This window comes from Gilliamella sp. Bif1-4 (genome assembly GCF_001690535.1).
GTDB lineage: Bacteria > Pseudomonadota > Gammaproteobacteria > Enterobacterales > Orbaceae > Gilliamella > Gilliamella bombi.
This window is the reverse complement of sequence record NZ_LZHC01000025.1, coordinates 1-115,343: the sequence shown is the minus strand read 5'-3', so window position 1 is coordinate 115,343 and position 115,343 is coordinate 1. Positions and strand designations below refer to the sequence as shown.

At 34.7% G+C, this 115,343-nt stretch carries 95 protein-coding genes (1 of these 95 running past the window's edge); 51 read left to right on the top strand and 44 right to left on the bottom strand.

Going from position 1 to position 115,343, the window contains the following annotated elements; all coding sequences use genetic code 11:
* The 5 genes from ilvA to ilvG all read right to left on the bottom strand — a co-directional run.
* Positions 1-1,160, bottom strand: partial view of a threonine ammonia-lyase, biosynthetic gene (gene ilvA, locus A9G25_RS05395; RefSeq protein WP_255307083.1) — the 5' portion only. Its footprint begins 382 nt before the window's first position; the window shows 1,160 of its 1,542 coding nt (coding positions 1-1,160); it begins with the start codon at positions 1,158-1,160; the stop codon falls past the left edge of the window.
* A gap of 2 nt (positions 1,161-1,162) precedes the next feature.
* Positions 1,163-3,013: a dihydroxy-acid dehydratase gene (gene ilvD / locus A9G25_RS05390; protein WP_065626085.1), complete on the bottom strand. Its 1,851-nt coding sequence runs from the start codon at positions 3,011-3,013 to the stop codon at positions 1,163-1,165.
* 116 nt (positions 3,014-3,129) lie between these two features.
* Positions 3,130-4,059, bottom strand: coding sequence for a branched-chain amino acid transaminase (locus A9G25_RS05385; protein WP_065575607.1), 930 nt, complete (start codon positions 4,057-4,059; stop codon positions 3,130-3,132).
* Between the two features lie 166 nt (positions 4,060-4,225).
* Positions 4,226-4,456 carry an acetolactate synthase 2 small subunit gene (gene ilvM / locus A9G25_RS05380; RefSeq protein WP_065626084.1) on the bottom strand — a complete coding sequence of 77 codons (231 nt, stop codon included), beginning with the start codon at positions 4,454-4,456 and terminating at the stop codon, positions 4,226-4,228.
* Between the two features lie 3 nt (positions 4,457-4,459).
* Positions 4,460-6,136, bottom strand: coding sequence for an acetolactate synthase 2 catalytic subunit (gene ilvG, locus A9G25_RS05375; RefSeq protein ID WP_065626083.1), 1,677 nt, complete (start codon positions 6,134-6,136; stop codon positions 4,460-4,462).
* 509 nt (positions 6,137-6,645) lie between these two features.
* Here ilvG and A9G25_RS12795 point away from each other — a divergent pair.
* From A9G25_RS12795 to A9G25_RS05355, 5 genes are all read left to right on the top strand, one after another.
* Complete coding sequence (locus A9G25_RS12795) at positions 6,646-6,783, top strand: hypothetical protein (protein WP_176701077.1); 138 nt, start codon at positions 6,646-6,648, stop codon at positions 6,781-6,783.
* 604 nt (positions 6,784-7,387) lie between these two features.
* A complete protein-coding gene (locus A9G25_RS05370) occupies positions 7,388-8,275 on the top strand; it encodes an SDR family oxidoreductase (RefSeq protein ID WP_065626082.1) in 888 nt (295 codons plus the stop codon).
* A 141-nt stretch (positions 8,276-8,416) separates the two neighbouring features.
* Positions 8,417-9,079 (top strand): hypothetical protein, encoded by a 663-nt coding sequence (locus A9G25_RS05365; protein ID WP_065626081.1) that lies wholly within the window; start codon positions 8,417-8,419, stop codon positions 9,077-9,079.
* Between the two features lie 222 nt (positions 9,080-9,301).
* Complete coding sequence (locus tag A9G25_RS05360; RefSeq protein WP_141675005.1) at positions 9,302-9,835, top strand: protein K; 534 nt, start codon at positions 9,302-9,304, stop codon at positions 9,833-9,835.
* Between the two features lie 198 nt (positions 9,836-10,033).
* A complete protein-coding gene (locus tag A9G25_RS05355; RefSeq protein ID WP_065626079.1) occupies positions 10,034-10,474 on the top strand; it encodes a hypothetical protein in 441 nt (146 codons plus the stop codon).
* A gap of 76 nt (positions 10,475-10,550) precedes the next feature.
* Here A9G25_RS05355 and A9G25_RS05350 read toward each other — a convergent pair whose 3' ends face one another.
* From A9G25_RS05350 to A9G25_RS05325, 6 genes are all read right to left on the bottom strand, one after another.
* Entirely contained in the window at positions 10,551-11,792 is a 1,242-nt protein-coding gene (locus tag A9G25_RS05350) for an MFS transporter (protein ID WP_051634280.1), read from the bottom strand.
* A gap of 183 nt (positions 11,793-11,975) precedes the next feature.
* Positions 11,976-13,088 (bottom strand): ribosomal protein uL16 3-hydroxylase, encoded by a 1,113-nt coding sequence (locus tag A9G25_RS05345; RefSeq protein WP_065626078.1) that lies wholly within the window; start codon positions 13,086-13,088, stop codon positions 11,976-11,978.
* A complete protein-coding gene (locus A9G25_RS05340; RefSeq protein ID WP_065626077.1) occupies positions 13,078-13,863 on the bottom strand; it encodes a YchF/TatD family DNA exonuclease in 786 nt (261 codons plus the stop codon). The genes A9G25_RS05345 and A9G25_RS05340 overlap by 11 nt, the downstream gene beginning before the upstream one ends.
* A gap of 22 nt (positions 13,864-13,885) precedes the next feature.
* Positions 13,886-15,055, bottom strand: a complete 1,170-nt coding sequence (gene lapB, locus A9G25_RS05335) for a lipopolysaccharide assembly protein LapB (RefSeq protein ID WP_065626076.1) — start codon at positions 15,053-15,055, stop codon at positions 13,886-13,888.
* Between the two features lie 12 nt (positions 15,056-15,067).
* Positions 15,068-15,373, bottom strand: coding sequence for a LapA family protein (locus A9G25_RS05330; RefSeq protein WP_065626075.1), 306 nt, complete (start codon positions 15,371-15,373; stop codon positions 15,068-15,070).
* A gap of 162 nt (positions 15,374-15,535) precedes the next feature.
* Positions 15,536-16,006, bottom strand: a complete 471-nt coding sequence (locus A9G25_RS05325; RefSeq protein ID WP_065626074.1) for a phosphatase PAP2 family protein — start codon at positions 16,004-16,006, stop codon at positions 15,536-15,538.
* A gap of 64 nt (positions 16,007-16,070) precedes the next feature.
* On the opposite strand from A9G25_RS05325, the gene A9G25_RS13155 reads away from it, so the two are divergent.
* Together A9G25_RS13155 and ribA are read left to right on the top strand one after the other, a co-directional pair.
* Entirely contained in the window at positions 16,071-16,271 is a 201-nt protein-coding gene (locus A9G25_RS13155) for a hypothetical protein (RefSeq protein ID WP_238552651.1), read from the top strand.
* Between the two features lie 90 nt (positions 16,272-16,361).
* A complete protein-coding gene (ribA, locus tag A9G25_RS05315; protein WP_065626073.1) occupies positions 16,362-16,973 on the top strand; it encodes a GTP cyclohydrolase II in 612 nt (203 codons plus the stop codon).
* 180 nt (positions 16,974-17,153) lie between these two features.
* Here the strand turns inward: ribA and A9G25_RS05310 are convergent, their stop codons facing one another.
* The 4 genes from A9G25_RS05310 to zipA all read right to left on the bottom strand — a co-directional run bounded on the left by A9G25_RS05310 (position 17,154) and on the right by zipA (position 21,057).
* Positions 17,154-17,342, bottom strand: a complete 189-nt coding sequence (locus A9G25_RS05310) for a 2-hydroxymuconate tautomerase (RefSeq protein ID WP_034914162.1) — start codon at positions 17,340-17,342, stop codon at positions 17,154-17,156.
* A gap of 9 nt (positions 17,343-17,351) precedes the next feature.
* Entirely contained in the window at positions 17,352-17,870 is a 519-nt protein-coding gene (gene luxS / locus A9G25_RS05305) for an S-ribosylhomocysteine lyase (RefSeq protein ID WP_034914159.1), read from the bottom strand.
* 70 nt (positions 17,871-17,940) lie between these two features.
* Entirely contained in the window at positions 17,941-20,019 is a 2,079-nt protein-coding gene (gene ligA, locus A9G25_RS05300) for an NAD-dependent DNA ligase LigA (protein WP_065626072.1), read from the bottom strand.
* Positions 20,020-20,139: 120 nt separating this feature from the next.
* Positions 20,140-21,057 carry a cell division protein ZipA gene (gene zipA / locus A9G25_RS05295; protein WP_065626150.1) on the bottom strand — a complete coding sequence of 306 codons (918 nt, stop codon included), beginning with the start codon at positions 21,055-21,057 and terminating at the stop codon, positions 20,140-20,142.
* Between the two features lie 407 nt (positions 21,058-21,464).
* Here zipA and A9G25_RS05290 point away from each other — a divergent pair, with 407 nt between their 5' ends.
* From A9G25_RS05290 to A9G25_RS05280, 3 genes are all read left to right on the top strand, one after another.
* The gene (locus A9G25_RS05290; protein WP_065626071.1) at positions 21,465-22,673 is read left to right on the top strand and encodes an efflux RND transporter periplasmic adaptor subunit; all 1,209 of its coding nucleotides are present in this window, start codon (positions 21,465-21,467) and stop codon (positions 22,671-22,673) included.
* An 18-nt stretch (positions 22,674-22,691) separates the two neighbouring features.
* Positions 22,692-25,895 carry an efflux RND transporter permease subunit gene (locus A9G25_RS05285; protein WP_065626070.1) on the top strand — a complete coding sequence of 1,068 codons (3,204 nt, stop codon included), beginning with the start codon at positions 22,692-22,694 and terminating at the stop codon, positions 25,893-25,895.
* 465 nt (positions 25,896-26,360) lie between these two features.
* Positions 26,361-26,996, top strand: a complete 636-nt coding sequence (locus tag A9G25_RS05280) for a LemA family protein (protein WP_065626069.1) — start codon at positions 26,361-26,363, stop codon at positions 26,994-26,996.
* A 214-nt stretch (positions 26,997-27,210) separates the two neighbouring features.
* Here A9G25_RS05280 and ruvC read toward each other — a convergent pair whose 3' ends face one another.
* Together ruvC and A9G25_RS05270 are read right to left on the bottom strand one after the other, a co-directional pair.
* Positions 27,211-27,699, bottom strand: coding sequence for a crossover junction endodeoxyribonuclease RuvC (ruvC, locus tag A9G25_RS05275; RefSeq protein WP_065626068.1), 489 nt, complete (start codon positions 27,697-27,699; stop codon positions 27,211-27,213).
* Positions 27,699-28,442, bottom strand: coding sequence for a YebC/PmpR family DNA-binding transcriptional regulator (locus tag A9G25_RS05270; RefSeq protein WP_065560314.1), 744 nt, complete (start codon positions 28,440-28,442; stop codon positions 27,699-27,701). Before A9G25_RS05270 ends, ruvC begins: the two co-directional genes overlap by 1 nt.
* 765 nt (positions 28,443-29,207) lie before the next feature.
* Between A9G25_RS05270 and murB the strand changes: the two genes are divergently transcribed.
* The 3 genes from murB to birA are packed head-to-tail and all read left to right on the top strand — an operon-like array spanning position 29,208 to position 32,347.
* Complete coding sequence (murB, locus tag A9G25_RS05265; protein WP_065575600.1) at positions 29,208-30,218, top strand: UDP-N-acetylmuramate dehydrogenase; 1,011 nt, start codon at positions 29,208-29,210, stop codon at positions 30,216-30,218.
* A gap of 58 nt (positions 30,219-30,276) precedes the next feature.
* Positions 30,277-31,419 carry an MFS transporter gene (locus A9G25_RS05260; RefSeq protein WP_065626067.1) on the top strand — a complete coding sequence of 381 codons (1,143 nt, stop codon included), beginning with the start codon at positions 30,277-30,279 and terminating at the stop codon, positions 31,417-31,419.
* Positions 31,394-32,347 (top strand): bifunctional biotin--[acetyl-CoA-carboxylase] ligase/biotin operon repressor BirA, encoded by a 954-nt coding sequence (gene birA, locus A9G25_RS05255; protein WP_065575598.1) that lies wholly within the window; start codon positions 31,394-31,396, stop codon positions 32,345-32,347. The genes A9G25_RS05260 and birA overlap by 26 nt, the downstream gene beginning before the upstream one ends.
* A gap of 73 nt (positions 32,348-32,420) precedes the next feature.
* Here the strand turns inward: birA and A9G25_RS05250 are convergent, their stop codons facing one another.
* Positions 32,421-34,745 carry a zinc/cadmium/mercury/lead-transporting ATPase gene (locus A9G25_RS05250; RefSeq protein ID WP_065626066.1) on the bottom strand — a complete coding sequence of 775 codons (2,325 nt, stop codon included), beginning with the start codon at positions 34,743-34,745 and terminating at the stop codon, positions 32,421-32,423.
* Between the two features lie 841 nt (positions 34,746-35,586).
* Between A9G25_RS05250 and A9G25_RS05240 the strand changes: the two genes are divergently transcribed.
* From A9G25_RS05240 to A9G25_RS05230, 3 genes are all read left to right on the top strand, one after another.
* A complete protein-coding gene (locus A9G25_RS05240) occupies positions 35,587-37,011 on the top strand; it encodes a hypothetical protein (RefSeq protein WP_141675004.1) in 1,425 nt (474 codons plus the stop codon).
* A 922-nt stretch (positions 37,012-37,933) separates the two neighbouring features.
* Positions 37,934-38,938, top strand: coding sequence for a hypothetical protein (locus A9G25_RS05235; protein ID WP_141675003.1), 1,005 nt, complete (start codon positions 37,934-37,936; stop codon positions 38,936-38,938).
* A gap of 263 nt (positions 38,939-39,201) precedes the next feature.
* The gene (locus A9G25_RS05230) at positions 39,202-40,410 is read left to right on the top strand and encodes an MFS transporter (protein ID WP_065626063.1); all 1,209 of its coding nucleotides are present in this window, start codon (positions 39,202-39,204) and stop codon (positions 40,408-40,410) included.
* Between the two features lie 103 nt (positions 40,411-40,513).
* Here A9G25_RS05230 and surE read toward each other — a convergent pair whose 3' ends face one another.
* Together surE and ypfJ are read right to left on the bottom strand one after the other, a co-directional pair.
* On the bottom strand, positions 40,514-41,293 hold the full coding sequence (surE, locus tag A9G25_RS05225; protein WP_065574867.1) for a 5'/3'-nucleotidase SurE: 780 nt from the start codon (positions 41,291-41,293) through the stop codon (positions 40,514-40,516).
* 9 nt (positions 41,294-41,302) lie between these two features.
* Positions 41,303-42,160: a KPN_02809 family neutral zinc metallopeptidase gene (gene ypfJ / locus A9G25_RS05220; RefSeq protein ID WP_065626062.1), complete on the bottom strand. Its 858-nt coding sequence runs from the start codon at positions 42,158-42,160 to the stop codon at positions 41,303-41,305.
* A 210-nt stretch (positions 42,161-42,370) separates the two neighbouring features.
* Between ypfJ and A9G25_RS05215 the strand changes: the two genes are divergently transcribed.
* Together A9G25_RS05215 and proP are read left to right on the top strand one after the other, a co-directional pair.
* The gene (locus tag A9G25_RS05215) at positions 42,371-43,252 is read left to right on the top strand and encodes a DMT family transporter (RefSeq protein WP_065626061.1); all 882 of its coding nucleotides are present in this window, start codon (positions 42,371-42,373) and stop codon (positions 43,250-43,252) included.
* Positions 43,253-43,599: 347 nt separating this feature from the next.
* Entirely contained in the window at positions 43,600-45,105 is a 1,506-nt protein-coding gene (proP, locus tag A9G25_RS05210) for a glycine betaine/L-proline transporter ProP (protein ID WP_065626060.1), read from the top strand.
* Between the two features lie 687 nt (positions 45,106-45,792).
* Here the strand turns inward: proP and A9G25_RS05205 are convergent.
* Positions 45,793-46,659, bottom strand: a complete 867-nt coding sequence (locus tag A9G25_RS05205) for a helix-turn-helix domain-containing protein (protein WP_065626059.1) — start codon at positions 46,657-46,659, stop codon at positions 45,793-45,795.
* A 295-nt stretch (positions 46,660-46,954) separates the two neighbouring features.
* Here A9G25_RS05205 and fsa point away from each other — a divergent pair, with 295 nt between their 5' ends.
* The 3 genes from fsa (at position 46,955) to A9G25_RS05190 (ending at position 49,171) form a co-directional block, all read left to right on the top strand.
* Positions 46,955-47,617 carry a fructose-6-phosphate aldolase gene (gene fsa / locus A9G25_RS05200; RefSeq protein ID WP_065626058.1) on the top strand — a complete coding sequence of 221 codons (663 nt, stop codon included), beginning with the start codon at positions 46,955-46,957 and terminating at the stop codon, positions 47,615-47,617.
* A gap of 150 nt (positions 47,618-47,767) precedes the next feature.
* A complete protein-coding gene (locus tag A9G25_RS05195) occupies positions 47,768-48,574 on the top strand; it encodes a siderophore-interacting protein (RefSeq protein WP_065626057.1) in 807 nt (268 codons plus the stop codon).
* A gap of 15 nt (positions 48,575-48,589) precedes the next feature.
* Positions 48,590-49,171 (top strand): acyl carrier protein phosphodiesterase, encoded by a 582-nt coding sequence (locus tag A9G25_RS05190; RefSeq protein WP_065626056.1) that lies wholly within the window; start codon positions 48,590-48,592, stop codon positions 49,169-49,171.
* A 66-nt stretch (positions 49,172-49,237) separates the two neighbouring features.
* On the opposite strand, the gene A9G25_RS05185 is transcribed toward A9G25_RS05190, so the two are convergent.
* Together A9G25_RS05185 and ilvY are read right to left on the bottom strand one after the other, a co-directional pair.
* The gene (locus A9G25_RS05185) at positions 49,238-51,415 is read right to left on the bottom strand and encodes a 3-hydroxybutyrate oligomer hydrolase family protein (RefSeq protein WP_065626055.1); all 2,178 of its coding nucleotides are present in this window, start codon (positions 51,413-51,415) and stop codon (positions 49,238-49,240) included.
* Positions 51,416-51,534: 119 nt separating this feature from the next.
* Positions 51,535-52,437, bottom strand: coding sequence for an HTH-type transcriptional activator IlvY (gene ilvY, locus A9G25_RS05180; RefSeq protein WP_065626054.1), 903 nt, complete (start codon positions 52,435-52,437; stop codon positions 51,535-51,537).
* Positions 52,438-52,639: 202 nt separating this feature from the next.
* On the opposite strand from ilvY, the gene prfC reads away from it, so the two are divergent.
* From prfC to A9G25_RS05120, 12 genes are all read left to right on the top strand, one after another.
* Entirely contained in the window at positions 52,640-54,232 is a 1,593-nt protein-coding gene (gene prfC, locus A9G25_RS05175; RefSeq protein ID WP_065626053.1) for a peptide chain release factor 3, read from the top strand.
* Positions 54,233-54,408: 176 nt separating this feature from the next.
* Complete coding sequence (ptrA, locus tag A9G25_RS05170; RefSeq protein WP_176701075.1) at positions 54,409-57,243, top strand: pitrilysin; 2,835 nt, start codon at positions 54,409-54,411, stop codon at positions 57,241-57,243.
* Positions 57,244-57,357: 114 nt separating this feature from the next.
* Entirely contained in the window at positions 57,358-58,230 is an 873-nt protein-coding gene (locus A9G25_RS05165) for a helix-turn-helix domain-containing protein (protein ID WP_065626051.1), read from the top strand.
* Positions 58,231-58,251: 21 nt separating this feature from the next.
* Positions 58,252-59,532 (top strand): 3-phosphoshikimate 1-carboxyvinyltransferase, encoded by a 1,281-nt coding sequence (gene aroA, locus A9G25_RS05160; protein WP_065626050.1) that lies wholly within the window; start codon positions 58,252-58,254, stop codon positions 59,530-59,532.
* Between the two features lies 1 nt (position 59,533).
* Positions 59,534-60,214 (top strand): (d)CMP kinase, encoded by a 681-nt coding sequence (gene cmk / locus A9G25_RS05155; protein ID WP_065626049.1) that lies wholly within the window; start codon positions 59,534-59,536, stop codon positions 60,212-60,214.
* A gap of 111 nt (positions 60,215-60,325) precedes the next feature.
* Complete coding sequence (gene rpsA / locus A9G25_RS05150) at positions 60,326-62,008, top strand: 30S ribosomal protein S1 (protein WP_065626048.1); 1,683 nt, start codon at positions 60,326-60,328, stop codon at positions 62,006-62,008.
* 98 nt (positions 62,009-62,106) lie between these two features.
* Positions 62,107-62,397: an integration host factor subunit beta gene (gene ihfB / locus A9G25_RS05145; protein ID WP_034912930.1), complete on the top strand. Its 291-nt coding sequence runs from the start codon at positions 62,107-62,109 to the stop codon at positions 62,395-62,397.
* 352 nt (positions 62,398-62,749) lie between these two features.
* Entirely contained in the window at positions 62,750-65,032 is a 2,283-nt protein-coding gene (locus A9G25_RS05140; RefSeq protein WP_065626047.1) for a DNA internalization-related competence protein ComEC/Rec2, read from the top strand.
* A 92-nt stretch (positions 65,033-65,124) separates the two neighbouring features.
* Positions 65,125-66,138, top strand: coding sequence for a tetraacyldisaccharide 4'-kinase (lpxK, locus tag A9G25_RS05135; RefSeq protein WP_065626046.1), 1,014 nt, complete (start codon positions 65,125-65,127; stop codon positions 66,136-66,138).
* Positions 66,135-66,320 carry a Trm112 family protein gene (locus A9G25_RS05130; RefSeq protein WP_034912919.1) on the top strand — a complete coding sequence of 62 codons (186 nt, stop codon included), beginning with the start codon at positions 66,135-66,137 and terminating at the stop codon, positions 66,318-66,320. Before lpxK ends, A9G25_RS05130 begins: the two co-directional genes overlap by 4 nt.
* Before the next feature lie 17 nt (positions 66,321-66,337).
* On the top strand, positions 66,338-67,102 hold the full coding sequence (gene kdsB / locus A9G25_RS05125) for a 3-deoxy-manno-octulosonate cytidylyltransferase (protein WP_065626045.1): 765 nt from the start codon (positions 66,338-66,340) through the stop codon (positions 67,100-67,102).
* A 3-nt stretch (positions 67,103-67,105) separates the two neighbouring features.
* The gene (locus A9G25_RS05120; protein WP_065626044.1) at positions 67,106-67,798 is read left to right on the top strand and encodes a DUF2461 domain-containing protein; all 693 of its coding nucleotides are present in this window, start codon (positions 67,106-67,108) and stop codon (positions 67,796-67,798) included.
* A gap of 23 nt (positions 67,799-67,821) precedes the next feature.
* On the opposite strand, the gene A9G25_RS05115 is transcribed toward A9G25_RS05120, so the two are convergent.
* Together A9G25_RS05115 and A9G25_RS05110 are read right to left on the bottom strand one after the other, a co-directional pair.
* The gene (locus A9G25_RS05115; RefSeq protein WP_065626043.1) at positions 67,822-68,484 is read right to left on the bottom strand and encodes a MarC family NAAT transporter; all 663 of its coding nucleotides are present in this window, start codon (positions 68,482-68,484) and stop codon (positions 67,822-67,824) included.
* Positions 68,485-68,759: 275 nt separating this feature from the next.
* Positions 68,760-69,278, bottom strand: coding sequence for a single-stranded DNA-binding protein (locus A9G25_RS05110; protein WP_065626042.1), 519 nt, complete (start codon positions 69,276-69,278; stop codon positions 68,760-68,762).
* 217 nt (positions 69,279-69,495) lie between these two features.
* Here A9G25_RS05110 and corA point away from each other — a divergent pair, with 217 nt between their 5' ends.
* The 4 genes from corA (at position 69,496) to A9G25_RS05090 (ending at position 72,277) form a co-directional block, all read left to right on the top strand.
* Positions 69,496-70,437 (top strand): magnesium/cobalt transporter CorA, encoded by a 942-nt coding sequence (corA, locus tag A9G25_RS05105; RefSeq protein ID WP_065626041.1) that lies wholly within the window; start codon positions 69,496-69,498, stop codon positions 70,435-70,437.
* 184 nt (positions 70,438-70,621) lie between these two features.
* A complete protein-coding gene (locus tag A9G25_RS05100; protein ID WP_065626040.1) occupies positions 70,622-71,584 on the top strand; it encodes a glucokinase in 963 nt (320 codons plus the stop codon).
* 25 nt (positions 71,585-71,609) lie between these two features.
* The gene (locus tag A9G25_RS05095; protein WP_081296761.1) at positions 71,610-71,858 is read left to right on the top strand and encodes a YcgL domain-containing protein; all 249 of its coding nucleotides are present in this window, start codon (positions 71,610-71,612) and stop codon (positions 71,856-71,858) included.
* Complete coding sequence (locus tag A9G25_RS05090; protein WP_065626039.1) at positions 71,855-72,277, top strand: YcgN family cysteine cluster protein; 423 nt, start codon at positions 71,855-71,857, stop codon at positions 72,275-72,277. Before A9G25_RS05095 ends, A9G25_RS05090 begins: the two co-directional genes overlap by 4 nt.
* A gap of 33 nt (positions 72,278-72,310) precedes the next feature.
* On the opposite strand, the gene A9G25_RS05085 is transcribed toward A9G25_RS05090, so the two are convergent.
* Complete coding sequence (locus A9G25_RS05085; protein WP_065626038.1) at positions 72,311-72,868, bottom strand: YggT family protein; 558 nt, start codon at positions 72,866-72,868, stop codon at positions 72,311-72,313.
* A 36-nt stretch (positions 72,869-72,904) separates the two neighbouring features.
* Positions 72,905-73,606 carry a YggS family pyridoxal phosphate-dependent enzyme gene (locus A9G25_RS05080; protein WP_065626037.1) on the bottom strand — a complete coding sequence of 234 codons (702 nt, stop codon included), beginning with the start codon at positions 73,604-73,606 and terminating at the stop codon, positions 72,905-72,907.
* Positions 73,607-73,643: 37 nt separating this feature from the next.
* Between A9G25_RS05080 and A9G25_RS05075 the strand changes: the two genes are divergently transcribed.
* The 8 genes from A9G25_RS05075 (at position 73,644) to A9G25_RS05040 (ending at position 87,270) form a co-directional block, all read left to right on the top strand.
* Complete coding sequence (locus A9G25_RS05075; RefSeq protein ID WP_065626036.1) at positions 73,644-74,585, top strand: type IV pilus twitching motility protein PilT; 942 nt, start codon at positions 73,644-73,646, stop codon at positions 74,583-74,585.
* 396 nt (positions 74,586-74,981) lie between these two features.
* Positions 74,982-76,073: a hypothetical protein gene (locus A9G25_RS05070; RefSeq protein ID WP_065626035.1), complete on the top strand. Its 1,092-nt coding sequence runs from the start codon at positions 74,982-74,984 to the stop codon at positions 76,071-76,073.
* A gap of 713 nt (positions 76,074-76,786) precedes the next feature.
* A complete protein-coding gene (locus tag A9G25_RS05065; protein WP_065626034.1) occupies positions 76,787-81,940 on the top strand; it encodes an alpha-2-macroglobulin family protein in 5,154 nt (1,717 codons plus the stop codon).
* Between the two features lie 148 nt (positions 81,941-82,088).
* Positions 82,089-84,386, top strand: a complete 2,298-nt coding sequence (gene pbpC / locus A9G25_RS05060; protein WP_065626033.1) for a penicillin-binding protein 1C — start codon at positions 82,089-82,091, stop codon at positions 84,384-84,386.
* A gap of 19 nt (positions 84,387-84,405) precedes the next feature.
* Positions 84,406-84,828: a nucleoside-diphosphate kinase gene (ndk, locus tag A9G25_RS05055; protein ID WP_065626032.1), complete on the top strand. Its 423-nt coding sequence runs from the start codon at positions 84,406-84,408 to the stop codon at positions 84,826-84,828.
* A 190-nt stretch (positions 84,829-85,018) separates the two neighbouring features.
* Positions 85,019-85,852, top strand: a complete 834-nt coding sequence (locus A9G25_RS05050) for an ABC transporter substrate-binding protein (RefSeq protein WP_442903085.1) — start codon at positions 85,019-85,021, stop codon at positions 85,850-85,852.
* A gap of 2 nt (positions 85,853-85,854) precedes the next feature.
* Positions 85,855-86,580 (top strand): amino acid ABC transporter permease, encoded by a 726-nt coding sequence (locus A9G25_RS05045; RefSeq protein WP_065626030.1) that lies wholly within the window; start codon positions 85,855-85,857, stop codon positions 86,578-86,580.
* Positions 86,581-86,586: 6 nt separating this feature from the next.
* Entirely contained in the window at positions 86,587-87,270 is a 684-nt protein-coding gene (locus A9G25_RS05040) for an amino acid ABC transporter permease (protein ID WP_065626029.1), read from the top strand.
* 604 nt (positions 87,271-87,874) lie between these two features.
* Here the strand turns inward: A9G25_RS05040 and fis are convergent.
* The 5 genes from fis to A9G25_RS13345 are packed head-to-tail and all read right to left on the bottom strand — an operon-like array spanning position 87,875 to position 91,759.
* Positions 87,875-88,171: a DNA-binding transcriptional regulator Fis gene (fis, locus tag A9G25_RS05035; protein ID WP_034883623.1), complete on the bottom strand. Its 297-nt coding sequence runs from the start codon at positions 88,169-88,171 to the stop codon at positions 87,875-87,877.
* Positions 88,172-88,178: 7 nt separating this feature from the next.
* On the bottom strand, positions 88,179-89,186 hold the full coding sequence (gene dusB, locus A9G25_RS05030) for a tRNA dihydrouridine synthase DusB (RefSeq protein WP_065626028.1): 1,008 nt from the start codon (positions 89,184-89,186) through the stop codon (positions 88,179-88,181).
* A complete protein-coding gene (gene prmA / locus A9G25_RS05025; RefSeq protein ID WP_065626027.1) occupies positions 89,179-90,090 on the bottom strand; it encodes a 50S ribosomal protein L11 methyltransferase in 912 nt (303 codons plus the stop codon). The genes dusB and prmA overlap by 8 nt, the downstream gene beginning before the upstream one ends.
* A complete protein-coding gene (panF, locus tag A9G25_RS05020; RefSeq protein WP_065626026.1) occupies positions 90,065-91,516 on the bottom strand; it encodes a sodium/pantothenate symporter in 1,452 nt (483 codons plus the stop codon). The genes prmA and panF overlap by 26 nt, the downstream gene beginning before the upstream one ends.
* Before the next feature lie 6 nt (positions 91,517-91,522).
* Positions 91,523-91,759 carry a YhdT family protein gene (locus tag A9G25_RS13345; protein ID WP_065589684.1) on the bottom strand — a complete coding sequence of 79 codons (237 nt, stop codon included), beginning with the start codon at positions 91,757-91,759 and terminating at the stop codon, positions 91,523-91,525.
* A 172-nt stretch (positions 91,760-91,931) separates the two neighbouring features.
* On the opposite strand from A9G25_RS13345, the gene ilvC reads away from it, so the two are divergent.
* Together ilvC and A9G25_RS05005 are read left to right on the top strand one after the other, a co-directional pair.
* Positions 91,932-93,410: a ketol-acid reductoisomerase gene (gene ilvC / locus A9G25_RS05010; protein WP_065626025.1), complete on the top strand. Its 1,479-nt coding sequence runs from the start codon at positions 91,932-91,934 to the stop codon at positions 93,408-93,410.
* Positions 93,411-93,689: 279 nt separating this feature from the next.
* On the top strand, positions 93,690-94,253 hold the full coding sequence (locus A9G25_RS05005) for a cell division protein ZapC (protein WP_081297154.1): 564 nt from the start codon (positions 93,690-93,692) through the stop codon (positions 94,251-94,253).
* A gap of 38 nt (positions 94,254-94,291) precedes the next feature.
* Here A9G25_RS05005 and A9G25_RS05000 read toward each other — a convergent pair whose 3' ends face one another.
* The 3 genes from A9G25_RS05000 to greB all read right to left on the bottom strand — a co-directional run bounded on the left by A9G25_RS05000 (position 94,292) and on the right by greB (position 97,783).
* The gene (locus A9G25_RS05000; protein ID WP_065626024.1) at positions 94,292-95,989 is read right to left on the bottom strand and encodes an SEL1-like repeat protein; all 1,698 of its coding nucleotides are present in this window, start codon (positions 95,987-95,989) and stop codon (positions 94,292-94,294) included.
* Between the two features lie 92 nt (positions 95,990-96,081).
* Positions 96,082-97,182 (bottom strand): YcbX family protein, encoded by a 1,101-nt coding sequence (locus tag A9G25_RS04995; RefSeq protein WP_065626023.1) that lies wholly within the window; start codon positions 97,180-97,182, stop codon positions 96,082-96,084.
* A 115-nt stretch (positions 97,183-97,297) separates the two neighbouring features.
* Positions 97,298-97,783: a transcription elongation factor GreB gene (gene greB, locus A9G25_RS04990; RefSeq protein WP_065626022.1), complete on the bottom strand. Its 486-nt coding sequence runs from the start codon at positions 97,781-97,783 to the stop codon at positions 97,298-97,300.
* A 44-nt stretch (positions 97,784-97,827) separates the two neighbouring features.
* Here greB and A9G25_RS04985 point away from each other — a divergent pair, with 44 nt between their 5' ends.
* Together A9G25_RS04985 and A9G25_RS04980 are read left to right on the top strand one after the other, a co-directional pair.
* Positions 97,828-100,134, top strand: coding sequence for a Tex family protein (locus A9G25_RS04985; RefSeq protein ID WP_065626021.1), 2,307 nt, complete (start codon positions 97,828-97,830; stop codon positions 100,132-100,134).
* Between the two features lie 236 nt (positions 100,135-100,370).
* A complete protein-coding gene (locus A9G25_RS04980; RefSeq protein ID WP_065626020.1) occupies positions 100,371-101,918 on the top strand; it encodes a hypothetical protein in 1,548 nt (515 codons plus the stop codon).
* 104 nt (positions 101,919-102,022) lie between these two features.
* On the opposite strand, the gene A9G25_RS04975 is transcribed toward A9G25_RS04980, so the two are convergent.
* The 9 genes from A9G25_RS04975 to A9G25_RS04935 form a co-directional block, all read right to left on the bottom strand.
* On the bottom strand, positions 102,023-102,889 hold the full coding sequence (locus A9G25_RS04975) for a YjjW family glycine radical enzyme activase (protein ID WP_065626019.1): 867 nt from the start codon (positions 102,887-102,889) through the stop codon (positions 102,023-102,025).
* Positions 102,864-104,405 carry a YjjI family glycine radical enzyme gene (locus A9G25_RS04970; protein WP_065626018.1) on the bottom strand — a complete coding sequence of 514 codons (1,542 nt, stop codon included), beginning with the start codon at positions 104,403-104,405 and terminating at the stop codon, positions 102,864-102,866. The genes A9G25_RS04975 and A9G25_RS04970 overlap by 26 nt, the downstream gene beginning before the upstream one ends.
* A gap of 230 nt (positions 104,406-104,635) precedes the next feature.
* On the bottom strand, positions 104,636-105,937 hold the full coding sequence (locus A9G25_RS04965; RefSeq protein ID WP_065626017.1) for a pyrimidine-nucleoside phosphorylase: 1,302 nt from the start codon (positions 105,935-105,937) through the stop codon (positions 104,636-104,638).
* Between the two features lie 104 nt (positions 105,938-106,041).
* Positions 106,042-106,461 (bottom strand): cytidine deaminase, encoded by a 420-nt coding sequence (locus A9G25_RS04960; RefSeq protein ID WP_442903084.1) that lies wholly within the window; start codon positions 106,459-106,461, stop codon positions 106,042-106,044.
* Positions 106,462-106,469: 8 nt separating this feature from the next.
* Entirely contained in the window at positions 106,470-108,443 is a 1,974-nt protein-coding gene (locus A9G25_RS04955) for a bifunctional 2',3'-cyclic-nucleotide 2'-phosphodiesterase/3'-nucleotidase (protein WP_065626016.1), read from the bottom strand.
* Positions 108,444-108,472: 29 nt separating this feature from the next.
* The gene (add, locus tag A9G25_RS04950) at positions 108,473-109,642 is read right to left on the bottom strand and encodes an adenosine deaminase (RefSeq protein WP_065626015.1); all 1,170 of its coding nucleotides are present in this window, start codon (positions 109,640-109,642) and stop codon (positions 108,473-108,475) included.
* Positions 109,643-109,947: 305 nt separating this feature from the next.
* Positions 109,948-111,189 (bottom strand): nucleoside permease, encoded by a 1,242-nt coding sequence (locus A9G25_RS04945; protein WP_065626014.1) that lies wholly within the window; start codon positions 111,187-111,189, stop codon positions 109,948-109,950.
* Positions 111,190-111,293: 104 nt separating this feature from the next.
* Positions 111,294-112,010, bottom strand: coding sequence for a purine-nucleoside phosphorylase (gene deoD / locus A9G25_RS04940; protein ID WP_065626013.1), 717 nt, complete (start codon positions 112,008-112,010; stop codon positions 111,294-111,296).
* Between the two features lie 56 nt (positions 112,011-112,066).
* Positions 112,067-113,296 (bottom strand): phosphopentomutase, encoded by a 1,230-nt coding sequence (locus A9G25_RS04935; protein WP_065626012.1) that lies wholly within the window; start codon positions 113,294-113,296, stop codon positions 112,067-112,069.
* Positions 113,297-113,695: 399 nt separating this feature from the next.
* Between A9G25_RS04935 and A9G25_RS04930 the strand changes: the two genes are divergently transcribed.
* Positions 113,696-114,190 carry a hypothetical protein gene (locus A9G25_RS04930; RefSeq protein ID WP_065626011.1) on the top strand — a complete coding sequence of 165 codons (495 nt, stop codon included), beginning with the start codon at positions 113,696-113,698 and terminating at the stop codon, positions 114,188-114,190.
* A 424-nt stretch (positions 114,191-114,614) separates the two neighbouring features.
* The gene (locus tag A9G25_RS04925; RefSeq protein WP_065626010.1) at positions 114,615-115,112 is read left to right on the top strand and encodes a hypothetical protein; all 498 of its coding nucleotides are present in this window, start codon (positions 114,615-114,617) and stop codon (positions 115,110-115,112) included.
* Positions 115,113-115,343 lie beyond the last annotated feature (231 nt).

Sequence of the window (115,343 nt, the reverse complement as noted above, 5' to 3'; positions counted from 1 at the left end):
TCTTCACTTTTTGAGATTTTTATTCCCACAAAAATACAAGCAGATTTTTCATCATGATAGCGGTAATTAAATTCGGTTACTGCGCGTCCACCTAATAGCTGACAGAAACTTAAAAAACTGCCTTTCTTCTCTGGAATGGTGACTGCTAATAGCGCTTCACGTTTTTCGCCTAATTCACAGCGTTCTGATACATAGCGTAAGCTGTGGAAGTTTAAATTAGCGCCTGACAGTATATGAGCAAGTTTTTCACCACAGATGTTATGCTGATCGACATATTTTTTTAGTCCAGCTAATGCTACAGCGCCAGATGGTTCAGCTATTGCACGTACATCGTCAAATAAGTCTTTCACTGCCGCGCAAATTTCGTCGCTATTCACGGTAATAATATCATCAATATATTGTTGGCAAAGTCTGAATGTTTCATTGCCAATTCGTTTGACAGCAACGCCTTCAGCAAAGAGTCCGACACGATCTAAATTAACAGGGTGACCTGCATCTAATGCAGCTTTTAAGCAAGCTGAGTCTTTAGGCTCAACAGCAATAACTTTGATTGATGGCATGATTTGTTTGATTAATACTGCAATGCCTGCGGCAAGCCCACCACCACCAACAGGTACAAAGATACGGTCTAGTTTGGCATTTTGTTGTAATAGTTCCATAGCAATACTGCCTTGCCCAGCAATTACTAATGGATGATCAAATGGTGGAATAAAGATGCGATTTTGTTCTTTAGCCAGTTCCATTGCTTTGGCTTTGGCTTCGTCAAAGTTGGCACCATAAAGTAATACTTCACCACCAAAACTTTTTACAGCTTCAACTTTGATATCGGCAGTTGTTAGTGGCATAACAATTAAAGAACTGATGCCTAATTTTGTAGCCGAAAAAGCCACTCCTTGCGCATGGTTGCCAGCCGACGCAGCAATAACGCCGCATTTGCGTTCTTCTTCACTTAAGCTGGCTATCATGGCTTGTGCTCCACGGATTTTGAAACTGTGGACGAGTTGGCGGTCTTCGCGTTTGACAAAAACTTGATTGTGTATTCTTGCTGAGATTTTTTCCATTTTTTCAAGTGGAGTTACTTCTGCCACATCGTATACGGCGCTACAAAGCGTTGCTTTTAAATAATCTGCACCGGTAAGTTGAGTATTTTCTTGTTTCACAATTAGCCACCTAATTTACTTTTATCTCGTACGGCACCTTTGTCTGCGCTTGTTGCTAAACTGGCGTAAGCTTTAAGCGCAAATGAGACGTAACGATCTCGATTATGAGGCGTAAATGCTTTTTCACCTCGTTCTAGTTCTGCAACTCGTCGACGTTCAAGTTCAGAAGTTGGGACATCTAGTACTAATTTACGATTTGGGATATCAATATCAATAATATCACCATCACGAACAAGGCCTATAACGCCACCATTTGCTGCTTCTGGAGAAATATGTCCAATTGATAAGCCAGAGGAACCACCAGAAAATCGTCCATCTGTTATCAATGCACATTTTTTGCCTAGACCCATGGATTTTAAATAACTGGTTGGGTAGAGCATCTCTTGCATACCTGGTCCGCCTTTTGGTCCTTCATAAATGATGACAACGACATCACCTTCAACCACTTTGCCTCCTAATATGCCATCAACAGCATCTTCTTGGCTTTCAAATACTTTTGCTGGACCTCGGAAAATTAAATTTTCAGCAGCAACGCCTGCGGTCTTAACAATTGCGCCATCTTGTGCAACATTACCATAGAGTGTTGCAAGTCCACCGTCTTGACTATAGGCGTGAGCTTTATCACGAATACAACCATTTACACGGTCATCGTCAAGTGAATCCCAATAGCAATCTTGTGAAAAAGCTTTAGTGGTGCGAATGCCTGCAGGTCCACTACGATACATTTTTTTTACTGCTTCGTCGGTAGTTTGAGTTATGTCGTATTTGGTGAAAGTTTCTTGTAATGTTAGTCCTAGAACGTTGTGAACATTGCGATTTAGTAATCCTGCTTTATCTAGTTCTGACATAATTGATACAACGCCACCAGCTCGGTGAACATCTTCCATATGGTATTGCGCTGTACTTGGCGCTACTTTACATAAATGTGGGACTTTTCGCGATAATCTATCTATATCTGACATGGTAAAGTCGATTTCGCCTTCTTGTGCAGTGGCTAACAAATGTAATACGGTGTTGGTCGAGCCACCCATAGCAATGTCTAATGACATAGCATTTTCATATGCCGCTTTTGTTGCAATTGAACGAGGCAGGTAAGATACATCATCATGTTCATAATAACGTTTGGTGATTTCAACAATGCGTTTAGCTGCGTTTAAAAAGAGTTGTTCACGTTGTTTGTGAGTGGCAATAAGTGAACCATTGCCCGGTAATGAAAGTCCTAATGCTTCGGTTAAGCAGTTCATGGAGTTAGCCGTAAACATACCTGAGCAAGAACCACAAGTAGGGCAAGCTGATTCTTCGATGGCTTTGCTATCTGCGTCGCTAACATTTGGGTTAGCGCTTTGAATCATTGCGTCAACTAAGTCTAATTTAATGATTTGGTCAGATAGTTTTGTTTTGCCTGCTTCCATCGGTCCACCTGAAACAAAAATGGTTGGGATATTTAAACGAAGCGAAGCCATTAACATTCCCGGTGTGATTTTGTCGCAGTTAGAAATACAGATCATGGCGTCGGCACAGTGTGCATTAACCATATACTCAACAGAATCAGCAATGAGTTCTCTTGAAGGAAGTGAGTAAAGCATTCCACCATGTCCCATGGCAATACCATCATCAACTGCGATTGTATTGAACTCTTTGGCAATGCCACCCGATGTTTCAATTTGTTTGGCGACTAGCTGTCCAATGTCTTTTAGGTGGACATGTCCTGGTACAAATTGTGTGAATGAGTTAACCACCGCAATGATGGGTTTACCAAAGTCTTCATTTTTAACGCCAGTTGCACGCCATAATGCGCGGGCTCCAGCCATGTTTCTACCCTCGATCGAGGTTGCTGAACGATATTTAGGCATTTCCTGCTCCCAATTTTATGCAAGTAACCGTGTTTAACGGTTTGTAGTTTTTAATATTAATCAACAAGTTAAAAAGTTATCCGCCAACATAGTTGGCGGATTTTTGATTTTATTTATTATTTAACAAGATCTAACCAATCATATTTATCTTCAGTTTTACCATTAAATAAACCAAAGAATGTTTGTTGGATTTGTTTGGTGATTGGACCACAACGGCCAATGCCAACTTGGATGCGGTCAACACTGCGCACAGGTGTAATTTCCGCTGCTGTACCTGTCATAAAGACTTCATCTGCCAGATAAAGTGATTCGCGTGATAGTGTTTGTTCTCGCACTTCAATACCAATATCACGTGCTAGTGTTAATACTGCATCACGTGTAATACCCGGTAGCGCCGATGACGATAAAACCGGAGTGTATAAAATGCCATCTTTAATAATAAAGAGATTTTCACCAGCACCTTCAGATAAGTGACCATGAACATCTAACGCAATACCTTCTTGGAAGCCATTTGCTCTCGCTTCAGAACCAATTAATAATGATGATAAATAGTTACCACCTGCTTTAGCTGCGGCAGGAATTGTATTTGATGCAACGCGATGCCAAGATGAGACCATTGCATCAATACCTTGGTCTAATGCTTCTTCGCCTAGATAAGCCCCCCATGGAAATGCAGCTATCATAACATCGGTTTTATAGCCCTCACGTGGGTTAACGCCCATACCCACATCACCAATAAAGACTAATGGGCGAATATAAGCGCTTTTTAAATTATTTTTTTTGATAGTTTGGCGTGTAGCTTCCATGATTTCATCAAGAGAATAAGGTACAGGGAAACGATAAATTTTTGCTGAATTTAACAGCCGTTGTGCATGTTCTTTGTGGCGAAAAATGGCAGGACCTTTATGGGTGTCATAACAACGTACACCTTCAAATACTGAAGTTCCATAATGTAAAGCATGTGACATTACATGAACTTTTGCATCTGCCCATGGAATCATATCACCATTCAACCAAATATAATCAGATTTTGCTGTAGAACTCATTTTGTTTCCCTCTTTATTTTTTAATTTGTTAAGTATGTACTTTGCTTTCGGTATTTCGCTTTAACGGTCAAGCATTATACTACACTTATTTGTTTATTTAACTGTTAAATTGTTTACTATCTTTGATTTAACTTATTATTTAATAATAATTTGTTTGAAATTGTCATTATTCAATTACTATTACATCTTCTAATTTTGCTACTTGATTTTGTAGTGTCGAAAACGCTCTTTCGGTAGTTAATATTAATGTCATAATTAGTATTTTGTTTTCAACTGTTTGCATTTGCATTGATTTAATATGTCCACCCCGATGACGGATAACCCGTAATATACGTTCAAGTGTCCCCAATTTGTCATAAGCTTTTATGACTAATTGGTATTGTGTTTGTTCGTTCATTGCTTACTCCTTACAACTTCTATCTAGCATGTTTTCGTTTGCTGCTCCCGGTGGTACCAGTGGCCATACGTTTTCTAATTCATCTATGCATACATGTAAAAGATAAGCTCCTTTTGAATTAAATAGGTTATCGAGCGCAGCATCGATTTGTGATTTTTTGTCGATAGTTTGTCCTGGTATGTCAAATGCTTTAGCTAGCATTAAAAAGTCGGGGTTATCTGATAAATTTGTTTCGCTGTATCTTTCGTTAAAAAATAATTCTTGCCATTGGCGAACCATACCTAGGCGTTGATTATCAATTAATACAATTTTTATTGGCAATTTTTTACGTTTTATAGTGGTCAATTCTTGGACATTCATCATGAAAGATCCATCACCTGATACACAAATTACACAGTCATTGGGTCTTGCCATTTGTGCGCCAACGGCAGATGGTAAACCAAATCCCATTGTGCCAAGCCCACTTGATGTAATGAAGTTTTGAGGGTGATTAAAGCACATATGTTGTGCTGTCCACATTTGGTGTTGTCCCACATCGGTAGTGACAATAGTATTAGCTGATTTTCGCTCAGAGATAGTTTTTAATAAAGTTGGCGCATAAATAGCTTCACCAGGGTGATCATAGCGAGTTGGGTGTTGTGTTTTTAGTTGGTTAATTTTTTTATGCCAGTTATCAATTGAAACTGTTTGATTTAGTAGTGGTAAAACTTGCTTTATATCGCCTTGTAATCCTAAATGGCTTTGGCGTAATTTGTTGATTTCAGCTTGATCGATATCAATATGAAGTACTTTAGCATGTCGTGCAAATTCATTAAGATTGCCGGTAACCCTGTCATCAAATCGTACTCCTAGGGCAATTAGTAGGTCACATTCTTGCACTGCTAAATTGGCTGCTTTTGCTCCATGCATACCGACTAATCCTAAATAATAGGGATTATTAATATCGGCAACACCAAGCCCTTTTAATGTTGATACACTTGGAATTTGTGTTAATTCCATAAAGTTTCTAAGTTCGTATATTGCGCCTGAAAGCCCAACACCTCCACCAATGTAAAGCATTGGTTTTTGGGCTTGGATGATCATTTGTTTGGCTTGTTTTATATCATCAGGCAAGATTGAGTATAGTTGAGTTTTATTTTGTGCAATTTTTAATGAGGATGGTGTTAAATAGTTATGATAATCTAGGTTTGCAAGCTGTATATCTTTGGGAACATCAATTAATATTGGTCCAGGTCTTCCCGAATTGGCTAAGTTAAACGCCTCTTCTAATATATTGGGTAAATCGTGTGCATCATCTATTAAATAACTGTGTTTGGTGCAAGCTAGAGATAATCCCAAAACATCAACTTCTTGAAAGGCATCTGTACCAATAAGCTTGGTTGGAACTTGACCAGTTATAGCAACAATCGGCACTGAATCAATCAAAGCATCGGCAAGACCTGTAATGATATTTGTTGCACCAGGACCCGAGGTGGCAATGCAAACACCAGTTTTTCCTGTTGCACGAGCATAACCAATAGCCGCCATGGCTGCACCTTGTTCATGACGACATAGTACATGTTCAATACCCCCGTCATAAAGTGCATCATATAGAGGCATAATTTGTCCACCAGGATATCCAAAAACGGTGGTTACGCCTTTTTCTTTTAAGGTTTTTACTATCCACTGTGTTCCTAACATTTATTCCTCGCTTGTACTTTACCTATCCATTATCCATAAAAAAACCCCCGCTTTTTGGGAGCGGGGGTTTTCTGATTTATGTATAAACATATATTTTATTCAAAAACGCCCCCGCGCAGGAATAATGACCACGCTGACAATAATGTTGATGAGGACGATTTTGAGTGAAAATTTCATAATGTTGAATGATTAACTTTTTGTCATTTTTTAAAATTATTTTTAACAAAATACCCGTTTTAAAAAAAAGTGCAACAGTTTTTTATTGCTTTTGTTATTTGGCATAAATAGTTTGTGAAAAAGTTTCAGGAAACACTATGTTTTAGTATAAAAATATCGGTTTTAATAGTTTGTTCTGATGTTTTTGCAATGTCAGTGTATAAAAAATAACTATAAGTAATATAAAGAAATATCGAATATTTAAAAAGTGATATCAGTATAAAAATATTGCAACTAATTATTTTTGTTATTTTTAAATTGGTTTTAATAAACTTTGATAACGCTAAAAAACTTTGCAAAATACATCTATAGCGGATTGGAAAAATTGTGATCTTAGTGATTCTCAAAATTCAGTCATTGCTCCAATCCAAAAAGCATTATCAATCGATCTTAATGAATTTACTATATTAGTGGATATATTTAAAGATTAGGATCAATTATAGATATAACGTTAAAAATACACCTGAACAAGCTTTATTACTACCAACCACCATGGATACAATTCTTCAAAAATTACTTAACGCATATTGTGAAAATAGTAATGGAATGAAAGAGCTTAAAAAATTTTCCCAATGGTATTAACTATTAATACGATATAAATAATAAGAAAATTATAATAATTCATTTAAAATCAATGTTATTATAAATAAAAGTAACCTTTTTTTAATTTTCTTTTACTAGCTTCGTATATGTTAATTTGATACACTTAGTTCAGTGCAAAATTATGCAATATTTAAGGTTTCGGCTTTACTAATTTCAATGACCTCACCAAGCCAATCATAGAAAGCCGCCTTTGTTTATTATTAGCCTCACTTTTTTTGTTTGTTTAAAAATCTTTGGGGATGATATCGAGCAATGCTATTAAGTTTAAAAAAATATTCTAATTTTTGTTGTCAGTAAATATAATTTATTGAATTAGTTAGTTATTTTAAAGATTAAAATAGGTTTATCAATAGGATTTTGTGATTATTAATTGATTTCATTTAAGTTATATCGAATTTGTTTTCAAATATATGTTTAACTTAGGAGAAAATTATGAGCAAACAAATCTATAATCCACTTACCAAATATCATCATGATAAGTTCCCAAAACAAACACAAGTTGCACCAGCTTTACAGTGTGAAATGACCCCAATCCCTGATTGTGGTGAAAAAAGCTATCAAGGGCATGGCCGATTAGAAGGGCGTAAAATGCTTGTTACTGGTGGCGATTCTGGTATTGGGCGGGCGGCAGCGATTGCTTATGCTAAAGAAGGTGCTGATGTAGCAATAAATTACCTTCCTTTCGAACAAAAAGACGCGGAAGAGGTTGCTAAGGTTATTCAAACGGCTGGGCGCAAAGCTGTATTGATCCCCGGTGATTTGAGTGACGAAACTTTTTGTAAAAAATTAGTTGAAGAGGCGCACCATCAATTAGGTGGATTAGATAATTTGACACTGGTTGCTGGTAAGCAGGTTGCTGTTGAAGATATTATGGAGCTTACTACCGAGCAAATTAAGAAAACCTTTGAAGTTAATGTGTTTTCGCTTTTTTGGTTAACTAAAGCGGCTTTAGGTTACTTGAAATCAGGATCAACCATTATTACAACTTCATCTGTTCAGGCTTATCAACCTAGCAGTAATTTATTAGATTACGCTTCAACTAAAACAGCTATTATTGCATTTACACGTGGGCTAGCTAAACAATTGGGTCATAAAGGTATTCGCGTAAATTCTGTTGCCCCAGGTCCAGTTTGGACACCATTACAAATTTGTGGCGGTCAACCAAGTGACGCTATTCCTGAATTTGGTAAACAAACTCCTTTACAACGAGCTGGCCAACCTGTTGAACTTGCTGGTGTTTATGTGCACTTAGCATCTGAAGAATCAAGTTATACAACTGGTGAAACTTATGGTGTTACAGGTGGTATGCATATTAACTAGTTGATATTTGTTATAGTAAAAGAGTTTATTTAAACTCTTTTACTACTAACAATTAGATAAAATTAACTTTTCAAATCAAAGAATTATTATGATTTAATTCATGATAGTTAAATATTAATTAAAAAATAAAAAGGAATAAAAATGAAACTTTTTAAAGTGATCACTTTAGTAGTGTTAGGGCTTTTTTTAGTCAATTGTGATAATTCAAAATCAAAAACTGATGATATTAAACAACAAGCCAAACAAACAAGTTCAGAAGTAAGTGACAAGGCCAATCAAACAGGTGCGGAAATTAGTGATAAAGTCAATCAATTAAGTTCAGAAATTGGTGATAAGGCGAGTCAATTAAGTGCAAAAATTGAAGACCAAGTTAAGCAAGTAAGCTCAGCAATTAGTGATAAAGCTAAAGATTTGTATCAACAAACAAAATCAGAAAAAGAAGAGATGTTTAATAAGATTGAAGAAGGTAATTATAATGTTGCTCAAGGTTTGATGATCAAGGCAATTAAAACAAAATTACCGGCAACAATTGATCCGAGCGTAACTTTAGTTGATGTATCGTCAGATAGCAATGCAATTAATTATAAATATGTTGTGAATAATATCACTAAAGATGCATTACAGGCTAAAACTAGTCAAAAGAGTTTACAAGATAAATTGGTTGAGTTTTATTGTGGTGATGATTCTAGCATGAAGACTTTAAGATTAGTATTCCCTAGAGGAGCTAACCATAATTATTATATCAATGATGATAAGGTATTTTCAGTAGATGTAAAACCAAGTGATTGTGATGATGATGATTAAATATATTTTTATTAATTTGGATAAATAGTTAAATTTTATTAATATAAAAGGGCTGATTGAAGCCCTTTTTATTTTGGACGCTCTTTCTTAATAGTGTTCTTTTACAGCTCTTTTAAAGATTAATTAGTATTATTATTACTGTTTTTGTATTTTTATAGTTTTATCTTTTAAAAGATATCAGGTAGTGATGAATTAGCTTGGGTAGGAATAAACATGAAAGGCATGAAAGTAACATTTGTGATGTTAATGGGAATAATATTATTTGGTTTTAATAATTCAGAAGCAAAAGTTATGGGTACTCAGCGAACTGGTACTCAGCGAACTGGTATTCAAGAGAATATGGATATTGTTGAAAGAGGACAAAATATTATTGCTCAATCAACACCTGAAAAAATCAAAGAATTTAATGAGCAAAAAGATGGTGATTATAGTTTTGCTCAAGATTCGGTTGTTGAAGGTATAAAAGAAAAGTTACCCATTGTGATTGATAAATTTACGATGTTCAATGACATATCAAAAGATAACAATAAACTTATTTATAAATATATTATGAAAGGTTTGCCTAAAGATGTGATATTGCTAAAGCAAAATCAGCAATCTGTATTAAACACGATAGTTACTTTATATTGTGGTAATGACCCAAATGTTGAAGCGTTGAAACTCATATTCCCAAATGGAGTAAGTCATAATTATTATCTTGAAAATGAGAAAATTATGTCGTTTGATTTGAAACCGAGTGATTGTGATTCTAAATAACCATTAATCAACTTAAAAAATAGTAGAAATCATCAGCACTAAATGGGTGGGGCTTATTAAAGCTTATTTTTATTTATTTTTTGTTTTAAATTGTAAATTTTTTTATGTACTTTTTTCACTGATATTTTACAATTTATTGACCACTTTTTAAATAAGTGGTCGATATGTAATTTATAAAATTTACTCAAAGGAATAATAATGAAAAGTTTAAAAACAGTGTCAGCAATTTTGATAAGCTTGGTTCTTTGTAGCTGTGATAATTCAAAATCTGATGCTAATAAAGCAGTTGGTGATTCTTCAAAAAATACTGAATTAAGTCGTTTGCAAGAAACTATTATTAACGAAGCAAAAAAAATGCTTCCAGTTAAAGTTGATGCAAAAACTAATTTGATTGATATAACTAAAGATAATGATTTAATTAATTATAAATATGTAATTGATAGTTCAAAAGATGAGTTATCAATTCCTGATACTCAAAAAATGACGACAGAAAGTCTAAAAACACTTTATTGTAGTAATAGCTCACAAGTTAAACAATTTAGGGATGCATTCCCAAATGGTGTTAGTCATAATTATTATATAAATGATGAGCAATTATTTAGTGTTAAATTGACACCAGCTTCTTGTACTGCTAACTAAAGTAGTTTGTTTTAATTTTTGATATAATTTATTAATGTGATATAAAACAGGGTGATTTCCCCTGTTTTTTTTTGAGTTATTCTAGTTCTTTACCTTTTGTTTCGGGTATTAAAAATACAAATGCAGCCGCTGATAATAAATAAGCAGCAGACAGTAAAGCTAATGCGTAGCTAATTGAATAAACAGTAGCTAAATATGCAATTAAAACTTGCGATATTCCTGCAATTCCTCGACCTACATTAAAAATAATATTTTCAGCACTTGAACGGGCATCTGTTGGGTAATGTTCAGCAAGCAATGCACCATATCCGCCCATCATGCCATTTACAAAAAAGCCAATTGCTGAACCAAATATGATTAATATAAACATATCAGTTTGATGAAAATAAAACCAAATTGAAACTGCCGAAACGAATAAAAATAGGATATAAGAAGGACGGCGACCAAATTTATCACATAACCAACCAAAAATTAAGATCCCTAATGACATACCAATTGTTGTTGAAATGGTCCAGAACATTGTATTTTTGAATGGCAATTTGAGTTCAGTTGCAATCATATTGGGCATCCAAACCATGAGCCCATAAAAACCAAAATTTTGTACTGCACAGGCAATAGTTAAACCTATTGTAGTTGCTACGGTTCGAGGATTTTTAAATAATTTACCAATGGCTATTTTATTTTTATTTTGAGCTTTTAAATTTTGCCAGATTTCTGGTTCTTTTAGACCTTTACGTGTCCAAGCAACAAATAGAGCTGGCAGTACTCCCATGGCAAAAGCCCAGCGCCAACCATAAATTTCACCAATAAAATTAACGGTTAATGCGGCTAAGATGATACCTACTTGAAAGCCTAATGCTACAATAGATGTTGCTCTTGAGCGTTTATTTTTAGGCCAGCTTTCAGAAACTAGAGTCATACCAATTCCAAATTCACCACCAAGACCAAGTCCACTTAAAAAGCGAAATATTAAAAAGCATTCATAGTTAGGTGAAATTGCACATAAACCGGTGAAAAGAGAAAATATTAAAATAGTCCATGAAAAGACTCTTACTCGACCATATTTATCGGCAAGGATACCAAATAAAATACCACCTAATACTGCGCCAAGTAAGGTTACTGATGTTAAGGTTCCTAAATCGGCCTTAGTTAGGTTAAAGCTGGTCGAGATTAGACTAAAACATACACCTAAAATCATCATATCCATGCCATCAAGTGCGTAACCGACAGTGGATGCAAAAAGGGTTCTTTTTTGATACGGGGTTGTATGTTCGTTTTCACTTTCTGCTTGCAAGGCTGTGTTTGCTTCAGTTTTCATGTATACCTCTAGTTTTTAAAAATAGATGTTACTTAAAATTTGCGTTTTATGATGTTTAATTTGTGATTAAACGGAGGGTAAATTAAAGCGGGGCAAGTATATACTTAAAACTAGTAAAAAGCCAAGCTTAATGCCCTGAACAGTCGTTTTATCTGCCGATTTTGTTATCGGCAGTTGATTTATTTAATCTTCAGCAAAGTACCAATAACCTTTGTTGACAAGATCAAGCATGACTTTAAGTGTGTTTTTATCCTGCAACTGTTCGTAATATAGTGTTTCATTTTCACAAAGTAGATCTATGATAGGCATTGGTAAGTCAATTTTTTCACCATGAATATAGCCAAAATCACCTACTTTAAAGATTCGAATGCTTAGTACACGGTGTAGCTTTGCACCAGCTTTTAGTAATGATTCAAATTCTTCATAATTGTATGGTGGTTCAACTGGAACAATATTTAGATCGTGCATTGGTAAAGTAATGTGTCTACCAAACCAATCGTTAAATAATGAAGGTGTTTTGATTAGATCAATAATTTGATCTTGTACCTTTGTTAGTTCATAAGGTTGAACGCGATGAGGATCATTAGGTAGCTTTAAATCTGGATCTTGATAATAAATACTAATTGGTAGGTTATCAATGACATAATCAGCAAAGCTACTTAATAGTTGTTGTGATGTTTGTGTCATAAAGCCAACGGAATAACTTAATGATTCACCAATTGATATACCATTATGCGGACAACCTGTTGGAATGTATAGAATGTCGCCTGTGGTGAGCTCTTCATCAATGATTGGTTGATATTCTTCGACATGTAATAATGCTTTGTGTGCATTAAATTGTTTATAATTTGGATCGCAATTGCCAACTTGCCAACGCCTGCTACCCATGCCTTGAATAATAAATACATCATAATTATCAATATGAGGTCCAACTCCAGCGCCTTGGGTTGCGTAAGAAATCATTAGATCATCAAATTGCCATTGTGGAAGGCAATTAAACGGTTTAAGTAAGGTCGCTGCTTGTTCATGCCAATGGTCAACGGCTTGTACTAGCAAACTCCAATGATCTTCACCTAAGTTATTGAATTGAGTAAATGGTCCGAATTTAGCATCCCAAACACCATCTTTATTAGAAACAATTCGGCTATCAATTTCTTCTTCCATCGCTAAACCAGCTAGTTCGTCTGGTGTTATGGGATCAATAAAATTAACAAATGCCTTGCGTAAGATTACCGGTTTTTTTTGCCAAAATTTTCTTAAAAAATCATCCCAATCAATAGTTAATTTATAATTCATTTAATTTTCCTTGAAGATTGAATAATCGGCAAAAATTATGAGTGGTTTTTTTTGCTATTTCCTCTAAAGAAACACCTTTTAAAGCAGACAAATATTGTGCAACTTCACGAACATACGCTGGTTGGTTTTCTTTACCTCGATATGGTACGGGAGCAAGATAAGGCGAGTCAGTTTCGACCAAGATACGATCAAGCGGAACATATTTCGCAACTTCCCGTAGGGCCTCGGCATTTTTAAAGGTGATAATCCCTGAAAAGGAAATATAAAAACCAAGATCCAATAGTTGTTTTGCTGTTTCGATATCTTCTGTAAAACAGTGTAAAACACCTGAATGGACATGTTCATCTTTTAAGATTTTTAAAGTATCTTCTTTGGCATTACGCGTGTGGACAATAACGGGTTTGCTTAGTTTTCGTCCTAATCGGATATGTTCTTTAAATATAGTTTGTTGTAGTTCTAAGTTGTCTTGTTGGTAGTAGTAATCAAGTCCTGTTTCACCAAGTGCAATGACATTATCTTCTTGTGCTAGGGTTTGAAAGCGTTCGGCATCGTAAATTTCGTCATCAAGATTAAGTGGATGAATCCCACATGAGAAAGAGCATTGATTTTGATAAGGTATAAGCTTATGTTTCATCGATTCATAGCCAGATAGTGTTGTTGCCACGCTTAGGCAATGTTTAACGCTATTGTTGATAGCTTCTTGTAAAACATCTTTGATGGATTTAGTACTAAAGTCTAAACTATCTAAATGACAGTGAGAATCAATTAAAAACATAAAAATCTCTTCTTTGTTTATTTTAATGTTGTTCAAAATCACGAACAGGTTTTATTGTTGACCACGAACGGCAAGCAGGGCATAACCAGTAGAGTGAGTTAACTGTGAATCCACATTTCTGGCATCGATAATTGGGTACTGCTTTTATTTGTTCGCCAACCATGTTGCGTAAAAGTAAAAGGCTTTCTTTAGCTTTACCTTGTTCTGCATCAGCAACATGATAATTCATTAATCGATAGAACCCTTTTAAATTAGGGTGTTTCAGTAATTCTCGATACATATAATATTGTGCGGCGTCTAGACCTTTTTCTTTTTCAATAACATCAGCAAGCATTAATTCAGCAACATTACCACTATCTTGATCGACACATATTTGTAAAAATTCTTGAAATTCATATTGATTATTTAGCTTTAGGTAGCACTCTTTTAATGCAGGTAATGCTTCGCCAATAAAAGCTTTGTCCTGCTGTAATATTTGCTGAAAAGATTTGATAGCTTGCTCAGTTTTGTTTTGTACCATAAGAACTTGCCCCAACATGAGTGAAGTACGAGCACATTTAGTGTCTGCAATTGCTGATTTTTGTAATAGGCTATTGGCTTTATCAAGATCATCATTATCCATCGCTATTGACGCTAATTCACAATAAAATTGTGCAATATCGGTTTTGTATTTTATATTACCAAGTTTAACCAATTTAGTTGCCATGTTGATGGCATTTATCCATTCACTGGTTGATTGATATATGATAATAAGTTGTTGTAATGCATGTTGTTGAAATTCTTCTTCATCAATTAATTGCAAAAATGTCTCTTCAGCACGATCGTAAAAGCCTGCAACCATGTAATCTCTACCTAGTTGTTGAATAGCTAATAGTCTTTGTTCAAATGTTAAAGATGAGCTTTCTAATAGCGCTTGATGAATGCGGATAGCACGATCAACTTCACCCCGAGAGCGGAATAAGTTACCTAATGTTAAATGCGCCTCAAGTGTGCCATCGTCTTCTTTTAACATGTCTAAGAAAAGATCGACAGCTTTGTCTTTTTGATTTGATAAAAGAAAATTCAAACCATCAACATATTCACGAGATAGTCGATTAGATTGATTTAGATGTTTCTGTTTTGCATTTCTGTCACCCATATACCAACCGTATGCGGCGGCAATAGGAAGTAACAAAAATAACAGTTCAAACATAGTAACCTATTCTTAATTAGTTTTAGTTGTATTTATTTGCTGATTATTAGCCATGCCTTCATCATATTTTTTTTGTAATTTATTTAGTTTACGTTTTGTTGATGAGTGCTGTAATTTAGATTTTAGAAAGAAAATACCGGTTAATATCCAACCAGCAATAAATCCCGAACCAAATAAAATTGCTAATAAGACTGATAAGCGGGTTTCAGTTTTAGCCACCAAATAATTGAATGTTACTATTTGATCATTAGCCGATCCTATTGCTATTGAGATGGCAAAGATGATAATTATCAATAAAATTGATATAACAAATTTCATAATGTTGACCTTTCTTTTTTTTGTTTTAGTTAAACTCTTTCGTTTATTATACTCTTCTATTCTTATAATTTCTTTTTGCATTTGGCTAGTTAGATTATTAACTGTATTGCCTAAAAATAATATTGTTTGTTGTAAATGTCACTTTCTCAAAATATTTAATAATCATTTGTCTACTATATGCCATTTTCTAGCATAAAAATAGCAAATTAATGAGATTATCCATGCGATTAATATACTTGTTATTAGATCAATAGGACTATGCATGCCTAATAATAACCGGCTTAATTCAATTAATATTGACCAAATAATGATAGAAGATACTATCACATAATGCTGTCTAAATTTTAGTAATATTAAGGCCAATAGTGCCCAAGTTACAGCTAACAAGGTATGCCCAGAAGGAAAAGCATATCCCGTTTCATTTTGCCAGTGGCCTGATAACCAACTAGGGATTGTTGATGAATTGTTAAATAATTGATGAATAATTTCTTTTCTTTCTGAACGTGATTTCGAATAAAATTGTTGATCATTAATATTATATTCCTGAGCCATCCAAAGTACATAAGGCCGTGATTCAGCGGTTTGTGATTTTAAAAGGCTTTTAATTATTTGCCCACTTAATATTGCACTCACAAGAAGCAACCATAATAATATGATTCTTTTTTTTGTTTTTTGGGGTAATAGCAGACAAAATACAATGAATAAAATTGTTGAGGTGATAATTCCCCAAGGAAAACTTGCTGTTTCAGTTATTAAAAATAAACATTTAGATGTATTATTTAAGGATGCTGGTTGCCAATGCCAATTTATGGCTATAATAGTAAAAGGAACAGCTAAGAAAATAGCCAGTAGGGCTATTGTTTTTTTTATTACTAACCTCATTTATAAACTCAATTAAGTATAAATTGCTTTTGCTTAATATTTTAGCATAGAAGATAAATTTATTTTTATAAAATCTTATTTATCCTTATTGAAAATGGAGATAATAATGCAATTAAAACGTGTTGCACAAGCGAAATTGCCGACGCCTTGGGGGTGTTTCATTATTGTTGGATTTGAAGAAATTGCAACAAAAAAGGATCATGCCGCATTAGTATTTGGTGATATATCTGGCGATACACCGGTTCTAACAAGAATTCATTCTGAATGCTTAACAGGCGATGCGCTTTTTAGCTTACGCTGTGATTGTGGTTTTCAGTTAGAAGCAGCCTTAAAACAAATTGCAAAGGAGGGTAAAGGGATTTTAATTTATCACCGGCAAGAAGGACGTAATATTGGTTTATTGAATAAAATCAGAGCTTATGCGCTACAAGATCAAGGCTTGGACACGGTTGAAGCTAATGAGCAATTGGGATTTGCAGCAGATGAACGAGATTTTACTCTATGCGCAGATATGCTGACTTTATTAGGCGTATCACAAATTCGCTTATTAACCAACAATCCCGAGAAAATACGAGTGCTTGAACAATCAGGAATTAAAATTATACAACGGGTACCATTGGAAGTCGGTGAAAATCCAAACAATGAGCATTATTTAGAAACAAAAGCAAATAAAATGGGACACTTACTTCATTTGCATCACTATAATTGCAATAACTAAAAATTTAAGTTAACTAAGAGAACTTATTGGTTTGTAATTGAATTTATCCAAAATAGTAAAAATGTTGAAATAAAAACTCAAAATAAAAAATATTATTTTGAGTTTTTGTTACTTGATAATAAGAGAAAAATTTTAATTTAGGTTTATGTGATAATTGCCAATTATTTGGCACCTTTAAAATCAATTTTTATCGCTGCGTAGCACACCACCATTAGCAATCTGATCTTTAGATAATTCGTGCATTATGATTTGTACTGCCTCTGGTTTACAGTTAAGGGTTTCAACGATGGCATTAGTTACGCGTTTTGCCATTTCTCTTTTTTGCTCTATAGTGCGGCCTTCTAAAAAATCTATAACGACATTAGGCATAGATATCTCCTAGTGATTATTAATTTGGGCAAGTTGTTCATCAGTTAATGCGATTTCATCGTTATGGCATATGCTAATGCTAGATTTTATAATTTGTTCAGCAATGGCTTTAGCTTCATCTAATGAGTGCATTTTATAGGTACCACATTGATACTCATTCAATTCAGGAATCTGATTTTGTGATTTTACATTTAATACGTTATGCATTGATTTTAGCCATGCATCTACAACTAGTGCTTCATTGGGCTTGCCAATTAAGCTCATATAAAAGCCTGTACGACATCCCATTGGTGAAATATCGATTATTTCAACTTTATCACTGTTAAGATGATCGCGCATAAAACCAGCAAATAAATGTTCTAATGTATGAATTCCTTTTTCTGGAAGGTTGTCTTTATTTGGAATGGTAAAGCGTAGATCAAACACAGTAATGCTGTCACCTTTTGGGGTCACCATTGTTTTTGCAATTCGCACAAAGGGTGCTTTCATTTTTGTGTGATCAACTTTAAAACTGTCTAGTAAAGGCATAATTTCCTCCTTGTTATTTGATAATTGTTATTCTAATCAATTTACTAATAAGTACCAGTAGATTTGATATTTACTGATCAAGTAAATTTATTAATTCTTGCTCATCAATAACTTTTATTCCTAGCTCTTGAGCCTTATTAAGTTTAGAGCCTGCTGCTTCTCCTGCAATGACTAGATCAGTGTTTTTCGAAACACTGCCTGTTACTTTGGCTCCTAGTTGCTTTAATTTATCTTTGGCTTTATCTCGTGTTAAAACCGACAATGTACCAGTTAATACTACAGTTTTTCCTGAAAAAGGTGAGTTAATGGCGATCTCTTGTACCTGTGGAATGACATCTTGCCAGTGAATGCCTACTTCATTACTGGTTAGTTGTTCAATTACATTGCGATTATGTGGTTCTTGAAAAAAGTCAATAATGCTTTCTGCAATGACGGCACCAATTTCGTTTACTGATTGTAGTTTTTCTAGTGAGGCGTTCTCAATTGCTGATAAACTACCAAGTTGGTTAACAAGATTTTCGGCAGTAACTTCACCAACATTCGGAATTCCAAGCGCAAATATAAAGCGGCTTAATGTAGTATTTTTAGATACTTCTAGTGCATTTAATAAGTTATTGGCAGATTTTTCCCCAATTTTATCTAAACTACATAGTGTTGGTAAATTTAGTTTATATAAATCTGCAGGTGTTTTGACATATTCTTTATCAACCAGTTGTTCAATGACTTTATCTCCCATACCATCTACATTCATTGCTCGCCGTGAAACAAAATGCTTTAAGGCTTCTTTTCGTTGTGCCGGGCAAATTAAACCTCCGGCACAGCGCGATATTGCCGCACCTTCGTCTCGAACTATTTGCGAACCACAAATAGGGCAGTGTATCGGGAAGATGATTTCTTTTGTGTCGGCGGGCCTTCTATCTACTATGACGCCTACTATTTTAGGAATAACGTCACCAGCTCGGCGTATTGTTACATAGTCACCCTCACGAATACCTAATCGGATTATTTCATCGCTATTATGCAATGTCGCATTGCTCACAATAACGCCAGCAACTGATACAGGTTCAAGCCTTGCTACGGGAGTAATTGCACCTGTTCGCCCAACTTGGAAGTCTACTTTATTTAATTTTGTAATTTCTTCTTGAGCAGGATATTTAAATGCTGTGGCCCATCTTGGCGCTCGAGCAACAAAGCCAAGCTCGTTTTGTAGTTCAATACTATTAACTTTAATTACTACACCATCAATATCAAAATCTAATGACATACGTTGTTCGCCAATTAGTTTAAAATAATCTAAAGCGGCTTGTGCTCCTTGGCGTTTTTGTACTTTATTACTAACCGGTAACCCCCAAGCTTTAAATTGCATTAAACGATCGTAATGAGTGCCAGGTAATGTGGTACCTTCGACAATACCAACACCATAACAAAAGAATGCTAATGGTCTTTTTGCTGTAATTTTAGGATCTAATTGTCTTAATGAACCAGCGGCTGCATTACGTGGATTGGCGAATACTCTTTCGTTACGTTTTTCTGCATCTGCGTTGAGTTTTTCGAAGCCTTTATGTGTCATAAAGACTTCTCCTCGAACTTCTAATCTAGACGGGATGTTATCGCCTCTTAAAACTAGTGGAATCGTTTTGATAGTTTTTACATTGGCTGTTATGTCTTCTCCTGTTGTACCATCTCCTCGTGTTGCAGCTTGTATAAAACGACCATTTTCATAAAGGAGGCTGACAGCAAGCCCGTCAAGTTTGAGCTCACAACAATATTCAACTTGTTCAGAATCGTTTAAATGAAGACGATCTTTAACTCGTTTGTTAAATGCAATAAAACTAGCATCATCAAAAACATTATCTAGTGATAGCATAGGTATTTCATGTTTAATGGATGCAAATTGAGCTAACGGGGAACCACCAACTCGTTGAGTTGGTGAGTCGGGAGTAATAAGATCTGGATTTTGCTGTTCTAATGTTTGTAGTTGTTTTATTAATTTATCATATTCAACATCGGGAATTTCTGGTGTATCAAGGACATAATAACAGTATTCATGATGTCTGATTAGGTTGCGTAGTGAAGTCAACTGCTTCGCTATGTCTTTATTCGATTCAGGTGTATTTACTGAATTTTTGGTTTCATTATGTAGCGACATGATTATATGCTCTTAAATTAAAACGAAGGTTTGGGAAAATATTATAAATAGGTTATATTCATTTCTATCCACCAATCCAAGTTGGTGGAATTTTTTAAAAGATTTGCTGAAAAGACTAGGTTAAATTTCGTTACTGACCTTTTTAATGCGTTCTTTATAACTGTCTATTTTTTGAGGAGTTAGCATGTGATGTTCATCATCTAATACTACACCGTTGACATCGTCAGCTATGCGTTGTGCTGTTTGCAACATTAATTTGAAGTTTTGCTGATTGTTACCCTCTGTAGGCGCAACCATAAAAATAGACACACCAGGTGTGGTAAATTCATGCATTGTATCGGGATCCAAATATCCAGGTGTCACCATATTGGCTAAACTAAATAATATCGCTCCATTACCCGCAGGATCTACATGACGGTGAAAAATTCTCATATCACCGAACTGAAAACCGGATTGCATAATGCTAGCGAGTAACACATCACCTTGTAATAATTTTCCGTTAATGCCTGTGATATTTAACACAATAATTTCGGTTGTGGATTGCTCAGTATCAATATTTATTTTTTTTGGCTTTTCGTTATGGTTAATTTCATTATTAGTATCTGATGGGCTTTCTTTTGTTGTAAGAATTAAATCAGGTTGTTGTTCATCTTCAAAAAGATCAAGTTCAACATTGATAGCTGGTTCTTTTGTTGTTTCAGAATTAATCTCTTGTTTGTCGTCATTATCAACAAATAAATCTTCTTGTTGAGGTATTTTTCCTTGCTCTTTTGTGAGTTCATTAATAATTACACCGTTTTCAACGGTTTCATTGCTTTTTGTTGTTTTAGGTTTGAGTAAGATAACATCATCATCTTCTTCTATGTCATTCATAGAATAGTTTTGATATTGTTGAGTATTTTGTTCAAATTTTCCTTTTTTATTTGAACTAAAAAGCGAAGAACGTTCTTTTTTATTGATCCAAAATCCATGGATGAGCAATGCAATAATGACCAAGGATGCAACAACAACTAGAACAATACGTAAATTATCCATAATAACCATCTCTGTATTAAATTAAATATAGACTCAAATTATTCAATCATCTTTTGAAAAAGTGATTGCGGAGTACAGTAATGTAAATTTTTTATTCTTTATTAGCAATATGAATTAATATTCATTAAAGCAACCATATTTGATATTTGTAGTATAACATTTTATTTAAGATACTTTATAGCACAAAAAATCAATTACTCTATATTACTTTATTTCTTGCAATAATCATAATTAGCAATACTATTTTTTAGTATCATAATCTAACTAGCTATTTTTTAGAACTCTGTGCTATTAACTTGTAAAGATACTTACAATCTATGCATATTTTTTGTAAAATCGCCGATTACTTTTAACTAAGAACAATTATTAAAAATTAAAATAATTATTAAGTTTACTGAGGTCATTTTTATATGAGATTTAACAAGCTATTATTAGCCTTGCCTGTGGCGTGTGCTAGCCTACTTTTATTAACAAGTTGTGATAATGGCAATTCAAAAAATGGTAATAATAAATTACCGAAGGTAACTGTATTTAAAGTGGAACCACTGAATTACACATTAAAGATTGGTTTACCAGGTAGGGTTGTTGCATCTCAAATTGCCGAAATTAGGCCTCAAGTAGGTGGTATCGTCTTAAAACGTGAGTTTGACGAAAGTTCGAATGTTAAGGCTGGACAATCTCTTTATCAAATAGATCCGGCTATTTATCAAGCTAATTACGATAGTGCGGTAGCAAGTGTTGCTAGCGCTAAAGCGAATGCAAATATTGCTCAACTTACTCTTAAACGTTACGCTGGATTATTAAATACCAAATCCATTAGTCAACAAGATTACGATAAAGCAGCTGCAGATGCTAAACAGGCTGAAGCTGCGGTATTAGTTGCACAAGCAGCTGAGCATACAGCTAAAGTTAATTTAGAGTATACAAAAGTGTATTCACCAATTGATGGGTATATTGGTAAATCAAGTGTGACTGAAGGGGCATTAGTGTCGGCAGGTCAATCGACACCTCTTGCACTAGTTCAACAACTAGACCCAATTTATGTCGATATGACTGAAGCGGCTACTCGTTATAATAAATATATTCAGGATGAAAACGTAATTTATGAACCAGTAAAAGGTAATAATGTTGAATTATACTTTAATGATGGTTCTAAATACGCTTATCCTGGTAGTGTGAAATTTTCTGATATGACTGTAAATGAAACAACGGGTACAGTAACTTTGCGGTCACAATTTACAAATAGTGAAGGCAAAATTTTACCAGGTATGTTTGTCAAACCTCAATTGACATTAGGATATATTAAAGATGCAGTGCTTGTTCCACAGCAAGGGATTACCAGCAATAAGTTGGGGCAATATACTGCAAAAATTTTGAAGCCTGATAATACAGTGGAGTATCGGCAAGATATTCAAGTATACACAGGAGTTGGTGGTTATTGGGTCGTAACAAAGGGAATTAACATTGGTGAAGAGGTTATTATTACAGGATTACTTAATTTAACTTCTGTTGAAAATCCTCAAAAAGATGCTCCACCTATGAAAGTAGAAAAAGTCGGACTACCTAATACACTTTCGCAAGAACAATTAGACAGTATCATAAAAAACAGTGTGAAATAAAACAGGAGTAGGTGAATTATGGCTAAGTTTTTTATTGATAGACCTGTTTTTGCATGGGTAATTGCTATCATGATGATGCTCGGTGGTGCTTTATGTATAAAGCTACTAGCCGTTGAGCAGTATCCTGATATTGCTCCACCAGCTGTAACTGTTAGTGCTGTTTACCCAGGCGCCGATGCGCAGACTATCGAAAATACTGTTACTCAATTGATTGAGCAGAATTTAACTGGATTAGATAATTTAATTTATATGAAATCAACCAGTAGCGCACAAGGTGTTGTTCAAACGACGTTAACCTTTGCGCCTGGAACTAATCCCGATTTTGCTCAAGTGCAAGTGTTAAATAAAGTAGAAAGTATTAAATCAAGACTACCTGAAAGTGTGCAAAAAAATGGTGTTTCTGTTGCGAAAAATAATACTAATTTTTTAAAGGTTGTAGGCTTTTATTCAACAAATCCTCAAAAAACACAAGCAGATATTGCTGATTTTGTTTATTCAACTGTACAAGATCAGATTCGACGCGTACAAGGTGTTGGTGATACTCAATTATTTGGTTCCGAATACGCAATGCGTATTTGGCTTGATCCAAATAAATTGACCTATTTTAATTTATCAATTGAAGAAATCATTGCGGCTATTCAAGCGCAAAATGCACAAGTAACAGCAGGGCAATTAGGTGCTTTACCATCAACCGATGGACAAGAACTTAATGCGACCATTACAGCTCAATCACGTTTAAAAACACCCGAACAATTCCAAAATATTTTAGTGCGTGTGAATACTGATGGTTCTAATCTTTTATTAAAAGATGTTGCAACAGTTGAAATTGGCGCATCTGATTATAATTTTATTTCTTATTATGATGGTAAAGCATCAGCAGGTCTTGGGATTTATTTGGCAACAGGCGCTAACCAATTAGATACGTCAGATAAGGTAGATAAAAAACTAGAAGAATTATCTAAAATCTTCCCAGAAGATATTAAATATGATTTTCCATACGATACAACTCCATTTGTTAAATTGTCGATTAATAATGTAATTCATACGTTAATTGAAGCAATTATTTTGGTTGTTATTGTAATGTATGTGTTTTTACAGAACCTACGTTCTACACTTATACCGACTATTACTGTACCTGTCGTACTATTAGGGACATTTGCAATTCTTTATATTTGTGGATTCACCATTAATACCTTATCTATGTTTGCAATGGTACTTGCCATTGGGTTATTGGTAGATGATGCTATTGTTGTTATCGAAAACGTTGAGCGTATTATGCATGATGAAGGATTATCGCCTTATGATGCAACCGTTAAGTCGATGGAGCAAATTACTTCGGCGTTGGTTGGTATTGCGGTTGTATTATCTGCTGTATTTGTGCCGATGGCTTTTTATGGTGGTGCTGCAGGTGGAATTTACCGCCAGTTTTCAATTACCATTGTAACAGCGATGGCATTATCAGTGTTGATGGCAATCGTATTAACTCCAGCACTTTGTGTTCAAATTTTAAAAGCACCATCTAAAAATAAAGTAAAAAGAAACTCATTAGGTCAAAAGTTAGAATCTATACCGCCATTTAGTTGGTGTTCTGTTGGCACTAAAAAATTCTTTAAATGGTTTAACGAGTTCTATGAAAAAAGTTTACGCTATTATGAAAAAGGTGTAATAAAAGTTGTTCGTTATCCATTAATAGCTTTTGTTTGTTATGCTTTAATTCTAGTTGGATTAATCTTTGGCTTTAATCGTTTACCTACAGGCTTTTTACCAAATGAAGATCAGGGGGTTCTTTTTGTTATTGTTGAATTGCCATCAGGTTCGACATTAGAAGAAACAAAGTCGGTATTAAATAAGACAGCTGATTATTATACAAAGGAAAAAGCTGATTCTGTTAAAGAAATTTTTACCGTTTCCGGCTTTAGCCCTATTGGTCGTGGGCAAAATATGGGGATGGGTTTTATTCGATTAAACGATTGGGATAAGCGTAAACGAGCTGATCAAAAAATTAATTCGTTAGTTAAAAGTGGTAAGGAATTTGCTTCTACTATAACTGAAGGACGAGTAATTATTGCCAATTTGCCTGCAGTACCTGCATTAGGTATGACCGATGGTTTTTCTTATGTGCTGAAAGATACGGCTAGTTATGGGCATGATGCTTTAGTAGGTGCATTTTTCCAAATGTTGGGTCAAGCTTCTCATCATCCAAAACTGCAGCAAGTTAGACCAGGAAGTATGCTAGATGTTCCACAGTACAAAATTAATGTTGATTTTGAAGCAGCACAAGCACTAGGCGTTTCGGTAAATTCAGTAAATACTGTATTGTCCACAGCTTTAGGTTCTGCTTATATTGACGATTTTGTTTATAATAACCGAGTTAAAAAAGTATACCTACAATCAGATGCACCATATCGTATGTTACCAGATGATTTTAGTTACTGGCATGTTAAAAATAAAAATGGTGAAATGGTTCCATATGATGCATTTGCAACCACAACAAAAACTTATGGCTCTCCTTCTCTTGTTCGTTATGATGGTGTGGCTGCAATGGAGATAAGTGGTTCAGGTGCTCCAGGTCTGAGTTCTGGGCAAGCAATGGCGGTAATGGAAGAATTATCGAAAAATTTACCTAAAGGATTTACTTTTGACTGGACTGATATTTCTTATCAAGAACGTCAAACAGGTTCGCAAACAACAACTCTTTACATTATTTCAATTATTGTTGTGTTTTTATCATTAGCGGCATTGTATGAAAGTTGGACAGTACCGATTTCGATCTTATTCGTTATTCCTCTTGGGATTTTAGGTACAGTATTTGCAACTATGTTTAGAGGGCTTGATAACGATATTTACTTTATTGTAGGACTATTAACGACAATGGGGCTATCTGCTAAAAATGCTATATTGATTGTAGAATTTGCCAAAGATGCTTTGGAAAAAGAGGGTAAATCATTGATTGATGCTACACTTGAAGCTTGTCGTCTGCGCTTACGTCCGATTTTAATGACTTCGTTTGCCTTTATTTTAGGGGTATTACCACTAGCATTAAATAGCGGTGCTGGTTCTGCTAGCCAAAATGCGGTAGGTACTGGTGTAATTGGTGGTATGTTGACAGCAACATTTTTAGCAATATTTTATGTTCCCTTATTCTTTTTATTTGTAACAAAACTATTTACAAAACATAAAAATAAAGCAGTTTTATTAAGTAAAAAAAGTACACTTAAATGATTTAAAATTAAAAAATTATTATACTCATTGAGCTTTATTATTATTGATATGAACAAAATAGTATGCTGACGAGTAGATGAGTAAGTTATTTTTATGGTAATTTTGAGATAAATAATCAAACACAAAATGCGCTATTGTGAATTAGCGCATTTTTTATGCTTTACATGAAGTCATTGAGGAGGGGTATAGCTAGATTATAATAAATGGCTATTATATAATGGGACGAAAAAATAAAAAAATCTGTGTTACGCTGAACATCATGTAATAATTTGTTTGAAGCTAGTTAGATAAAATTAGAGCATGATATACTTTTAGAGAATACAAACTAGATATTTATATTGTTATAGTGGTTTATCAAAGGTAAATTAACATCAGCCTGATTTTATTCGTGTTTTTTTGCACATTGTGTAAAGATGCCAAACATTTTAATTATAGCAATTTGATTACAAATAAGGTTTTTAAATTATGTTAATAATATTTCTCTTAATTCTAATTTTAGGTTGGCTATTCTTTTCATACAATAAACTTAGGGGATTGGCTGAAAATGTAAAACAGAAGCAGTCAAATATTTATGTAACAATAAAGAAAAGACATGATATAGCTCAGAGACTATCTGATATAGCGTCTAGTTATGGTGATCATGAGAAGCTAACTCACTTTAACATTACAGAGAGCGATAGTGTTGCTAGTGCAAATGTTGCTGCTTCTGAAACATCTCGAGTTATAGGTAATGTTCAAATGTTGGCTAATCGTTTTCCTGATTTAAAAGCAAACTCAACCTATCAGCAATTAATGGTACAACTTGATGAAATTGAGAATACTATCTTAAAAAGAAGAGAAGCGTATAATGCAGCAGTTCAAGTCTATAATTCGACGCGTGGTAGTATTCCTCATTTATTTTATGCAAGTAAACTTGGATTTGTTGAAGCAACATATTTTGAAGTTGATGAAAATGGAATAGAGCAACTTTCTTCATTTAAAACTGATGATGGAAAAATCCTAAGAGATACAATGGGGAGAATGGCATCTGTTGCAACTGAAAATGTTAAAAAAATTAAAGGAAAAACAGATAATAATACCGACGAAGAAGCTAACCAATAAGATATTAATCTATTAGTATTTCATTTATTATTTAGCTTCTTTTTTGTTGATGAAAATAATAAAAGAGTATGTAAAGCTTTTAAATCAAATATGTTATTGGTCCTGTTTTTTATTTTTTGTGAGAATATTATAAAGGAATTTTATATCTCTTTTATATTAATTGGAAACATTAATATTTCCCCAATAATTAGATCACATTATAATTCTTATAATTTTACTTACGAGAGTTTATTAAGTATTGACTTGTATGGGCGTGGGTAATAGCTATAGCTAAGGCATCGGCGGCATCTGCTTGAGGGCTAGCTGGTAACTTTAATAATAATTTGACCATATGTTGCACTTGCTTTTTATCAGCTGCGCCTGTTCCTACTACACTCTGCTTAACTAAACGAGCTGCGTATTCAAAAACAGGTAAATTACTATTTACAGCAGCAACAATTGCAGCTCCTCTTGCTTGACCTAACTTTAATGCGGAATCGGCATTATGAGCCATAAAAACTTGTTCAATAGCAAACATATCGGGTTGGAATTGTAAAATAATTTCACTAACACCAGCATATACGCGTTTTAAACGAGTAGGTAAATCATCAACGGCAGTACGGATACATCCACTACCAAGGTAGGTAAGTTGTCGTCCCATTTGATGGATTACACCGTAACCCGTCAAACGAGATCCAGGATCGATGCCAAGAATAATGGCCATTAGAGCGTTGCAGCAACCTCGTCAGAAACTTCACCATTATGATAAACTTCTTGAACATCATCACAATCTTCAAGCATATCAATTAAACGTAATAATTTTGGTGCAGATTCAATATCAAGATCGACTTTTGTTGCTGGAATCATTGATACTTCAGCGGCTTCGGCAACTAGCCCAGCAGCATCAAGCGCATCTTTTACTTCACCAAATGATTCTGGTGTAGTAAATACGTCAATTGCGCCGTCATCATAAGTCACAACATCGTCTGCCCCTGCTTCAAGCGCTGCATCCATAACTTGGTCTTCATCAGTACCAGTTGGGTATGAAATAACGCCTTTTTTAGTGAACAAATATGAAACTGAACCATCAGTACCTAAGTTACCACCTGTTTTAGTAAATGCATGGCGTACTTCGGACACAGTTCGATTACGATTATCACTCAGGCATTCAACCATTACAGCTGTGCCAGCAGGTCCATAACCTTCATAGATAATTGTTTCCATGTTGCTATCATCTTCCCCACCAACACCCCGTGCAACAGCTCGGTTCATGGTATCACGGGTCATATTATTAGATAATGCTTTATCCATTGCAGCTCGTAATCGAGGATTTGACGCTGGATCGCCACCACCTAATTTTGCCGCAGTTACTAACTCACGAATAATTTTGGTAAAGATTTTACCCCGTTTAGCGTCTTGTGCAGCTTTACGGTGTTTTGTATTGGCCCATTTACTATGACCTGCCATAAAATTCTCCAGATAATAATTAAAAAATCGCTATATTTTAGCAAACATTTACTTAAAATTCATTACTAATATAGCGATAAGTTTTTATGTTCTGTAAATTGTTCTATATTAGGAATGATTTAATTATTATTTATATGTAGGAATCGTGTTGTTCACAGTTGTTAGAGAAGCTACTGCAATGAATATACATAAAAAAGCACTAACGTCGTATCACAAATATCCGATATGGCTCTTATATCATCAAAAAAAATAATTGTCACCGATTTAGCTAAACATTTAAAAACGGATAAGGCGTCTTTCTACATATTAGGTATACTGAACACTTGCATTTTAAGCACTTTGCCACGCCTAACAATGAATTAAAACATCAAATACAGCTAAAAGCAGTTGCTCTTTCAATAAAAGAAAATAGAAAGACACTATTAAAGATGATGTTATAATATAATTTTGTCAAAATGCTAATAATAACAATTTGTTATGCTCGGAAAATTGTTAACAGATAATCACTGAAAAATGAAACATTATTGAATGTAGTAACACGTTACAATAAGTTGGCAAAAAATTATATCAGTATGATTGCATTAGTACATTGCATGATGTGACTAAGAATGTAAAGGAGGCTTATGATTAATACAAAGGATCAACAGCTCCTAACCAATGTGATAATATAAACATTAAATACGATAGATTCCAAATTATAAAAATAACCTAAAAATTGATTGATTTTCTGGCATCTATTTTCACAAAAAATAAAGGTAGTTATCAATGACACAAAAAATTCCTAATACATTTGGTTTAACTGTTTTTGCGCAAAAAGTTGTTACTGTAACCAGTCTCGAACAATTACAACAAGCTTGGCAAGATAACTCCAAAAATTTACCAATTATGATTATTGGCGAAGGCAGTAACACACTTTTTACCTGTGATTTTGATGGTATTGTTATTGTTAATCGCATCAAAGGTATCACCATTAGCGAAACAGAACAAACATGGCATTTGAAAGTTGGTGCTGGCGAAATTTGGCATGATTTAGTATCAACAACCATCAAGCAAAATATATCAGGGCTTGAAAACCTAGCATTAATTCCTGGATGTGTGGGTTCGGCACCGATTCAAAACATTGGTGCTTATGGTGTTGAGTTTCAAAAAGTTGCTGATTATGTGGAGCTGCTTGAACTAGCTACAGGCAAAATTATCACTGTAAATGATGGTCAATATGGATATCGTGAAAGCATCTTCAAAAAAGCGTATTTACAAGGTTATGCTGTTATCAATGTTGGTATAAAATTACCAAAACAGTGGCAGCCAATTTTAACTTATGGGGAATTGCGAAACTTTGATCCCAAAATTGTTACTGCAAAAATGATATTTGATAAAGTATGCGAAATTCGTCGTAGTAAATTGCCAGATCCGAAGGTTTTAGGCAATGGTGGAAGTTTTTTTAAAAACCCTGTGATCGATAAAATTGTAGCGGACAAGCTACTTGAAATTTATCCAAACATGCCAATATATCCACAAGCTAATCATCAAACAAAATTAGCCGCAGGTTGGCTTATTGAACAGTGTGGTCTTAAAGGTTATCAAATAGGTGGAGCGGCTGTGCATCAACAACAAGCATTGGTTTTAGTTAATAAAGACCAAGCAACAGCACAAGATGTGGTTGAATTAGCTCGACATATAAAAAAATGTGTATTACAAAAATTCTCGGTGAATTTATCACCAGAAATCCGATTTATCGGCAACTCGGGCGAAATTAATGCAGACAATTATTTATAATTAGCACCAAATTATAATTGCCCGCAAATTTTAACCCATAATTATACGCGATAACATTATGAAACATTCGTATTCATTCCCTATTTTATTAACGAGTTTGCTATTTGTAACAATCTCGTTGTCGGCATTAAACACACAGGTACCATTGTGGTTAGTGCGTAATGAGTTTTCGCTTGGGCAAATTGGTCTTGTCGGATCAAGTTATTTTACTGGTAACTTGCTAGGTACCATTTTCGCCAATTGGTTTATTAATAAATTCAATGCTCGGCACACATACACCTATAGTTGCATTATTTTTGCCATTGCAACCATTGGATTAAGTTTTTCAATGAATTTTTATAGCTGGATAATGTGGCGATTTTTTATAGGCATTGCTTGTGCGGTCACTTGGGTGGTTATAGAAAGTTGTATATTACTCACTGGTCCTGTGCGTACGCGAGGAAAAATGCTGGCAGTTTATTTAACCACTTATTACCTAGGTACGGTTTTAGGGCAAGCTTTGTTGCAGTATTTTCCGCAAAACATATTATATTTTGGATTAGTGATTATGTTACTAATGGGGTTAGCAATTTTATTTATTTTGCTGACCCATTATAAATTACCAAAAAGGAAAAAAAGTAGCTTTAACATCATGCCAATGATATTAAATAAATCCTCTCGACTTGGGTTAACCGGTTGTGTTATTGCAGGAATGTTAATTGGATCGTTATATTCGCTCTTACCTGCCTATTACTCACACTTAGGATATAGTGATATTCAAGTAGCTAATTGGATGATTTTACTTATTTTATCAGGCGTGATTGCGCAAATGCCTGCTAACTGGTGTGCAGACAAATTTGGACGGCAACTTGTATTGCTAATTGAATCATTGCTCATGTTGGCAGCATGCATCATGCTTATATTTGATTGGTTTGATACGTTGGCGATTATTTTATTAGGTGCCACTATTTACACCATTTATCCTATATCCATGGCTTGGGCTTGCTCGTGTGTTAGAAAGCAAGATATTGTGGCGATGAATCAAGCAATGCTATTAACTAACACATTAGGGAGTTTAGTTGCTCCTGCGGTGATAGCATTCATTATGGATAAAACAAGTAATACCTATTTATTTGTTAGTTTTGCTATAATTTCGTTATACTTCATTATATTATTAGCCAAAAAAAGAGGAACGGATGCGCAGCTACAAAAATCCGCTTAAATTAATTGAAATACTAGCCGATGGTCAATTTCATTCAGGGGAAGAATTGGCAACAATTTTTGGCATAACCCGTGCTGGCATTAATAAATACATCAAACAACTGCGTGAGTGGGGGATTGAGCTAACCTCAGTGCAGGGTAAAGGCTATTGTTTGGTGGCTCCTCTTAATTTACTTAATAAAACCAAAATTGACCAGCATTACCAATCGAATAGTCGATGTGAAATATTACCGATTATTGATTCAACTAACCAATATCTACTGGATCGAATTGGTCAACTAACATCGGGCGATTGTTGTGTGGCCGAATTTCAATCCAAAGCACGAGGAAGACGAGGGCGAAAATGGTTTTCACCTTTTGGCACTAATCTATACTTTTCAATGTATTGGCGACTAGAGCAAGGCGTTGCGGCGGCAATGGGATTGAGTTTAGTTGTTGGTATTGTTATTGCCGACACCTTACATGCATTATCTGGCCAAGACATCAAAGTTAAATGGCCAAACGATCTATATCTTAACGATCAAAAACTAGCTGGTATTTTAGTCGAGCTTGCAGGTAAAACGGGTGACTGTGCCCATGTTGTGATTGGTGTTGGCGTCAATTTAACCATGACAAACCCCGATACAAACATAGTTAACCAAAAATGGGCTAATTTAGGCAATGTCGATCGTAACTTATTAGTTGCGCAGGTTGCCAAAACCTTAAAAAGCCAATTAATAGAATTTGAAAAACATGGCTTAGTACCATTTATTAATGATTGGAATAGACTAGATAACTTTGTTAACCGCCCTGTAAAACTATTAATTGGCGATAACATTATTCGTGGAATAGCAAAAGGTATAAATGACCAAGGTGCCTTATTGCTAGAACAAAATGGTAAAATTGAAGCTCATATTGGTGGCGAAATCTCATTAAGAAGTGATGAATAATAACCTATTTGCTACAATCATTTAAAAAACCTATTCCACTTGCTACAAACGAAATAGGTTAATTAAACCAATTTTAACTTTTATTCTTAAATTTCAAAACTCGAAGCGCATTAGCTGTCACAATCGCAGTTGTACCTGAATCAGCTAACACAGCCAGCCACAGTCCAGTAAAGCCAAATAAGCTGGTAATTAAAAATACTAACTTAACCCCCAACGCAATTGTAACATTTTGTTTAATATTACGAGAGGCAAAACGGGTTAAACCAATTAGCTTAGGCAAACTTAACAAACTATTTTTAGTTAATGCGGCATCAGAGGCTTCTAGCGCAACATCAGTACCACTACCCATAGCAATACTCACGGTTGCCGCTTTCATGGCTGGAGAATCATTAATTCCATCGCCAACCATAGCAATCGACGTTGAGATACGCATCTTTTCAATTTCTGCTAATTTATCGGCAGGCAACAACTCCGCACGGTAATCCATACCCAATTGCGAGGCAATAGCTTTGGCCGCTCGCGCATTATCGCCTGTCAGCATCAAAGTTTTAACGCCAAGCTTATTAAGTTCATTCATTGTAGTAATTGCATCAGCCCGCAACAGATCTTGCAATGCAATAATGCCCATCAATTGTTGACTTGTTACTGCAACTACTACAGTTTTACCAGCGTTTTCAAGCTCCTCAATAATTTTGGTATGTTCATCTTTCAATGGTGACGAAACTGTTACAACCTTACTTGGTGACACAATATAAAAAGTCTGATTATCAACCTCGCCTTGAACGCCAACCCCCGCAATCGCTTTACGATTATCTGCCTCATTGATATTTAATTGATTCTGCAATGCATAATCAACAATAGCCTTAGCAATGGGATGATGCGAACCACTTTCAATAGCGGCAACTAACGTCAATAATTGCTCTTTTGAAATATCTTGACTAATCACATCGGTGACTTGCGGTTTACCTTCGGTTAACGTACCAGTTTTATCAAATGCAACCAGTTTAACTGAACCAATATGCTCTAACGCCGCACCACCTTTAATTAGCACGCCTTGTTTTGCCGCATTAGACAAGGCTGACGTTATTACCGCAGGCGTTGAAATCACAAGCGCACAAGGGCAACCAATTAACAATAGAGTTAAACCTCGATAAAACCAAGTATACCAATCAGCATTGAACAACAAAGGTGGCGCAATAATCACTAACAGAGCAAATAAAGCGATTGCTGGCGTATAATAACGACTAAATTTATCAATAAATCGTTCAATAGGCGCTTTACGCTCCTCGGCATCTTCAATCAACTGTAAAATACGATCTACCGCATTTTGCCCAACTTCTGATACCACTTTTAATTGGATTGTACTATCAACCACGAGCGAACCAGCCAAAATCTTATCGCCTGAAAGATAATTAACAGGGATCGACTCGCCAGTCAGTGCACTTTCATCAATATTGGCTTGCTCACTTATCAAAATCACATCAGCAGGCAAACGACCACCTGACGAAATTTCAATAATATCATCAGGTTTCAGACTATGACTAGCAACAGTTTTTCGCTCCCCATCAATGATTATCACAGTTTCTTCAGGCATCAGCTCAGCGAGCGACGAAATACCTTTTTTAGCTTTACTTGTAGCAACACTTTCTAGCATTTCGCCTATCATAAACAAAAATAAGACCATGGTTGCTTCTTCGGACGCACCAATAAACAAAGCCCCAATAGCTGACACGCTCATTAACGACTCAATTGCAAATGGTGTACCACTACGCATTAAAATTAACGCTTCTTTTAAAATAGGTATTAATCCAACAATTGCAGTTATCATAAAGGCATATTCGCCAACGGTTTGATTCCATAACAAAAAAATATAACTCACCACAATTAAAGTGCCTAATACCACTAAAGGAATTAGTTCTTTTTTATCAAAACTGTGGGAATGATCATGATGATGAGAATGTTCTGGAGATGATTCAAAAATAGGTTTATAGCCTAACTCGATGACTTTATTTTCTATTAATTTAATGGTTTTTTCATTATGTTGGGGAACAAATACCACCAACTTTTCGGTAGAAAAAATAATCTTAATTTGGCTAATATTGGGTAACACTTTTAGGCTGTTTTCAATCTGTTGAGCGCAGTGCGCACAATCCATGCCTTTTATTTTCCAAGTTAATTTAATTTGCTCGCTTAGCCTGTTGGGATCATCAGGGGGATCGTCAAACTCATTTTTAGAAGTAGTGGTATGAGTATCGCCCCCACAACTATGTGTTGATTCTTGATGACAAGTTATATCGTGAGATAAATGAACATGATTATGTGCCATATTTAAACAATTACCATGACAACACTCATGATGATGATGTTCATGATGTATGTATTTGTTATTATATAACATAACATTACCTCTATTTATGGATGATTTTGATTGTACGCCAAAAAATAAAAAAGAAAATCATTTTTACTTTTAGTAGCAAAAAAAGTAAAAATCACTTCAAAACTGACCTGTAACACTTTTCAAAAAATAACGAACTAACTAATTCGCTTTAATTATTAGCATGTGCAAGGCACAAAAAACACAGAAAAAACATTGTAATAAAAACAGAAATCGGCCAATAATCACTTGATTTAATTAAAACAAAAAACCAAATAAAATCAATGGTCTACCTGAACGATTTTAAAGTAAAAAACACACTTATAGCACCACAATATTAATATGCTTGCCTTATCAGAGCGCCAAAATATACCGATAACCAAGTAAAGCTAGTACGCCAAACTTAGCTGTTGGGCGTGTTTGTGTTTTAGATGTTATCTGCAATATTAATTATTCCGCAAAAATCAAAAAGTCCTAAAGCTAACACCCTATTTTAATTATAAAATTCACCTATCTATAAAGCTGAACCGTTTTCATCTTTACATTTCTTTACAAAAAAGTCCGCCAAAAAACTAGTCAATCATTCCTTAAACGGCTATACTTTCATCGCTTTAGAAAAATGAGCTTATTAAATAAGCGAATAAACATAAAAATTCAAATAAAACAAAATATTACTTGACAGGTGAAACGAAATGCAGTACCCTTTTAGGCACAAGGCACAAGGCACAAGCACTGGCAAACCTATGTCTTAAATTTATCAAATAATCCTATTCGACAAGTTTTTACTCGAAACTTATTTATATTTTCGAAATTATCTCTCGAATTATTATCGAAATTATCCACAAAACTATCTTTAAAAATTCCATTGGCATTAGCGCCGTTGTTGTTATTGCCGTACTCTTTAGAATCGCAGGCATTATCGGCCACGACTTCTGAGCGCATTCATGGTACTGCGCCTTATTTAACCTTTGATGGCGGTGTTACTAAAGTGACTGAAATAAGGGAATTATTAGGTATTAAGTTATCAGACGGCCGAACATTCACACCGCAAAATAATCCTTCATCACCAACCGCGCCAATCGAGTTACCTAATGTAGGGGATACTTTTACTGATATTGAAATGATAGTTCCATCATCAAGCGACTCAATAAATATAAATGACTTAGTAACACAAGGTAAATGGGGCGATGATGATGGGGATGGACAGCGAGCAGGTGAAGTTACTGCATCAGGAAGTATATCGTTAGTAATAAAAGATAAAGATGGCAATACCGTTAATCGTAGTGATGCATTAGATATATGTAAAGCACCTTATAAGGTAACCTTAGATAGTTCAGAGGGAACTTTAGAGACTCGTTATGGCATGCCGAATAGTAGTACTTTTAGTGGAGGAACAGCGGAGTATTATATCACTCCGCCATCACAGCCCGTTATTTGTTCGGTCAGGCCGAATCTATATTATGGCGCAGACATCTATGCAGGCCCATCTAGCATGTGGAATCCAGCAAAGGGTTTTTTAGTTCAGTCAACAACCCCATCATCTTACGGTTTAAATTTTCCAACGACTGGTGCAGATGGCTTGTATTTTGATTTGCTTATTGCTGGGGTAGATGCAAGTCAGTTGAGTTGGACAGTTAACACGAGTGGTAGTCTAAATGCAACGGTGAGTTGGACAAGTCCGCGTACAGGGACATTCACGGACCCAGAAGGGTATACGATACCAGCTGATGAATGGATTACTGATAAATCCAAGAATGTAACACGGGTAACGTTGCATGGTCCAGAGGCAAGAAGCCAGTGGGACAATCCCAGTCCTAGTGAAATTACCGTGCCATCTTTGCCGCAGACATTTGAGTTGGTTGGTAGGGATAGTCAAGGTAATGAGGTTAGGTATGGTTTTGTGTTGAGGCAGTGGTTCGTCAATCGGGGAGTTAAGAAAGATAACCATTCTAATCAAACCACATGGTGTAATAGTTTGGGTTATCGAATGCCACGGGTAAGAGATTTAACCAATGCAGTTTGTTCTGGTTTGGCTTCAGGAAGTTGGTGTCAAGGCGCAGTAGGCGCCACACCTAGCTCATCAATTAATAAGTTCCAGCGTCACATAGGCGCTGGCTTTTTCACGGAGTGGGGCAGCATGTACTCCTACACTGATGCGGGCTTCGTCGGCTACGGCTACTGGACGAGCGACGCGGCAGGTAGCAACCAGTTCCATGTCTACTCGGACGACGGCAGCGTCTACGGCTACAGTGCCAGCAACTTCCGCCCTAGCCTTTGCACCGCACCTTAGCTTTTAGCGTTTAGTTCTTAATCCTTAGGGCGCGGAAGGGGGTTACGGTGCCTGAGGGGATAATATAAAAAAGAATAAAGCCCCCGCGTAAGTTGGGGCGCTGAGCAGGCAAAGCCTGCGAGCCTTGCGCTTTAATGACAGAAAATCAAAATAGACCCCGACCGATACGACTTAAAAGCTTGCGCTTTTGTTATTAACTGACTGTTATTAACAAGCTGTTATTAATAGCTATTATCAAATAACAAAAGCGCTTTTATTAAAAAGCCAAATGCAACGTAATAAAAAACTAGCCTATAAATGTTTGATTTTATTTAGAAATGCAAATAAAAACTTCAATAAAATCAATAGTCTACCTGAACGATTTTAAAGTAAAAAACACACTTATAGCACCACAATGCTAATATGCTTGCCTTATTAGAGCGTCAAAATGTGCCAATAACGAAGTAAAGCTAGCACGCCAAACTTGGCTGTTGGGTGTGTTTGTGTTTTAGATGTTATCAGCAATATTAATCATTCCGCGAAAATCAAAAAGTCCTAAAGCTAATACCCTATTTTAATTATAAAATTCACCTATCTCTAAAGCTGAACTGTTTTCATCTTTACATTTCTTTACAAAAAAGTCCGCCAAAAAACTAGCCAACTATTTTTTAAATGGTTATACTTTTATCGCTGTAGGAAAACAAGCTTATTAAATAAGCGAATAATTATAAAAATTCAAATAAAACAAAATATTACTTGACAGGTGAACCATAATGCATTATCATTTTAGGCACAAGGCACAAGGCACAAGCACTGGCAAACCTATGTCTTAAGTTTATCAAATAATCTTATTCGACGAGTTTTTACACGAAACTTATTTATATCTTCCAAATTATCTCTCAACGAATTATCGAAATTACCGCTCAAATCACCTAAAACAGCTTTGCTAGTATTAGCACTGTTATTATTGTCATTGCCATGGAATAATGTACAGGCGAATGACAAAAAGTATCGAGCGGGTAATCGTAGTGATGCAATAATATTACTATCCGAACCATTACCAGCGGAGCCAGTTATACCAGTTATCAAGTATGCAAGACCGAATCTACAAATGGGTGACGGCAAACACGCAGGCCCTGCTAACATATGGAATCCTAAGAAGGGCTTCTTAGTTCAATCAACCAATCCAGGATCATATAACCTCAATTTTCCAACTACAGGTGCGGATAATTTATATTTTGATTTACTCATTACAGGAATAGATGTAAGAGAATTGACATGGGCACCTGTCAGTCATGAGGGAATTACTGCAAGCGTGATAAATGTTGTACCCAATGATTACTGGATTCCTTATGAAGATAGGGGACAAGTTGTAGCACGTGTTAAGCTAACAGGTCCAGAGGCAAGAAATCAAAGGTTTAACCCTAGCCGAATTACTGTACCAAGGTTACCGCAGACGTTTGAGTTAGTGGGTAGAGATAAAGATGGTTATGAGTTAGTAAAATATGGATTTGTGTTGAGGAAGTGGTTCGTCAATCGGGTTGTAACTAAATATTATAATGATCAGTCCGCATGGTGTAGAGGTTTGGGTTATCGCATGCCGGGGGTAAGTGATTTAACCAATACGAATTGTGGTGTAAGAGGAGATCATTTTTTCCCATGTATAAAAATAAAAGTGGGTAGAGATTATATCATAATGAACGATGGCGCCAAGCCATCGTCAGGACATGGGGAATACCAACGTCAAATAGGCGCTGGATTTTTCACGGAGTGGGGCAGCATGAGATCCTACGCTGATGCGGGTTTCATCGGTAACAGCTACTGGTTAGGTGGCAGCCGATCAGGTGATACTATGATGTACGCTGTTGATTCTGGCAAAGGCTACGTCTATAAGCGCGGTGATAATCTCAGCGGTAACTATGGTCTTTGCTTAAGTGGTAGTGGTTAATTAATCTTTAGGGCGCAGAAGGTGGTTACGGTGCTTGAGAGGATAATATAACAAAGAATAAAGCCCCCGCGTAAGTTGGGGCGCTGAGCAGGCAAAGCCTGCGAGCCTTGCAAATTTATGGTTCGCCAATAAGTAGTTAAATGTTGATTTTATCCGTAATAAATCAGAAAAAAATTAATCAACTTTATTTTAGCCTTAATTTTTTTACGTTTATGCTGATTTTATGTATATAATTAACGTAAATTCATCTATTGTGTATTATTATGGCTAATGTATCTTCTTTTCGCCAAAAGCAAAGCACTATTTTTGTCGCATTTCTAGTCACAACTTTTATTGTCGGTATTGCTGGTGCTTTACAATCTCCTACTTTAAGTCGATTTTTAACTTTTGAAGTTAATGTTAATTCACGGCTAGTTGGACTTTTTTTTTCTGTTAATGCTTTAGCCAGTATTGTGGGTAGCTTTCTATTAGCTAAATATTCCGATAAAAAGGGCGATAGGCGTTATATTGTTATATTTTGCTGTTTAATGGGCATTGCTAATAGCATTACTTTTGCGTTTACACGTCATTATTTGGTGTTAATTACGCTGGGTGTTTTGTTTGCAGCGTTATCGTCTGCTGCTATGCCACAAATTTTTGCTTTAGCACGCGAATATGCCGTTAAAACTGGGCGTAATGTTGTGGCATTTAATTCACTTATTCGAGCTCAACTTTCGCTTGCTTGGGTATTTGGCCCACCAATTTCTTTTGGCTTAGCTATTAATTTTGGTTTTACGGCAATGTATTTAACGGGCATGTGCATGTTTATGGTCGCGATGCTGTTTGTTGCTATTTTTTTACCTTCGGTTGAAAAAAATCCCACCTCACAACTAAATAACGAAGCAGAGTTACAAGCGGCAAATCAACCACTTTGGAAGAATAGAAATGTGCTTTGTTTATTGCTATCTACGGTATTTATGTGGACAGCAAATATGATGTATATTATTGATATGCCAATTTATGTTGATGTTGTATTACATCTTTCAGATTCATTGCCAGGTGTATTGATGGGACTTGCTGCTGGTATCGAAATTCCAGTTATGCTCATCGCTGGATATTTAGTGCCACATTTAGGTAAACGAAATCTGTTTTTTATTGCGATCGTTTGCGGTTTGATTTTTTATCTTGGTATGATTTTTTGTACTGGTGAATACGCCTTATTAGCATTACAACTCTTTAATGCTCTATTTATTGGTATTGTAGCTAACATTGGTATTATCTATTTTCAGGATTTATTGCCTACCCGAATGGGCGTGGCTTCTACTTTATTTAATAATGGTATTATTTTCAGCATAATTATAGCTGGAATGTTGCAAGGATTTGTATCAGAAGCCTATGGACATGAGGTTATCTATTGGATTGCGTTAGTTATGGTTGCGATATCATTGTTATTTTGTACGTTGGTGAAAGATGTAAAAACTAACGTGGGCTGAAAGTAGATGAATAGTTAGATAATTAATAACAAAATCAATAGTAAATAGATAATTAAGTGTAATTTGTCTTCTTAATAGTTAGAAAGACAAATTACTGAAACAATTAAAGATTAGATGTGTTTAATAGTTTTTCATAAAAGGCATAATCGGTCCTTTCATAACCCAATGGCGTAATAGCAATAAAGTTGGCATTAGCGGCATCAAGTTCTTTATTGTCATCAAGTATTTGTAAATTGCGTTTTGCTCTAAACCAAAAGTAATCATTACCTTCGGGATCTTGTGTTGGTATCACCATAAAACGACTTACATCGCTATCGCCTTGTTTTGTTATTTTCAAACCTTTAATTTGTTGTGCTGTACATGCAGGAAAATTAACGTTAAAACAAATATTTTGCGCAGATGGTAACGAAAGTAATTTAGCAATAACTGTTTGAGCGTGATGTTTAGCACAACTCCAGTCAGTTGGCTGGTTATCTTCACTGGTTAATTGACTCAATGCAATTGCAGGAATGCCCAAAGCCATAGCCATCATTGCCGCACCAACCGTGCCAGATAACACTGTTTCAAATCCTACATTTGAACCATTATTAATTCCAGATAGTACTAGATCGGGTAGGTTGTTAGCCATCAAATATTTAATTGCAAATAGTGAGCAATCGGCAGGCGTGCCATAAACGGCAAATTCTTGTTTTCCACGTTGAACAACTCTAAATGGCGTTTTTAAGCTCACTGAACAAGATACTCCACTTTGATCTATGGCTGGTGCAACTACCCAAACCTCGTGAGCTATCTTTTTTGCCACTTCTTGCAATAGTTTAATGCCTGGTGCATCAAAGCCATCATCATTGACGAGTAAAACGCGATTAACTAACTTTTTTAACATATTATTTCCTTATTGAGCAAATGTATTACATTCGTTAATTGCACCGCTATCAAATCCACGTTTAAACCAAGTATAACGTTGCTTAGATGTACCATGGGTAAAACTATCAGGCACAACATAACCTTCACTTTGTTGTTGCAAGCGATCATCACCAATGGCTTTTGCGGTGTTTAAAGCTTGTTCAATATCACCTTCATCCAGCCGATTTTGTTGTTGCATTGCATTGCCCCACATACCAGCAAAACAATCGGCTTGGAGTTCTAATTTAACCGATAATTGGTTATTTGTGATTTCGGACTGACTTTGTTTTAATTGCTCAACGTGGCTAAATGTGCCCAGCAAATTTTGTACATGATGACCAACTTCATGCGCAATTACATAACCTTGAGCAAAGTCGCCACCACCACCAAGTCGCTGTTTCATCTCTTGATAGAAAGACATATCTAGATAGACAGTTTTGTCAATACTACAATAAAATGGTCCCATAAAGGTTTGACCAGTGCCACAAGATGTTCTTGTAGAGCCGTTATAAAGTACTAGCTTAGGGGGAGTATAGGTTTTACCTAAACGTTGAAATTCTTGATGCCAATAATCTTCAGTACTCGCTAAAATGATAGACGTAAATTTGACGGCATCTTCATCATCAATTGAATATTGATTAGTATTTTGTTCGGTGCTGTTTGTATCAATTAGTGTTGAATCTAGCAAGCCAGTTAAATCAACACCATAATAGCCAGCAATTAACACTACAATAAATAAAACAACCTTACCTTTACCACCAATTGGAAGTTTTGTTCCTATTTCACTTCCTGATTGTGAGCGACGATCTTCAATATTATCGCTCTCTCGTTGGTCTCTCCAGCGCATAGGAATTACCTTGTCAGTTTTAGTTTAATTATTTTAATGGATAACGAATAAGTATTCTAGATTAAGTTATTAGCGTAGTTATAAATTGGACAAATTAACCGTACAAAAATAGGTAAAGTATTTGTTTGAAAAATTAGTTATTTCTTGCTTTTTTAGGTATATAATGGAAATCATACCATTATATCTTCATACTAATGTTTGGGTATTGTTATGCCATATTTATTTCTTACTTTGGCGGCTTGCTTTTGGGGTGGTAATTATGTTGTTGGGCGTGTTTTAGTTACTCAAGCCGATCCTATGGTAATATCTGAAGGTCGTTGGGTTATTACTGCGCTGTTATTATTGTGTTTATATCAACATCAAGTTCGTAATGACTTATCCAAAATTAGAAAATCGATTGGTCCCATTTGTTTGTTAGCCATTTTTGGGCAGATTTTGTTTCCATTAACACTTTATGTTGGATTGCAATATACCTCATCGCTTAATGCATCAATTTACCTTTCTGCAACACCATGTATGGTGTTGGTTATGAATAAATTGTTATTTAATGATACGATTTCAAAAAATAATATTTTAGGTGTGTTATTTAGTACAATTGGTGTAATTTATTTGATTTTACAAGGCAATCTAACCAATTTAAGTGAGTTGAGTAATATTAATAAAGGGGACTTGTGGGCAATGGCATCAGCAATGAGCTGGGCTTGTTATAGCGCATTTATACGGTTAAAAGATAAATCGATATCTGGCAATGCTTTTGTGACTGTTAGTGCCGTGTTAGGTTCGGTCATGTTACTTCCAGTTGCATTAGTGTATTTTTATTTTTACCCATTTTCCAACCTAGCGCATTATACCTCAACAAGCTTTTTGCTTGGTTTATTATATATTGCTATTTTTGCGTCTTGGTTATCTTATTTATTTTGGAATAAAGGTATTATGGATATTGGCGCAACACGTGGGCAAATCTATACTCATATTATCCCTTTGTCAGCAGGAATTTTCAGTATTCTATTTTTACATACGTCAGTTGCGTATTTTCATATTGTGTCGATAGTACTAATAGTTATTGGGATCTATTTTTGTTCACGGAAATAGTTAATAATGCAAACAGCCGTTTTTAAAATAGCTTTAGTATTAACTTAAAAATCAAGAAAATTTTACAAAATGAGGTTATTTTGCTATAATTAGCATCCATTTTTCACAAAAAGGAATTGTTTTGTTGTTATTTAGTAGAAATTAAAACAAACAATAAAACATTAGTTTTTGCTTTTTTATTATCCTCTTTTTTTATCTTTGCTGTATTTTGCTTCAATTTTAATTAACTGATAAACACTTTTTCAAAGTGTAATCTAAAAAGTATTGTTCTTTGTGTATTAAAAGGTAACCGTTTACCTTGTTGCATCATTCCTTTTTATTATTTGTATGTAAACAGGCGGTATTTTATGAAAAAAACAAGAAAGTCCAAAAATAAACCATTAAACATCAACGATATTACTATAATTGATGATAGCAAGTTAAAAAAAGCTATTACCGCAGCAGCACTTGGTAATGCGATGGAGTGGTTTGATTTTGGTGTATATGGCTTTTTAGCTTATGTTTTAGGGCAAGTCTTTTTCCCTGATGCATCCCCTAGTGTTCAAATGGTTGCCGCACTCGCCACGTTTTCCGTACCATTTTTAGTTCGGCCGTTAGGCGGTTTAGTGTTTGGGATCCTTGGTGATAAATTTGGACGCCAAAAAGTATTATCAATAACTATCATTATTATGTCGTTAAGCACTTTTTGTATTGGTTTAATTCCTTCTTATGCTTCAATTGGTATTGCTGCGCCAATATTATTATTGCTAGCTAAATTTGCGCAAGGGTTTTCAATAGGAGGAGAATATTCTGGTGCGGCTATATTTGTTGCCGAATATTCGCCAGATCGCAAACGTGGTTTTATGGGGAGTTGGTTAGATTTTGGTTCGATTGCCGGTTTTTTAGTTGGAGCGGGTTTAGTCGTGCTTTTATCTAGTATTCTTGGCAAAGTTGCATTTCATGAGTGGGGTTGGCGAATTCCATTTTTATTCGCTTTACCACTTGGATTAATTGGGTTTTACTTACGTCATGCACTAGATGAAACACCTGCATTTCAACAGCATACTGATTTGATGGATCAAAATGTTCGCGATCATATTACCAATCAACCTAAAATGACTTTCAAACAGATTTTTATCAAATATTGGAAAAGCCTATTAGTCTGTGTAGGGTTAGTGATTGTTACTAATGTGACTTATTATATGTTGCTTACCTATATGCCTAGTTATTTATCTCATAATTTAAATTACGATACAGATCATGGTGTATTAATTATTATTGCTATCATGATAGGTATGTTATTTGTTCAACCATTGATTGGTTTTATTAGCGATAAAATAGGTCGCAGACCGTTCATTATTGGGGGAAGCTTTGGTTTATTAATTCTTGCTTATCCGTCATTTGTTATGATCAACAGTGATATTATAGGTCTTATCTTTTTAGGATTATTGATTTTAGCTGTATTACTTAACTGTTTTACTGGTGTTATGGCCTCAATTTTACCAGCTATCTTTCCGACTAGTATTCGTTATAGTGCTCTAGCTATATCATTTAATATCTCGGTATTAGTTGCTGGCGCTACTCCAACAGTGGCGGCTTGGCTAGTTGAAGAAAGTCATAATTTATATATGCCAGCTTATTATTTAATGGTTGTGGCATTAGTGGGTTTACTTACAGGCATAAAAATGAAAGAAACCGCAAACCGTCCACTCCGCGGCGCAACGCCCGCAGCATCAGACAGGTCAGAGGCAAAAGAAATATTATCGGATCACTTTGACTCAATAGAACAAAGAGTCGAAGATATAGAACAGCAGATCGAAACATTACAACAACAACGTCAGAATTTAGTCGATCAGCATCCTAAGTTAGATTGATCTTGTTATTTTTTAGGTTTTGTATGTTTTATTTAACATACAAAACCTTAATTAAATAAAATCAATACGCTACCTGAGTAATTTTTAGCGATAAAATTAATCCATCATAGAAATAGCTAAAACGCTGCCAACCCTTTTTTTTATTAATAAATTAAAGTAAATAAAAACAAAGCATTATAAAACCGCTACAAAAAAGGGTTTTTGAAAACAGAAATCCTATTTGTCTTTTGCGAAACAAGGTTTATAGTATATTGGATTCTAGTTTACCGCCGCATAGGCGGTTTAGAAAAATTTACATAAGAATGACGCCCGAAGACTTCGAGTTTACCGCCGCATAGGCGGTTTAGAAAACTTATTTTATCTGCTCAAAAATTATACACAAGTTTACCGCCGCATAGGCGGTTTAGAAAATTAGCACCCGTTGCCGGCTCTATGCTAATTGGTTTACCGCCGCATAGGCGGTTAGAAATTCTGGCATTATTATTTTTAACAGTATGACGTCCACAGCTATATAACAGATTGATTTTATTTAAAATTATTAAATTAAAAAATAAAATCAATATTCTACCTGATTGATTTTATATAAAAATGTACCGATAATTGAGTGCGCTAAACAAGAGCGATAAATATGTGTAATTTTGGCACAATGTAAAAAATAAAAGAGTTTGAAAGTTTACTGTGAAAAAACTATTTGCACATTAACTTACTATGATATTGTCGACGATATTCGGTTGGTGTTCGTTCTGTCTTTTTTTTAAAAATACGACAAAAATAATTACTATCTTTAAACCCCGATGCTAGAGCAATTTCTTTTATATTTAGATCATAATCTTTTAATAGCGATTTGGCATATTCTAAGCGAATATGATTTAGATATTCATTTAACCCTATTTTTCCCTCGCTTTGAAATAGATGTGATAAGTAATTGGGTGAAGTGTAAAACATATTAGCTAAAAAGTCGCGTGTAATATCCTCACGAAAGTGAGTATCAATATATTGGCGAATGGCTTCATATAGGCAAGTAGTTTTGGATGATGTTTTGATATTGGTATTTAACAAATCGAGCGTGTTGCTAAGCAAACTGTGAATAAGATAGTAAGCAGTTTGATTTTGTTTACATGATTGGTTTTGCCAGATAAGTTCGGTCAGAGCTTGAATAATGAATGTACCAACCCGCGGGCCTCGTCTTGGTGTGTTAATTTGCCCAAGCGGAATTAGTTGTGTGCCATCCCAATGCAATAGGCTTATACCAATTTGTTGTTTACCAAACAATATGTTTAATGAAGTAACAGGGCTTGTCCAAATGGGTTTGTTCCAGCTTTGAGCGGAAATATATAAAAGATCATTAGTTGATAATATTTTTTCAATAACTTTGCCATTACTATCTGCCCATAGCATCTGTTGCTTTCCTTCTAATATAATTTCAATTCTAGGAAAGTTGACTTGGTAGGCAAGTAAAGGAGAACAAGTATTACTATTGGCAAAATAGATATGATTGATTGACTCTGGGTTATTGACTAGTTTAGCTAGTTTTTCGTTAATGATTTTTGTCATAAATTAAGTTAATGATAAATCAAGTGTGTACTATCGTTTAGATTATATACGCATATGGAAAAGATGAAAATAAGTATAAATTTTTCTTTTATTTAATAAGTTAATGTTAATTTTTCGTTGTGTGATCTAAGTCTCAATTTCTTATTTATCGTACAAAAATCCAGTAAATGACAAAATTGTCTTCTAGGCGATTGGATCATTTTTTTTACTATAGCTGTAACGCAAAATTTGTAATACAAAGAGCGTTATCTGTATACGTTAATAGATATTTGTTGGTTTTAGCTAGGAGTTAACCATGGAATTATATTTAGATACCGCCGATCTTGTCGCCATTAAACGTTTAGCTAAGGTGTTACCTATTAGTGGGGTTACCACTAATCCAAGCATTGTAGCAAAATCGGGCAAGCCAATTTTTTCGTTATTAGATGAATTACAGGGAGTATTGGGTTCAGATAAATTACTATTTGCTCAGGTACTTTCAAGTAATGCTGATGAAATGATAAAAGAAGCTTATCAGCTTAGAAAAGCAGTACCATCGATTGTGACTAAAATTCCTGTTAATGCTCAAGGATTGATTGCAATTAAAGAATTAACCCAGCAAGGAATTCCAACTTTGGGAACGGCTGTCTATGGTGCAGGGCAGGGATTTTTAGCTGCATTAGCAGGGGCTAAATATATTGCACCTTATGTTAATCGCATTGATGCTCAAGGCGGAAACAGTAAAGATACAGTACTGGAATTACAAAAATTGTTAAATTTGCACTGTCCACAATCGATGGTGTTAGCCGCAAGCTTTAGAACGCCAAGGCAAGCGTTAGACTGTATGATTGCTGGTTGTAAGTCTATTACGTTGCCAGTAGATGTGGCTGAGCTATTTATTTCTGATCCAGCTGTTGATGCGGCAATTACTAAGTTTGATCAAGACTGGTGTAATGCTTTTGGTACGTTATCGTTTTAAATTTATTTTTTAATTTGATTTTTTCTAAACTTGTTTCATCGCTTTTGGGTTAAACAAGTTTATCTATTTTTTCAATTATAAAAATAGCATTATTCTAATATATTTTGTTGTATGATGATGCCATCTAGCAATAAATTTAGGGATCAGTTGATGGATGAAAAAATAGAAAAAATCAAATTCAATAAGAAAGTCATCGTCAATGCGTTATTAACGGTATTGAATATTGAAAAAATATCTCCCAGTTTTATTCGCATACAGTTTAGTAGCGATAAACCAGTAAATATTGATCCATTATGGGTTTGTCCGTATTTAAAATTGCTTTTTCCTGATCCTTCTACCAATGTAATTACTTTCCTTAAACTTGATGATAATAATAAAATCGCTGTTGATGATAAGCAACGTCAGCTAGTTCGTAGTTATAGTGTGCGCGAATTTGAGCGTGCCTCTAATCAATTTTTTGTTGATTTTGCTATTCATGATACAGGTTTGGCTTCAGTGTGGTCGCAAAAAACTAAGGTTGGTGACCAAATCGGTTTGATTGCGGCAGCTAGCAAGTTGCGATTTACTGATAATTGTTTGGTGTTAATGGGGGATATTTCGGCTGTGCCCGCCATATGTTATACGCTTGAACATCTACCCCAAAATCAGAAGGCTTTTGCCTTTATACAGGTTAATTATAAAAGTGATATAGTGCCGTTGCCAGATAATAAAAATATTAAGGTGAATTGGTTTATACAAAATAGGGATAATCCCTTTCAATTAGTTGATGCGGTAATTAATGCTGATTTATCAGAGCAAAATAAGTTGTTGTTTTGGGGAGGAATGGAGCGTTCGTTGGCACAATCTGTCCGTCATGCTATTAAAGATAAATATATACATTTGTCGCCTGATGCTTTTCATATTACTAGTTATTGGCGAGAAGGTTTCGCCGAAGGCGAATTTAAACATCGTGAATAATTAACGGTTACTTTTATGAATATTCTTGCTCATTTACATTTGGCTACGATAGCACGTAGTTCGTTGATTGGTAATACAGTAGCTGATTTTGTTAAAGGTGATCCTTATTTAATTTATAACTCTAATATTGCCGATGGCATTATGCTACACCGTAAAATTGATAGATTGACCGATAGCCTGCTTGAAGTTAAGAAAGCTAAGCTGCTGTTTAGAAAATCGCATCAGCGAGTTGCACCCATTACATTAGATATTGTGTGGGATCATTTTTTGTCAAAGCATTGGGCTAATTATGGTTTGTTATCGAGTGTGTCTCAATTTAATCAAGTAACAAAAGCTCATATCCAACCTTATATTGACGTTTATCCGGCAGATTATCAGCATTTTATGAATTCAATGTGGCAAGGGGAGTGGCTCGAAAATTATGCTTCTATTGACTTTGTTGGTAATGTCCTTAGTGACATGGCAAATAGACGACCAAAATTATATTTGTTAAAAGAAACAATTGTTGATGTTAAGCAGCATTATGCTCAATTAGAGTCGTTATTTTTTTTGTTATATCCCAAAATCTGTTTAATAGTAAAAGATAGCACCAGCTAAACTGGATTTTGGTGCTACCAGTTCAAGCCGCTGTGCTTAAACCAGTAGTGTTTTAGATATTTACTGTTAATTTGGCAATATCAGTTTGCCATCCGTTTTTTGGATAATGCTGTTGCTATTTGGCGTTTGGGCTATCGGTTTTAGGTTGTTGTTGGTTATTTGTGGCGCATAACCACTTTTGCCTCCACGAGTTTTAGTACGTACAACTTGGCTTACTGGTAGCGTAGCGTTGTTGGTTAAGTTAGCCCATAACCACTCGATGGCATCTTCGCCATAATAATCAATTGGTAGTAATGTGTTGTCAAATGGGGCTCTGCCATCTAAGTAGCTGGCATTTTCTACTTCAATGTATCGCAGTTGGGATTGTTTACCTTCAACCAAGCTGTTTAATGCGACATAAGCGCGCGATGTATAGTTTGGTAATTGTTTAACATTGTTCCGACCATGGACAATAAAGGTTTTTATACCATGTAAGTTACCCGATGCCATAACTTGTTTTATGCCTTCGTTAACTCGTGGTTCTTGTGATTTTTTATAAACACAGATCGATCCTTTGGTGCCGTAATCGATTGTATTTTTCGTTTGCGAGCTAGAATAAAATTCACGTCTTGGGGTGTTGAGATCTTCGTTTTCAACTAGATCCAAAACCGTTGCATTACGGCCATTCCAAAGCGGTAAATGACCGTTAGCCATTCCCCATATTTGTTCAAACGAAATTTCTTTTAATGGTGCAACTTTTCCTGTGTTGTTAATTGGGTTTTGCTGGGTGCTTGCTACCGAAAAATTGCACATATTTTCGGTGACACTATATTTGCCATAGGCACTAATATATTGATAAGGTAGACCAATGGATTGTGTGTAGTAAAAATAGGGTAGTTGGATGTCCATTTCTGGTGTCCAACCATTTTTATGTAGTTTTTCTAACGCTTCTTTTGGTGTACCTGTAGTGAGTAACTTTGCTTTTTTAAGGGCGTTACAGCGCTCTTGTGAATAAAGAAAATAATCCGCATAAGGTACATAAGAATCGTCTTTATAAGCTGTTATGGCTGGTATGGCGCATGGTATATATAACGCACCATAAGCACTGTAATTAGCAATGGATTTGGTTTCTAACTTTTGCGAGTTGTTGTTGCCGATTTTGAGTTTAACCGAAGCTTTGTCAAGATTTGGTTGAATTTGTGGATTAACTGCAACAATACCGTCAATCATATTTTGATCATCTAATTCGCCAGCTTTTAATGCTGCTCCACCACCATCGCTAGCGCCATAGACTAAAACCAGAGTGTTGTCTTTGTTAAATATAGCTTGATCATTCGGTGAAAACATAATATTAAGTTCATAAAAGGCAAATTCTAGGGATTTTAATACGTGTTCCCCCCAGCGGGCTTCGGCATTGAGTTGCGAGTGTAGTTGTTTTATAGCATAGCGGTGGGGATATTTTTTAATATATTTTTCTTTATTATTAATCGAAGGAGAAAATAAGATGTTACCATTTTGCACTTCTCCCCATACGGTGAACCCAAGTTTGCGTTCAATATCATAAATGCCGTTACCTAGCCCTTTGTCGTTATATACTACTGCACAGTTGTGACGGAGTCCCCACAATCCACGAATTTGTATATCTTTGGTATTAAATACTCCATCCGAATCACTAGCGGGAACCGCAACAATGCAAGGTTTATTTTTGTTAAAATCAAGTGGAATTTGTAGCAACATGCCAACACCGTCTTGTCTTTGTACAGCTGATATTTCGGTACCTGCAATTTTACCGTCAAACAAAGGGGTTAGTTCTTGCTTTCTAAAACCAAATAGTGTTCCTTCGCCAATTTTTGTATCAATATAGCGATTTAGTTTGGCTTGTCGGCGTTCTTGAAAGTTTGGTTTAGCTGGAATTTCAACTTCTGGTGTGATAATGGTGGTTGATAATGGGGTAAACCCAAGCCCTGCTGTAACAAGGTCATCACTATCGCCATCATAATAAGCCAATGTATTGCGAACTAGCCACTTTGGTTTTTTAATTGTGTTATCAATTAGGGATGGCGTACTGCTGTTAGTTTCAGTATTGGTTGTTGTAGCCGTGGTTGACGTTGCTGTTTTGCTGTCGGCCTTTGTATTGCTTTTGCCAGTACCTGTGTTTATGTTAGAGGTGGTTGTTTTTGTGGTATTGGGCTGTGCCGTTATTGGCATAGTAACAGCGGCAAAAAATATCAATGAGGCTAACGTTCTTAATTTTATCTTTTTCATTTTCAATACCATGCAATGTTATTCTGCTACATAAAATCTTAATAAAAAATTAGGTATATTCTAGTTAACACATTATATAGTTTTAATTTTTTGAGGTGTGATTATACACTATATTTTTGTTATGCGTTATTAGGTAAATTTAGATTGCAAATTGCCCAAAAGGCAGCAATGATTTTCTCTGATAATCTTCTTTTTTGTACACAAATACCAACATCAAACGGTTCCATTAAGTTTGTTGACCATTCGGTTATGCGATCTCTTATTCGCTCAGGGCTATTGTCCATTACAACTTTAGGTAATAAGGCTACCCCACAACCTAAAGCAACCATCGATACAATGGCTTCGTGTCCTGCGACCGTAGCATAAATTTTGGGATTGGAAATTTTTCTTTGTTTAAACCATAAATCAATACGGTGGCGGCTAGGGCCATGTTTAGGCAATATAAAGGGAATATTGTGCCAGTCAGGCTGTTTTTGATGTAATTTGTCGCTAAATGTGCTATTAAGTTTAGGTATTAGCAATACCATTTCAATTTCGCCAAATTTTAAAAACTCAATACCCGTAGGGAGCTGTTTTGGTTTGCCAGCTATAGCTAAATCGGCTTCATTTGCTTGTATTTTTTTTACAGCGTCAGCAGCATCACCCGTTGATAGTTTGATTTCAACCAGTGGATAGTGGATCCTAAAGCGATCAAGTATTTCAGGTAGATGGCTATATGCAGCGGTGACTGAACAAAATAGGGTAAGTTCACCGACAATCTGTTGGTTAGATTGATCTAAATCATGTTTTAGTTGTTGGTGCATATTTATTACTTGTTGAGCAAAACGTTTAACTTTTTCGCCCTCCGAGGTGATTTGTACTTGCCTATTGTCGCGAATAAATAGTGGATGACCAAAATGTTCTTCAAGTCGTTGGATCTGCCTTGATAAGGTTGATGGACTAACATGCATAGCATTTGCAGTTATACCAAAATGACAAGTTTCGCATAAATGTAAGTACAATTTTAAATCACGAATGTTCATAGCAAATTCCAGTTTTATACTTAAACACATAGTTATCTGAAACTTTTTAACAAGAAGCAGTAAATAGTGCATTACTAATTACGGTAAATATTATGCATAGATAAATAAATAAGGCAAATAACATTACGTATAACATCAATGGCAAAATAGACAGATACCTGCTAAAATATGTGATTATTTTTGTGTGGGTTAAAACAGTTTTATGACAGAACAAGCTTATTTAGACGAAGTTAATGCACGTCGTACTTTTGCAATTATTTCTCACCCCGATGCCGGTAAAACAACCATTACCGAAAAGGTATTGTTATTTGGTCATGCGATTCAAACTGCAGGTACAGTCAAAGGTCGTGGCGCTAATGCCCAACATGCGAAATCAGACTGGATGGAAATGGAAAAACAACGTGGTATTTCAATTACTACATCTGTTATGCAATTTCCTTATAATGACTGCTTAGTTAATTTATTAGATACCCCAGGGCATGAGGACTTTTCTGAAGATACTTATCGTACGTTAACAGCGGTTGATAGTTGTTTGATGGTAATTGATGCCGCAAAAGGTGTTGAAGATCGTACACGCAAATTAATGGAAGTTACGCGATTACGCAATACACCAATTTTAACCTTTATGAATAAGTTAGACCGTGATATTCGCGATCCTATGGAACTGCTTGATGAGGTTGAAAACGAGTTAAATATTATGTGCGCTCCTATTACTTGGCCGATTGGTTGTGGTAAGTTATTTAAAGGTGTTTACCATTTAGCTAAAGACGAAACTTACCTTTATCAATCAGGGCAAGGTCATACAATACAAGAGGTCCGAATTATTAAAGGGTTAACTAACCCTGATTTGGATTTAGCGGTTGGTGATGATTTAGCACAGCAACTGCGTGAAGAACTTGAATTAGTGCAAGGAGCATCAAACGAATTTGATTTAGATGCTTTCTTGTCAGGCGATTTAACACCAGTTTTTTTTGGTACGGCATTGGGTAATTTTGGCGTGGATCATATGCTTGATGGTTTAACAGCTTGGGCACCAACTCCTAAACCTCGTCAAACAGATAAGCGTGAAGTCGAATCATCAGAAGAAAAGTTTAGTGGCTTTGTTTTTAAAATTCAAGCCAATATGGATCCTAAACATCGTGACCGCGTTGCATTTATGCGTATTGTATCGGGTAAATATGAAAAGGGCATGAAGTTACGACATGTACGTATTGCTAAAGATATCAATATTTCTGACGCCTTAACATTTATGGCAGGTGATCGTGAACATGTTGAAGAAGCCTATGCTGGTGATATCATTGGTTTACATAATCATGGCACGATTCAAATAGGTGATACTTTTACACAAGGTGAAGATCTAAAATTTACAGGCATTCCTAACTTTGCACCAGAACTGTTTCGTCGAATTCGTCTTAAAGATCCACTTAAACAAAAGCAGTTATTGAAGGGATTAGTTCAATTGTCCGAAGAGGGTGCTGTACAGGTGTTTCGTCCATTAACCAATAATGACTTAATTGTGGGCGCTGTAGGGGTGCTACAATTTGATGTGGTGGTTGCTCGTTTAAAATCTGAATATAATGTTGAGGCAATTTATGAGCCTGTCAATGTTACCACTGCACGCTGGGTTGAATGTAGCGATGTGAAAAAATTCGAAGATTTTAAACGAAAATGTGAACAGAATTTGGCCTTAGATGGCGGGGATAATCTATCTTATGTAGCACCAAGTATGGTTAATTTAAATTTAACCCAAGAAAGATATCCTGATATTGAGTTTAGAAAAACTCGAGAACATTAATTGTATTCGTCACAAAATAGCGGAATCTATCATTATGTTTAAGCATTTTGATACATCCGCTTCTTTCTTTTTAACAGCATTTTTTTGATGATAAAGTCAAGCGAGTGAATATTATGGATTTGAAAAATAAAAAAATAGTCAATTTAATAATTGGTAGTTTTATTGGATTATTAACTATGACTACTTCACCAGTATTGTTTGCTATTGAAAATAAGCTTGTGAGCCCAGTTTTGTTAGAAAAAGTTCAGCAAAGTGAGCGCGATAAGCGCCAATATGAAGTGGTTGAGCTATCAAATAAAATGCGTGTATTACTTGTGTCTGATCCTAATGCTGTAAAATCACTGGCATCATTAGCATTGCCTGTCGGCTCGTTGCAAGATCCCAAAGATCAGCAAGGGTTGGCTCATTATGCTGAACATATGGTGTTAATGGGATCGAAAAATTACCCAGAACCAGCAAGCTTTTCTCAGTTTTTAAGTCGTCATTCAGGAAGTTATAATGCTAGCACTGCGGCACATAGAACGGCTTTTTATTTTGAAGTTGAAAATAGCGCTTTTAATAAAGCGGTGGATTATTTAGCTGATGCCATTGCTGAGCCAAATTTAGATCCTAAATTTGCCGATAAAGAACGTAATGCTGTTAATGCTGAATTGACAATGGCCAGATCAAATGATGGTTTTAGGATAGGACAGGTTGATTCTGAAACAATTAATCAAAATCATCCAGCTTCTCAATTTTCAGGCGGTAATTTAGAAACGTTAAGTGATAAAGAAAATAGTAAATTACAAGATGCTTTAGTGAATTTTCATAAAGATTATTATTCAGCCAATATTATGGTTGGAGTGATGTATAGCAATCAGTCGATCAATAAATTGACAAAATTAGCTGAAAATAGTTTTGGTAAAATCCCTAATAAAAATATTAATGCCCCAATAGTTGATACACCCGCTATAACACCAAATGTGTTAAATAAACAAATTTCAATGGTACCAGCACAACCCAAAAAGCTATTGTTTTTACAGTTTCCGATTGAAAATAACTTGGCTAAATTTGCGGATAAAACCGATGAGTATATCACTTATTTAATCTGTAACAGTAGTCATAATACGTTGTCTGATCAGTTGCAAAAACAAGGTTTGATTGAAGGAATTAGTTCGTCTATCAATCCTATCCGTTATGGTAATAGTGGTATATTGAGTATCAATGTGAGTTTAACCGACGATGGACTTGCTCAAAAAGATAAAGTTATTGGTGCTATTTTTAATTATTTACAGTTGATTCAAAAAGAGGGCATTTCTGATGCTTATTATCAAGAGATTCAAAAGGTATTAGCGTTAGAGTTTAAATATCAAGATGTTGAGCGTGATATGTCATATGTAGAATGGCTATCAGATCAGATGTTGTTGTATCCAGTTCAAAATGTGTTAAATTCAGATTATGTTGCTACTCATTTTGATAAATCAGCTATTACGGCACGTTTAAAAAGTTTGACAGCAAATAATGCTAGAATTTGGGTGATTTCGCCAAACCAAACTACCAATAAAACTGCTTATTTTGTCGATGCGCCTTATAAAATTGATAATATCACTAGCGAGCAAAAAGCAAGTTGGTTAGCACTAGGCAAAAATTTTACATTTAGTTTGCCTGAGCTCAATCCTTATATACCTGATAATTTTACGATTTTAAAACAAAATCGTAGTCAAGCGCAATCTGAAAAATTTAGTAAGCGCGGTAATCATATTCATTTTGCTAGCCAGTATTTTAATAATGAACCTAAAGCTGCTATTGTTGTTTCGTTACGTAATAATCAGGCTATTAGCGACGTAAAAGCTGTGGTTGCTTTTAATCTACTTGATTATATTGTTAGTCGTAATTTAGAACAATTACGATTTCAGGCTGGGGTTGCAGGTATTTCGTTATCAACTGGTAATGATAATGGCTTAATGATTTCAGCCAGCGGTTTTAGTCAGCATTTACCAAAAATGGTTACGTCCATACTTGATAACTATCGCAAGGCTACTATTGATGAGCAAAGTTTAGCATTAGCTAAATCTTGGTATTTGCAAGAATTGGATAAAGCCGAGCATGCTAAAAGTTATCGGTTAGCTGTTAATCCTATTAATGCATTGTCGGTATTACCGCATTATTTTGAGCGCGATGAAAAACGACAAATTACAGCAACCATGACCATTAATGACATGTTAGCTTACCGCGATAACTTATTAACCCGCTCAGTCCCTTATATGCTTAGCTTGGGTAATTTGTCTAACGAGGACTCTTTAGATCTTTATCATGCCATCCAGAAAACACTAGTGCGTGATGTTGAATTTACTTCTGCTAATAATATTCAGATTAAAAACTCGCTAGAGGCCAAAATAACTCAACATGCCAAAAGCACTGATAATGCTTTGATGATGAGCTATACCCCAATGGGTTATGATCGAATTAGTAGTAGCATGATAAGTTATACTCTTTCTAAAATTATTTCACCTTGGTTTTATGATCAGTTACGCACCAATGAGCAACTTGGCTATGCGGTATTTGCGAGTCCTGTTTCAGTGGGAGATTCAGCAGGAATGAGTTTTATCATTCAAAGTAACCAGTACGATCCAGCTTATTTATTGAAGCGTTATCAAGAATTTTATCCCGTTATATTAAATAAGCTTAAAGCATTATCGAAAAAAGATATTGAGCAATATAAAAAAGCGGCACTTGATGAATTGAAAATGCCTCCGCAAACATTGGATGAGGAGTTTAGTCGTTATATGCCAGATTATCGTAATTCACGTTTTGCGTTTGATTCAAAGGACAAAAAAATCGAGCAATTGCAGAAAATCACTAAGCAAGATTTGATTGATTTTTATCAACGTTCAGTGATGGATAAAAAAGGTTTTGTATTTGCATCGCAAGTTCTTGGTAAGCGTGAAGATAATGCTAAACAGCCAGAGGCAATTTCTGAGTTTACTGAATTTGAAAATGTATCGGCATTGCAAGATGTTTTATTAAAATAGTTGTTATTTAAATTTTTGATAAAAATATAGGCTACACCTAAAACATTTTGCCAAAAATTGGCATTGCTATCACCTTGTGATACACTGCCAAAACCCTAATAGTTTGAGTGTATTATGATTACTGGATCGATTGATTATTGTGCTATAGGTCAGCGTCTGCGTGCGTATCGGATTGCTGCCTCTTTGAAGGCTGAAGATGTCGCAGAAAGTCTTAAAATTTCAAGAGCAGCAGTATATCGGTTAGAAAAAGGTGAGATCGTTAAAATTGAAACTCTAGAGCGGTTGGCTTCCTTACTCGATACGTCTTTTGCTAGTTTACTCGGCATTGATACTGAATACTATTCGAGTGGTGAAGGTTTTTTTGAACGTATGCGTCAATTAGAAGAGCAATCAACTCATATCTATTCTCATTTCGATCCTTTTTCCTTTTTATTAACTTCTTCTGATTATTTGTCTCATTTAGCGATGATGTTAAATGAATCGAGTAAACCCACTGATCCTCAAAAATATGCCACTATCTTATCCATTTTAAAAGATCGTAAAACTCAGTTCCGTCAATCAGTCCCAAAAGTTATTAATTTAATCAGTTTACGTAATGTAGAACGTTTTTTACATATTGGTTTGGTAGGTAATTTGACTATTTCGCCAGGTAAAAAGTCGGAAAGAATGCTACTAGCACGCAAAGAAGTTTTTCACTTAATTCAGTTAATTGAACAGCAATCCCTTGCGCCAACGATTGCTATTACACAAGAAGCTATTCCGTCAATTGCTTTTCAGATTTTTTATCAAGATGGGAATCCTATTTCATTAGCAATGAGCCCATTTCGATTAGGTGAGTTACCTAATGTTACTACCGGTATTGCGTCGATTACGTCATCTTATAATGCAATTAAACGGTATCGTCATTTATTTGATAAGTTATGGCAAAATAGTGCTAAAGATAAGCAAGCAATTGATTTATTGAAAGCGACGTTAGAGAAATTTTAAAGAATATTAAAGAGAGTCATTATGTTATCCTTAACATTACAACCGATAAAAAAATTTAATGGTACTATCAATTTGCCTGGTTCAAAAAGTGTTTCTAATCGTGCGTTATTACTATCAGCATTGAGTAAAGGCAATACACGCCTAACAAATTTACTTGATAGTGATGATGTGCGTTATATGCTTGATGCTCTTTCGGCGTTAGGTGTGAACTATCAGCTATCACACGATCGTACAATTTGTGATGTTCAAGGTGTGGGCGGTATTTTGCAATCCGACCATGCATTAGAGCTTTTTTTAGGTAATGCTGGCACAGCAATGCGTCCTTTAACTGCTACGTTATGTCTTGGAAATAATAATATTGTGTTAACGGGCGAACCACGCATGAAAGAACGCCCAATTGGTCATTTGGTCGATGCTTTGCGACAAGGTGGAGCTAGAATTGATTATCTTGAAAATGAAGGCTATCCACCACTACATATTCAAGGCGGTTTTACAGGTGGTGATATCAAAGTTGATGGTTCGGTCTCTAGCCAATTTTTAACTGCACTATTAATGGCTGCGCCATTAGCAAAACAAGACACAGAAATTACTATTATTGGTGATCTTGTTTCTAAACCTTATATTGATATTACAGTCAAAATGATGGCTATGTTTGGTGTTTTAGTTACCAATCACAATTATCAAAAATTTACTGTTAAAGCTAATCAGTGTTATCAATCGCCAGGCGATTATTTAGTTGAAGGCGATGCTTCTTCTGCTTCTTATTTTTTAGCAGCGGCTGCAATTAAAGGTGGTACAGTTAAAGTAACTGGCATTGGAAAAAATAGCTTACAAGGCGATACCCAATTTGCTCATGTACTTGAAAAAATGGGTGCTAAAGTTATTTGGGCTGATGATTATATTCAATGCTCTCGTGGTGAATTGCACGGTGTTGATATGGATATGAATCATATCCCAGATGCAGCAATGACTATCGCCACAACAGCGCTGTTTGCTAAAGGTCCAACTACAATTCGTAATATTTATAATTGGCGAGTTAAAGAAACTGATCGCTTATATGCGATGGCAACAGAATTAAGAAAGGTTGGCGCAACTGTTGATGAAGGTGACGATTATATTACTATTATTCCCCCAGTTAAATTAAACCATGCTGAAATCGAAACCTATAATGATCACCGTATTGCTATGTGTTTTTCGCTAGTGGCGCTTTCTGATACTTCTGTGACGATATTAGATCCTAAATGCACAATGAAGACTTTTCCTGATTATTTCGAACAATTTAAACGATTAAGCGAAGAATGAAATGAATAAATCTGTTCCCGTTATTGCTGTCGATGGGCCAAGCGGTGTTGGTAAAGGCACGTTATGTCAAGCATTAGCCAATCATTTTAAATGGCATCTTTTAGATTCTGGTGCTATCTATCGTGTGCTAGCGCTTAGCGCGCTTAAGCAGGGTATCGCGCTAGATGATTCCAATAAACTTGCACAACTAGCTCTTAATTTGCCACTAACGTTTGATACCCAAGGCTATGATGTTAAAGTGTTATTAAATCAAATTGATGTGACTAAAGAAATCCGCACAGAACAGACGGGGGGAGCTGCATCAAAAGTGGCAGCAATTAATTCGGTTAGAGCAGCTTTATTACAACGTCAACGTGACTTTAAGCAAGCACCTGGATTGGTTGCAGATGGTCGTGATATGGGCAGTGTAGTATTTAGTGATGCCTCTGTTAAGATATTTCTTGATGCTAGTGCCCAATCTCGTGCAGAAAGGCGAATGAAACAGTTGCAAGATAAGCAAAATAATGTTAAATTCGCCGAAATTTTGCAGGAAATAACTGCGCGTGATGAAAGAGACCGTCATCGCGCCGTTGCGCCACTTAAACCTGCAATTGATGCTCTAATAATTGATACTACATCACTGCCTATTCAAGATGTTTTTAATCAATCTATTAAGTATATAAACGAAAAACTTGCGTTGTAACTTAAATTATAGCGTGAACCTAGCTCCATTATAAGGATGTATGGAGTATTATAAACAACCCCACAAGACAGGATGTAATGTGGACGTTAAAATTAACTTAAGTATATAAATATGACTGAATCTTTTGCTCAACTCTTTGAAGAGTCTATCAATCAACTAGACACTCGTTCTGGTAATATGATCCGTGGTACTGTCGTTGCAATCGACAAAGATGTTGTTTTAGTTGACGCTGGTTTAAAATCTGAATCAGCGATTCCAGTAGAGCAGTTTAAAAATGCCCAAGGCGAATTAGAAGTTCAAGTCGGCGACGTTGTTGACGTTGTGCTTGACTCAATCGAAGATGGTTTTGGTGAAACTATCTTATCTCGTGAAAAAGCTAAGCGTCATGAAGCATGGCTTACACTAGAAAAAGCAGTTGAAGATGCTGCAACAGTTTTAGGTGTTATCAATGGTAAAGTTAAAGGTGGCTTTACGGTTGATCTTAATGGCGTTCGTGCGTTCCTTCCTGGTTCACTTGTTGACGTTCGTCCATTACGCGATACTTCTCATATTGAAAATAGAGAAATCGAATTAAAAGTTATTAAATTAGATCAAAAACGCAACAACGTTGTTGTTTCACGTCGTGCAGTTATTGAATCTGAAAATAGTGCAGAAAGAGAACAACTTCTTGAAAATCTACAAGAAGGTTCTGAAGTTAAAGGTATCATCAAAAATCTTACCGATTACGGTGCATTCGTTGATCTTGGTGGGGTTGATGGGTTACTTCACATTACTGACATGGCTTGGAAACGTGTTAAACACCCAAGTGAAGTGGTTGAAGTTGGTCAAGAATTACTTGTTAAAGTACTTAAATTTGACAAAGATCGTTCACGTGTATCACTTGGCTTAAAACAATTAGGTGAAGATCCATGGGTTTCAATTGCTAAACGTTATCCAGAAGGTACTAAAGTAACTGGTAAAGTAACTAACTTAACTGACTACGGTTGTTTTGTTGAAATTGAAACTGGTGTTGAAGGTTTGGTTCACGTTTCTGAAATGGATTGGACAAACAAAAATATTCATCCATCTAAAGTTGTTAGCTTAGGTGATGTTGTTGAAGTTGTTGTGCTTGAAATTGATGAAGAACGTCGTCGTATTTCTCTTGGCCTTAAACAATGTAAACCAAACCCATGGTTACAATTTGCTGAAACTCACAATAAAGGTGATAAAGTTAGCGGTAAGATCAAATCAATCACTGATTTTGGTATCTTTATCGGTTTAGAGGGCGGTATCGACGGCTTAGTTCATCTTTCAGACATTTCTTGGAATATGCCTGGCGAAGAAGCTGTTAAAGCTTATAAGAAAGGTGATGATATCAAAGCTGTTGTTTTACAAGTTGATGCAGAACGTGAACGTATATCTCTAGGTATTAAACAATTAGAAGATGATCCATTCAGTAGCTTTGCTTCTAACTATAAAAAAGGCACAATAGTTAAAGGTACTGTAAGTGCAGTTGACGCTAAAGGTGCAACTATCGAAATCGCTGAAGGTATTGAAGGTTATTTAAAAGCACAAGATATCGCTCGTGAGCGTGTTGAAGATGCAACAACTGTATTAAAAGTAGGCGATGAAGTTGAAGCTAAAATTGTTAACATCGATCGTAAAACTCGTGCAATTTCGTTATCAGTACGAGCGAAAGATGAAGCAGATGAGAAAGAAGCTCTTGCAGCCGTAAACAACACTGCAACTCAAGAAGATACAGCATTTACTAATGCAATGGCAGAAGCATTCAAAGCTGCATCAAAAACTGAGTAAAAAATATTTATGTAAAGAGTAAAGAGGGCTTGCCCTCTTTTTCTTTTATGGGATAAAATGAAATAGTTACATGCCACATAAATAAATTAGGAGTGATCATGAACAGATCAGATTTAGTAGAACGAATTGTTAACTGGCGAACACACCTCCCTGTTCAACTAGTTGATGATTCAGTTAGAGATATCATTGAACAGATCGCTTTAGCTATGGAAAGTAACGATCGTGTGGAAATTAGAGGTTTCGGCAGTTTTAGTTTGAACTATCGAGCTCCACGTAAAGCAAGGAATCCAAGAACTGGTGGTAATGTTGAAGTGAAACATAAATATATACCTCACTTCAAACCAGGTAAAGAATTACGTGAAAGAGTAAATAATGCTGCAAACGCATAATCTTTAAATTTTACACTTATAAAAAAGCCTTTGAGTTGAATCAAAGGCTTTTTTATTTTAATTAGCTTAATTTCTATCATTTAGTCGTACTTACTTATTTAAACAACCTTTACCATTTATCATTAAGGAAAAACCAGTCAACGTTATGTTGATTTAAATCGTTAACTCCCTCTTTTAAAATATGCAATATTCCGAATAATTTCATTAAATTTCATCAAGATTAATGATTAAAATGGAACAAAGATCGAAAAATTCAACATCAATTATTTTTTTATAATATCAAGTGATAGGCTTATATTGTTCAATATAAAGATGGTAAATATTAGTGCAGAAAATTTGTTCTTTGGATTTAATGGCTATCATGTTTTCATTAGGTTGTCTGCCATTACTATTTTTGCCACACTTGTTGTCTGATTTAAATTGGTATTTACTTGCCTTTATCTTGTTTTTAGTTGTGTTAATCGTTCCTGTTAATTTTCGTTGGTATTTATCTGTTTTTGTTGTATTTAGTTTAGGTTTTTTGTGGTCAACTGCTTATTCTAAGCAATATTTAACAAACATTTCCCCCTATATTGATAAAACGCTAGTTGTTCACGCCAAAGTAGTTAATATCAATACTCATCAGAGAGCAACGTTCATCGAACCTTATTACTTGCCATTTTCTATTTTTTCTATTTCAGATGTTACGCTTGCAAATGATATTCCGATTTCGGTTTACTGGGATAGGCTAGAGCACCCTAAATCTGGGGAAATTTGGCAATTGACACTAAAAACAAAAGTTGTACATGGGTATTTAAATAATGGAGGATTTGATAGCCAACGCTTTTCGATAGCAAACCGTAGCTTATTATCGGCTAAATTGGTTGATGCTAAGTTATTAAATAATAAATCTGACTTAAGACAAGATATTACTGATTTGGCTCTACCTTATATCGATTTATTTAGTTATAAAGGTATTTTGCTAGCCCTTGCTTTTGGTGATCGTTCTCAATTAGATGACGTGCATCGTATGGTAATGATGCAAACAGGTATTGCTCATTTAATGGCTATATCTGGTATGCATATTTTGATTGTTTATGGGCTTAGTTGTTTTTTGGCTAAAGCCATACTGTTTTTTATTCCAAAGCGTTTTATCTATTTTTTTGTACCAATTATAATAGGGTGGTTATGTGCATTTTTTTATGCATGGTTAACAGGTTTTAATCCGCCAACTTTGCGAGCTATGGTTGCTTTGTCAATTTGGATCTATTTTCGTTATAAAAAATATAAAATAAGTTCATGGCAAAAAGTTAATCGGATCATTGCGTTGTTATTATTATTTGATCCATTGATGATTTTATCTGAAAGTTTTTGGTTATCTTGCTATGCAGTAATAACTTTAATTTTTTTGCATGATTGGGTGCCGCTTTCCAAAGCAGTAAGGTTTAAAAAACGTTGGTATATAATTAGGATATTGTATTTGCAATGTGGGTTAACCTTATTGCTGCTTCCAATTCAGTTTTTTGTTTTTCAAGGTGTTAGTGGGGTTTCGATTTTAACAAATTTAATTGCAATTCCTGTTATTTCATTAGTTACATTTCCTACCATTTTATTGGCGTTAATATTTAGTATTTTTGATTGTTTTTTTATAGCATTATGGTTTTGGCTAATTGCTGATAAATCTCTAGAATGGCTATTTTTGAGTTTAAATTGGCTTAATCAATTATGGATTAACATCCCTTCAGATTTTTATTTATTAGGTCTTTTAGGTTGGTTAACTGTAGTGATAATCCGTACAGGAGTTTGGCAACGCTTTAGCATTACTTTGCTCGTAATTTTGATGATACTGGTTACCCCTTTTTTTAAACAGCAACACTATCGTTGGCGGTTAGACATGTTAGATGTAGGTCATGGATTAGCTATCGTTATTCATGATGGTAAGTCTGCAATTTTGTATGATACAGGAGCTAAGTGGGAAAAAAGTTCCGCTATGGAAAGGGTTATTATTCCTTTTCTACAATGGCATAATTTGAATGTACAAGGTATTATTATTAGTCATCAACATAATGATCATGTTGGCGGTTTGAAATTACTTCAACTTATTTATCCTAAAGCATGGTTAATGAGTTCGTCTTCTGATTTTAATAATGATTATCAATGCTTAGCGGGTAATAGTGTTATTTGGAATGATCTGACGTTTAATGTGCTGTGGCCTAATCAGCTGGTTAGCGATGCTCAAAATAAGGATTCCTGTGTGGTGCAAGTTACCGATGGACGTTTTTCTGTATTGTTAACTGGAGATCTAGAACGTAATCAGGAATATCAGTTAGTTACTAAATATCGAAATCAGCTAACATCCACTATTTTACAAATCCCCCATCATGGTAGTAGTACATCATCAACTTATACATTTTTAAATCATGTTAAACCAGTAAAGTCTTTGGCGTCTACATCTCGTTATAATCCTTGGAAACTCCCCTCCAATAAGGTAATGGCAAAGTATAAAGATTTACAATTAGACTATTATGTTACTGCTAGAACAGGCCAAATAAGTCTTTTTTTTGATAAACAAACATGGAAGCTAAAAACCATGCGAGGTGAAATTAAACCAAGATGGTATCATGATTGGTTTGGTAGTTTACCAAATTATGAGTAAAATAGGCTATCGTTTGCTATAGGCAACTATAATAATTGTTATATTGAGATATAAAACAATTTTACTAAATGTAATTGAGTGATGTTAAAGTTATGATTGAAAAACTGTGGTATGGTAAAAATCGTTTATTTTGGTTATTCATACCATTTTCTTTATTATATGGTTTGATTGCTATTTTCCGTCGCTTTTTATATCAAGTTGGTATTTTAAAATCTTGGCGATCTCCTGTACCAATTATTGTTATTGGCAACTTATCTGTTGGCGGTAACGGTAAAACGCCACTAGTTATTAGTTTAATTGAATCGTTAAAACAGAAAGGATTACAGGTTGGAGTTGTTTCACGAGGATATGGTGGCAAGGCTGATAACTATCCGCTTATTTTAGATAATACAACCACAACCGAACAAGCAGGTGATGAACCTGTACTTATTTATCAACGTACTAATGCTCCCATTGCTGTCTCACCTTATCGCTCAGAGGCTGTTCAAGCGTTATTAAAGCAGTACCAATTAGATGTTATTTTGACTGATGATGGTTTACAACATTATGCTTTAACACGTGATATTGAAGTGGTAGTGATTGATGGAAAGCGCTTATTTGGTAATGGATGGTGGATGCCAGCAGGGCCAATGCGAGAGCATGAAAGTCGATTAAAATCGGTTGATCTTATCGTCATTAATGGTGATAGCGTAAATAATTTAGCGCAGCAGTATCCTAATAAAACCTTTACTATGCAATTAATGCCATTGTATGCAGTGAATTTACTTACTCAAGAAAAAAGAGCGTTATCTTCGTTGTCAAATATATGCGCTATTGCAGGTATTAGTAATCCAAAACGTTTTTTTGATATGTTAGTCAAAATGCAAGCGGATGTGGTCGAAACCGTTTCTTTTGCCGATCATCAAAAATTTACTTTACCGTTGTTAAATAATGTTGCACGTAATAAACAAACACTTTTAATGACTGAAAAAGATGCAGTTAAATGTAGACAATTTGCTCAACAAAATTGGTGGTATCTGCCCATCGATGCGGTAATACCTGTGCAAGTTATTGATCAAATCTGTTTATTACTAGCTGAGACTAAATCCCAAGAGAAGAAAAAATGAAAGATATTCTATTAAACGCACTTGCTTGTCCTAAATGCCATGGCCGATTGCAATATAATGCTACTAATCAGCAGTTAATTTGTCATGCAGATAATTTAGTTTATACAGTTAAAGATAACATCCCTGTGTTGCTAGAATGTGAAGCTAAACCACTTAACCAATCTGAATGTATTCAAGAATAAATAATAAGGTCTTAATTATGAACTTTTCGGTTATTATTCCCGCTAGGTATGCCTCGAGCCGTTTACCAGGTAAGCCACTAGCGGATATTCATGGTAAACCTATGATTGTTCGTGTGATGGAGAAAGCAAAAAAATCATCAGCTAATCGAGTGATTATTGCAACAGATCATCAACAAGTTTATGAAGTAGTCAAAGAGTATGGTGGTGAAGTCATTCTTACTAGTGACAAGCATAATTCTGGTACAGAAAGACTGGCAGAGGTGATAAATACTTATCAGTTTACTGATGATGAGGTTATTGTTAATGTTCAAGGGGATGAACCTTTAATACCGCCTGTTATTATTAATCAAGTGGCTGAAAATTTAGTGCAATATAAAACGGGAATGGCAACGTTAGCTGTGCCAATTGATTCTGTTGAAGAAGCATTTAATACTGGTGCAGTTAAAGTTGTGACAGATAAAGATGGTTATGCGCTTTATTTTTCAAGGGCTACCATACCTTGGGAGCGCGATCGTTTTGCGAAATTAACTGAACAGTTAAAACCATCAAGTATCGGTAATTTTTATCTTCGTCATATTGGTATTTATGCTTATCGTGCTGGCTTTATTCGTCAATATATTAAATGGGCGCCATCAACGCTTGAACAAATTGAAATGTTAGAGCAATTAAGAGTACTTTGGTACGGTGAAAAAATTCATGTCGCTGTGGCAAAACAACCTCCTGCAATTGGTGTCGACACTTTAGAAGATTTAGAAAAAGTAAGGACGTTATTTAAGGAGTAAGCAATGGCAAACTTTACTGGTTTTACCCAAGCTGGACTTAATTTTTTACAAGACGCTTGGATTAATAACAGCAAACCGTGGTTTGAAGAACATCGTGCTATTTATGATAACGATTTAGTTAAACCGTTTAGGCTTTTGGTTGAACAATTAACACCAGAGATGCTCAAAATTGATGAGTGGTTTGAAACTCGTCCTGCTATTGGTAAAACGATTTCACGTATACATCGAGATACTCGTTTTTCAAATGATAAATCACTTTATCGTAGCCGATTATGGTTAACATTTAAACGACCAAATAAAGATTGGAAAGAAGCGCCCGCTTACTTTTTTGAAATTAGTCCATGCAGTTATCAATATGGACTTGGCTATTATTGTTCATCAAAACAAACGATGGATATCTTTCGAGACGAGATTCTTAACGATACTAAGAAATTTTTAGCAATAACACGTTGCGTCAAAAAACCATTTGAGCTTGTTGGTGAAAGTTATAAACGCCCATTAATTAAAGAGCAGGACGAAAAAGTTGCAACTTGGTATAACCGTAAAAATATTGCGGTTATGGTGACAAGTAATCATATTGAGGATGTGTTAAATAGCGATTTACCCGATAAACTGGTTAAAGGTTTTAAACAGCTAGTTCCGCTTTATGATTATTTAATGCGGGTAGAAATGATTAAAAACATACCAACTCTTTAGTTTTGTTGAGTTGGTGTTTAATATTAAATATTAGGAAAATTCAATACAATTTCTTTAATACCATTAATTATAAATTGAGTTCCAACACAAACTAATAAAAAGCCCATAATTCTTGAGGTGGCTTCAATGCCACTTTTTCCCATAAAGCGCATTATGCTACCTGCACTGCGCATACAAAACCAAAGGATAATACATAACAGTAAAGGCACTAATATCGAAGCAGTATAAACAACCCAAGTTGAAACGTCATAACCTCCACTTTTTACTGTTGATGACATGCTTATTATCATTGCTATAGTTCCGGGGCCTGCTGTACTTGGCATGGCGAGAGGAACAAAAGCGATATTATTTGAGATCTCTTTCTTTTTTGCATCTGCTTCAAGAGTTTTGTGTGATGGTTGTTGTGGAAATAACATTCTAAAACCAATAACGCCAACAATCATGCCACCAGCAATGCGTAATCCGGGAATCGATATGCCAAATGTGCTCATCACTAGTTGCCCACAATAAAACGATACAACCATAATTATAAACACATAAATACAGGTCAATTTTGATTGGTAATTCCGCTCTTCATTGGTCATATCACCCGATAGACCTAATAACAGTACCACAGTGGTTAAAGGATTCGTTAAAGGAATAAATAAAATTAAACCAAAGCCGACAGTTTGTATAAGTTCCAACATAGATTTATTTTAAATCCAACAAAATTTGCAGCTAAGTATAATTGAAATAATCAAAAAAGGATATATGGGGGTAGTTGTAATTCGGTATCGGATTTTATTACCATGTTTGAAAAAATTGTAGGCACTACGCTGATAATTATAGGTCTAATATTAGTAGAAATAATGTCAAGCGTGAATTATTTTTATGCATTAGTAGATAAAATGTAATATCAAATTAAGGTTTGAAAGGAGTAATATTCGACTCCTTTCATTAAATCAAATTGAACTTTTAATACTTAAAATGGAATATCATCATCAAAATCCATTGGTGGCTCTGGTGTTGCTGCTGGTTGCGCTGGTGTATTTTGTGTTAGAGGACGAGATGGAGCCACTGGTGCAGATGAAGAATTATTAGCACTTTGTCCCCAATTTTGTGAACCATCGCCCATGTTTTCACCACCATTGCGTGTTCCTAGAATTTGTAAAGTACCACCAATTGGGTTTACTACAACTTCAGTTGTATAACGATCTTGTCCTGACTGATCTTGCCATTTTCGAGTTTGTAATTGCCCTTCAATATAAATCTGGGAACCTTTTTTTAAGTATTCGCCAGCAATTTCAGCTAATTTACCGAATATAACAACGCGATGCCATTCAGTGCGTTCACGATATTCATTGGTTTGTTTATCTTTCCATGATTCTGATGTTGCTATGCTAATATTCGCAACTGCATTACCATTAGACATATAACGAACTTCGGGATCTTGACCTAAATTACCAACTAAAATGACTTTATTTATTCCTCTATTGGCCATTATTAACTCCTAAACATTACATAAGTATTTTAAGCTACATATTGTAACATGAGACTGTAGTAATATCAGCGAATTTAATTCAATAATGGAATTTTGTTCTCATTTTATAAAGATATAGAAAGATTGGTTTAAACATAGGAATTTGTTGCCATAGCGAGTATAATACCAAGCATTTGTTAATGTGATGTTCTAAAACATTTTTCCTATAGGAGGCCTTATGATTAATACGTTTGGATTAAAAAACAAACAATTAGTAAAAATTAATGAAGGCGACATAAATGATGCAACTTGGATTGATTTAATTGAACCAGAAGAAGCTGACCGAGATTTTGTTTTAACACATTTAGGACAAAACTTAGCAACTAGTATTGAACTTGACGATATTGAAGCGTCAGCTCGTTTTTTTGAGGATAACGAAGGTTTACACGTCCATTCTTTCTTTTTTTATGAAGATGCTGAAGATCGTGCTGGCAACTCAACGGTAGCTTTTACAGTGCATAATGGTCGTTTGTTTACACTACGTGAGCGAGATTTACCAGCATTCCGTTTGTATCGTATGCGATCGCGCTATCAAGGCATGAACGATGGGAATCCTTATGAAGTGTTACTTGATTTATTTGAAGTTAAAGTTGAGCAGTTAGCAGATCAAATTGAGAATATCTATAGTGAACTCGAAGAATTAAGTTTAATTATTATGGATCGCTCAGCTCAAGAGCATTACGATGAAGCTATTACCTCGTTGGCTGAACTTGAAGATACCGCATGGAAAGTTCGCCTTTGTTTGATGGATAGCCAACGTGCGGTTAACTATTTAGTTCGTCGAGCTAAAATGCCAGTAGATCAACTAGAGCAAGCACGTGAAGTTATTCGCGATATTGAATCGCTTGTTCCACATAATGAGTCATTATTCCAAAAAGTAAACTTTTTAATGCAAGCTGCAACCAGTTTTATCAATATTGAACAGAGTCGAATTATCAAAATTTTCTCGGTTGTATCTGTTGTGTTTTTACCCCCAACGGTAGTTGCTTCAGCTTATGGTATGAATTTTGAATTTATGCCAGAATTAAAATGGGAATATGGTTATCCGTTTTCATTACTATTAATGTTGCTAGCTGGCGTTGCTCCTTATATTTATTTTAAACTTAAAAAGTGGTTGTAGATTTATTGATTTAAATTGAGTTTTTATTCGATAGTTTTTTAATATATTAGATGAAATTCTTATCGTACTAACTGCTTAGGATAATTTAATATAATTATTAATATCAGCAATATACTTTCATCGATTGAGGGGCAAAACTTATTATTTTAACTAAAAAGAATTAATTTATCATAAAGGAAGTAACATGAATCAATATGCACTTGTCACCGATATTGGTGGAACTAATGCTCGATTTGCGCTTTATAATTTGGCTACAAATGAGTTATCAGCAATAACTAAAGTTCTTATTGCAAAGGATGATGTATTGCTAACATTAATTAAAAATTACTTACAAGCCCAATCAGTTACCATAAAAATGGCTTGTATTGCAATTGCCTGTCCGATTAATGATGAAGATGTAATTAGCATGACAAACAATGATTTGTCATTTTCACGCTCTGAATTAGTTAAGGAACTTGATCTTGACAAACTAGAAGTAATTAATGATTTTACAGCAGTATCAACTTCAATTCCTAAATTATCTAAACAAAATCTTGTTCAGATTGGTGGCGATGAACCTGATTTAGATTATCCAATTGCAATTTATGGTGCAGGTACAGGGCTTGGAGTGTCGCATTTAATTAAAGTTAATGGACGTTGGATTAGTTTGTCAGGAGAAGGGGGGCATACAGAGCTTCCAATGATCAGTGATGATGAAGACCGTATTTTAATGCAACTTCGCAAAAAATTTGGACGTGTTTCTACCGAGCGGTTTTTATCAGGTAATGGTATTGTTAATATTTATCAAGCGTTGTTACAAATTAATAATCAACCAGTAATAGAGATCACACCCGACATTATTGTTGAGAAAGCTCTATCTAAAAGTTGTCCACTTTGCTTACAAACTTTAACCTATTTTTGTACTTTTATGGGGCGTTTTGGAGGTAATTTGGCATTAACACTTAATACACAAGGTGGTGTTTATATTGCTGGTGGTATTGTGCCACGCTTTATTGAGTTTTTTAAAACATCTCCATTTAGAGATGCTTTTGAACATAAAGGTCGTATGTCCTATTTAGTCAAAAAAATTCCTGTTTATGTAATAACACATGAAGATCCAGGCTTGTTTGGTGCAGGTGTTTATTTACAAAATTGTCTTAATAAATAGTATTAATGGGTAAAGGTTTTATTCTATGATGTGGTGTTATATTTACCGAAGTACCAAAAAAGAGAACTGCTATCTATATATGGAACATGAAAATGATTTTTCAACGATTCCTGAAAAAGTAATGTCTATTTTTGGTTCTCCTGTTTTTGTCATGAAAGTATTGCTTGACGGTAAACGAAAATTTGTAGTTGGTACCGCCACTGAAATAGAAGAAAAAATTAAAACTGATGGATTTTTCTTACAAATGCTAAAAGAAGATGATTTCAAAGTATGATTGAGCCATTTTGGGAATATAAGACATTAGCTCAGATGAGTGATGAAGAGTGGGAACAGCTCTGTGATGGTTGCGCTCAATGTTGCTTAAATAAATTGATGGACGAAGATACAGACGAGATCTTATATACTAATGTTGCTTGTAATTTGCTTGATTCCAATACTTGTCAATGTAAACATTATAATAGACGTTTTGATTATGAACCCGACTGTATCAAGTTGACTCGTGATAATCTCCTTACCATTGAATGGTTACCTTTAACCTGTACTTATCGTTATTTTTCTGAAACAGGACAATTGCCTCATTGGCATCCGCTTATTACGGGCAATAAAAAGCTTATGCATAAGCTGAAGATATCGGTTAAAAATCGGATTGTTTATGAAAAAGATGTGATTTGTTGGGAAGACCATATCATTTAAAATAGGGAGCTACAGCTCCCTTTTGATTTTAATTTAAAGCACAATCCATAAATATCCAAATACATCAATAGCGAGCATATTTAAAAACATTAAAATAAATACAAAAATCATAAATGAGATATCAATCATTCCAAGCGGTGGCACAATACGGCGAATTGGTGCTATAAGTGGTTCAGTTAATTGAGCAAGTAATTCATCTGCGTTTGATTGTCCACGACTAACCCAACTTAGAATAGCTCGAAATAGTAATAACCAGAATAATAAATGCCCAAATGCGTGAGCCATGGCAGCAATAGCATAAAGTAGGTATTTACTAGCCCAAATTGATTCATTAATCATTCCATAGTAGGAAATAAAAATAATTTTGATGACTGCAATAAAGTATAAAAGAACCCATGTAGCGGTATCAATTTGCTTAATAGATGGGATGACTTTGCGTAATGGACCGATAATAGGTTGAGTTATTCGTACGATAAATTGGGTAAATGGGTTATAGAAATTTACACGCACACGCTGCATCCATAAACGCAAAATTAAAACATAGAGACATACCGTTAAGATGGTATTACCTAGAAAATAAAGCGATGTCATTTAAGACTCCTTAAAATAAACTATTCGGGCAATATATCACAAATACTGTCTTGCTCCAAAGATCGCTGTACCTATTCGAACCATAGTGCTACCAGCAACAATAGCAGCTTGCATGTCGCCACTCATGCCCATGGATAATGTATCCATAAATGGATAATCAGTTTGTAAAGAACGCAAAAGTTCGTGCATTTTGTTAAAGACGTTTAGTTGTTTGTCAAAATCATTTTCAATTTCTGGGATCGCCATTAATCCACGTAAATTTAAATTGGGTAGTGTTATAATTTGTTTTGCTAAATCAGAAACTTGTTCAGGATCAACCCCAGACTTGCTGGCTTCTTTACTAATATTAACTTGAATAAGTACATTTAAGTTTTCCATATTAGCTGGGCGCTGATCATTTAAACGTTGAGCAATTTTAAATCGATCAATGGTATGCATCCAATCAAAATGTTCGGCGACTAATTTGCTTTTGTTCGATTGTAATGGACCAATAAAATGCCAAGTTAATAAAGTATTGGGAAGAGCTTGTTTAAAATACTGGATTTTTTCAATGCCTTCTTGAACATAGTTTTCACCAAAAGATAGTTGACCTGCATCTATCGCTTGTTTGATTAAGGTTACTGGTTTTGTTTTACTGACCGCAATAAGTTCTATTGTATTGGAATCTCGTTCGCATTTTTTTGCTATTTCTTGAATTGTGCTTTTTATAGTAAGTAAATTGTCACGTACTGTATTCATATTAATTCCCAATAAATAAACTAATAGGTAAAATATAATGTTAAAATCAATGTTGTCGCTTAGTGTAACGCAAAAAGCATCCGATTTGCACCTTTCAAGTGGTGAAGTTGCACGCATTCGCATTAATGGACAATTACAATGTGTATCAAACAAAAAGTTATCGCCGTTGGATTTAGAATCTGAACTATTAGCGCTACTTAATGAATCACAAAAATTACAATTACAGCAAGATAAACAAATTGATTTAGCCTATCAATCTCCTGAAATAGGTCGTTTTAGAGTCAATATTTTTTATCAACAGCGTGGTATTTCGGCGGTGTTTCGAATCATTAAAAACCATATTCCTGATCTAGCTGAAATCGGTGCCCCCGAGATTTTCAAAAAGCTAATAACGCACGAAAGCGGTATTATTTTAGTTACTGGAACAACAGGAAGTGGTAAATCAACGACACTTGCATCATTAATTGAATATATTAACTCAACTCAATCCAAGCATATTATTACTTTAGAAGATCCTATTGAGTTTATTTATCATAATCAACATTCATTAATTCAACAGAGAGAACTTACAAATTTTGACTATGCACTTGATAGCCTTTTAAGGCAAGATCCTGACATAATATTGCTTGGGGAATTGCGTAATAAAAAATCTATCCAAACTGCATTAACAGTAGCAGAAACAGGGCATTTAGTTTTTGCTACGTTACATACATGCTCTGCTATTCAAAGTATTAATCGTATTATTGATGTATTTGATGAAAGTTCGCGTAACTTTATTCGCACACAATTATCAAATAATTTAAGAGCAATTATCAGTCAAAAGCTAATATTAACAAAAAATGGGCGTAAAGCGTTGTTTGAAGTGCTTATTAATACTCCTGCTGTCAGTAATTTAATTAATGAAGGCAAAATTAAACAAATTATTTCCCTTATGCAGACGGGGCGACAACATGGTATGCAAATTATTACGGATCAATAATTACTGAAATTGAAATAATGTTTAATCATAAACTAATTTTATTTATTTACCTGTGACTACAAACGAATGGCAAAGCGGAAAGAGTGATACAAACTTTGAATTGAGATATGACATAATCAGCAAATATTTATCGATTTAAAAGATAGAATACAAAATCTTAAGCGATTTCAGGAAAAGCACCTTATGAGTTTTTAGAGGAATATTTTAACCATAAAGTATAAACAACTCAGTGCTTTTCTAAGATTTACATTTTTTTACAAAAAATCCGCCAAAAAACTAGCCAACTATTTCTTAAACGGCTATACTTTCATCGCTTTAGAAAAATGAGCTTATTAAATAAGCGAATAAACATAAAAATTCAAATAAAACAAAATATTACTTGACACGAGGAACGTAATGCATTATCATTTTAGGCACAAGGCACAAGGCACAAGGCACAAGCAAACCTATGTCTTAAATTTATCAAATAATCCTATTCGACGAGTTTTTACACGAAACTTATTTATACCTTCCAAATTATTTCTCAACGAATTATCGAAATTATCGCTCAAATCACCTAAAACAGCTTTGCTAGTATTAGCATTGTTATTATTGTCATCTTCATCGAATTTACAGGCATTGAATGGTAAAATAGCTCGAGCGGATAATCGTAGTGATGCAATAATTTTGCCTTCATCTATGTTTGTCAACTATGTAAGGCCGTATCTATCTGAACGTTATGATGTTGGTAAATATGCAGGCCCAGTTGACATATGGAATCCTAGTAAAGGCTTCTTAGTTCAATCAACCAATCCTGAATCATACAACCTAAATTTCCCGACTACAGGTGCGGATAATTTATATTTTGATTTATTCATAAGTGGAGTAGATATAAATGAATTGACATGGGAACCCGTTACTTTGGGGGGAATTACTGCAACAGTGACAAATGTTGTAGCTAAGGATTGGTGGCTTCCTTATGAAGATTGGGGACAAGTTGTCGCCCGTGTTAAGCTAACAGGTCCAGAGGCAATAAATCAACGCTTCAATCCGAATCCTAGTCAAATAGCTAAGCCACAGTTACCGCAGACGTTTGAGTTAGTGGGTAGAGATATTAATACCGGTGATGAGGTAGTAAAATATGGATTTGTGTTAAAGCAGTGGTTCGTCAATCGGGAGCTGCAAGGGGGCATTTATAGTGACCAGTTAGCATGGTGTAATAGTTTGGGTTATCGAATGCCACGGGTAAGAGATTTAACCAATTCAAACTATAATAATTTAGGTGCAACACCTAGTTCATCAGGTGATCATTACCAGCGTAACATAGGCGCTGGCTTTTTCACGGAGTGGGGCTTCATGAACGGCTACTCTGATGCGCTATTCATCGGCGCCTACTACTGGACGAGCGACGCTACAGGTAGCCGCCAGTTCTATGTCAGCTCGTACGGCGGCGTCGTCAACAACTACCGTCCCGGCAACACCCGCTATGGCCTTTGCACCGCACCTTAGCTTTTAGCGTTTAGTTCTTAATCCTTAGGGCGCGGAAGGGGGTTACGGTGCTTGAGAGGATAATATAACAAAGAATAAAGCCCCCGCACAAGTTGGGGAGCTGAGCAGGCAAAGCTAGCACTTTAATGACTAAAAGCCAAAACAACGCCTGTCCGATATGACTTAAAAGCTTGCGCTTTTGTTATTAACTAGCTGTTATTAACAAGTTTTTATTAATAGCTATTATCAAATAACAAAAGTGCTTTTCTTATTTCTTAAAAAGCCAAATTCAACGTAATAAAAAACTAGCTTATAAGTGTATGATTCTATTTAAAAATAATAAGAAAAACCTTAATAAAATCAATAGTCTACCTGAACAATTTTGAGCAAAATAAACGCCCACAATATTGCCATAATATCGTAAAGTTCATATGCCTGCTTTATCCTAGTACCAAAATGTGCCCTCAACTAAGCTAGGTTGTTAGTACGATAATTAGGGATTGATAAATTGGGTTTTATTAGGTAAATAGAGGTTAGTACAAATTTGAATATCTTACAAGGCGAATATTATGGATAATATGAGTAACTTTAAGTCAGCTACATTTTTCAGACAATCCACTATAACTATTCTTACTAAACACCCTTTGCTAAAAGGTCGAAGGTAGTACATAATATGTGGTTAAAAATTAGATAAAAATAATTAGTAATAAGAATTATTGTTTATGGGGTGGAAAATGGGGTTAGTAAAGCATTTAGTTGTATTTAGCCTGCTGTTAGCATTAGCTGGTTGTGATAATAAAGACGCTGAACAAAACACAGGCGCTGAACAGGCAGAAACGCAATCAGAAACAAAAGTTATTGATAATAATACAACCGCTGATATTAGCAATCCAAGTGATGACAACGATATCGTACAAGATGAATCGTCAAAACTAGCCTTTAACCCCACACCAGAATTAGTTGAAAAATATCACGGTAAAGAATTAACTGTTATTGATAGTTCAGAGGTCATTATTGATGGTTCAAGTACTTTAGTTATTACCTTTTCGGTTCCTTTAAATCCTAAACTCAATTTTTCTAATTTGCTTCGCTTAGTTGATCGCCAAACGGGTAATGTTGACGGAGCTTGGGAGTTGTCGGATAACGGATTAGAATTAAGACATCGCTATCTTGAACCAAATCGTCAATTAGAACTCACCATTGATAAAATGTTAGCAGGCATTAATGGCAGTAATTTAGGTTGGGTTTATCAAACTAAAATTAAAACCCAAGATCGTAAGCCAATGGTTGGGTTTGCTAGTAGTGGCTATTTGTTGCCAAGCAAATCAATGAGCGGTTTGCCTGTGGTTACTCTTAACGTTGATAAGGTTGATGTTAACTTTTTTAGAATTAAGCCTGAAAAGCTGTCCGATTTTATTGCTGGTTATGGTTTTATTAAACAATTATCAAGTTGGGACTCTAAGGATTTTCAACAGTTTGCTGATTTAGTTTATACCTCTCGCTTTGATTTAAATCCAAAACGTAATTCGCAAGAAACAGTATTACTAAATTTATCATCTATTTCACCATTGCAACATGATGGTGCTTATTTTGCGGTGATGAGTAAAGCGGGTAGCTATGATTATTTAAATCCTGCGTCTTTATTTTTTGTCAGTAATATTGGCGTTTCGGTGCGTGATTATCATTATGGTTATTTGACGATCATGACGCATGCTTTAGATGATGGTAAACCGCTTTCAGGCATTGATGTATCGGTGTTATGTAGCAAAGGGGCGCGCGATAGCAATAAGGGCTGTAGAACGATTTCAACAAAAACCGATGAAAACGGTTATGCCGACGTAATGTTGCCAGATAATATGGAATATGCCTTGCTGACAGCAAGCGATGGCAAGCAAATTTCTTTGGTTGATTTGGAACATGGTGCGTTGAATTTAAGCGAATATAATTTAACGGGATCTCCTTCTTATGAAAAACAATTATTTGCTTTTGGTTCTCGCGATTTATATCGTCCAAAAGAGACAGTCTATTTTAATGCACTTTTGCGTGATGCCGATGGTCAGCCATTGCCTGCTCAACCGATTGTGGTTGATGTTATGTCGCCCGATAATTTAGTGGTTGACAATTTTACGGTTAAAGAAAATGCAGATTCAAGCGGTTTGTATCAATGGAAATATGTTATTCCAGCAAGTGCGGCAACTGGTAAATGGGCGTTTCGTTTTGATGTAGGTAATATTGGTTACCATTATGCTTATTTTAATGTGGAAGAGTTTTTGCCAGAACGTATGGGGATGGAAATTACAACCGCGTCAAATAATCCGATTCAGTTTGATAAACGCATCAACTTTGACGTTAAAGGTTGGTACCTTTATGGTGCTCCAGCCGCAGAAAATACTTTAGATGGTCATATTTATCTTAAAAAAGTTGATTCGATTCCTCAACTTGCTGATTATAACATTGGTGATGTAACTAACAGTAATAAGGTTAGTCAACTTGATAATGTTGAGACGACTTTAGATAAAAACGGAAATGCGCAAGTTGTAGTTGATACTAGCAATTGGGGTAAATTGAGTTCGCCAGTTAATGTGGTTTTACAAGCAAGTTTGCTTGATTCTGGCGGTCGCCCTGTGACTCGTTATGCAAGCCAAGCGATTTGGCCAAGCGTTCAAATGCCAGCTGTGCGGGCGTTGTTTTCTCAATTGCCTTATTATGATTGGTCGACAGATCGCTATGAAAAAAGCCCAACGGTTGATAAAGGCGATAATGCTGAGTTTGAAGTCGCTTATGTTGACGTTGAGGGCAATAAATTAGCAACAAAGAACTTAAAGGCAAGGATTGTTCGTGAGCGTCGTAATTACTATTGGAGCTGGTCTAGCGATTCAGGATGGCATCAAGAGTACAATTCGAGTGAATTTGTTGTGCAAGAGCAACCGCTTTCTATTGCTGAAAATGGTACTGCTAAAGTTTCTTATCAAACCAATGATTATGGTTTTTATCGTATTGAGGTGGTTGATACTAAAAGTAATGTGATAAGTAGCATACGTTTTAGAAGTGGTTACAATTGGGAAGATAATACCAACGGTACTAATTCTGTTCGCCCTGATCAGGTTAAATTAAGTCTTGATAAGACGGCTTATGCAGTTGGTGATACTGCAAAAATTCATGTTCAAGCTCCTGTTGCTGGTTCTGGTTATATTTCGCTTGAAAATAATAATGGTATATTGTGGAAGAAAAATATTACCGTTGATGATAATGGTCTTGATGTTGAAATTCCAATTGAAAATTGGAAATGTCATGATATTTATATTAATGCGATGATTATTCGTCCATCAACCGATGCCGCGGTGCAGACAATTAAACGAGCTATTGGTTTGCTTTATCTACCAATTGATACTTCTGATCGTCAATTAAATGTCAATATCGAAGCACCGAAAAAGACAGAGCCTGAAAAAACCATTCCAATTAAAATTAAATTGGATAAAAAATCAATCCAGAAAGATCGTAAGGTAACGGTGTTGGTTTCGGCTGTGGATTCTGGCGTGTTGAATATTACCAATTTTGTTACCCCTGATCCTTATAGTGCGTTTTTAGGTCGTAAACGTTATAACGTCGATATTTATGATGTTTATGGTAAGTTGATTGAAGGTAAAGGTCGTAATGTCAATGTGAGCTTTGGTGGTGATGCAATGCTTGGTGCTAGCGCTAACGGTAAAAAACCATCAAATGATGTCAATATTGTGGCTCAGCAATTGCAAACCATTAAGCTAAATGATGATGGCGAGGGCGTTGTTGAGCTTGCTTTGCCTGATTTTAATGGTGAATTGCGCATAATGGCACAAGCGTGGGATGATACACGTTTTGGTAAGGCTGAGCAAACTATGCTAGTTGCCTCGCCAGTCGTTGCTGAATTATCGACACCGCGCTTTTTATCGGGTGGTGATCAGGCTACCTTGGCACTAGATCTAAATAATTTAACCGAAAAAACACAAACAATGCATGTTGATGTTTCGACGGATGGTTTGATTCATCAAGATTCATCTAAAGTAACAACATTAACATTAAATAGTAAGCAAAGACAGATTATTCAAGTGCCAATCATGACCGATTATGGCTATGGGGAAGGTTCTGTTACCATTAATGTTAAGGGTATTTTGTTAGAAGATGGTTCTGAGTATCAGCTCAAACGATCTTGGAACATTGGTGTTAGACCAGCTTATGCTGCAACTACACAATATTATTCCATGGCAATAAATGGCGGTGAAAGTTGGTCGTTGCCAGAAGGTAGTCTTGTTGATATGATTGATAATACCGTTGAGGGTAAATTAGTTGTATCAAATCAGCCTCCGCTTAATATTGCTCAGTATATTAAAGAGTTATTTGCTTATCCATATGGTTGTTTAGAACAAACTGTTAGTGGTTTAATGCCATCGTTATATGCAAACCAAGAGCAGCTTTCTGCATTGGGGATTAAAACTGAATCAGATGACAAACGACGTGAAAAAGTACAACTAGGTATTTCGCGAATTTTATCAATGCAACGTAATAATGGTAGTTTTGGTTTATGGAGCAAAGACAGTGCCGAGGAATATTGGTTAACTGTGTATGCGACTGATTTTTTAATCCAAGCAAGTGAGCGTGGTTATAATGTCAATAATAAAGCGCTTGATGCCGCAATTACCCGTATCAGCCAATATACTTATGATGCCAATGCATTTAATAGTTTACAAAGCTACTATGAAAATTCACAAGTAAGCTATTATACGCAATTTGCAACTAAAGCTTATGCTTTAGCCGTGTTGGCAAGGCAAAATAAAATCACTGTGACTATGCGTAATGAAATTAATCGGATGTATCAACAGATCACTGAGAGTGATTTTAAGGTATTGTCACCATTACCAGTTGCTCAGTTAGCGCTTTCCGCCAAGCTAGCTGGTTTTGATAATATCTATAATAATTTGATGCCTCAAGTATTTACAACAAGTTACGATAATCGCTATTCTTGGTTAGGCGAATATGGTAGTGCTATTCGTGATAATGCATTAGTTTTATCTTTATTGGTAGAAAATAATTTAAGTGTTGATAAGCAAGCTGATTATTTAAATCAGTTATCTGATTTGCTTAATGATACTCGTTATTTTTCAACTCAGGAACTTAACGCATTATTTGTGGCTGGTTGGTCATTAGAACAACATAAATCTTCACATAAATTTAATGTTGTGATCAGCGAGCAGTCAAATGAGGTTGATTCGACTTTATCACGCTCTTTTGATTTTGCTAATTTAGCCAATAAATTAACGATTTCTAATCCAGAAAATGCACAACCACTTTATATTAAATTTACCGTTTCAGGCTATGGAAAGAAAGCGCCAACACCAACGAGTGATGAAAATATTTTAACTATCAATCGTTCTTATTACGATTTGAAAGGTAACAAAATTCAACCTGATCACTTGAAAGTGGGTGATTTAGTGGTGGTATTATTGGATGTTCAAGCACACAAAGAAGAAGTTCACGATGCGTTAATTGTTGATTTTTTACCTGCTGGACTTGAGTTAGAAAATCAAAATCTCACAAATAGTAGTGTAAGTTTACAGGCAATACCGGAACTTGCCAATTTGTTGAAAGATGAAGATAGCAATGATATTAAATATCAAGAATTCCGTGATGATAGATATGTTGCAGCTGTTGATATTAATCACTATGTGAGCGATGGTACTTATCGATCGCGGGTTGCTTATTTAGCTAGGGCTGTAACAGCAGGTAATTATATGATTCCATACCCTTATGTTGAATCTATGTATCGCCCCGATCGGTTTGCAATTGGTCAATCAATTGACTTAATGTCTATTGTTGAGCGCAATGTAGAGCCCAATGAACCTAAACAACAATAACTAGTATGTATTAATTAAATTTGATTTTTAAAATGTAAACAAATTGATTATCCGCTAACAATTGTTAGCGGCATCTATTTATACTGAAACATATTATACTGAAACATATTATACTGAAACATAGTGTTACCTGAAACTTTTTGACAAAATGAAAAAGCGCCTACTTAAAATTCTGGCTTTCTTATTTTTTTCTATCCTTTTGTTATTAGGTGGTTTTTTTGTTGCCGATTACTTTTATCCTTTATCAATAACAAAAAATAAAACGACACAAACAATTCTTGCGCAAGATGGTACGCCTCTGTGGCGATTTGCTGATGAAAATGGTGTTTGGCGGTATCCTATCAAGTTAGATGAAGTCCCCAATGATTACCTTGATGTGTTATTAAATTATGAAGACCGCTATTTTTATGATCATTTTGGTATTAATCCTGCCTCTTTATTGAGAGCAACTTGGCAAAATGTCACCAATAAAAGAATTATTTCAGGTGGTAGTACTATTTCGATGCAGGTTGCAAGGTTACTTTATCCTCACGATCGCACCATGGTAGGAAAGTTACAACAAATATTTCGAACACTACAACTTGAATTACATTTTACAAAAGATGAAATTTTAACTTTATATATTAATCGAGCTCCATTCGGTGGGACAATCGAAGGCTTAGGGGCTGCTAGTTGGTCATATTTTGGTAAAGCACCCAAAGCTTTAACACGTAGTGAGGCAGTTTTATTGGCTGTATTGCCACAAGCTCCCAGTCGTTTGCGTCCTGATAGGTACCCCGAACGAGCCAAACAAGCACGAGACAAAGTTTTAGCAAGATTAGCCCAATATCAGGTATGGTCACCTGATATTATAGAGCAAGTTAGAAAAGAAGAAGTATGGGTTTACCCACGTAAAAAGCCACAATTAGCTCCTTTATTAGCTCGAAGATTAAGTCAACAATATCCTGATGTTAATATTATTCGATCAAATATCGATCTTTCTCTTCAGTATAGTCTTGAAGATATTGCTGCTAATCGTAAAAATCAGTTACCTCCCAAAAACTCACTAGCTATTTTAGTTGTTGATCATACGGATATGTCAGTAAAAGGCTATGTTGGGTCGGTTGATTTTAACGATAAAGAGCGATTCGGTCAGGTCGATATAATAAGCTCGCTTCGATCTCCTGGATCGACATTAAAGCCTTTTATGTATGCTTTAGCGATTGATGACGGCATGATTCATTCTGAATCGTTATTGCAAGATACACCTAGAATCAGTTCTGATTATCGACCTACTAATTTTGATGAAGATTTTTATGGACCAATAAGCGCCTCAGATGCATTAAAGAATTCATTAAACTTACCTGCTGTTGAGTTAATTGAGCTTTATGGACCAAAACGATTTGCTGGCAAGCTGTTTAGTATTGGCTTACCGCTTCAATCAAAAGGTAATGATCCTAATATATCGTATATATTGGGCGGTGCGTCATTAAGAATGGATAATTTAGTTAGCGCATATAGTGCCTTTGCCCGCCATGGGCAAGTAAGCCCATTACGATTTACGCAAGCAGATCCTTTACTCAGCAAACCATTTATTAGCGATGGAAGTGCATGGATCACAAGACAGATGCTAGTTAATAATTATCAGCTTGCCTATAAAACAGGTACTAGTTATGGATATCGTGATGCATGGGCGATTGGGGTCAATCCTCGCTATTTGATTGGCATTTGGGTCGGTCGTCCTGATGGAACGCCCGTTGTTGGTCAATATGGCAGTATTACAGCGGTGCCGATACTACAACAAGTTAACGCGTTATTATTAAATAAAGAGCGACGAATAAATCGTCCACTTCCCTTAGTAACTAAACCGACAACAGTAACCTTAGAAAAAATTTGTTGGCCATCAGGACAAAAGTTACTGGCAACTGATGAAAACTGCCATCGTCAAAAAAATGCATGGATATTAAATAATATGATACCTCCAACACTTGATACTCTAACGGCACTTAATAATAATATTTATCGTTCAGGGTGGGTGACTATTTGGGTAAATGATGCCGGCAAACGAGTGTCAGCAGACTGTAGCAATGCTCATAAAAAACAGGTTGCACTTTGGCCAATAGCTTTAGAAAATTGGCTACTACCCAAAGAACGTCGACAATCGCTAATTCCTGAAGTTGATAATCATTGCCCAGTGTTTGGTAAAGATATCTTTTTGCCACTCAATATTATTGGGCTGCAAGATAAGCAATTAGTAAAACGATTACCAGGACAGCAAGATGTCACTATCGATCTAACTCCACAAGGTGGTGTTGGTGACAAATGGTGGTTTTTGGATGGTAAACTTATTGAGAAAACGTATGGTGATCAAAAGGTAGCTTTGACGGTTACTCATAAAGGTTTACATCATCTATTATTATTAGATCAAAGTGGACAAATTTCACGAATGACATTTACCCTTGACTAAACCAACAAGGAGCAAACCTATGCCTATTGAAAGAACCTTATCTATCATCAAACCTAATGCCGTTAAAAAACAATTGATTGGTGAAATTGAAACCCGTATTAACCAAGCAAAACTCAACATTATTGCCCTAAAAATGCTTAGATTAACAAAAGAGCAGGCGGAAGGATTTTATGCTGAGCACCAAGGTAAATCATTTTTTGATAAGTTGGTTAAATTTATGATATCTGGGCCGATAGTTGTTCAGATTCTCGAAGGCGATAATGCCATTAAGTGTTATCGGGAATTGATGGGGCCAACTGATTTATCTAAAGCAGCCGCTGGTACTTTACGAGCTGATTTTGCTGACAGTATGACCGAAAATGCCGTACATGGCTCAGATTCACTAACCTCGGCTGAAAAAGAAATTGCTTATTTTTTTGTTGATAGCGAGATAGTAGGGTAAATCAATATTATTAAATAAATCAATATAGTGATATAAGCTGTTTTGGCTTGTATTCGTTTTTCTAATGTCATTAATCGAAAACTACCACATATAACTTTTAGTTATAACCATGTGAGTATTTGTTATTTATTTATTCGATTATTTGTTGCTAGACTTTAACGGTATATAACATAACCTTGACTGAGGGGGAATCGGAATGAAATTGTTGACTAAATCACTAACTATAATTGCATTAGTAAGTAGTTTGTTAGGTACAAATTCTGCTTATGCAGACCGCCTTGATGACATCGAAAAACGTGGGGAAATCAAAATAGCGGTATTTGATAGTAATCCGCCATTTGGTTATATTGACGAAAAGACTAATAAAATTGTTGGTCTTGACGTTGATTATGCAAATGAAATCGGTAAAGCACTCAATGTTAAAGTTGATCTTGTCCCAACCAATCCAGCCAATCGAATTCCATTATTAACATCCCAAAAAGCTGATTTAATTGTAGCGAATTTTACCGTTACTGATGAAAGAGCAAAAACCGTTGATTTTAGCCTTCCTTATTTTGCGACTGGTCAGAAATTTGTAGCAAAAAAAGGCGTATTGAAATCAGCAGATGATTTGAAAAATCTTCGTATTGGTGCCGATAAAGGTACAGTTATGGAAATTACATTGCGAGAAAAATACCCAACAGCTAAAGTAATTTCTTATGATGATACACCATTTGCGTTTGCAGCATTACGTAATGGTGTTGTACAGGCAATTACTCAAGATGATGCGAAATTAATCGGTTTATTAGCGAATTTACCAGAAGAACAACGAGCTGTGTTTGAAATTTCACCATTTAGTATTACTCAAGAATATCAAGCTGTTGGTATACCAAAAGGGGAAACTCGTTTAAAAGATAAAGTGAATCAAATTTTGTTAACACTAGAAAAAGATGGCGAAGCATTAACGATTTATAATCGTTGGTTTGGACCTGAAACTGCATCAGCGATGCCTCGAGGTGATTTTAAAATTGGTAAAGGTCAGTAGTTATGTATGAGCAATTACTTGAGCCTCGTTATTTGTGGTGGTTATGGGATGGTTTTTTAGTTACGTTAGCTATCTCATTGCTAACCATTATATTTTCAACATCACTAGGTTTTTTGCTGGTTATTGCTCAACAAAGTCGAATTAAAATTATTCAAGTTATAGTAATGGGGTATAACGCAATTTTTCGTTATTCTCCGTTATTACCTCAACTCTTTTTTTGGTATTTTGGTGTGGGTAATTTATTACCAATAGAATTTAAATTATGGTTATTTGACGAACCGCAAATCCAGTTGCTGTTTTTTTCACTGAAAATGCCATCATTTGAATTTATAATCGGTTTAGTTGGTTTAACTTGTTATTCCAGTGCTTTTATTGCCGAAGAATTTAGAGCGGGTATAGCTGGTGTAAGTCGGGGGCAAGAACAGGCTTCATTGGCATTAGGTTTAACTTGGTGGCAAAGTATGCGATTTATTATTTTGCCACAAAGTTTTCGTATTGTATTTCCGCCTTTAATTGGTCAGTACATGAATATTATCAAAAATTCGTCGTTAACAATGGCTATTGGTGTGTTAGAGCTTTCTTATGTATCGCGTCAAGTTGAAACCGAATCATTAAAAACCTTTCAAGATTTTGCTATTGCAACTTTATTATATATTTTAGCGATAGTGATTATTGGAACCTTGGGTAATATTTATCAAGCAAAACGATTGCAAATAGGTAAGGTGTAATCATTTATGGAGCTTAAAGGTTTAGAGGTTATTTACCACAATTTCAGTTATATGATGTGGGGAAATTTTCCCGGAGGAATTTTTTTAACGCTGTTAATGAGTTTTGCTGCAATTATATTTTCAACTTTTTTGGGTATTCTTGCTGGAGTCGGGTTGACTGTCTTAAAAGGAGTGATGCGTTATTTTTTAGTTAGTATACTTGGTTTTTTAAGAGCGATTCCTGTCATTATGCTTATTTTCTGGACTTTCTTTCTTCTACCTGTGTTACTTAGTGTAGATGTGCCAGCAATTGCAACGGTAATATTTGCTTTATCCTTGATAGGCGCTGCATACATTGGCCATTCAGTTCATGCAGGTATGATTGCTGTGGCTAAAGAACAATGGCAAGCGGCGTTTTCATTAGGCTTAACTAAAAAGCAAGTTATTATATTTATCATATTACCACAAGCCCTTAAAATGATGTTGCCGTCTTTTGTAAATCAATGGGTATCACTCATTAAAGATACTTCACTGGCTTATATTGTTGGAGTAGCGGAATTTACTTTTATTGCAACCCAAATTAATAATCGTAGTATAATTTATCCAACAGAAATCTTTTTATTTGTTATAGTTGTTTATTTTATCATCTGCGCCTCGCTTGATTTTGCGGTTACGTTTTTCTCAAAACGCCAATTATTTTGCTTTAAATAAAACAATATCCTCATAGGGTATATAGGGGATTTCACTATTTACTTGAATAACGTTCTTTTAATTTATTTACATAAAATTCGATTGAATCTTTACCTTTGGGATGTGTTTCAATATAGCTATTAAATATTATTTGTATAAGTCGAAAAAAATGTGGAAGATATACTATTGAATTTTCATGATCACCAATCTTAAAAGATACATTTTTTAAATGTACTAGCTTAAATTAAATCTGAGCTACTACAACTGGTTTCTTGAAAAGCAAGTCCCTTCTTATTGCTCATTTTTAAAGCGATAATAACTAACTCGATTATATCCTATGACTTTACGGGCTTATTGTGCGTATTAAGTTGCTGATTAATTTTAAAAGCCATAATTTAGGTTTAATGATTTTTCTGTTTGATTCAATTATGACACTCCTAGTTACGTTATAAAATAACTCAAATGTCAGATTAAAACTATTACTTATGAGGTATAGAAACCCAGTTCCTTTATATATTTTATAAAAGAGGATAATTAAATGAAATTTTTAATTGTGTTCTAAAATAGAAAAAAGCACCTCATATTAAGGTACTTTTTATATTATAAAATGTTAAATAATAGAAGATTAACTCATTCCATATTGTTTTAATTTTTTGCGAAGTGTACCGCGGTTGATACCAAGCATATTTGCTGCTCGAGTTTGATTGCCGCGTGTATATTGCATAACCATATCAAGGAATGGATGTTCAACTTCAGCTAACACTAATTCATAAAGGTCTGTAGGATCTTCACCATTTAATTGTGATAAATAGTTTTTTAAAGCTTGCTTCACTGAATCACGCAATGGTTTTTGTGTTATTTGGTCCTGAGAATTTACAGTTGTAAATTTAAGTGCTGCAGCTGTAACGCGTTGTTCTGACATAGTATTCTTAACTCTTTGGGTTGTTTCTAATTTTACTAAAAAATGCTTTTAGAGTGTTTACTTGCTCACTTGTATTGCTAAGTACACTAAATAAGCGCCTGAATTGATCGCTGTCAGCATAATTCTTGGTGTACCAATTTACATGCTTTCTGGCAATCCTTAATCCTTTGTATTCTCCATAGAATTGATAAAGATCATCAAGATGTGATAGTACAACTTGTTCTACTTCATCAATGCTTTTATTTTTCTGTAACTGTCCATGTGTTAAATAGAATGCAATATCTTCAAATATCCAAGGTCGCCCTTGTGCCGCGCGCCCGATCATTATAGCATCAGCCTGCGTATATTGAAAAACATCTTTTGCCTGTTCCGGTGTACAAATATCTCCATTAGCAATTACAGGAATTGTGACATTTTCTTTAACTGCTTTAATGGAGTCATATTCAGCGACACCGTTGAATAAGCAAGCACGTGTCCGTCCATGAATAGTAATTGCCTTTATACCACAATCCTGTGCAATTTGTGCGATTTCTATGCAATTTCTATTTTCTTTATTCCATCCAGTCCGCGTTTTTAATGTTACCGGAACATCAACTGCACCGACAACTTTCTGCAAAATTTTTTTAATAAGTTCCGGATACTGCATTAAAGCAGAACCAGCCAATTTTTTATTGACCTTTTTAGCCGGGCATCCCATATTAATATCAATCAACTGAGCACCGTGTTTGACATTAAATTCAGCAGCTTTTGCCATTTCGTCGGGATCAGAACCGACAATTTGTACTGCACGAATACCAACATCATCACTAGCTATCATTCGCAGAGCTGATTTATCGGTATTCCAAACATCAGAATTTGCTAAAAACATTTCTGAAACAGTCATACCAGCACCAAATCGATGACATAGATTACGAAATGGTTTATCACTTATTCCTGCCATTGGTGCAGCAATTAAATTATTCTTTAATTTTAGTTCACCAATGCTAAGTAAATTAAAGTCAGCTATATTACGCATTTTTTTTCAAACTTAAAAGGGGGGTAGCGTTAATTTTTTTATTTTTTTTACCAGTAATACAACACCATTCATCAAGTTCAACCACTGGATCTAATTTAAAATTAGGTTGGTAGGCCATGCAAACACTTGATGATTGGGTAGTTAAAATACCAGATAAACCTAGTTTACCTTCAGGTTTTACTAATTTACTTATATGTGGTTCAAGCTCTTTTAATGGTCCAGCTAAAATATTGGCAACAACTATATCTGCTTGCAAATTGTCTGGAATCTCTTTTGATAAATAAAGATCTAGCCTTTCGCTGACATCATTACGCTGTGCATTATCACGACTAGCTTGAATGGCTTGAGGATCGATATCAATGCCGATTACACGCTTTGCGCCTAATTTTAGCGCAGCAATTGCCAAAATACCAGATCCACAACCATAATCGATAACTAATTTATCTTTAAGATCTAAACTATCAAGCCAAGTTAAGCATAATGCCGTGGTTGGGTGAGTACCTGTACCGAATGCTAATCCAGGATCTAACATAACATTAACAGCATTAGCATCGGGAACGTCACGCCAACTAGGACAAATCCAAAGTTGCTCACCAAATTTCATAGGATGAAAGTTGTCCATCCATTCACGTTCCCAGTCTTTATCTTCTAGTTGTTCAATCTTATAAGAAAATTGCTCAAGATTTAGCATTGCTTTTAATTCATCGATATCTGTTTGAGCATCATAAAGCCCAATCACATCGGTATTACCCCAAAGTTTAGTTTCGCCAGGTAATGGTTCAAAAACAGGTGTGTCAAAGGTATCTTGAAAAGTGACTGATACTGCACCAGACTCTTCTAATTGTTCGCTAATTTGTTCAGCAAGATCGTTGGTTGTATTAATTTTTAGTTGAATCCAAGGCATAATTTTTTCCTGTGTTAGCAAACATATTGGCGATAATAAATACTACCAATCCAATAATTAAGGATGGGATAATCGGGTTAAAAGCATAAAGCTTTATATTGTAAACAGATAAAAGAATATAGCTTATCGCTCCGGCAAACATAGAAGATAAAGCACCAGTTGAATTTGCTTTTTTCCAATAAAGTCCAAGTACTAATGGCCATAAAAATACGGCTTCAAGCCCGCCAAATGCAAGTAAATTTAACCAAATAATCATGTCTGGTGGATTCCAAGCTGCTAAGATGAGTAATCCACCAAAACTAAAAGTTATGATAACAGATGTGCGAGTTAATGTTTTATCACTATAGTTTTTGGCATGATTCATACTTAAAAATAGATCTTTAATAATAACCGATGAAATTTGTAGCAATTGGGCGTTGATGGTTGACATAATTGCAGCAAGTGGAGCAGCCAAAAAAATACCGGCCACTAATGGTGGCATAATGTTAATTATTAAAGTTGGAACAATTTGGTCGGGAACAGTTAAATTACTGATAATAGCTCGACCAAGAGCACCAGATAGGTGCATGGTTAACATAATGATTGTGACAACAATCGTACCAATTATAATGCCTTTGTGTACAGCTTTGCTGTCTTTGTATGCCATACAGCGAACCGCTGTATGAGGTAAACCAACCACAGCAAAACAGACTAAAACCCAAAATGATGCCATAAATGGAAAGTCCATAAAATTGTTAGGACCTTGTGGTGTTAGTAGTGCAGGGTCGATTTCATTCAAACGGTGAATAATCGCTGTTATACCACCACCAGCATAAATAATTGCTGATAATAGCAATATAGCGCCAATTATCATTACTAAACCTTGAAAAGCATCATTTAGTATACTTGCTCTAAACCCTCCAAAAGCGGTATATATAACGGTACCAATACCAAAAATTAATAATCCGATATCGTAAGAAATGCCAACTGATGATTCCAATAATCGCGCACCACCAACAAACTGTACCGTCATAGCACCAATAAAAGCCACAACTAATGAAATGCTTGCAAACCAAACTATGGCTTTACTTTTATAGTGGGCATAAAGCATATCACTTAACGTTATAGCATTATATTTACGAGCCAAAATGGCAAATTTTTTGCCTAGAATACCAAGCGAGAGTAATACAGTTGGGACTTGGATCATCGATAATAGCACCCAACCAAGGCCAAATTTATAAGCAGCACCAGGACCACCAATAAATGAGCTAGCACTAATATAAGTTGCGGCTAGTGTCATGGCAAGTAAAAATCCTCCCATGGTTCGATTGCCGATAAAATAATCAGTGAATTGATTTACTTTTTTGCGTTTTACATAAGCATAAATTGATAATGCAAACACAAAAATAAGATAGATGACAAGCGGTACAATAATATCTAAATGCATGTTAAATCACTTAGTTTGTTCTAATGAAAAATTTTTAAATTGAAATTTTACAACTACCCAGCAAAGCAATATAAAACCGATAGGCATCATAATGCAAGATAGTTCAAACCACAATGGAAGACCTAAAAATCCTATTTTATCGTTAATACAGTATGCACAAACGATCCATCCAAGAAGATAAATAAAAGTTAACAATAACGAAAGTTTAGCCTCTTTATTTGCTTGTTTATATCGAGCATCCATATTGATTTATTCAGAATTGAAGGTGGTTTAGAGTAAAAGAAAGCATTGAACTTAGCAAGTTTATTGCGATTTATGCAATATTGTGTTTTAAATATATCAATTTTAGCAATATTAAAAGTATTATATAGTGTTTTATTGTTGATTATCAATACCTAAACTCTTGGAGAGAAAAATGTCAAACTATTTTAATACATTGAATTTGCGTGAAAAATTAGAACAATTAGGTCAATGTCGTTTTATGGCTCGTGATGAATTTGCATCAGAAGCTAATTTTTTGAAAGGTAAAAAAATTGTAATTGTTGGTTGTGGAGCACAAGGCCTTAACCAAGGCCTTAATATGCGAGATTCAGGTTTAGATATATCTTATGCACTACGTAAAGAAGCTATTGCTGAAAAACGTGCATCATGGAAGAAAGCAACTGAAAATGGTTTTAAAGTAGGAAGTTATGAAGAATTAATTCCAACAGCAGATCTTGTTATCAATTTGACTCCTGACAAACAACATTCTGCCGTTGTTCAAGCTATTCAACCGTTGATGAAAAAAGGCTCTGCGCTTGGCTATTCTCACGGATTTAATATTGTTGAAGTAGGAGAAAAGATACGTGCTGATATCACCGTAGTGATGGTAGCACCTAAATGCCCTGGTACTGAAGTTCGAGAAGAATATAAACGAGGTTTTGGTGTGCCGACACTAATTGCAGTTCATCCCGAAAACGATCCAAAAGGTGAAGGGCTAGCAATCGCTAAGGCATGGGCAGCAGCAACAGGCGGACATCGTGCAGGTGTTTTACAATCGTCATTTGTCGCCGAAGTTAAGTCAGATTTAATGGGCGAACAAACAATCCTTTGTGGAATGTTACAAACAGGATCATTACTTTGTTTTGATAAGTTAGTGGCAGATGGTGTTGATCCTGCTTATGCATGTAAATTACTCCAATTTGGTTGGGAAACGATCACAGAAGCGCTAAAACAAGGCGGGATTACGTTAATGATGGATCGCTTATCAAATCCAGCTAAATTGAGAGCAAATGCTTTAGCAAAAGAATTAAAAGTGATCATGACGGATCTTTACCGTAAACATATGGACGACATTATATCAGGCGAGTTTTCATCAACTATGATGAAAGACTGGGCAAATGATGATGTGAACCTTCTTAAATGGCGTAAAGAAACAGGTGAAACCGCCTTTGAAAAAGCTGCTGACTATCAAGGTAAAATTGATGAACAAGCTTACTTTGATCAAGGCGTTGTTATGGTTGCAATGGTTAAAGCCGGTGTTGAACTTGCCTTCGAAACTATGCTTGAATCTGGTATTTTAGCTGAATCAGCGTATTATGAATCATTACATGAGTTACCACTTATTGCTAATACTATTGCGCGTAAACGTTTGTATGAAATGAATGTTGTTATTTCTGACACAGCTGAGTATGGCAACTATCTATTTGCTAATGCCGCTGTACCACTATTAAAAGAAAAATTCATGCCAATGTTACAAGCTGGCGATCTAGGTAAAGCGATCCCTGAAGGTAGTGTTGATAATGCACAATTACGCGATGTGAATGAAGAGATCCGTAATCATCCGATTGAAACAATCGGTCGTAAATTACGTAGTTACATGACAGATATGAAACGCATCAATGTTGCAAGCTAAATAGGTATTTATAACTATAAAAAAGGTGCTGAAAGTACCTTTTTTTGTATCTAAAAATTGAATTTATTGTAAAAAACTTTCAGGTAAGTATATGTTTCAGTATAAGACGATTAGATCTAAAAGGATCTAATTTAGATCCAATTTATATTTTTTTGATCCTTTCACTTTATAATTAAATTTTTTAAAAATTATATAATTAAATTATTTTTATTTATTTTTTATGTAATTTATGTTACCTTTTTAACCATTTTTAAATTAAATGATAAGGGTAACATATTAATGAAAATGACTTTTCGACCAACAGATTGTTGGCGATGGTATTTTGATAGTGAATACGATAGTTTAATGCTTGAAGTTTCATCTGAAATGTTATTTCGTTCTTGTTATCCAAGTAAAATGTTAGTGCCTGATGTTTTTGGTGAGTTTCCATTTTCTGTTAGTGACGCAACGTCTTATTATCAATTTTATAATAGTTGTCAGTTACTTAATTTGACAGATTCACAAAAGATTGAACTAGCTATTAACGCTATTGTTGCAGCTAATTTTTTAAAGCCTCAAATGCCTAAAAGTTGGTATTTTTCACAACAGCCAATGTTATACAAGCCTAAAATAGCTGATATTGTTGAGGTAATTTTACAAGAAGATGGACAAAAGGTTTGTTTGATGGTCGTTGAAGCGGGGGAAAACGCTTCTCTTTGTATTATTGCACAACCTTCGTTTATTGCAATGAGCAAGACGTTTGTGTTTTCTGAAGCGATTAAAGTCATGAATGACAGATTAAAGCCTATTCAACACAATATTGCACGGCATTCAGAACATCTGAAATTAGAAGCCATTTCATAAAATTAAAACCACGCCTTATCGGCATGGTTTTAAATTATTTAACCTGAAAAATTAATCCAATGGCGATCTTTATTTATAAGATAAAGCATTTTGGCTTTTTCATGGCCTTGATCAGCGGCCAGTGCAAGATAATATAGCCCTATCTCATAGAGTTGTCCTAGAGCAACTATTTTCTCTCCTAGTTTATATTGTGCATTCTTATCACCGCTATCAGCTTTTGCAAGCAAATCAAACATTTCTTTATTACCGTAAAAAAAAGGTTCACAAAATTCTTCAAAAGAAAATCCAATTTTAATTGAAATACTGCAATAGCTACCATACCAATACAGTGCTTTAGAATAGTCTTTGGTCAAATAATTTCCAGTTTTGAATCGCTCTGCCATTTCTAATCTTGCCTTGGCAGATCCTCCTTTGGCAGCTTTTTCCAACCACTCTAGACCTATTTTATTTATTTCAGAGGTAGGATCATCATAGTTCATTGAAGGATAGTAAAGTAAAAAAATTTTATATTTAATATCAGCATTATCAACATAACTATCATACTTAGTATAGGTTTTAATTAATGCATCATTTAATTCACCCGAAGATTTTATATTTGCTTTTTTAAATAATTTGGCTATTTTAAGCAATAACTCAGGATCTTTATCAACAACATATGAATAGTAATCGATAGCTGTTAAATTTTTACCTAAATCCTCATACCATTTAGCAATATCTATACTTACCTTAATATCAGGATTATTCTTGTCAAATTTACGAAGTAATGAATATATCTTATTTTTATTTGGTTGATTTAACTGTTGTTCATAAAGATCACATGCTCTAGATGCTTCTAACTCACAAGCTTTTTCAAAATATTCAATCGCTTTATTTAATTTTTCTTCATCAGCATAATAATAGCTAAGTTTTGATATTGATAAAAAATCATTTTGTTCCAGCTTTTTTTCGATTTGATTTATAGCATCAGCATGCTCACTCCAATCTTCAGTTACATTATCTAGTAAATAAAAGTGATTAATAGATTGATATTGTGCAGCGATCACATCTTCCATTTTTGCAAATGCAAGAAAATACCATAAATCATGATGTTGAATATCTTTAGCCTGATTAAAATATTCTATCGCTTTTTCAGGATTGTAGGTAAAAAAGTAATCATCAATATATACTTGACCAAGTAGAAAATTAGCATAAGGATTATCATTTAAATCTTCATCTTCCATACTAGCAATTGAAATAAGATAGATATATGGAATTTCTTGGGATTTAAAGCGATTTAATAATATTGAAATAGATTCAATATCACCACCTAATATTGCAGTTTTATATAACGAGACACCTTTACCAATTAATTTAGGTAACAAAATATAATTTATCTTATCATCGCTTAATGTTTTACAGCCAAATTTTTTATAATTACTCTCTGAATCGCCTTCTTCGTCATAATCTGATTCAGGATCATAATACAAAGTAAACTCGGTTTTCTTAGTTGTGATAAGATTATAAAGTTTTTTTAACTTGTTACAGTCTTTAGATGAAAGATTATTGGCTAAATCAACATAAGCTGTTGCTAATTTTCTAATACTAAGTAAATCATCCTTAACTTGATTTAATTCTTTCTGATTGGGTTTATTTTGGTTCTTTTCAAGGCTGTTCATCACGATACTAAAATCATTAGATGAAAAAACAGCAGGTGAAAATATAAATACTAAAACAAACAAACATATTTTTTGAATCATTAATATTAACCTTATATTTCTATTTTAATTATTGACATTATGGTCATTGTAAAACAATTTTACATGATATTGTTAATAAACAAATTGTTATATTACTTTTTTAACGTTATTACGATATCGCTTTTGGGCACACAACTACAGGCTAAAATTTGATTATTTCTTTTTATTGCTGATTGTGTTAGTGGGTTGACTTTGCCTTTTTTCAACGCAACTAAGCAACGCCCACATATACCAGTACGGCAAGAATAAGGTAATGTTATTTTATTTTGTTCTAATTGTTCTAAAATGGTTTGTTTATTATTACCTTTAATAGTTTTATCTTCGAAAGTAATTGAATAACACAGTTCTTCACCTCTTGCTTCAGGTGGGAAAGCTTTAATGTAGTTTTTGGTTGATTGTTGTTCCAATACTTCTATTTTATCTCCAACTGAAATCTTTCCATGGTTTCGAGCAATCATATTTACGCCAAAATCGATCTGTCCTTGTTCATCAGTTCTAAAATACCCTAATGTTTTAAGTGGTTCATTATTGGTTAATGATTTTCCTGTATTAACATTCATCGTGGTTAGCATACAACGAGTACAAGGCTTAACAATATCAAAGATTACCTCACCAATTTTAATTGTTTTCCAACCATCTTCAGCAAAAGGTAGTGCACCTTGAATAATAATATTTGCACGAAACTGCCTAATATCGAGTTTTTCTGGGCATTGATGTTGTAAATAATCAAATGAGGTTTTGTTTAATAACAAATAAGGATAACCATCAGCAAAACTGACGGGCACTTCTTGATAGCGTTTTGTGCGTCGTGATAATTGATGGCCAACCCAACGTAATTGTACATCTTTTTGTAAAAACTGGCTTACGAATTGGTTAACTTTAATTGGCGCTATATATGAAGTGAAGCGATTTCCCCAAACTTCGGTCGGTTCAGCATTATTCGAAAAATCGTCCAAATTTATTATGATCTTTTCTCCTGATGGAAGTGTGACATGGATATCATTTTTTATAATAGCTGTTTCAATTTTTAAAAGCTCAGGATATTGTCTTGCAGTAATGAATGAGCCATCAGGTTCAGTAATCATTAAAATGCGATCATTCTCAAAACCACCTTGAACGGTGTTTGCTTTTGTTAATGGTATACCTCGCATTGATTTGATTGGATATATATAGATCTGATTAATAGAAATCATAATATGTTAAACTAATTATAAATGTGTTGGCATGGCTATATAATTACTAATTAATAAGTTATAGGCAGTAGGGTAACATGGATTGATTTATAAAAATATTTATTTAAATTCATGCTTAAGATTTTAACTCTGTATAACTAATTTCTACAATAACATAATAAACTTTGCCATTAGGCGTCATAATGGTTACTTCATCATCAATTTTATGTCCAATTAAAGCTCTGGCAACAGGGCTATTAATGGATATCCAATTTTTTTTAGGATCAAACTCATCGGTTCCTACAATTCGATAAACGTGTAGATTTTCATTTTCATCTTCTAATTTTACCCATGCACCAAAAAATACTTTGCCTTCTTGCTTTGGGGCTGAGTCAACAATTGTCAGTATTTCTAATCGCTTGGTTAGAAAATGTACACGTCGATCTATTTCTCGTAATCTCCGTTTTCCATAGATGTATTCAGCATTTTCACTACGATCACCAAGGGCAGCCGCATCAGACACAGCTTGAGTAACTTTAGGTCTTTCTTCTTTCCATAAATATTTTAATTCGCGATCGAGTGCCAAGTAGCCCTCTCTTGTTATATAATTAGCTTTTTGCATGTTGAAAATAAGCTCCGTTAATTGACAAAATATTCCGAGATATCATGATAAATAATCAAATTAGCCATATTATAGCTGGTGAACTTACTGTAAAACCAGAACAAGTTTTAGCTGCAATTCAATTATTAGACGAAGGTAGTACAGTTCCTTTTATTGCTCGTTATCGAAAAGAGGTGACAGGTGGGCTTGATGATACCCAATTACGTACTCTTGATAGTCGATTGAGCTATTTGCGTGAACTTGAAGATCGCAAGCAAACAATTTTAAAGTCAATTGAAGAACAAGGTAAATTGACATTAGAATTAAGTAACAGTATCACACAAACGCTTAGTAAAACTGAACTTGAAGATCTCTATTTACCATATAAACCTAAACGCCGAACTCGAGGTCAAATTGCCATTGAAGCAGGGCTTGAACCATTGGCGGATGGCTTATGGCAAAATCCCATGCTTGATCCTGTAATTGAAGCAGAAAAATATATCGATTCTGACAAAGGTATTACTGATACTAAATCAGCAATGGATGGTGCTCGTTACATTTTGATGGAGCGCTTTGCCGAAGATGCAGCGTTATTAGCAAAAGTGCGTCATTATCTTTGGAATAATGCTCATTTAGTTTCGCAAGTGGTGAGTGGTAAAGAAGAAGAAGGTGCTAAATTTCGAGACTATTTTGCACAAAGTGAATTGATTTCTAAAATACCATCTCATCGTGCATTAGCAATGTTTCGAGGGCGAAATGAAGGCTTTTTACAGCTCTCGTTAAATGCCGATCCACAATTTGAAGAAACACCAAAAGAAAGTTATTGTGAACAAATTATTACTGAATATTTAGGTGTTCGTTTTAATGATCAGCCAGCAGATAAATGGCGCAAAGCTGTGATTAATTGGACATGGCGCATTAAAATTTTAATGCACATGGAAACCGAATTAATGACAACATTACGTGAGCGAGCAGAGGAAGAAGCGATTAACGTATTTGCTGCCAACTTGCATGATATGTTAATGGCTGCTCCAGCAGGTATGAAAGTTACTATGGGCATGGATCCCGGTTTAAGAACAGGTGTAAAAATAGCTGTTGTTGATGCAACAGGTAAATTAGTTGCGACTGAAACGATTTATCCTCATACAGGGCAGGCAGATAAAGCAGCTATGGTTATTGCCGCACTTTGTATTAAATATCAAGTTGAATTAGTGGCCATTGGTAATGGTACAGCTTCACGCGAAACTGAACGTTTTTATCTTGATGTTCAAAAGAAATATCCAGAAGTGAAAGCACAAAAAGTGATTGTAAGCGAAGCAGGTGCCTCGGTTTATTCTGCATCAGAACTAGCAGCGCAAGAATTTCCTGATTTAGATGTATCTATTCGTGGCGCAGTATCAATTGCACGTCGTTTACAAGATCCATTAGCCGAGCTTGTTAAAATTGATCCTAAATCGATTGGGGTGGGGCAATATCAGCATGATGTTAGCCAAACTCAGTTAGCAAAAAAACTTGATGCTGTTGTTGAAGATGGTGTTAATGCGGTTGGTGTGAATTTAAATACTGCTTCGATGATGTTACTTGCTCGTATTGCTGGACTTAATAAAGTAATAGCCCAAAATATAATTAATTGGCGTAATGAAAATGGACAATTTACGGATCGTAAACAATTATTAAAAGTTGCTCGCTTAGGTCCTAAAGCATTTGAACAATGTGCAGGTTTTTTAAGAATAATGGATGGTAAAAATCCTCTTGATGCCTCAGCCGTTCATCCAGAAGCTTACCCTGTTGTAGAGCGAATTTTGGAAAAAAATCACAAATCTTTAAAAGAAATTTTAGGTGATACAAACTATTTAAAATCACTTAAAGCAATCGATTACGTAGATGATCATTTTGGTGTGCCAACAGTTACAGACATTATCAAAGAGCTTGATAAACCAGGTCGTGATCCAAGACCTGAATTTAAAACTGCGCAATTTGCTGATGATATAGAAACAATGGAAGATCTAAAAATAGGTATAATTATGGAAGGATCTGTTACCAATGTGACTAATTTTGGTGCATTTGTTGATATTGGTGTACATCAAGATGGTTTAGTGCATATTTCAGCCTTATCAGATAAGTTTGTTGATGACCCAAGAACAGTAGTAAAAGCGGGAGATATTGTTAAAGTTAAAGTGGTAGAAGTTGACATTCCACGAAAACGTATCGCTTTATCAATGCGATTAGATGATCCTGCTGCGCCAAAAACTGATAATCGAAAATTCGCTAATGAACGTTCGGTTAACAATACTAAAAAACAACACTCATCTTCAATGTCTAATAATGTCATGGGAAATGCATTCGCAACTGCATTTAAAAAGAATAAATAATATTTTTTCTAATTTAAGGGACAATTGTCCCTTTTCTGCATTTAAAACCATTATTTAAAACCATTTAGTTAAAGCTATCTAATAGTGATCTATCCAATATAGAATTGAACCATATAATTAAAGCCAACTCAGGTTTATCTTTTTTTACTTAATGTAATAGTATTATCGGTTATGATATAAGATATTGTTAGTATTAAATAACTCTATTATTTATTAAAAAAGGATGAACAATAATAATGAAAAAATATTTTTACTTAGCTCTACTGATATTAATGGTTATTTTAACAGGATGTGATAAGAGTAAAACTAAATTGAAGAACGACATTGAAGCTGCACTACAAGTTCAAGAAAAACCTTTTTGTTTTTACCTAGGTAAAGTAACATTTCCTTATCTTAAACAAGATCTTAGTTATCCAACTCATGAGCGAGCGGATGTGTGGGTAAATAATGAATTAAATCGGCGATTAGAGATTTTTTCTCGATTGGGTTTATTAGAATACTCATTAGATGCCGAAAATCAAACGAAACGCTATCAATTAGTTAAATTAAACAGTGAAACAGAATTTAAAGAAGGCAGTTTCTGTTTTGGAAAAGTAACTTTAAATAAATTAGTTGATTATGATAATGAAAAAGATGTAAATACTTTTATAAATGTAAGTTATACGGTTGAAAATATCCCTTCATGGGTAAATAATGATATTTTTCTGCAATACTTTTATTTTCATCAGATAAATACAAATAAACAATATGCTAATTCTGACTATAGTTATCCAAGTTTAATTAATAAGCAATTCCCTAATGAATTAAGATCTAGAATCGAGCTAGCTAAATTGGTAAATGGTGAATTTATCATTAATGATAAAAATTCTATTAGAAAATCATTTTTTTATAATATAGATAATGATAACTCAGATTTTCAACATTTCACCTATGCATATTATGATGCTAAGAAAGCACGTAACTTAAGGAATGATTTTATCAAGTATAAACGACAGATTAATGATTGGGGAAAAGATCTTGATCCCGTATTATTTGAGAAAGTTAAACCTTCATCAAATTTAGCTCGTTCAACTAACTTAGTTGTAATGTATTATTATTTTGATCATGCTCTTACTCAAAATAGAATTAAATCTGCAAAAGGCACGGTAAAAGATAAGTTGTTGGACAGTTACGCAAAATCACTTAGTCGAAATAGAGATGTTACTTTTGAAATGAATTTTGATAATAATGGATTAGTTTCTAATTTTGTTGCGATTTTCAATCAAGGTAATTATAAAAATAAGCGTATTATTAGTTCTTCTGAAGATATAAAAACAGAGGTAAAAACCTGGAAATTCTATGATCATTTTACAATGTCTTTACCTAGTAAGAATCAAAATCATCTTAATCCATTAGCTACAGATGATTACGAAAAAATAGATTTATTTAATATTTTTCAGACAGACTACAAAAATAAATTTATCCAAATTGGGATAGATTCAGATGAACTTCAACCCGTTTCTGTAAGTTACGATCCTCAAGACAGGATACTCTCTCTTGGAGAGCATATGACATTTCAATACGATAAAAATAATCAGTTAATTTCTACAGTGCTTGATAAAACAAAATATATTATGGAATATAATAAACAAGGCCAACTAATCAAAATGAAAAAATACATTAATTCTAAAAAGAAAGCATCGCTTGAATGTAATTTCTCAGGGCATAACGAAAAAGGTGATTGGACAATTAAAGATTGTGATGACTATAAAATCACAACCAGAACAATTGAATATTATGAATAGTTTTCATAATATCATAATTGTTAATATACAATGATATCCTAAAACAGCTTTAAAGCATCGATATAATTGACCTGCCATTTATCGATGCTTAAAAGTAATAACCATTACAAATAAACATTAGGTAATATAATATGTTGTAGGCTATGCCGTTTTAATTGTTCTGCAAACAGTTCTACTTCGGGTCTACTGGCAGGTGGCCAGTTTTTAGCGATACCATGTACACCATGATTATGAAAAGCATTAATTCTTATTTGAATATTGGGATCTAAATCAATTAAAAAGTTGGCAATATTTTTAGCATTATCTTGTAGATCTGTTTGTTTAGGAATAATTAAAAGTCTTACCTCATATAGTTTTTTTATTTTTGTCAGATATTTAATCGTTTCTTTTACCCGTCGATTGTCTCTTCCCGTTAACTTTTTATGCACATCATTATCCCAAGCCTTGAGATCAATCATTGCGCCATCCATCACATTTTCTACTTTTTGCCACCCTGTTTTAGTTAAATAACCATTGCTATCAATAAAACAGGTAAGGTGCTTTAAATCGTTAGATTTTTTGATAACATTAAATAGCTCTTTAATAAAGGGTAACTGCATTGTTGCTTCTCCACCACTTATGGTAATACCATTTAAAAACGGTAGATATTTCCGGATAGCGATTAAAATATCATCTACACTATATCTATAAGTCATTGGTGATGAAGAATGCTTACAAGTATTAATACAAGTATCGCATTGCTGACAATTTGAAGTTTGCCATATAACTTTATTGTTACTAAAACTTAATGCTTTGTGTGGACAAGTATCAACACATTGACCACAATCCTTGCACAATGATATCGTATAAGGATTATGGCAGTTTAAACAACGAAAATTACATCCTTGTAAAAATATAACTAGTCGATTACCAGGTCCATCTACACAAGAAAAGGGTAAAAGCTTATTAACGATTGCCCATGTCTTGCTCATGACTAATCACTCGTGGTTTTCGACATAAATAACTATTATTTTCGGTATCGTCGGCAGCCTCGGATCCTAAGAAAGTAGTATTAATTCGCGAACCTTCTTTTTTATATCTTTTAATATCAGATAATCTCACCATATAACCTGTAACTCGAACAAGATCATTACCACTGATATTGGCAGTAAATTCGCGGAAACCAAATTTGAAAGCAGCTTTACAAATTTGTAGCAAGGCTAGGGGATTATTTTTTATGGTCTCATCAATTGTTAAAATATCACTAATACCCGAAGTGAAATACTGGTGATGTTTATACAGTGCCATAATATGAGTGACAGGATCGGGTTCTTGCCCATATGGTATTCTTAATCCAGGTGTTGTTGCTCTATCTATACTAATGCCTGATTGTGAATGCAGCATTGCTTTCCCTTTCCAAGCATAATCTATTGTATGGTTATCAATAAATTTGGCAATTAATTGTGTAATAGTTAATGCAAGTTCATTAGCTTGTTCATCAAAACCATAACGCCCAGCTAAATTTGCTTTGTCTTGCAAGATATTGACAGCTTCGGCCATTCCAAAGATGCCAAACATTGGTGCAAATCGTTTTGGATCAATTAAACCTTCTTCAACTAAAAAACTACTGTTAAAAAAGTTTGATTTATTGTAAAGAAAGTTTGACCTTGCTTGAATAAGATTGAGCTGCAATTGACAGTAGTGGGGTAAGATATTTGACAGAAAGTCTTCTATATTTTTACTGCGTACCGCAACTTCTTTTAAATTGATTCTTGAAAGTGTGCTTCCTCCTCCAGCTACTGGTAGTGAATTATAGCAACTTACAACACCGTAACCTTGACTATCAAAATCTTTTTGGATCATATTGTTGTTTGCAATATGGGGTTTACTTGTTTCACAAATATTTTCAATTGCCACTACTAATAATGATTCTGGTGTAATGACCTCATCATAGATAAAGGTTAAATTTGGAGCAACTTGTTTGAGCTCTCTATCTATACGCAAGATTACCCGACAGATAATATTATCGGTTGGTCCAATGTTTGCATGCATAAATGCATCAGGTAAATTACGATCAAGCATGATCCAAAAATGCTTTAATCGCTGATAAATCTCATCTTCAGTAAGATTGCCAACGTAAGGAAGTAAAATTTGATCTAAGCACCCTAAATAAACAGGCATACCAGTTACTGAAGGAACATGATGGTAGATGATGATAAGCAAATTTAAAGCATCATCAAATGTTTCAGCTGGATTAAGTTCTAACCACTTCGATCCTTGTTTTAAAAATTTTACATAATCAGGTAAAACATAACGAGGTTTATAAGGCGCGTGACCTTCATACATATCACAAATAACGCGGTCACTTAAAGCTTGTTGTGTTTCTTCATCCAGATCTACATAAGGTAAATTATTTTCTGCTGCTAATGCAAGCAAATTGGCTTTTTGTTTGGGTGACAAATTGGGGGCGGTCACGATTTGGTAACAACTGTTTTGAAATTCTGTCATGTGAATGTTAACCTCGATACTAACAATATAGTCTAATTCTAATTTTTTACCAATTTATAGTATGTTAGCAATAAACTACTTTTGTTAATTATTAAAATGCTAATTGGTGATCAAGCTTATTTTGTAAAATTAAACATATAATTATTAATTTTATCACCCTCAATTTGATCACCATTTTTTATTAAACCTTAAACGATAGTAATGTTTTTTAAATTTGTATGCTGAATTAGTTATAGTGTAATGATTTTATAGATGAGCTGAGGCTCTTTTGCTCTGTCACTAATTGTAATATTGTCATAAAGCTTTTGTTTGATCGCATCAATTTTATCGGTACGAGCATGAATCGTTAATAAAGCTTCACCTTCGGCAACTTTGTCGCCTACTTTTTTATGTAACACGATTCCAACAGCTGGATCAATAATATCTTCTTTAGTTGCGCGACCAGCTCCTAATTGCATTGCAGCGATCCCGATTTGATCTGCGATAATTTTTGATACATAACCTGACTTAAGGGCTGGTAGGGCAATTTGGTAAGGTGCACTAGCCAATTTTTCAGGATGATCAATGACCGAACTATCACCGCCTTGTGCTTCAATTAAGGTTTTAAACTTCTCAATAGCTTTACCATTTTTGATAACTTCTTGAAGTTTTATTCTCGCTTCTTCTAATGTTTTTGCTTTATCGGCAAGTACAACCATTTGACTACCTAATGTTAAAACCAGTTCGGTTAAATCGGCTGGACCATGACCTTTTAACGTATCAATCGCTTCTTTTACTTCAAGAGCATTACCAATTGCAAAACCAAGAGGTTGAGACATATCCGAAATAATGGCCATGGTTCTGCGGCCAATTTGATTACCAATATTTACCATTTCATGGGCTAATTTTTCTGAATCGGCCATATCTTTCATTAGCGCACCATCACCGGTTTTAACATCAAGAACGATGGCATCAGCTCCCGCTGCCAATTTTTTACTCATAATTGAACTTGCAATAAGAGGAATAGAGTTAACAGTACCTGTTACATCACGTAACGAATAAAGTTTTTTATCTGCTGGGGTTAAATTGCCTGATTGACCAATAACGGCAAGGCCTTTATTATTAACTTGATTAATAAAATCTTGTTTACTTAACTCAATTTGAAAACCTGGAATCGATTCAAATTTATCTGTGGTGCCGCCCGTGTGACCAAGTCCTCGTCCAGACATTTTAGCTACTGGTACATCTAAGGCTGCTACTAAAGGAGCTAGAACTAATGTTGTTGTGTCACCTACACCGCCAGTTGAATGTTTATCAACTTTAATACCTTTGATTGAAGACAGATCAACAGTATCGCCCGAATACATCATTGCGCTAGTTAAATCAGCACACTCTTTTGATGTCATACCTTGATAATAAATTGCCATTAATAAAGCACTAACTTGATAATCAGGGATAGTTCCATTGGTATAATTAGTGATAAAAAATTGGATTTCATCAGTGGTTAATTCATTGCCGTCACGTTTTTTTTCTATAATATCTACAAATCTCATTACTATTCTCTCTTACTATCAATAAATAAAATTAGTGTATTGCTTTGTTTATACAAAATAAATATTAAGTCATGATTATTATTTTTTATTGTTAAAAAATAATGTTAATCAAGATCACTTGGTGAAAAAGACCAAGGTAATAATTCTCCCACTGTTGTTTCTTGAATTTTTCCCTGCATATTGGTCAAAATAACAGGCATATCTTTAGCGCAAAACTCACTAATAACTTGACGGCAAGCTCCACATGGTGAAATTGGCCCATCAGTAGCTCCAATTACCACCAATTTTTTAAATTTTGTTTTACCTTCAGAAACCGCTTTAAAAATTGCCGTTCTTTCGGCACAATTTGCTAGTCCATAAGATGCGTTTTCAATATTACAACCTAAAATTGCTTCATCATCTTCAGTAATTAGCACGGCACCAACCTGAAATTTAGAATAAGGTACATAAGCTTTAGAACGGGCAGTTTTAGCAAGTTCAATCAGTTTTTCAATTTTCATATTAATAATCCTTTTGGTCGTAATAAATCTAACTAAATTTTAGGTTGAGTTTTAACAGGAGACTGCAAATCTATCTTATAAATACCAAAACCAGATGTATCTATGTCAATAAAGCGAATAGGGTATAGTGAATGCTTTTCGATATAGGTTTTAGCTTCATCAGTTGGTGATGATTCAAAGCGAATATCTAATTTTTTGTTACTAGCAATTGGGGAAATTTGCCAATTATTATCGACAGTAACATTCGTTATACTATATTTTTGGGTGGTATTGGTAATATAGGCTGAAAGAATTACTCTTAAATCGTCGGGAGAATTAAATTTGACATTTTTTTCACCAGTACCTGGAAATATACTACTATAAGCACGATAATTATTGGTGGCAATTAAGAATTCTTGGTTAGGATCAATTGTTTTTTGTTGATAAGTCAAATTCCTAATTCTTTCAGATGTAGGATTAATTAACTGGCAATTTGCATCATAACGGGGTGGCTTTGTTACATCTATTTGATAATTTACTCCATCAATAATATCAAAATTATAGGTTCTGAATTTATCCCAATTAATCAAATATTGTGGTTGTGATGAATTAGTATTAATTTGATTATATACACCAGCTGAACACTCTAACCACTCTTTGACATCTTTACCTGTAATTTTCACAGCAGACAAAATATTAGGATAAAGGTAAATATCTGCAGCATTTCTAAACGACAAATTGCCTTTTTTGACATCAACAAAAGCACTAGGATCGTTTTTTCTACCTCCAGCTTTGAATGGTGCAATAGCTGATAAAACGGGTAAACCATCAAGATCAGGATCCCCTTTAATAAACTGCTTAACATAATCAATTTGTGCATCATTAATAATTTGTAAGGCAGATGTATCTTCAACCAGTGCTAAATAACTCGTAATATCGGTTGAAACTTTACCTATTGGGTTACTAACAAATTCGCGTGTTCCTTGGTGATCTTTGCTTAGAATATCGACGATATTTGGGTCGGCTTTAACAAGTGCTTTTTTAGTTTTTACATCATAGATTGGTCTAGCTTCTGATTTACCTGAAATCACTTGCCATTTTGATTTATCACCATCAAGAACTAAGTCCACCACTCCCAAATGGCTTCCCCATTGTCCTGGCATTACAGCTGGGACATGATTAATATTGCCGGTATTAATATCTGTATTTGGCAATGATTTGAAATCTTCACTCGGAAATATGCCGTGAGAATGGCCAAACATAATTGCATTAATACCCTCTACTTGACTCAAGTAGTAAACCGAATTTTCAGCTAATGCTTTATAAGGTTCAGCTGAAACACCAGAATGTGGAATAGCAATAATAACATTAGCGCCTTGTTTTTTCATTTCAGGGACTAATAGTTTGGCCGTTTCTGTAATATCTTTGACGACAACTTTGCCATCAAGATTAAGTTTGTCCCATTGCATAATCTGTGGAGGGACAAAACCAATATAGCCGATTTTAATCGTGTGTTTATTGCCGTTTCTATCAATAACAGGAGTATCTAAGATAATATATTGTGTAAAAAATGGCTTTTGGGTTTGGGCATCATAAACATTAGCGTTAATGTAAGGAAATGTAGCCCCAGAAAGACTTTTTTGTAGAAATTCCAATCCAAAATTAAATTCGTGGTTACCAATATTACCCACACTATAATTAAGTGTATTGAGCGCTTTATAAACAGGATGAATATCGCCATCATTAAGCCCCATATTTACGGCATAATCAGCCATTGGGCTGCCTTGAATTAGATCACCATTATCAACAAGAACACTATTTTTTACTTCACTTCTTGCTTGATGAATTAAATTAGCAGTTTTTACTAATCCAAAAGAATCAACAGATTGATCTTTGAAATAATCGTAATTCATCATGTTTCCATGCAAGTCGGTTGTTTCAATTATCCTTAAATCAACAGTTGCAGCATTAACAACGCCAGATATAAATAGGGTTAAAAAGGGTAAAGTTAACTTATTTTTTTTCATGCAAATCTCCTATTATTCTGACAAGTAAATTAGTTAACGGGTATGGCTAGTAACAGTTTCTGATACTCTAAAAATCGTTCAATGATTGCTGGATGATATTTTTTGTCATTAATAAATTTTTTAAGCAATTGTCTATCATCAGATGAAAAACATAAAAGAACTTGCTCAGTTAAACGACTTTTAACCGTATCTTCAACAAATGCGGCTTGAATGCCACATAGTGTTATATCAAGCAATTCTAATCGTGAAAATGCAAATATGGATTGGGCGATACTATATTCTTTTTCAATATCAGTACCAAAAATTCCTGCATCATCAGTATTTAAGGTAATGCGAACTCCTTGGTCATAAAGTTGCCTTATTGGATGTTGATAAATATCGCCATGCAATTCATTCACTAAAATTCGATTACTCGTTAAAGCAACTTCTAGGGTGATTTTTTTTTCAACCAGTTCACAAATAAGCGCTTTGTTTTCAATGGCACGAATGCCATGACCAATTCTGTTTGCACCGTGTTTAAGAGCTTGAATAATACTCTCATCTGAATCAATTTCGCCAGCATGATACGATTTTTTTAAATTCATCTGAGTAGCCAATTTATGTGCATCTTTAAAATCCTTAAAATGCCCAACCTTTTCGTTACCAGCAATATTAAATCCCGTAATAAAGGGGTGATGATTTTGCTGAATAAAACGCAACGTATCATAAACAACTTTAGCGCCTAGGTGTCTAACACCAATAACGTGATATCTAACTGTAATATCATAATCGTTTTGTACTTTTATAATCGCTTTGTCCATGTAGAAAAGAGTTTTATTAAACCTTTCTTTATCCCAAATTAATTTTCCATTAACTTCGGTTGTGCAAATATGATAGGGGGACAAAAATAGCTCGCAATAAATTAACCCTTGTTTAGCATTTCTATTAAGAAAATCGTAAGTAATAGAATAATAATCTTCAGGATCTTTTAGAAAGCTAGAAACGGTATCATATGTATTAATAAATTCTTCAAATTTGGATTCGTCATACAAATATCTACCATTTTTATATTCTTTGGCATTGTATTGACCAGATTGGTAACATAGTGTACTAGGAAAAGGAATATTATTTTTTTGTGCTAACTGATGAGCCATGACAGGGGTAATGCTGCCTTCAACATGTTCGTGCAATATAACTTTAGGTATCATTTGATCGTTCATTAGGTATTTAATCTATTTTTAAATGAGATAAATTGGCTTTAATAACATTGGTTTTACTAACAATGATATCAAAAGCTTATTAAAAAATTTTTAATAACATGTATATCATCGTTAATTGGGTTATTTTAACTTGATAAGATACTTATCTGCTATATCTTTTGCATTACTTATTTATATTTTTGTGCGGTAAATCAAATTTTTACGATAATTTATTGTTAGTAAAAAAGGCAACAAAATGTATTGTTGCCTACATATTGATTAAGTGGGAAAAAGCTTCACCACACAATGAATAATTAATAAATGATTTAAACGGTTTTAGGATTAGGCTTTTCGTTTTTAAAAATCAACATAAATACAATTGCTAAAACCAAAGCATAACCTGCAAAAATAAGCCAAACTGTTTGCCATTCAGTAACATTTCCAGTTTTATAATAATCGACTACATAACCACTGCCTACCGAACCTAAATAAGCACCGAACCCATTAGTCATGGTCATAAATAATCCTTGAGCACTATTACGAATAGTTGACGATACCGATTTTTCAACATACATTGAACCAGATATATTGTAAAAGTCGAAAGCACAACCATAAACAATCATTGAAAGAAGAAGTAATACAGAACCGAAAAGAGATGGATCGCCATAAGCAAATAAACCAAAACGAGCAACCCAAGCAAGCATACTAATAAGCATAACATATTTGATACCTAGACGTTTCATAAAGAAAGGTACAAATAAGATAAATGCGACTTCTGACATTTGAGAAATAGACAACAGTATAGAAGGGTATTTAACCACTAAACTATCAGCATATTCAGGGAATCTTTCAAAATCATGTAAAAATGGATTACCAAAAGTATTGGTTATTTGTAAAATACCGCCTAATAAAACCGCAAATAGAAAAAATATAACCATTCGTGGTTGTTTGAATAAAACAATAGCATCTAACCCTAATGCGCTAATGATGTTTTTTTCTTCAGTTTTATTTTTTGTTGTTGGAATCAATGGTAGCAAGAATGAATAAAGACTAAGTAATAAAGCAGATGCAGATGCAATATAAAGTTGCATACTACTCAGTTCTAATTTTAAAAGACTCACAAGCCACATAGCAACAATAAATCCAATGGTGCCAAAAATTCTGATACAAGGGAACTCGGTAATAACATCAAGTCCACGTGATTCTAAGCAAGAATAAGCTATTGAATTTGAAATGGCGATGGTTGGCATGAAAGCTAGGCAATGAATCAATATCACAATCATCATCATGAAAGGAGATGTTACAGAAGCCGCAATAAATAGCGTTAAAGCACCAATTAAATGACAAAGCATATACAAACGGTTAGCAGGTATCCATCTATCCGCTACAATCCCAAGTAAGCCAGGCATAAATAAAGAAGCGATACCCATTGTTCCATATATCGAACCTACTTCAAGACCAGTAAATTGTAATTTACGTATCATATAAGAACCTAGAGTTATTAACCAACTTCCCCAGATAAAATATTGTAAGAAAAATATAATCCTAAGTTTAAAATGAATATTCATTTATAATTCCTTAATAAACAAGATTTACTATAATCTAATATCTAAATATCAATAAAATAATTATTTGATCAAAATAAAAAATGGCAGATTAACCTGCCATTTTTTTAGTTTTGATTTAATAAAACAGACTCCAGTGCAACAGTGATCATTTCTTTGAACCCTAATTGTCTTTGTTCTGCTGACATTGCTTCGCCTTTTCGGATATGATCTGAAACCGTACAAATAGTTAGTGCTTTTGCACCATATTCAGCCGCAACGCCATAAATTCCAGCAGCTTCCATTTCGACACCTAAAATATTGTATTTTTCCATAACATCAAACATATCAGGTTCAACACTATAAAAAAGATCAGCAGAAAAAAGGTTACCAACTTTAACATTTACACCCAATTTTTTAGCTGTATTAACTGCATTACAAGTTAAATCAAAATCGGCGATAGCGGCAAAATCATGATCTTTAAAACGTAAGCGGTTAACTTTTGAATCAGTACAAGCACCTAACCCAACAATAACATCTCCCAAGTTGACATTAGGGCTAATTGCACCACATGAACCAATACGAATGATGTTTTCAACACCATAAAATTTAATTAGTTCTGTTGTATAGATTGAACAAGATGGAATACCCATTCCATGCCCCATAACTGAAATTTTTTTATCTTTGTAATAACCAGTAAAACCTAACATGGATCTTACATTAGTAACCTCTGTAGCATTTTCTAAAAAGGTTTCTGCAATGAATTTTGCTCGTAGCGGATCGCCAGGCATTAAGACGGTTTTTGCAAAGGCATTATCAACAGCATTAATATGTGGGGTAGACATTAACTTCTCCTGATATTTGTTTCGAAATCGATATTACTTAAACTTAAATTACTTGCTTATTTTTTTATAAACGATTTACCGTAATTCATTGGCGATAAATCAAAATAATCGGCAACACTCTGTCCTATATCGGCAAATGTTTCACGATGCCCTAAAGATCCAACAGGCACACTATCTCCGTAGACAATGACAGGTATATGTTCGCGAGTATGATCGGTACCTGACCAAGTTGGATCACAACCATGATCGGCGCTAATAATAAGCAGATCGCCAGGTTGGATAAGCGCTAACATCTCAGGAAGACGACTATCAAAATATTCTAAAGCAGCGGCATAACCTGAGACATCGCGACGATGCCCATAAGAAGAGTCAAAATCGACAAAATTAGTAAATACAATCGTATTATCTTTAGCCTGCTTAATTTCTTCTAGTGACGCATTAAATAAAGCTTCAAGACCGGTTGCTTTTACTTTTTTGGTAATTCCAACTTGTGCATAAATATCGGCAATTTTACCAATTGACACTACGGTACCTTGTTTTTCATCAACTAGTTTTTTAATCATCGTTGGTGCTGGTGGTTCAACAGCAAGATCGTGACGGTTACCCGTACGCACAAATTCGCCCGCTTTTAAGCCAACAAAAGGTCTAGCAATAACGCGACCAATGTTGTAATTACCTTTATTTAGCTCATCGCGTGCAATTTCGCAGACTTTATAAAGTTTATCTAAACCAAATGTTTCCTCATGACAGGCAATTTGGAATACAGAATCAGCAGAAGTATAAAAAATTGGCTTGCCAGATGCTATATGTTCTTCACCAAGTTCATCAAGAATGACTGTACCAGATGAGTGACAATTACCGAGGTAACCAGGAAGTTTTGCACGACAGACAATTTTATCTAAAAGATCTTGAGGGAAGCTATTAGTGGTATTAGTAAAATAACCCCAGTCAAAAAGAACTGGTACGCCAGCTAATTCCCAATGCCCTGATGGAGTATCTTTACCTGAGGAAATCTCGCTTGCATAGCCATATGAACCAATAATTTCGCCTTCAGTTTGCATACCTTTAGGATAATGACCAGTTGATTCATACGCCGCTTCGATTAAGCCCAATTTGCTTAAATTAGGCAATTTTAGTGGACCACTACGACCATGCTCAGCTTTACCTAAAGCACAAGCTTCAGCAATATGTCCTAAAGTATCAGCACCCTCATCGCCATATTTATTGGCATCTTCAGCGCCACCGATACCAAACGAATCTAGGATCATAATAAAAACTCTTTTCATAATTTCCTCTAACTAATAAGCAAAACTTAACTTGCGCACAATCTTTTTATTAGAATTCTGGTTATAATTTATAGAAACATCGCTTAGTTAGCTATAATACACGATAACAAAAAACAAAAAAGATTTAAGCGTTACTTTAGCTGAATATTTGTATAAATAATGTGATTAATTTGATCTTAGTCATACTTTTGTATATCAAAAAATTTATAAAACTCTTTTTTAAGTGTAGAAATTACTCGTGTTGTTTACACTATTTTGAGAAAAAAACGTAATGAATATACATAAAAAACAAAACATTCTGAATTAGAACATTCTTATTCATAATTCTGTTTATCTGCATTTATATTTTATATAACAGAGCCCAAATTTATTTAACACAATTTAATTAAGGAGTGACTGATGCCATTTGTCAATGCCTATGTGTCGGAAGAAGATGCTAAAAAATATGATTTAGATAATTTATGGAATAAGTACCGCCGCTTTGGTACCCAAATGCCTGAACTATTGAAGAAGTTTGATGTTCACCAACACGCTTGGTGTGTGGATAAGGAACGAGGGTATTGGTTATTTTACTGTGGTGATGTGCAAAATTATGATAGCCCTTCGGGTATTCCTGAACCAACGAGTAAGGAGGTACATATCCTGCATATTAATGGCCAGAATATTGAATTTATTTTGGACTCTAGTGATTTGGATCCTAGTGAGTCAGTATCTACTGACCTATATCCGATACAATTTGCTTGGGAAATTGTGTCAATGAACCCTAGTAGTTTACCTAGTATGTCGAAGGCGGATTTGTTAACCATTTTAAAAGAGGCATTAACTGTTTATAAATGTAGAGGAATTCGAAATTTGGAAACTAATAAGAAATCATTTTTTAAGTTTAATTTTTAGTATTTTCTAAGCTAATAAGATAATCAATTATTATACTGGAGGAATAGACCAATATGGTGGGATTGACTCAACAAGAAGCGGAAAAACGATTATTTAAGATTAAGGATGCCGATGGATTACGTGATTTAATACAGCAATTAGATATAAAAACAACCATCCTCTAAAAATGTTCTAAATTCAAATCGACTTATCCCCTTCAAAATATCAGCATAACTTTCAATCGTATTTCAATATTGTTACCGATCAATTATTAAACAAATTATAATGATAATTTAATCAGTTTGTCTCCTGATAATGAATACTTATAATCTGTTTTGGGTTATTTACAAACCAATTATCTTATTTATAATTTTGCTTATCTGCATTTATATTTTATATAACAGAGCCCAAATTTATTTAACACAATTTAATTAAGGAGTGACTGATGCCATTTGTCAATGCCTATGTGTCGGAAGAAGATGCTAAAAAATATGATTTAGATAATTTATGGAATAAGTACAATATCTGGCCTAATCATAAAATGCCAAACCTATTAAACAGTTTTGATGTTCATCAACACGCTTGGTGTGTGGATAAGGAACGAGGGTATTGGTTATTTAGTTGCGGTTATGTGCATAATTATGATAGTCCTTCCGGTATCCCTGAACCAACGAGTAAGGAGGTATTTATCCTGCATGTTGATGGCCAGAATATTGAATTTATTTTGGACTCTAGCGATTTGGATCCTAGTGAGTCAGTATCTACTGACTTATATCCGATACAATTTGCTTGGGAAATTGTGTCAATGAACCCGAGTAGTTTACCTACTATGTCGAAGACGGATTTGTTAACCATTTTAAAAGAGGCATTAACTGTTTATAAATGTAGAGGAATTCGAAATTTGGAAACTAATAAGAAATCATTTTTTAAGTTTAATTTTTAGTATTTTCTAAGCTAACACTATAATCAATTATTATACTGGAGGAATAGGCCAATATGGTGGGATTTCCTAAAGAGGAAGCGGAAAAACGATTATTTAAGGTCAAGGATGCCGATGGATTACGTGATTTAATACAGCAATTAGATATAAAAACAACCATCCTCTAAAAATGTTCTAAATTCAAATCGACTTATCCCCTTCAAAATATCAGCATAACTTTCAATCGTATTTCAA

What these genes read in the sequence shown, in the direction of transcription:
- ilvD (WP_065626085.1), bottom strand. Translation starts at nt 3,013, where the DNA reads ATGCCTAAATATCGTTCAGCAACCTCGATCGAGGGTAGAAACATGGCT.
- A9G25_RS05385 (WP_065575607.1), bottom strand. Translation starts at nt 4,059, where the DNA reads ATGAGTTCTACAGCAAAATCTGATTATATTTGGTTGAATGGTGATATG.
- ilvM (WP_065626084.1), bottom strand. Translation starts at nt 4,456, where the DNA reads ATGAACGAACAAACACAATACCAATTAGTCATAAAAGCTTATGACAAA.
- ilvG (WP_065626083.1), bottom strand. Translation starts at nt 6,136, where the DNA reads ATGTTAGGAACACAGTGGATAGTAAAAACCTTAAAAGAAAAAGGCGTA.
- A9G25_RS05370 (WP_065626082.1), top strand. Translation starts at nt 7,388, where the DNA reads ATGAGCAAACAAATCTATAATCCACTTACCAAATATCATCATGATAAG.
- A9G25_RS05365 (WP_065626081.1), top strand. Translation starts at nt 8,417, where the DNA reads ATGAAACTTTTTAAAGTGATCACTTTAGTAGTGTTAGGGCTTTTTTTA.
- A9G25_RS05360 (WP_141675005.1), top strand. Translation starts at nt 9,302, where the DNA reads ATGAAAGTAACATTTGTGATGTTAATGGGAATAATATTATTTGGTTTT.
- A9G25_RS05355 (WP_065626079.1), top strand. Translation starts at nt 10,034, where the DNA reads ATGAAAAGTTTAAAAACAGTGTCAGCAATTTTGATAAGCTTGGTTCTT.
- A9G25_RS05350 (WP_051634280.1), bottom strand. Translation starts at nt 11,792, where the DNA reads ATGAAAACTGAAGCAAACACAGCCTTGCAAGCAGAAAGTGAAAACGAA.
- A9G25_RS05345 (WP_065626078.1), bottom strand. Translation starts at nt 13,088, where the DNA reads ATGAATTATAAATTAACTATTGATTGGGATGATTTTTTAAGAAAATTT.
- A9G25_RS05340 (WP_065626077.1), bottom strand. Translation starts at nt 13,863, where the DNA reads ATGTTTTTAATTGATTCTCACTGTCATTTAGATAGTTTAGACTTTAGT.
- lapB (WP_065626076.1), bottom strand. Translation starts at nt 15,055, where the DNA reads ATGTTTGAACTGTTATTTTTGTTACTTCCTATTGCCGCCGCATACGGT.
- A9G25_RS05330 (WP_065626075.1), bottom strand. Translation starts at nt 15,373, where the DNA reads ATGAAATTTGTTATATCAATTTTATTGATAATTATCATCTTTGCCATC.
- A9G25_RS13155 (WP_238552651.1), top strand. Translation starts at nt 16,071, where the DNA reads ATGAATAAAATTGTTGAGGTGATAATTCCCCAAGGAAAACTTGCTGTT.
- ribA (WP_065626073.1), top strand. Translation starts at nt 16,362, where the DNA reads ATGCAATTAAAACGTGTTGCACAAGCGAAATTGCCGACGCCTTGGGGG.
- A9G25_RS05310 (WP_034914162.1), bottom strand. Translation starts at nt 17,342, where the DNA reads ATGCCTAATGTCGTTATAGATTTTTTAGAAGGCCGCACTATAGAGCAA.
- luxS (WP_034914159.1), bottom strand. Translation starts at nt 17,870, where the DNA reads ATGCCTTTACTAGACAGTTTTAAAGTTGATCACACAAAAATGAAAGCA.
- ligA (WP_065626072.1), bottom strand. Translation starts at nt 20,019, where the DNA reads ATGTCGCTACATAATGAAACCAAAAATTCAGTAAATACACCTGAATCG.
- A9G25_RS05290 (WP_065626071.1), top strand. Translation starts at nt 21,465, where the DNA reads ATGAGATTTAACAAGCTATTATTAGCCTTGCCTGTGGCGTGTGCTAGC.
- A9G25_RS05285 (WP_065626070.1), top strand. Translation starts at nt 22,692, where the DNA reads ATGGCTAAGTTTTTTATTGATAGACCTGTTTTTGCATGGGTAATTGCT.
- A9G25_RS05280 (WP_065626069.1), top strand. Translation starts at nt 26,361, where the DNA reads ATGTTAATAATATTTCTCTTAATTCTAATTTTAGGTTGGCTATTCTTT.
- ruvC (WP_065626068.1), bottom strand. Translation starts at nt 27,699, where the DNA reads ATGGCCATTATTCTTGGCATCGATCCTGGATCTCGTTTGACGGGTTAC.
- A9G25_RS05270 (WP_065560314.1), bottom strand. Translation starts at nt 28,442, where the DNA reads ATGGCAGGTCATAGTAAATGGGCCAATACAAAACACCGTAAAGCTGCA.
- murB (WP_065575600.1), top strand. Translation starts at nt 29,208, where the DNA reads ATGACACAAAAAATTCCTAATACATTTGGTTTAACTGTTTTTGCGCAA.
- A9G25_RS05260 (WP_065626067.1), top strand. Translation starts at nt 30,277, where the DNA reads ATGAAACATTCGTATTCATTCCCTATTTTATTAACGAGTTTGCTATTT.
- birA (WP_065575598.1), top strand. Translation starts at nt 31,394, where the DNA reads ATGCGCAGCTACAAAAATCCGCTTAAATTAATTGAAATACTAGCCGAT.
- A9G25_RS05250 (WP_065626066.1), bottom strand. Translation starts at nt 34,745, where the DNA reads ATGTTATATAATAACAAATACATACATCATGAACATCATCATCATGAG.
- A9G25_RS05230 (WP_065626063.1), top strand. Translation starts at nt 39,202, where the DNA reads ATGGCTAATGTATCTTCTTTTCGCCAAAAGCAAAGCACTATTTTTGTC.
- surE (WP_065574867.1), bottom strand. Translation starts at nt 41,293, where the DNA reads ATGTTAAAAAAGTTAGTTAATCGCGTTTTACTCGTCAATGATGATGGC.
- ypfJ (WP_065626062.1), bottom strand. Translation starts at nt 42,160, where the DNA reads ATGCGCTGGAGAGACCAACGAGAGAGCGATAATATTGAAGATCGTCGC.
- A9G25_RS05215 (WP_065626061.1), top strand. Translation starts at nt 42,371, where the DNA reads ATGCCATATTTATTTCTTACTTTGGCGGCTTGCTTTTGGGGTGGTAAT.
- proP (WP_065626060.1), top strand. Translation starts at nt 43,600, where the DNA reads ATGAAAAAAACAAGAAAGTCCAAAAATAAACCATTAAACATCAACGAT.
- A9G25_RS05205 (WP_065626059.1), bottom strand. Translation starts at nt 46,659, where the DNA reads ATGACAAAAATCATTAACGAAAAACTAGCTAAACTAGTCAATAACCCA.
- fsa (WP_065626058.1), top strand. Translation starts at nt 46,955, where the DNA reads ATGGAATTATATTTAGATACCGCCGATCTTGTCGCCATTAAACGTTTA.
- A9G25_RS05195 (WP_065626057.1), top strand. Translation starts at nt 47,768, where the DNA reads ATGGATGAAAAAATAGAAAAAATCAAATTCAATAAGAAAGTCATCGTC.
- A9G25_RS05190 (WP_065626056.1), top strand. Translation starts at nt 48,590, where the DNA reads ATGAATATTCTTGCTCATTTACATTTGGCTACGATAGCACGTAGTTCG.
- A9G25_RS05185 (WP_065626055.1), bottom strand. Translation starts at nt 51,415, where the DNA reads ATGAAAAAGATAAAATTAAGAACGTTAGCCTCATTGATATTTTTTGCC.
- ilvY (WP_065626054.1), bottom strand. Translation starts at nt 52,437, where the DNA reads ATGAACATTCGTGATTTAAAATTGTACTTACATTTATGCGAAACTTGT.
- prfC (WP_065626053.1), top strand. Translation starts at nt 52,640, where the DNA reads ATGACAGAACAAGCTTATTTAGACGAAGTTAATGCACGTCGTACTTTT.
- ptrA (WP_176701075.1), top strand. Translation starts at nt 54,409, where the DNA reads ATGACTACTTCACCAGTATTGTTTGCTATTGAAAATAAGCTTGTGAGC.
- A9G25_RS05165 (WP_065626051.1), top strand. Translation starts at nt 57,358, where the DNA reads ATGATTACTGGATCGATTGATTATTGTGCTATAGGTCAGCGTCTGCGT.
- aroA (WP_065626050.1), top strand. Translation starts at nt 58,252, where the DNA reads ATGTTATCCTTAACATTACAACCGATAAAAAAATTTAATGGTACTATC.
- cmk (WP_065626049.1), top strand. Translation starts at nt 59,534, where the DNA reads ATGAATAAATCTGTTCCCGTTATTGCTGTCGATGGGCCAAGCGGTGTT.
- rpsA (WP_065626048.1), top strand. Translation starts at nt 60,326, where the DNA reads ATGACTGAATCTTTTGCTCAACTCTTTGAAGAGTCTATCAATCAACTA.
- ihfB (WP_034912930.1), top strand. Translation starts at nt 62,107, where the DNA reads ATGAACAGATCAGATTTAGTAGAACGAATTGTTAACTGGCGAACACAC.
- A9G25_RS05140 (WP_065626047.1), top strand. Translation starts at nt 62,750, where the DNA reads ATGGCTATCATGTTTTCATTAGGTTGTCTGCCATTACTATTTTTGCCA.
- lpxK (WP_065626046.1), top strand. Translation starts at nt 65,125, where the DNA reads ATGATTGAAAAACTGTGGTATGGTAAAAATCGTTTATTTTGGTTATTC.
- A9G25_RS05130 (WP_034912919.1), top strand. Translation starts at nt 66,135, where the DNA reads ATGAAAGATATTCTATTAAACGCACTTGCTTGTCCTAAATGCCATGGC.
- kdsB (WP_065626045.1), top strand. Translation starts at nt 66,338, where the DNA reads ATGAACTTTTCGGTTATTATTCCCGCTAGGTATGCCTCGAGCCGTTTA.
- A9G25_RS05120 (WP_065626044.1), top strand. Translation starts at nt 67,106, where the DNA reads ATGGCAAACTTTACTGGTTTTACCCAAGCTGGACTTAATTTTTTACAA.
- A9G25_RS05115 (WP_065626043.1), bottom strand. Translation starts at nt 68,484, where the DNA reads ATGTTGGAACTTATACAAACTGTCGGCTTTGGTTTAATTTTATTTATT.
- A9G25_RS05110 (WP_065626042.1), bottom strand. Translation starts at nt 69,278, where the DNA reads ATGGCCAATAGAGGAATAAATAAAGTCATTTTAGTTGGTAATTTAGGT.
- corA (WP_065626041.1), top strand. Translation starts at nt 69,496, where the DNA reads ATGATTAATACGTTTGGATTAAAAAACAAACAATTAGTAAAAATTAAT.
- A9G25_RS05100 (WP_065626040.1), top strand. Translation starts at nt 70,622, where the DNA reads ATGAATCAATATGCACTTGTCACCGATATTGGTGGAACTAATGCTCGA.
- A9G25_RS05095 (WP_081296761.1), top strand. Translation starts at nt 71,610, where the DNA reads ATGATGTGGTGTTATATTTACCGAAGTACCAAAAAAGAGAACTGCTAT.
- A9G25_RS05090 (WP_065626039.1), top strand. Translation starts at nt 71,855, where the DNA reads ATGATTGAGCCATTTTGGGAATATAAGACATTAGCTCAGATGAGTGAT.
- A9G25_RS05085 (WP_065626038.1), bottom strand. Translation starts at nt 72,868, where the DNA reads ATGACATCGCTTTATTTTCTAGGTAATACCATCTTAACGGTATGTCTC.
- A9G25_RS05080 (WP_065626037.1), bottom strand. Translation starts at nt 73,606, where the DNA reads ATGAATACAGTACGTGACAATTTACTTACTATAAAAAGCACAATTCAA.
- A9G25_RS05075 (WP_065626036.1), top strand. Translation starts at nt 73,644, where the DNA reads ATGTTAAAATCAATGTTGTCGCTTAGTGTAACGCAAAAAGCATCCGAT.
- A9G25_RS05070 (WP_065626035.1), top strand. Translation starts at nt 74,982, where the DNA reads ATGCATTATCATTTTAGGCACAAGGCACAAGGCACAAGGCACAAGCAA.
- A9G25_RS05065 (WP_065626034.1), top strand. Translation starts at nt 76,787, where the DNA reads ATGGGGTTAGTAAAGCATTTAGTTGTATTTAGCCTGCTGTTAGCATTA.
- pbpC (WP_065626033.1), top strand. Translation starts at nt 82,089, where the DNA reads ATGAAAAAGCGCCTACTTAAAATTCTGGCTTTCTTATTTTTTTCTATC.
- ndk (WP_065626032.1), top strand. Translation starts at nt 84,406, where the DNA reads ATGCCTATTGAAAGAACCTTATCTATCATCAAACCTAATGCCGTTAAA.
- A9G25_RS05045 (WP_065626030.1), top strand. Translation starts at nt 85,855, where the DNA reads ATGTATGAGCAATTACTTGAGCCTCGTTATTTGTGGTGGTTATGGGAT.
- A9G25_RS05040 (WP_065626029.1), top strand. Translation starts at nt 86,587, where the DNA reads ATGGAGCTTAAAGGTTTAGAGGTTATTTACCACAATTTCAGTTATATG.
- fis (WP_034883623.1), bottom strand. Translation starts at nt 88,171, where the DNA reads ATGTCAGAACAACGCGTTACAGCTGCAGCACTTAAATTTACAACTGTA.
- dusB (WP_065626028.1), bottom strand. Translation starts at nt 89,186, where the DNA reads ATGCGTAATATAGCTGACTTTAATTTACTTAGCATTGGTGAACTAAAA.
- prmA (WP_065626027.1), bottom strand. Translation starts at nt 90,090, where the DNA reads ATGCCTTGGATTCAACTAAAAATTAATACAACCAACGATCTTGCTGAA.
- panF (WP_065626026.1), bottom strand. Translation starts at nt 91,516, where the DNA reads ATGCATTTAGATATTATTGTACCGCTTGTCATCTATCTTATTTTTGTG.
- A9G25_RS13345 (WP_065589684.1), bottom strand. Translation starts at nt 91,759, where the DNA reads ATGGATGCTCGATATAAACAAGCAAATAAAGAGGCTAAACTTTCGTTA.
- ilvC (WP_065626025.1), top strand. Translation starts at nt 91,932, where the DNA reads ATGTCAAACTATTTTAATACATTGAATTTGCGTGAAAAATTAGAACAA.
- A9G25_RS05005 (WP_081297154.1), top strand. Translation starts at nt 93,690, where the DNA reads ATGAAAATGACTTTTCGACCAACAGATTGTTGGCGATGGTATTTTGAT.
- A9G25_RS05000 (WP_065626024.1), bottom strand. Translation starts at nt 95,989, where the DNA reads ATGATTCAAAAAATATGTTTGTTTGTTTTAGTATTTATATTTTCACCT.
- A9G25_RS04995 (WP_065626023.1), bottom strand. Translation starts at nt 97,182, where the DNA reads ATGATTTCTATTAATCAGATCTATATATATCCAATCAAATCAATGCGA.
- greB (WP_065626022.1), bottom strand. Translation starts at nt 97,783, where the DNA reads ATGCAAAAAGCTAATTATATAACAAGAGAGGGCTACTTGGCACTCGAT.
- A9G25_RS04985 (WP_065626021.1), top strand. Translation starts at nt 97,828, where the DNA reads ATGATAAATAATCAAATTAGCCATATTATAGCTGGTGAACTTACTGTA.
- A9G25_RS04980 (WP_065626020.1), top strand. Translation starts at nt 100,371, where the DNA reads ATGAAAAAATATTTTTACTTAGCTCTACTGATATTAATGGTTATTTTA.
- A9G25_RS04975 (WP_065626019.1), bottom strand. Translation starts at nt 102,889, where the DNA reads ATGAGCAAGACATGGGCAATCGTTAATAAGCTTTTACCCTTTTCTTGT.
- A9G25_RS04970 (WP_065626018.1), bottom strand. Translation starts at nt 104,405, where the DNA reads ATGACAGAATTTCAAAACAGTTGTTACCAAATCGTGACCGCCCCCAAT.
- A9G25_RS04965 (WP_065626017.1), bottom strand. Translation starts at nt 105,937, where the DNA reads ATGAGATTTGTAGATATTATAGAAAAAAAACGTGACGGCAATGAATTA.
- A9G25_RS04955 (WP_065626016.1), bottom strand. Translation starts at nt 108,443, where the DNA reads ATGAAAAAAAATAAGTTAACTTTACCCTTTTTAACCCTATTTATATCT.
- add (WP_065626015.1), bottom strand. Translation starts at nt 109,642, where the DNA reads ATGAACGATCAAATGATACCTAAAGTTATATTGCACGAACATGTTGAA.
- A9G25_RS04945 (WP_065626014.1), bottom strand. Translation starts at nt 111,189, where the DNA reads ATGAATATTCATTTTAAACTTAGGATTATATTTTTCTTACAATATTTT.
- deoD (WP_065626013.1), bottom strand. Translation starts at nt 112,010, where the DNA reads ATGTCTACCCCACATATTAATGCTGTTGATAATGCCTTTGCAAAAACC.
- A9G25_RS04935 (WP_065626012.1), bottom strand. Translation starts at nt 113,296, where the DNA reads ATGAAAAGAGTTTTTATTATGATCCTAGATTCGTTTGGTATCGGTGGC.
- A9G25_RS04930 (WP_065626011.1), top strand. Translation starts at nt 113,696, where the DNA reads ATGCCATTTGTCAATGCCTATGTGTCGGAAGAAGATGCTAAAAAATAT.
- A9G25_RS04925 (WP_065626010.1), top strand. Translation starts at nt 114,615, where the DNA reads ATGCCATTTGTCAATGCCTATGTGTCGGAAGAAGATGCTAAAAAATAT.